Origin of the sequence: Streptomyces sp. NPDC057280, from assembly GCF_042668605.1 — a bacterium.
Taxonomy (GTDB): domain Bacteria; phylum Actinomycetota; class Actinomycetes; order Streptomycetales; family Streptomycetaceae; genus Streptomyces.
This window is the reverse complement of the sequence record NZ_JBHUYR010000014.1, coordinates 1-111634: the sequence shown is the minus strand read 5'-3', so window position 1 is coordinate 111634 and position 111634 is coordinate 1. Positions and strand designations below refer to the sequence as shown.

Annotated in this window: 118 protein-coding genes (1 of these 118 cut by a window edge); 66 read left to right on the top strand and 52 right to left on the bottom strand. The window is 69.1% G+C overall.

Annotation, left to right across the window (positions count from 1 at the left end; genetic code table 11):
- Both ACFUO4_RS42390 and ACFUO4_RS42385 read left to right on the top strand, forming a co-directional pair.
- Nucleotides 1-160, top strand: partial view of an inorganic diphosphatase gene (locus ACFUO4_RS42390; RefSeq protein WP_079311408.1) — the 3' end only. It extends 332 nt beyond the left edge of the window; only the last 160 of its 492 coding nucleotides appear in the window; its start codon lies off the left edge, out of view; it ends in the stop codon at nucleotides 158-160.
- Nucleotides 161-286: 126 nt separating this feature from the next.
- Nucleotides 287-1960: a threonine/serine exporter ThrE family protein gene (locus ACFUO4_RS42385; protein WP_383495739.1), complete on the top strand. Its 1674-nt coding sequence runs from the start codon at nucleotides 287-289 to the stop codon at nucleotides 1958-1960.
- A 10-nt stretch (nucleotides 1961-1970) separates the two neighbouring features.
- Here ACFUO4_RS42385 and ACFUO4_RS42380 read toward each other — a convergent pair whose 3' ends face one another.
- Complete coding sequence (locus ACFUO4_RS42380; RefSeq protein ID WP_383495736.1) at nucleotides 1971-2843, bottom strand: DedA family protein; 873 nt, start codon at nucleotides 2841-2843, stop codon at nucleotides 1971-1973.
- Nucleotides 2844-2976: 133 nt separating this feature from the next.
- Between ACFUO4_RS42380 and ACFUO4_RS42375 the strand changes: the two genes are divergently transcribed.
- The gene (locus ACFUO4_RS42375) at nucleotides 2977-3342 is read left to right on the top strand and encodes a YbjQ family protein (protein WP_079311395.1); all 366 of its coding nucleotides are present in this window, start codon (nucleotides 2977-2979) and stop codon (nucleotides 3340-3342) included.
- A gap of 18 nt (nucleotides 3343-3360) precedes the next feature.
- Here the strand turns inward: ACFUO4_RS42375 and ACFUO4_RS42370 are convergent, their stop codons facing one another.
- A complete protein-coding gene (locus tag ACFUO4_RS42370) occupies nucleotides 3361-4122 on the bottom strand; it encodes a MerR family transcriptional regulator (RefSeq protein ID WP_079311394.1) in 762 nt (253 codons plus the stop codon).
- A 118-nt stretch (nucleotides 4123-4240) separates the two neighbouring features.
- On the opposite strand from ACFUO4_RS42370, the gene ACFUO4_RS42365 reads away from it, so the two are divergent.
- A complete protein-coding gene (locus tag ACFUO4_RS42365) occupies nucleotides 4241-5524 on the top strand; it encodes an ion channel protein (RefSeq protein WP_383495731.1) in 1284 nt (427 codons plus the stop codon).
- A gap of 22 nt (nucleotides 5525-5546) precedes the next feature.
- Nucleotides 5547-6947, top strand: coding sequence for a glutamate decarboxylase (locus ACFUO4_RS42360; RefSeq protein ID WP_383495727.1), 1401 nt, complete (start codon nucleotides 5547-5549; stop codon nucleotides 6945-6947).
- A 23-nt stretch (nucleotides 6948-6970) separates the two neighbouring features.
- Here ACFUO4_RS42360 and ACFUO4_RS42355 read toward each other — a convergent pair whose 3' ends face one another.
- The 6 genes from ACFUO4_RS42355 to ACFUO4_RS42330 all read right to left on the bottom strand — a co-directional run bounded on the left by ACFUO4_RS42355 (nucleotide 6971) and on the right by ACFUO4_RS42330 (nucleotide 12472).
- Entirely contained in the window at nucleotides 6971-7726 is a 756-nt protein-coding gene (locus ACFUO4_RS42355) for an ABC transporter permease (RefSeq protein ID WP_383495724.1), read from the bottom strand.
- Complete coding sequence (locus ACFUO4_RS42350) at nucleotides 7723-8661, bottom strand: ATP-binding cassette domain-containing protein (RefSeq protein WP_383495721.1); 939 nt, start codon at nucleotides 8659-8661, stop codon at nucleotides 7723-7725. The genes ACFUO4_RS42355 and ACFUO4_RS42350 overlap by 4 nt, the downstream gene beginning before the upstream one ends.
- Nucleotides 8662-8734: 73 nt before the next feature.
- Nucleotides 8735-9376, bottom strand: coding sequence for a PadR family transcriptional regulator (locus ACFUO4_RS42345; protein WP_079311391.1), 642 nt, complete (start codon nucleotides 9374-9376; stop codon nucleotides 8735-8737).
- A gap of 24 nt (nucleotides 9377-9400) precedes the next feature.
- A complete protein-coding gene (locus tag ACFUO4_RS42340) occupies nucleotides 9401-9949 on the bottom strand; it encodes a DinB family protein (RefSeq protein WP_383495717.1) in 549 nt (182 codons plus the stop codon).
- A gap of 125 nt (nucleotides 9950-10074) precedes the next feature.
- Complete coding sequence (locus ACFUO4_RS42335) at nucleotides 10075-11535, bottom strand: aldehyde dehydrogenase family protein (protein ID WP_383495714.1); 1461 nt, start codon at nucleotides 11533-11535, stop codon at nucleotides 10075-10077.
- A 112-nt stretch (nucleotides 11536-11647) separates the two neighbouring features.
- Complete coding sequence (locus tag ACFUO4_RS42330) at nucleotides 11648-12472, bottom strand: helix-turn-helix transcriptional regulator (protein WP_079311388.1); 825 nt, start codon at nucleotides 12470-12472, stop codon at nucleotides 11648-11650.
- Between the two features lie 354 nt (nucleotides 12473-12826).
- Between ACFUO4_RS42330 and ACFUO4_RS42325 the strand changes: the two genes are divergently transcribed.
- Entirely contained in the window at nucleotides 12827-13312 is a 486-nt protein-coding gene (locus tag ACFUO4_RS42325; RefSeq protein ID WP_383495711.1) for an ATP-binding protein, read from the top strand.
- Nucleotides 13313-13404: 92 nt separating this feature from the next.
- Here ACFUO4_RS42325 and ACFUO4_RS42320 read toward each other — a convergent pair whose 3' ends face one another.
- From ACFUO4_RS42320 to rpmG, 8 genes are all read right to left on the bottom strand, one after another.
- Complete coding sequence (locus ACFUO4_RS42320) at nucleotides 13405-13665, bottom strand: DUF397 domain-containing protein (protein WP_383495708.1); 261 nt, start codon at nucleotides 13663-13665, stop codon at nucleotides 13405-13407.
- A 149-nt stretch (nucleotides 13666-13814) separates the two neighbouring features.
- A complete protein-coding gene (locus ACFUO4_RS42315; protein WP_079311386.1) occupies nucleotides 13815-14276 on the bottom strand; it encodes an SRPBCC domain-containing protein in 462 nt (153 codons plus the stop codon).
- On the bottom strand, nucleotides 14273-14623 hold the full coding sequence (locus ACFUO4_RS42310) for an ArsR/SmtB family transcription factor (RefSeq protein WP_383495704.1): 351 nt from the start codon (nucleotides 14621-14623) through the stop codon (nucleotides 14273-14275). Before ACFUO4_RS42310 ends, ACFUO4_RS42315 begins: the two co-directional genes overlap by 4 nt.
- A gap of 7 nt (nucleotides 14624-14630) precedes the next feature.
- Nucleotides 14631-15005: a VOC family protein gene (locus ACFUO4_RS42305; RefSeq protein ID WP_079311384.1), complete on the bottom strand. Its 375-nt coding sequence runs from the start codon at nucleotides 15003-15005 to the stop codon at nucleotides 14631-14633.
- A 93-nt stretch (nucleotides 15006-15098) separates the two neighbouring features.
- On the bottom strand, nucleotides 15099-15335 hold the full coding sequence (gene rpsR, locus ACFUO4_RS42300; protein ID WP_383495701.1) for a 30S ribosomal protein S18: 237 nt from the start codon (nucleotides 15333-15335) through the stop codon (nucleotides 15099-15101).
- Nucleotides 15335-16558 carry a CobW family GTP-binding protein gene (locus ACFUO4_RS42295; protein WP_383495698.1) on the bottom strand — a complete coding sequence of 408 codons (1224 nt, stop codon included), beginning with the start codon at nucleotides 16556-16558 and terminating at the stop codon, nucleotides 15335-15337. The genes rpsR and ACFUO4_RS42295 overlap by 1 nt, the downstream gene beginning before the upstream one ends.
- Nucleotides 16558-16815, bottom strand: a complete 258-nt coding sequence (locus ACFUO4_RS42290) for a type B 50S ribosomal protein L31 (protein ID WP_059194015.1) — start codon at nucleotides 16813-16815, stop codon at nucleotides 16558-16560. The genes ACFUO4_RS42295 and ACFUO4_RS42290 overlap by 1 nt, the downstream gene beginning before the upstream one ends.
- An 8-nt stretch (nucleotides 16816-16823) precedes the next feature.
- Nucleotides 16824-16988 (bottom strand): 50S ribosomal protein L33, encoded by a 165-nt coding sequence (gene rpmG / locus ACFUO4_RS42285; RefSeq protein WP_015658813.1) that lies wholly within the window; start codon nucleotides 16986-16988, stop codon nucleotides 16824-16826.
- A 63-nt stretch (nucleotides 16989-17051) separates the two neighbouring features.
- Between rpmG and rpmB the strand changes: the two genes are divergently transcribed.
- From rpmB to ACFUO4_RS42265, 4 genes are all read left to right on the top strand, one after another.
- Nucleotides 17052-17288, top strand: a complete 237-nt coding sequence (gene rpmB / locus ACFUO4_RS42280) for a 50S ribosomal protein L28 (RefSeq protein WP_079311383.1) — start codon at nucleotides 17052-17054, stop codon at nucleotides 17286-17288.
- Nucleotides 17288-17593 (top strand): 30S ribosomal protein S14, encoded by a 306-nt coding sequence (rpsN, locus tag ACFUO4_RS42275; RefSeq protein ID WP_383495693.1) that lies wholly within the window; start codon nucleotides 17288-17290, stop codon nucleotides 17591-17593. Before rpmB ends, rpsN begins: the two co-directional genes overlap by 1 nt.
- 62 nt (nucleotides 17594-17655) lie before the next feature.
- Nucleotides 17656-18159 (top strand): hypothetical protein, encoded by a 504-nt coding sequence (locus ACFUO4_RS42270; protein WP_383495690.1) that lies wholly within the window; start codon nucleotides 17656-17658, stop codon nucleotides 18157-18159.
- A gap of 118 nt (nucleotides 18160-18277) precedes the next feature.
- The gene (locus ACFUO4_RS42265; protein ID WP_383495687.1) at nucleotides 18278-18829 is read left to right on the top strand and encodes a DUF4232 domain-containing protein; all 552 of its coding nucleotides are present in this window, start codon (nucleotides 18278-18280) and stop codon (nucleotides 18827-18829) included.
- 6 nt (nucleotides 18830-18835) lie between these two features.
- On the opposite strand, the gene ACFUO4_RS42260 is transcribed toward ACFUO4_RS42265, so the two are convergent.
- Nucleotides 18836-19948, bottom strand: coding sequence for a DUF2786 domain-containing protein (locus ACFUO4_RS42260; protein WP_383495684.1), 1113 nt, complete (start codon nucleotides 19946-19948; stop codon nucleotides 18836-18838).
- A gap of 65 nt (nucleotides 19949-20013) precedes the next feature.
- Between ACFUO4_RS42260 and ACFUO4_RS42255 the strand changes: the two genes are divergently transcribed.
- The 3 genes from ACFUO4_RS42255 to ACFUO4_RS42245 all read left to right on the top strand — a co-directional run bounded on the left by ACFUO4_RS42255 (nucleotide 20014) and on the right by ACFUO4_RS42245 (nucleotide 23265).
- Nucleotides 20014-20640 (top strand): LysE family translocator, encoded by a 627-nt coding sequence (locus ACFUO4_RS42255; protein ID WP_079311380.1) that lies wholly within the window; start codon nucleotides 20014-20016, stop codon nucleotides 20638-20640.
- A 48-nt stretch (nucleotides 20641-20688) separates the two neighbouring features.
- Entirely contained in the window at nucleotides 20689-21423 is a 735-nt protein-coding gene (locus ACFUO4_RS42250; RefSeq protein ID WP_079311379.1) for a Clp protease N-terminal domain-containing protein, read from the top strand.
- A 171-nt stretch (nucleotides 21424-21594) separates the two neighbouring features.
- Entirely contained in the window at nucleotides 21595-23265 is a 1671-nt protein-coding gene (locus ACFUO4_RS42245; RefSeq protein ID WP_383495680.1) for a bifunctional 3'-5' exonuclease/DNA polymerase, read from the top strand.
- A gap of 10 nt (nucleotides 23266-23275) precedes the next feature.
- Here ACFUO4_RS42245 and ACFUO4_RS42240 read toward each other — a convergent pair whose 3' ends face one another.
- The 3 genes from ACFUO4_RS42240 to ACFUO4_RS42230 form a co-directional block, all read right to left on the bottom strand.
- Entirely contained in the window at nucleotides 23276-26500 is a 3225-nt protein-coding gene (locus ACFUO4_RS42240; RefSeq protein ID WP_383495677.1) for a BTAD domain-containing putative transcriptional regulator, read from the bottom strand.
- A gap of 207 nt (nucleotides 26501-26707) precedes the next feature.
- A complete protein-coding gene (locus tag ACFUO4_RS42235; RefSeq protein WP_383495674.1) occupies nucleotides 26708-27613 on the bottom strand; it encodes a glycosyltransferase family 2 protein in 906 nt (301 codons plus the stop codon).
- A gap of 87 nt (nucleotides 27614-27700) precedes the next feature.
- Nucleotides 27701-28132, bottom strand: coding sequence for a DUF3052 domain-containing protein (locus ACFUO4_RS42230; protein WP_383495671.1), 432 nt, complete (start codon nucleotides 28130-28132; stop codon nucleotides 27701-27703).
- 112 nt (nucleotides 28133-28244) lie between these two features.
- Between ACFUO4_RS42230 and ACFUO4_RS42225 the strand changes: the two genes are divergently transcribed.
- The 6 genes from ACFUO4_RS42225 (at nucleotide 28245) to ACFUO4_RS42200 (ending at nucleotide 39285) form a co-directional block, all read left to right on the top strand.
- A complete protein-coding gene (locus tag ACFUO4_RS42225; protein WP_383495668.1) occupies nucleotides 28245-28781 on the top strand; it encodes a SigE family RNA polymerase sigma factor in 537 nt (178 codons plus the stop codon).
- Nucleotides 28782-28828: 47 nt separating this feature from the next.
- Nucleotides 28829-29197: a cellulase gene (locus tag ACFUO4_RS42220; protein ID WP_383495665.1), complete on the top strand. Its 369-nt coding sequence runs from the start codon at nucleotides 28829-28831 to the stop codon at nucleotides 29195-29197.
- Nucleotides 29194-30864 (top strand): dolichyl-phosphate-mannose--protein mannosyltransferase, encoded by a 1671-nt coding sequence (locus ACFUO4_RS42215; RefSeq protein WP_383495662.1) that lies wholly within the window; start codon nucleotides 29194-29196, stop codon nucleotides 30862-30864. Before ACFUO4_RS42220 ends, ACFUO4_RS42215 begins: the two co-directional genes overlap by 4 nt.
- A 583-nt stretch (nucleotides 30865-31447) precedes the next feature.
- Nucleotides 31448-33859: a hypothetical protein gene (locus ACFUO4_RS42210; RefSeq protein ID WP_383495659.1), complete on the top strand. Its 2412-nt coding sequence runs from the start codon at nucleotides 31448-31450 to the stop codon at nucleotides 33857-33859.
- A 118-nt stretch (nucleotides 33860-33977) separates the two neighbouring features.
- Nucleotides 33978-37430, top strand: coding sequence for a hypothetical protein (locus tag ACFUO4_RS42205; RefSeq protein WP_383495656.1), 3453 nt, complete (start codon nucleotides 33978-33980; stop codon nucleotides 37428-37430).
- A gap of 10 nt (nucleotides 37431-37440) precedes the next feature.
- Nucleotides 37441-39285 (top strand): hypothetical protein, encoded by a 1845-nt coding sequence (locus ACFUO4_RS42200; protein WP_383495653.1) that lies wholly within the window; start codon nucleotides 37441-37443, stop codon nucleotides 39283-39285.
- A gap of 226 nt (nucleotides 39286-39511) precedes the next feature.
- Here ACFUO4_RS42200 and ACFUO4_RS42195 read toward each other — a convergent pair whose 3' ends face one another.
- The 3 genes from ACFUO4_RS42195 to ACFUO4_RS42185 are packed head-to-tail and all read right to left on the bottom strand — an operon-like array spanning nucleotide 39512 to nucleotide 44179.
- Nucleotides 39512-40168, bottom strand: coding sequence for a hypothetical protein (locus tag ACFUO4_RS42195; RefSeq protein ID WP_383495650.1), 657 nt, complete (start codon nucleotides 40166-40168; stop codon nucleotides 39512-39514).
- Between the two features lie 5 nt (nucleotides 40169-40173).
- Nucleotides 40174-41832 (bottom strand): DEAD/DEAH box helicase family protein, encoded by a 1659-nt coding sequence (locus tag ACFUO4_RS42190; RefSeq protein ID WP_383495646.1) that lies wholly within the window; start codon nucleotides 41830-41832, stop codon nucleotides 40174-40176.
- Nucleotides 41833-41842: 10 nt separating this feature from the next.
- The gene (locus ACFUO4_RS42185) at nucleotides 41843-44179 is read right to left on the bottom strand and encodes an ATP-binding protein (RefSeq protein ID WP_383495643.1); all 2337 of its coding nucleotides are present in this window, start codon (nucleotides 44177-44179) and stop codon (nucleotides 41843-41845) included.
- Nucleotides 44180-44417: 238 nt separating this feature from the next.
- Here ACFUO4_RS42185 and ACFUO4_RS42180 point away from each other — a divergent pair, with 238 nt between their 5' ends.
- Nucleotides 44418-44606 (top strand): hypothetical protein, encoded by a 189-nt coding sequence (locus ACFUO4_RS42180; RefSeq protein WP_383495640.1) that lies wholly within the window; start codon nucleotides 44418-44420, stop codon nucleotides 44604-44606.
- On the opposite strand, the gene ACFUO4_RS42175 is transcribed toward ACFUO4_RS42180, so the two are convergent.
- The 3 genes from ACFUO4_RS42175 to ACFUO4_RS42165 all read right to left on the bottom strand — a co-directional run bounded on the left by ACFUO4_RS42175 (nucleotide 44607) and on the right by ACFUO4_RS42165 (nucleotide 47457).
- Nucleotides 44607-45035, bottom strand: coding sequence for a very short patch repair endonuclease (locus ACFUO4_RS42175; RefSeq protein ID WP_383495637.1), 429 nt, complete (start codon nucleotides 45033-45035; stop codon nucleotides 44607-44609).
- Nucleotides 45036-45385: 350 nt separating this feature from the next.
- Nucleotides 45386-46690 carry a DNA cytosine methyltransferase gene (locus tag ACFUO4_RS42170; protein ID WP_383495634.1) on the bottom strand — a complete coding sequence of 435 codons (1305 nt, stop codon included), beginning with the start codon at nucleotides 46688-46690 and terminating at the stop codon, nucleotides 45386-45388.
- Nucleotides 46691-47223: 533 nt separating this feature from the next.
- Nucleotides 47224-47457 (bottom strand): hypothetical protein, encoded by a 234-nt coding sequence (locus ACFUO4_RS42165; RefSeq protein ID WP_383495631.1) that lies wholly within the window; start codon nucleotides 47455-47457, stop codon nucleotides 47224-47226.
- A gap of 200 nt (nucleotides 47458-47657) precedes the next feature.
- Between ACFUO4_RS42165 and ACFUO4_RS42160 the strand changes: the two genes are divergently transcribed.
- Both ACFUO4_RS42160 and ACFUO4_RS42155 read left to right on the top strand, forming a co-directional pair.
- Entirely contained in the window at nucleotides 47658-50111 is a 2454-nt protein-coding gene (locus ACFUO4_RS42160; protein ID WP_383495628.1) for a hypothetical protein, read from the top strand.
- Between the two features lie 76 nt (nucleotides 50112-50187).
- On the top strand, nucleotides 50188-51102 hold the full coding sequence (locus ACFUO4_RS42155; RefSeq protein WP_383495625.1) for a transporter: 915 nt from the start codon (nucleotides 50188-50190) through the stop codon (nucleotides 51100-51102).
- Nucleotides 51103-51195: 93 nt separating this feature from the next.
- On the opposite strand, the gene ACFUO4_RS42150 is transcribed toward ACFUO4_RS42155, so the two are convergent.
- Nucleotides 51196-51945, bottom strand: a complete 750-nt coding sequence (locus ACFUO4_RS42150; protein WP_383495622.1) for a DNA-methyltransferase — start codon at nucleotides 51943-51945, stop codon at nucleotides 51196-51198.
- 631 nt (nucleotides 51946-52576) lie between these two features.
- Here ACFUO4_RS42150 and ACFUO4_RS42145 point away from each other — a divergent pair.
- The 28 genes from ACFUO4_RS42145 (at nucleotide 52577) to ACFUO4_RS42010 (ending at nucleotide 75875) form a co-directional block, all read left to right on the top strand.
- Nucleotides 52577-53719 (top strand): C40 family peptidase, encoded by a 1143-nt coding sequence (locus ACFUO4_RS42145; protein WP_383495619.1) that lies wholly within the window; start codon nucleotides 52577-52579, stop codon nucleotides 53717-53719.
- A gap of 86 nt (nucleotides 53720-53805) precedes the next feature.
- Entirely contained in the window at nucleotides 53806-54105 is a 300-nt protein-coding gene (locus ACFUO4_RS42140) for a DUF6112 family protein (protein WP_062723703.1), read from the top strand.
- On the top strand, nucleotides 54105-54791 hold the full coding sequence (locus tag ACFUO4_RS42135) for a hypothetical protein (protein WP_383495616.1): 687 nt from the start codon (nucleotides 54105-54107) through the stop codon (nucleotides 54789-54791). The genes ACFUO4_RS42140 and ACFUO4_RS42135 overlap by 1 nt, the downstream gene beginning before the upstream one ends.
- 30 nt (nucleotides 54792-54821) lie before the next feature.
- A complete protein-coding gene (locus tag ACFUO4_RS42130; RefSeq protein ID WP_383495613.1) occupies nucleotides 54822-56204 on the top strand; it encodes an ATP-binding protein in 1383 nt (460 codons plus the stop codon).
- A gap of 102 nt (nucleotides 56205-56306) precedes the next feature.
- Nucleotides 56307-57776: an SCO6880 family protein gene (locus ACFUO4_RS42125; protein WP_383495609.1), complete on the top strand. Its 1470-nt coding sequence runs from the start codon at nucleotides 56307-56309 to the stop codon at nucleotides 57774-57776.
- Nucleotides 57777-57819: 43 nt separating this feature from the next.
- Nucleotides 57820-58275, top strand: a complete 456-nt coding sequence (locus ACFUO4_RS42120) for a DUF6238 family protein (protein WP_383495606.1) — start codon at nucleotides 57820-57822, stop codon at nucleotides 58273-58275.
- Between the two features lie 19 nt (nucleotides 58276-58294).
- Nucleotides 58295-59812 carry an ATP-binding protein gene (locus ACFUO4_RS42115; RefSeq protein ID WP_383495603.1) on the top strand — a complete coding sequence of 506 codons (1518 nt, stop codon included), beginning with the start codon at nucleotides 58295-58297 and terminating at the stop codon, nucleotides 59810-59812.
- 82 nt (nucleotides 59813-59894) lie between these two features.
- Complete coding sequence (locus ACFUO4_RS42110; RefSeq protein WP_383495600.1) at nucleotides 59895-60071, top strand: hypothetical protein; 177 nt, start codon at nucleotides 59895-59897, stop codon at nucleotides 60069-60071.
- Complete coding sequence (locus ACFUO4_RS42105; protein WP_383495597.1) at nucleotides 60064-61170, top strand: hypothetical protein; 1107 nt, start codon at nucleotides 60064-60066, stop codon at nucleotides 61168-61170. Before ACFUO4_RS42110 ends, ACFUO4_RS42105 begins: the two co-directional genes overlap by 8 nt.
- Before the next feature lie 86 nt (nucleotides 61171-61256).
- Complete coding sequence (locus ACFUO4_RS42100) at nucleotides 61257-61973, top strand: hypothetical protein (RefSeq protein ID WP_383495594.1); 717 nt, start codon at nucleotides 61257-61259, stop codon at nucleotides 61971-61973.
- 29 nt (nucleotides 61974-62002) lie between these two features.
- A complete protein-coding gene (locus ACFUO4_RS42095) occupies nucleotides 62003-62773 on the top strand; it encodes a hypothetical protein (protein ID WP_383495591.1) in 771 nt (256 codons plus the stop codon).
- 33 nt (nucleotides 62774-62806) lie between these two features.
- Nucleotides 62807-63304 carry a hypothetical protein gene (locus ACFUO4_RS42090; protein WP_383495588.1) on the top strand — a complete coding sequence of 166 codons (498 nt, stop codon included), beginning with the start codon at nucleotides 62807-62809 and terminating at the stop codon, nucleotides 63302-63304.
- A gap of 19 nt (nucleotides 63305-63323) precedes the next feature.
- Nucleotides 63324-64025 (top strand): hypothetical protein, encoded by a 702-nt coding sequence (locus tag ACFUO4_RS42085; RefSeq protein WP_383495585.1) that lies wholly within the window; start codon nucleotides 63324-63326, stop codon nucleotides 64023-64025.
- A gap of 128 nt (nucleotides 64026-64153) precedes the next feature.
- Nucleotides 64154-65947: a type IV secretory system conjugative DNA transfer family protein gene (locus ACFUO4_RS42080; protein ID WP_383495582.1), complete on the top strand. Its 1794-nt coding sequence runs from the start codon at nucleotides 64154-64156 to the stop codon at nucleotides 65945-65947.
- 112 nt (nucleotides 65948-66059) lie between these two features.
- The gene (locus ACFUO4_RS42075) at nucleotides 66060-66296 is read left to right on the top strand and encodes a hypothetical protein (RefSeq protein WP_383495579.1); all 237 of its coding nucleotides are present in this window, start codon (nucleotides 66060-66062) and stop codon (nucleotides 66294-66296) included.
- The gene (locus tag ACFUO4_RS42070; RefSeq protein ID WP_383495576.1) at nucleotides 66293-67474 is read left to right on the top strand and encodes a DnaB-like helicase N-terminal domain-containing protein; all 1182 of its coding nucleotides are present in this window, start codon (nucleotides 66293-66295) and stop codon (nucleotides 67472-67474) included. Before ACFUO4_RS42075 ends, ACFUO4_RS42070 begins: the two co-directional genes overlap by 4 nt.
- The gene (locus ACFUO4_RS42065) at nucleotides 67471-68073 is read left to right on the top strand and encodes a hypothetical protein (RefSeq protein ID WP_383495573.1); all 603 of its coding nucleotides are present in this window, start codon (nucleotides 67471-67473) and stop codon (nucleotides 68071-68073) included. The genes ACFUO4_RS42070 and ACFUO4_RS42065 overlap by 4 nt, the downstream gene beginning before the upstream one ends.
- The gene (locus tag ACFUO4_RS42060; RefSeq protein WP_383495570.1) at nucleotides 68063-68353 is read left to right on the top strand and encodes a DNA cytosine methyltransferase; all 291 of its coding nucleotides are present in this window, start codon (nucleotides 68063-68065) and stop codon (nucleotides 68351-68353) included. Before ACFUO4_RS42065 ends, ACFUO4_RS42060 begins: the two co-directional genes overlap by 11 nt.
- A complete protein-coding gene (locus tag ACFUO4_RS42055; protein ID WP_383495884.1) occupies nucleotides 68346-69269 on the top strand; it encodes a DNA cytosine methyltransferase in 924 nt (307 codons plus the stop codon). The genes ACFUO4_RS42060 and ACFUO4_RS42055 overlap by 8 nt, the downstream gene beginning before the upstream one ends.
- Nucleotides 69270-69365: 96 nt before the next feature.
- Entirely contained in the window at nucleotides 69366-69977 is a 612-nt protein-coding gene (locus tag ACFUO4_RS42050; protein ID WP_383495567.1) for a DUF4913 domain-containing protein, read from the top strand.
- 1 nt (nucleotide 69978) lies between these two features.
- Nucleotides 69979-70788, top strand: coding sequence for a hypothetical protein (locus tag ACFUO4_RS42045; protein WP_383495564.1), 810 nt, complete (start codon nucleotides 69979-69981; stop codon nucleotides 70786-70788).
- On the top strand, nucleotides 70785-71255 hold the full coding sequence (locus tag ACFUO4_RS42040; RefSeq protein ID WP_383495561.1) for a type II toxin-antitoxin system RelE/ParE family toxin: 471 nt from the start codon (nucleotides 70785-70787) through the stop codon (nucleotides 71253-71255). Before ACFUO4_RS42045 ends, ACFUO4_RS42040 begins: the two co-directional genes overlap by 4 nt.
- Nucleotides 71256-71287: 32 nt before the next feature.
- A complete protein-coding gene (locus ACFUO4_RS42035) occupies nucleotides 71288-72082 on the top strand; it encodes a winged helix-turn-helix transcriptional regulator (protein WP_383495558.1) in 795 nt (264 codons plus the stop codon).
- Between the two features lie 98 nt (nucleotides 72083-72180).
- Complete coding sequence (locus ACFUO4_RS42030; protein ID WP_383495555.1) at nucleotides 72181-73035, top strand: DUF317 domain-containing protein; 855 nt, start codon at nucleotides 72181-72183, stop codon at nucleotides 73033-73035.
- A 28-nt stretch (nucleotides 73036-73063) separates the two neighbouring features.
- Nucleotides 73064-73555 (top strand): DUF317 domain-containing protein, encoded by a 492-nt coding sequence (locus tag ACFUO4_RS42025; protein WP_383495552.1) that lies wholly within the window; start codon nucleotides 73064-73066, stop codon nucleotides 73553-73555.
- Nucleotides 73556-73561: 6 nt separating this feature from the next.
- Nucleotides 73562-73915 (top strand): DUF317 domain-containing protein, encoded by a 354-nt coding sequence (locus tag ACFUO4_RS42020; protein WP_383495881.1) that lies wholly within the window; start codon nucleotides 73562-73564, stop codon nucleotides 73913-73915.
- Nucleotides 73916-74172: 257 nt separating this feature from the next.
- Nucleotides 74173-74997, top strand: a complete 825-nt coding sequence (locus ACFUO4_RS42015; RefSeq protein ID WP_383495549.1) for a hypothetical protein — start codon at nucleotides 74173-74175, stop codon at nucleotides 74995-74997.
- A gap of 254 nt (nucleotides 74998-75251) precedes the next feature.
- On the top strand, nucleotides 75252-75875 hold the full coding sequence (locus ACFUO4_RS42010) for a hypothetical protein (protein ID WP_383495546.1): 624 nt from the start codon (nucleotides 75252-75254) through the stop codon (nucleotides 75873-75875).
- A 235-nt stretch (nucleotides 75876-76110) separates the two neighbouring features.
- On the opposite strand, the gene ACFUO4_RS42005 is transcribed toward ACFUO4_RS42010, so the two are convergent.
- Nucleotides 76111-76299: a hypothetical protein gene (locus ACFUO4_RS42005; protein WP_383495543.1), complete on the bottom strand. Its 189-nt coding sequence runs from the start codon at nucleotides 76297-76299 to the stop codon at nucleotides 76111-76113.
- Between the two features lie 227 nt (nucleotides 76300-76526).
- Here ACFUO4_RS42005 and ACFUO4_RS42000 point away from each other — a divergent pair, with 227 nt between their 5' ends.
- The 3 genes from ACFUO4_RS42000 (at nucleotide 76527) to ACFUO4_RS41990 (ending at nucleotide 77587) form a co-directional block, all read left to right on the top strand.
- Nucleotides 76527-76901, top strand: a complete 375-nt coding sequence (locus ACFUO4_RS42000; protein WP_383495540.1) for a DUF317 domain-containing protein — start codon at nucleotides 76527-76529, stop codon at nucleotides 76899-76901.
- A gap of 36 nt (nucleotides 76902-76937) precedes the next feature.
- On the top strand, nucleotides 76938-77162 hold the full coding sequence (locus ACFUO4_RS41995) for a hypothetical protein (RefSeq protein WP_053214963.1): 225 nt from the start codon (nucleotides 76938-76940) through the stop codon (nucleotides 77160-77162).
- 248 nt (nucleotides 77163-77410) lie between these two features.
- Nucleotides 77411-77587 carry a hypothetical protein gene (locus tag ACFUO4_RS41990; protein WP_383495537.1) on the top strand — a complete coding sequence of 59 codons (177 nt, stop codon included), beginning with the start codon at nucleotides 77411-77413 and terminating at the stop codon, nucleotides 77585-77587.
- Nucleotides 77588-77725: 138 nt separating this feature from the next.
- Here ACFUO4_RS41990 and ACFUO4_RS41985 read toward each other — a convergent pair whose 3' ends face one another.
- From ACFUO4_RS41985 to ACFUO4_RS41940, 10 genes are all read right to left on the bottom strand, one after another.
- The gene (locus ACFUO4_RS41985) at nucleotides 77726-78253 is read right to left on the bottom strand and encodes a proline dehydrogenase (RefSeq protein WP_383495534.1); all 528 of its coding nucleotides are present in this window, start codon (nucleotides 78251-78253) and stop codon (nucleotides 77726-77728) included.
- Between the two features lie 131 nt (nucleotides 78254-78384).
- The gene (locus tag ACFUO4_RS41980) at nucleotides 78385-78792 is read right to left on the bottom strand and encodes a hypothetical protein (RefSeq protein ID WP_383495531.1); all 408 of its coding nucleotides are present in this window, start codon (nucleotides 78790-78792) and stop codon (nucleotides 78385-78387) included.
- Between the two features lie 67 nt (nucleotides 78793-78859).
- Complete coding sequence (locus ACFUO4_RS41975) at nucleotides 78860-80596, bottom strand: relaxase/mobilization nuclease domain-containing protein (protein ID WP_383495528.1); 1737 nt, start codon at nucleotides 80594-80596, stop codon at nucleotides 78860-78862.
- Between the two features lie 2 nt (nucleotides 80597-80598).
- Nucleotides 80599-80949 (bottom strand): plasmid mobilization protein, encoded by a 351-nt coding sequence (locus ACFUO4_RS41970; protein WP_383495525.1) that lies wholly within the window; start codon nucleotides 80947-80949, stop codon nucleotides 80599-80601.
- 269 nt (nucleotides 80950-81218) lie between these two features.
- The gene (locus ACFUO4_RS41965) at nucleotides 81219-81443 is read right to left on the bottom strand and encodes a hypothetical protein (protein WP_383495522.1); all 225 of its coding nucleotides are present in this window, start codon (nucleotides 81441-81443) and stop codon (nucleotides 81219-81221) included.
- A gap of 90 nt (nucleotides 81444-81533) precedes the next feature.
- Entirely contained in the window at nucleotides 81534-82556 is a 1023-nt protein-coding gene (locus ACFUO4_RS41960; RefSeq protein WP_383495519.1) for a DUF2637 domain-containing protein, read from the bottom strand.
- Nucleotides 82553-83143, bottom strand: a complete 591-nt coding sequence (locus ACFUO4_RS41955; RefSeq protein WP_383495516.1) for a WhiB family transcriptional regulator — start codon at nucleotides 83141-83143, stop codon at nucleotides 82553-82555. Before ACFUO4_RS41955 ends, ACFUO4_RS41960 begins: the two co-directional genes overlap by 4 nt.
- Before the next feature lie 101 nt (nucleotides 83144-83244).
- On the bottom strand, nucleotides 83245-83952 hold the full coding sequence (locus ACFUO4_RS41950) for an ATP-binding protein (RefSeq protein WP_126896786.1): 708 nt from the start codon (nucleotides 83950-83952) through the stop codon (nucleotides 83245-83247).
- Nucleotides 83952-84893 (bottom strand): hypothetical protein, encoded by a 942-nt coding sequence (locus ACFUO4_RS41945; protein ID WP_383495511.1) that lies wholly within the window; start codon nucleotides 84891-84893, stop codon nucleotides 83952-83954. Before ACFUO4_RS41945 ends, ACFUO4_RS41950 begins: the two co-directional genes overlap by 1 nt.
- 3 nt (nucleotides 84894-84896) lie before the next feature.
- Nucleotides 84897-85256, bottom strand: coding sequence for a hypothetical protein (locus ACFUO4_RS41940; protein ID WP_383495508.1), 360 nt, complete (start codon nucleotides 85254-85256; stop codon nucleotides 84897-84899).
- A gap of 998 nt (nucleotides 85257-86254) precedes the next feature.
- Between ACFUO4_RS41940 and ACFUO4_RS41935 the strand changes: the two genes are divergently transcribed.
- Nucleotides 86255-87109 carry a helix-turn-helix domain-containing protein gene (locus ACFUO4_RS41935; RefSeq protein ID WP_383495505.1) on the top strand — a complete coding sequence of 285 codons (855 nt, stop codon included), beginning with the start codon at nucleotides 86255-86257 and terminating at the stop codon, nucleotides 87107-87109.
- A gap of 68 nt (nucleotides 87110-87177) precedes the next feature.
- Here the strand turns inward: ACFUO4_RS41935 and ACFUO4_RS41930 are convergent, their stop codons facing one another.
- Genes ACFUO4_RS41930 through ACFUO4_RS41920 form a run of 3 tightly spaced genes read right to left on the bottom strand, consistent with a single transcriptional unit; the run spans nucleotide 87178 to nucleotide 90044 of the window.
- Nucleotides 87178-88353 carry an amidohydrolase family protein gene (locus tag ACFUO4_RS41930; protein WP_383495502.1) on the bottom strand — a complete coding sequence of 392 codons (1176 nt, stop codon included), beginning with the start codon at nucleotides 88351-88353 and terminating at the stop codon, nucleotides 87178-87180.
- A gap of 29 nt (nucleotides 88354-88382) precedes the next feature.
- Nucleotides 88383-89498, bottom strand: a complete 1116-nt coding sequence (locus ACFUO4_RS41925; protein WP_383495499.1) for an MAB_1171c family putative transporter — start codon at nucleotides 89496-89498, stop codon at nucleotides 88383-88385.
- Nucleotides 89499-89501: 3 nt separating this feature from the next.
- Complete coding sequence (locus ACFUO4_RS41920; protein WP_383495496.1) at nucleotides 89502-90044, bottom strand: hypothetical protein; 543 nt, start codon at nucleotides 90042-90044, stop codon at nucleotides 89502-89504.
- A gap of 692 nt (nucleotides 90045-90736) precedes the next feature.
- On the opposite strand from ACFUO4_RS41920, the gene ACFUO4_RS41915 reads away from it, so the two are divergent.
- From ACFUO4_RS41915 to ACFUO4_RS41890, 6 genes are all read left to right on the top strand, one after another.
- Nucleotides 90737-91177, top strand: a complete 441-nt coding sequence (locus ACFUO4_RS41915; RefSeq protein WP_383495493.1) for a pyridoxamine 5'-phosphate oxidase family protein — start codon at nucleotides 90737-90739, stop codon at nucleotides 91175-91177.
- A gap of 170 nt (nucleotides 91178-91347) precedes the next feature.
- Complete coding sequence (locus tag ACFUO4_RS41910) at nucleotides 91348-91617, top strand: hypothetical protein (protein ID WP_383495877.1); 270 nt, start codon at nucleotides 91348-91350, stop codon at nucleotides 91615-91617.
- Nucleotides 91610-92143 (top strand): DUF6879 family protein, encoded by a 534-nt coding sequence (locus ACFUO4_RS41905; RefSeq protein ID WP_383495490.1) that lies wholly within the window; start codon nucleotides 91610-91612, stop codon nucleotides 92141-92143. The genes ACFUO4_RS41910 and ACFUO4_RS41905 overlap by 8 nt, the downstream gene beginning before the upstream one ends.
- A 180-nt stretch (nucleotides 92144-92323) precedes the next feature.
- Nucleotides 92324-93526, top strand: coding sequence for an IS110 family transposase (locus ACFUO4_RS41900; RefSeq protein ID WP_383495487.1), 1203 nt, complete (start codon nucleotides 92324-92326; stop codon nucleotides 93524-93526).
- Nucleotides 93523-93777, top strand: coding sequence for a DUF6879 family protein (locus tag ACFUO4_RS41895; protein ID WP_383495484.1), 255 nt, complete (start codon nucleotides 93523-93525; stop codon nucleotides 93775-93777). The genes ACFUO4_RS41900 and ACFUO4_RS41895 overlap by 4 nt, the downstream gene beginning before the upstream one ends.
- A gap of 95 nt (nucleotides 93778-93872) precedes the next feature.
- Nucleotides 93873-94508 carry a DUF6082 family protein gene (locus ACFUO4_RS41890; RefSeq protein WP_383495481.1) on the top strand — a complete coding sequence of 212 codons (636 nt, stop codon included), beginning with the start codon at nucleotides 93873-93875 and terminating at the stop codon, nucleotides 94506-94508.
- 727 nt (nucleotides 94509-95235) lie between these two features.
- Here the strand turns inward: ACFUO4_RS41890 and ACFUO4_RS41885 are convergent.
- Together ACFUO4_RS41885 and ACFUO4_RS41880 are read right to left on the bottom strand one after the other, a co-directional pair.
- Nucleotides 95236-95601 carry an STAS domain-containing protein gene (locus tag ACFUO4_RS41885; protein WP_383495478.1) on the bottom strand — a complete coding sequence of 122 codons (366 nt, stop codon included), beginning with the start codon at nucleotides 95599-95601 and terminating at the stop codon, nucleotides 95236-95238.
- Between the two features lie 143 nt (nucleotides 95602-95744).
- Nucleotides 95745-95885, bottom strand: a complete 141-nt coding sequence (locus tag ACFUO4_RS41880) for a hypothetical protein (protein WP_383495475.1) — start codon at nucleotides 95883-95885, stop codon at nucleotides 95745-95747.
- Nucleotides 95886-95992: 107 nt separating this feature from the next.
- Here ACFUO4_RS41880 and ACFUO4_RS41875 point away from each other — a divergent pair, with 107 nt between their 5' ends.
- Both ACFUO4_RS41875 and ACFUO4_RS41870 read left to right on the top strand, forming a co-directional pair.
- Entirely contained in the window at nucleotides 95993-96295 is a 303-nt protein-coding gene (locus tag ACFUO4_RS41875; protein WP_383495472.1) for a trypco2 family protein, read from the top strand.
- Between the two features lie 2 nt (nucleotides 96296-96297).
- Nucleotides 96298-97872, top strand: coding sequence for a serine protease (locus ACFUO4_RS41870; RefSeq protein ID WP_383495469.1), 1575 nt, complete (start codon nucleotides 96298-96300; stop codon nucleotides 97870-97872).
- A gap of 642 nt (nucleotides 97873-98514) precedes the next feature.
- Here the strand turns inward: ACFUO4_RS41870 and ACFUO4_RS41865 are convergent.
- The gene (locus ACFUO4_RS41865; RefSeq protein ID WP_383495466.1) at nucleotides 98515-98778 is read right to left on the bottom strand and encodes a hypothetical protein; all 264 of its coding nucleotides are present in this window, start codon (nucleotides 98776-98778) and stop codon (nucleotides 98515-98517) included.
- A gap of 255 nt (nucleotides 98779-99033) precedes the next feature.
- On the opposite strand from ACFUO4_RS41865, the gene ACFUO4_RS41860 reads away from it, so the two are divergent.
- Complete coding sequence (locus ACFUO4_RS41860; RefSeq protein WP_383495463.1) at nucleotides 99034-100839, top strand: Hsp70 family protein; 1806 nt, start codon at nucleotides 99034-99036, stop codon at nucleotides 100837-100839.
- A 14-nt stretch (nucleotides 100840-100853) separates the two neighbouring features.
- Nucleotides 100854-101591 carry a hypothetical protein gene (locus tag ACFUO4_RS41855; RefSeq protein WP_383495460.1) on the top strand — a complete coding sequence of 246 codons (738 nt, stop codon included), beginning with the start codon at nucleotides 100854-100856 and terminating at the stop codon, nucleotides 101589-101591.
- A gap of 317 nt (nucleotides 101592-101908) precedes the next feature.
- Here ACFUO4_RS41855 and ACFUO4_RS41850 read toward each other — a convergent pair whose 3' ends face one another.
- From ACFUO4_RS41850 to ACFUO4_RS41815, 8 genes are all read right to left on the bottom strand, one after another.
- Nucleotides 101909-102955, bottom strand: coding sequence for a phosphotransferase enzyme family protein (locus tag ACFUO4_RS41850; RefSeq protein WP_383495457.1), 1047 nt, complete (start codon nucleotides 102953-102955; stop codon nucleotides 101909-101911).
- 58 nt (nucleotides 102956-103013) lie between these two features.
- Nucleotides 103014-103898 carry an aminoglycoside phosphotransferase family protein gene (locus ACFUO4_RS41845; RefSeq protein WP_383495454.1) on the bottom strand — a complete coding sequence of 295 codons (885 nt, stop codon included), beginning with the start codon at nucleotides 103896-103898 and terminating at the stop codon, nucleotides 103014-103016.
- A 210-nt stretch (nucleotides 103899-104108) separates the two neighbouring features.
- Complete coding sequence (locus ACFUO4_RS41840) at nucleotides 104109-105536, bottom strand: glutamine synthetase family protein (protein WP_383495452.1); 1428 nt, start codon at nucleotides 105534-105536, stop codon at nucleotides 104109-104111.
- Nucleotides 105536-106975, bottom strand: coding sequence for an amino acid permease (locus ACFUO4_RS41835; protein ID WP_383495874.1), 1440 nt, complete (start codon nucleotides 106973-106975; stop codon nucleotides 105536-105538). Before ACFUO4_RS41835 ends, ACFUO4_RS41840 begins: the two co-directional genes overlap by 1 nt.
- Nucleotides 106976-107152: 177 nt before the next feature.
- Nucleotides 107153-108154, bottom strand: a complete 1002-nt coding sequence (locus ACFUO4_RS41830; RefSeq protein WP_383495449.1) for a hypothetical protein — start codon at nucleotides 108152-108154, stop codon at nucleotides 107153-107155.
- Between the two features lie 207 nt (nucleotides 108155-108361).
- On the bottom strand, nucleotides 108362-108556 hold the full coding sequence (locus ACFUO4_RS41825; RefSeq protein ID WP_062723556.1) for a hypothetical protein: 195 nt from the start codon (nucleotides 108554-108556) through the stop codon (nucleotides 108362-108364).
- The gene (locus ACFUO4_RS41820; protein ID WP_365176822.1) at nucleotides 108556-108996 is read right to left on the bottom strand and encodes a hypothetical protein; all 441 of its coding nucleotides are present in this window, start codon (nucleotides 108994-108996) and stop codon (nucleotides 108556-108558) included. Before ACFUO4_RS41820 ends, ACFUO4_RS41825 begins: the two co-directional genes overlap by 1 nt.
- A gap of 109 nt (nucleotides 108997-109105) precedes the next feature.
- Nucleotides 109106-110344, bottom strand: a complete 1239-nt coding sequence (locus tag ACFUO4_RS41815) for a helix-turn-helix domain-containing protein (protein WP_383495445.1) — start codon at nucleotides 110342-110344, stop codon at nucleotides 109106-109108.
- Between the two features lie 572 nt (nucleotides 110345-110916).
- Here ACFUO4_RS41815 and ACFUO4_RS41810 point away from each other — a divergent pair.
- Both ACFUO4_RS41810 and ACFUO4_RS41805 read left to right on the top strand, forming a co-directional pair.
- Entirely contained in the window at nucleotides 110917-111360 is a 444-nt protein-coding gene (locus ACFUO4_RS41810) for a haloacid dehalogenase-like hydrolase (RefSeq protein WP_383495442.1), read from the top strand.
- Complete coding sequence (locus ACFUO4_RS41805; RefSeq protein ID WP_383495438.1) at nucleotides 111357-111497, top strand: hypothetical protein; 141 nt, start codon at nucleotides 111357-111359, stop codon at nucleotides 111495-111497. The genes ACFUO4_RS41810 and ACFUO4_RS41805 overlap by 4 nt, the downstream gene beginning before the upstream one ends.
- The last annotated feature ends 137 nt before the right edge of the window (nucleotides 111498-111634 follow it).

Genomic DNA, 111634 nt, shown 5'->3' with positions numbered 1-111634 from the left:
GTCGGAGTTCGACCGCCTGGAGATCCAGCACTTCTTCGAGGTCTACAAGGACCTGGAGCCCGGCAAGTCCGTCGAGGGCGCCAACTGGGTCGGCCGCGTCGACGCCGAGGCCGAGATCGAGCGGTCCTACAAGCGCTTCAAGGAGTCCGGCGGCCACTGAGCCCCGTGATGTCCACGGGCCGCACGCGCACGCGTGCGGCCCGTTCGCGTATCCGGACGCCTGTGGGGAACGCGACTGTGCGCATACTGAGGCGACAGATGGTGCTGTACAGGGAGCGATACGCAAGTGACGTCGGCGGAGGACCGCAAGCCGCAGTCGGACGAGGCGAGGAGCGTCTACGACCCCGAGATCACGTCCGAGTTCGCCATCCCCGACGGCCTGGCCGTCCCCAAGGGGGTCGGCGGCGAGTCGGAGACGTCCTCGGAGTTCGCCGTGCCGGAGGGCCTTCAGGCGCCCGAGGGACCGGCCGCGGAGCCGGAGGGGTCGGCGTTCAGTACACCGCGCACCTACAGCGCCAAGCACGCCCCGCCCGCGTTCACCCCGGCGACCGGTGTTCCCGTGGTCTCGCTGACCAAGGACGTGCCCTGGCAGGACCGGATGCGCACGATGCTGCGGATGCCGGTGGCCGAGCGGCCCGCGCCGGAGCCCCTGCACAAGGAGGACGAGACCGGGCCGGCCGTCCCGCGCGTGCTCGACCTGACCCTGCGTATCGGGGAGCTGCTGCTGGCGGGCGGTGAGGGCGCGGAGGACGTGGAGGCGGCGATGTTCGCCGTCTGCCGCTCGTACGGCCTCGACCGGTGCGAGCCGAACGTCACCTTCACGCTGCTGTCGATCTCGTACCAGCCGTCCCTCGTCGAGGACCCCGTGACGGCCTCCCGGACCGTACGGCGACGCGGCACGGACTACACGCGGCTCGCGGCCGTCTACCAACTGGTGGACGACCTCAGCTACCCCGAGACGGCGTTCTCGCTGGAGGAGGCGTACCGGCGGCTCGCCGAGATCCGCCGCAACCGGCACCCGTACCCCACCTGGGTGCTCACCTCGGCGAGCGGGCTGCTCGCGGGCGCCGCGTCCGTGCTCGTCGGCGGTGACGCGATCGTGTTCGTGGCGGCCGCGCTGGGCGCGATGCTCGGCGACCGGCTGGCGTGGCTGTGCGCGGGGCGCGGGCTGCCGGAGTTCTACCAGTTCACGGTCGCCGCGATGCCGCCGGCGGCGATAGGGGTGGCGCTGACGGTGGCCCACGTGGACGTGAAGGCGTCCGCGGTCATCACCGGTGGACTGTTCGCGCTGCTGCCGGGGCGGGCGCTGGTGGCGGGCGTGCAGGACGGGCTGACCGGGTTCTACATCACCGCGTCGGCGCGGCTCCTGGAGGTGATGTACCTGTTCGTCGGCATCGTCGTGGGCGTGCTGGTGGTCTTGTACTTCGGGGTGCAGTTCGGCGCCGACCTCAACCCGGACGTGGTGCTGATCATCGAGGAGCGGCCGCTGTGGCAGATCGGGGCGTCGATGCTGCTGTCGCTGACGTTCGCGGTGCTGTTGCAGCAGGAACGGTCCACCGTGCTGGTGGTGACGCTCAACGGGGGTGTGGCGTGGTCGGTGTACGGGGCGCTGCACTACGTCGGAGAGATCTCGCCGGTGGCCTCCACGGCGGTGGCGGCGGGGCTGGTGGGCCTGTTCGGGCAGATGCTGTCGCGGTACCGGTTCGCTTCCGCGCTGCCGTACACGACCGCCGCGATCGGGCCGCTGCTGCCGGGTTCCGCGACGTACTTCGGGCTGCTGTCCATCGCGCGGGACGATGTCGACAAGGGGCTGGTGTCGCTGGCCACGGCCGCGTCTTTGGCCATGGCCATCGCGATTGGGGTGAATTTGGGGTCGGAGATCTCGCGGTTGTTCTTGAGGGTGCCGGGTGGGGCGTCTGCCGCGGGGCGGCGGGCGGCGAAGCGGACGCGGGGGTTCTGACAGGGCGCTTCTAGTAACCCTGGTTATAGGGGTACTGCTGGTTCTGCTGGTTGTCGTAGCCCTGCTGCTGTGGGTACTGCTGGGCGTACTGCTGCTGGTCGTAGCCGTACTGGTCGTTGTAGCCGTACTGCTGCTGGTCGCCGTAGGACTGCGGAGGCTGCTGCTGGTCGTTCGACGGGATGCGGCGCAGCTGGGTCGTCGCGTCGTCCATCGGCGGGGGCTGGTAGGCCTGGGGCTGGGGGGCCGCAGGCTGCTCGGCTGCCGCCTTCTTCTTGGAACGCTCCCGCAGGTACTCGATGATGATCGGGACCACCGACACGAAGACGATGAGGACGAGGATCGCCTCGACGTTCTTGTGGATGACGTCGATCTGACCGAGCCAGTACCCCGCGAGGGTGACGCCGGTTCCCCAGGCGACGCCACCGATGACGTTGTACGTCAGGAAGGTGCGGTACTTCATGCGGCCGGCGCCCGCCACGATGGGGGCGAAGGTGCGCACGATCGGGACGAAGCGGGCCAGGACGATCGCCTTGGGGCCGTACTTCTCCATGAACTCGTGCGCTTTCTCCAGGTTCTCCTGTTTGAAGAGCTTGGAGTTGGGGCGGCTGAAGAGCTTGGGGCCGAAGAACTTGCCGATCATGTAGCCCACTTGGTCGCCGAGGACGGCGGCCAGCACGATCAGGAGGCAGACCAGCCACAGCGGCTGGCTGATGTAGTCGCCCTGCGCCACGAACAGACCCGCCGTGAACAGCAGGGAGTCGCCCGGCAGGAAGGCGAAGAGACCCGACTCGGCGAAGACGATCAGCAGGATTCCGGGGAGGCTGAACGTCTGGATCAGATAGTCGGGGCTGAGCCACTCGGGGCCTAGCGCGAGCGTGGTCACGGGTCTGTGGCTCCTGGTGCTGGGGAACGGGCGGGGCTGGCTGCCCCAAAAGTATCAACGCAGGCCCCGGAGCCCAGGTTCCACGGGGCCGCCGGGGATGCGCTGTGGGCTCTCCGGGAGAAAGCTGTGAGCCATGAGTATCGATGATTTCGGCGGCGGCCAGGGCCCCGAGCCCGATGTGCTCGTGGTGACCACCAACGACGTGCCCGGCTTCCGGGTGCAGCGGGTACTGGGGGAGGTCTTCGGGCTGACCGTGCGCTCCCGGCATCTGGGGAGCCAGATCGGCGCGGGCTTGAAGTCGATGATCGGCGGTGAGCTCAAGGGACTCACCAAGACGCTGGTGCAGACCCGCAACCAGGCCATGGAACGGCTCGTGGAGCAGGCACGCGCGCGTGGGGCGAACGCCGTGCTGGCGTTCCGCTTCGACGTGACGGAGGCGGCCGACGTCGGCACGGAGGTGTGTGCCTACGGGACCGCCGTGGTCCTGGCCCGGGAGTGAGCCCCGGGCCAGGACGGACTAGGAGGTGTGCCGGGCCGCGTTCGCCCTGATCGCGTCCCTCAGGTGCTCGGCCAGGCCGTCGCCCATCGCGTCGTAGAACGCCTTGAAGCGCTCGTCGGAGACGTACATGTCGCCGAAGCACAGGTGCATCTCGTAGGGGACCTCGAAGTAGTAGCGGCTGATGTGCTGCCGGTGTTCCTCGGCGAGGTCCATGGCCGCCTCGGCGGACGGCTGCTCGCCGGCCGTCACCAGGGCGGCGTAGCGCCGGCCCCAGTCGTCGACCTCGGCCTGGATGCGCTTCCAGTCCTCCTTGGTGTACGTCGCGGCGCGGCGCTGGGACTCGGCGTACGCCTCGGTGCCGCCCCAGCGCTGTTCCGCCTCCTCGGCGTACTGCTCGGGATCCTTGTCGCCGAAGACCTCGAAGCGTTCCTCCGGCGTGAGGTTGATGCCCATCTTGCGTGCCTCCATGGCCTGCTCCACGGCCGCCGCCATCTTCCGCAGCTGCTCGATCCGGGCGGTCAGCAACTCGTGCTGGCGGCGCAGGTGGGCGCGCGGGTCCGTGTCCGGATCGTCGAGGAGGGCGGCGACCTCGTCGAGCGGGAAGCCGAGCTCGCGGTAGAACAGGATCTGCTGCAGCCGGTCCAGGTCGGCGTCGCTGTAGCGCCGGTGGCCCGCGTGGCTGCGCTCGCTGGGCGCGAGCAGGCCGATGTCGTCGTAGTGGTGGAGCGTGCGCACCGTCACTCCGGCGAAACCGGCGACCTGTCCCACGGAGTAGCTCACTTCTCCGCTCCTTCCCTTCTCGGTACGCCGTCCACGGTGCGTCCTCACGCCACGTGAGGTGCAAGTCCCTGGGGCGACTCCGGATGTGGTGCCCGTTTTGCCCGCTTATCGTGGGCCCGTGGCCCAGGACACCGCGCAGCAGGCACCCGCAGCCCCGGCGACCCCGGCCCGTGCGCTGCTGCCCCTGATCCTCCCCGCTCTCGCGGTGGGCGTGGGTGCGAGCCTGATCTTCCTCGGGGTGAGCGCGGCGGCCGAGGCCTTCCAGGACGTGCTGTGGCAGGACCTGCCCGACGCGCTGGGTGTGGGCCGGTACTCGGTGCTCTGGATGCTGGTCATGCTCACCGCGACCGGCGTGGCCGTCGGCCTGGTGGTGTGGAAGGTGCCCGGCCACGCCGGGCCCGACCCGGCCACCATGGGCCTGGACGCCCCCGTGCTGCCGCCCGTCGTACTGCCGGGGCTGGTCCTCGCGACCGGCCTGATGCTGGCCGGCGGGCCGAGCCTCGGCCCCGAGAACCCGATCATCGCCGTGAACGTCGCGATCTTCTTCTGGCTCGGCCGGCGGTTCCTGCCCCGGGCGCCGGGCCCGCTGTGGCCGGCGCTCGCGGAGGCGGCGACGATCGGCGCGCTCTTCGGTACGCCGGTGGCGGCGGCCCTGGTCATCTCCGAGGCGCTGGCCGGACGGCAGGTCAAGGGCGCGCTGTGGGACAACGTCTTCGCGCCGCTGATGGCGGCGGCCGCGGGCGCCCTGACGACCACCCTGGTGGCCCATCCGTCCTTCGATCTCCACCTGCCCGCGTTCGGTCGGCCCGGCTGGGGCGATCTGCTGGCGGCGCTGGTGATCGCGTCCGCTGCGGCCGTGTTCGGCATGGGTGCCGTCCGCGCCTTCCCGTACGTCCACGGCGCGTTCTCCCGGCTGCGGCACCCGATGCTCGCCCTGCCCGCCGGCGGCCTCGTCCTGGGCCTGCTCGCGGCCGTGGGCGGCCATCTCACGCTCTTCAAGGGGCTGGAGGAGGTCGGGGAGATCGCCGCCGACCCGGACGGCTGGTCGGCCGGGGAGTTCGCCACGATGACCGCGGTGAAGCTGGCCGCGCTGCTCGTCGCCGCGTCCTGCGGCTTCCGCGGCGGACGGATCTTCCCGGCGGTGTTCGTCGGCGCCGCCTTCGGTCTGTGCGCCCACGCCCTGGTGTCCGGCGTCCACCCCTCCGTCGGTGTCGCCGCGGGTGTGCTGGGCATGCTCCTCGCCATCACCCGGCAGGGCTGGGTGAGCCTGTTCACGGCCGCCGTCCTGGTGGCCTCGCCGGCGATCATCGCCTTGCTCTGCTTCGCCTCGCTGCCGGCCTGGCTGCTGGTGACCGGGCGGCCCCAGATGCAGTTGCGCGACGACGGAACCCCGGTCCGCTGAACCCACTTCGAGGAGTCCATCGATGCCGCTCCACCAAGGTCCCGAGAAGCGCGACGAGCGCCCGATGTCCGTCAACCCCTTCTACGGGGAGGCCAATCCGGTCGGCGGCATGACCGAGGCCCCGCCCAAGCACCGGCTGCCGGACACCCCGCTGCCGCCCATGACTGCGTACCAGCTGGTGCACGACGAGCTGATGCTGGACGGCAACTCCCGGCTGAATCTCGCCACGTTCGTCACCACCTGGATGGAGCCGCAGGCCGGCGTCCTGATGGCGGAGTGCCGGGACAAGAACATGATCGACAAGGACGAGTACCCGCGCACCGCCGAGCTGGAGCGGCGCTGTGTGGCGATGCTCGCCGACCTGTGGAACGCACCCGATCCGGCGACCGCCGTCGGCTGTTCGACGACCGGATCGAGTGAGGCCTGCATGCTCGCCGGGATGGCGCTGAAACGGCGCTGGAGCAAGCGGAACCCGAAGCCGGGCGCCCGCCCCAACCTGGTCATGGGCATCAACGTCCAGGTGTGCTGGGAGAAGTTCTGCAACTTCTGGGAGGTGGAGCCCCGGCTGATCCCGATGGAGGGCGACCGCTTCCATCTCGATCCGCAGGCCGCCGCCGCGCTGTGCGACGAGAACACCATCGGGGTCGTCGCGATCCTCGGCTCCACCTTCGACGGCTCCTACGAGCCCGTCGCCGACCTGTGCGCCGCCCTGGACGCGCTGCAGGAGCGCACCGGCCTCGACATCCCGGTGCACGTCGACGGGGCGTCCGGCGGCATGGTCGCGCCCTTCCTCGACCCGGACCTCGCCTGGGACTTCCGGCTGCCGCGTGTCGCCTCCATCAACACCTCGGGGCACAAGTACGGCCTGGTCTACCCGGGCGTCGGCTGGGCGCTGTGGCGCGACCAGGACGCCCTGCCCGAGGAACTGGTCTTCCGCGTCAACTACCTGGGCGGCGACATGCCGACCTTCGCGCTCAACTTCTCCCGGCCCGGCGCGCAGGTCGTCGCGCAGTACTACACGTTCCTGCGGCTGGGCCGCGAGGGCTACCGGGCCGTGCAGCAGACCACCCGGGACGTCGCCGGAAGCCTCGCCGAACGCATCGAGGCCCTCGGCGACTTCCGGCTCCTGACCCGGGGCGACCAGCTGCCGGTGTTCGCCTTCACCACCGGGCACGACGTGACGGCGTACGACGTCTTCGACGTGTCCCGGCGGATGCGCGAGCGGGGCTGGCTGGTGCCGGCGTACACCTTCCCGCCCCACCGCGAGGACCTGAGCGTCCTACGGGTCGTCTGCCGCAACGGCTTCTCCGCCGATCTCGCCGAGCTGTTCGTGGACGACCTGCGGCGGCTGCTGCCCGAACTGCGCCGCCAGCCGCACCCGTCGACCCGGGACAAGGGTGCGGCGACGGGTTTCCATCACTGACGGGTCTCCGTCCCCGAGGACGGCTACTCGCTGAGCGCCGCGAACCGCCGCACCGCCAGCGGGAAGAAGACCGCGAGCAGCGCCAGCGGCCAGGCCACGGCCGCCCACACGTGGTCCGTGCCGAGCCCGCCGAACAGGTCCCGTACGGCCGTCGCCGTGCGGGACATCGGGTTCCACTGGACCACCGTGCCGAGCCAGTCCGGCATGGAGGCGGGCGTGGCGAGCGCGTTGGACAGGAAGCCGACCGGCCAGACCAGGATCTGCACGGCCTGCACCATCTCGGGCTTCCCGGCCACCAGTGCCAGGAAGATGCCGATCCAGAGCATGGCGAAGCGGAAGAGCAGCAGCAGTCCGAGGGCGCCGACGAACGCCCCCGGGCCGCCGCTCGGCCGCCAGCCGAGGGCGAAGCCGACACCGACGAGGGCCCCGAGCCCCACCGTCGACTGGAGCATGTCCGCCGCCGAACGCCCCACCAGTACCGCCCCGTTGGCCATGGGCAGCGAGCGGAAGCGGTCGATGACGCCCTTGTCGAGGTCCTGGGTGACGGCGATCATCGTGCCCTCCAGGCCGAAGGCCATGGTGAGCGCGAGCATCCCGGGCACCAGATAGTCGACGTACTCCCCCTCGACACCCCGGCCGCCGCCGATGAGATAGCCGAACATCAGCAGCAGCATCACCGGGAAGACCAGGCCGACGACGACCCGTACCGGCTGCCGTGCCCAGTGGGCGAGTTCGCGCCGGGTCATGGTCCAGGAGTCGGTCAGCGCGTACGGGGTCATGCGGCTCCCTCCGTGAGGTGCAGGAACGCCTCGTCCAGCGTGGGCCGGCGCAGCACCACGTCCTCCGCCTCGATGCCCGCGTCCTGAAGCGCCCGTACGACCCCGGAGAGCGCCGCCATCCGGTCGGTGACCGGGGCGCTGAGCAGCCGGCGGTCGGGGTCCACGGAGACTCCGGCCCGGCCCACCGGCAGCAGCGCGACCGCCGCCCCCAGTTGCCCCGCGTCGCGCAGCACGACGTCGATGCGGTCGCCGCCGGCCGCCTTCTTCAGCTCTTCCGGGGTGCCGTCCGCGACGACCCGGCCGGCGCCCACGACGGAGACGCGGTCGGCGAGCTGGTCGGCCTCCTCCAGGTACTGCGTGGTGAGCAGGACCGTCGTACCGCCGCCGACCAGGGAGCGGACCGACGCCCACACCTCGGCGCGGCCGCGCGGGTCGAGGCCGGTGGTCGGCTCGTCCAGGAAGAGCACTTCGGGTTCGGTGATCAGCGAGGCCGCGAGGTCCAGGCGGCGGCGCATGCCTCCGCTGTAGTGCCGTACGGCCTTGCGGCCGGTGTCGGTCAGGGCGAACCGCTCCAGGAGCTCGTCGGCACGCGCGCGTGCCCGGCGGGCGCCCAGGTGGTGGAGGCGGCCGAACATCTCCAGGTTCTGCCGGCCGCCCAGCTCCTCGTCGAGCGCCGCGTGCTGGCCGAGCAGACCGATGCGCAGGCGGACGGCGTAGGCCTGGCGCACGACGTCGTGGCCGGCCACCTCGATGCGGCCGGCGTCCGGGCGCAGCAGGGTGGAGAGGATGCGGACCAAGGTGGTCTTGCCGGCGCCGTTCGGGCCGAGCACTCCGTGCACCGTGCCGCGGGCGACCGTGAGGTCAAGCCCGTCCAGTGCCTGTTTCGCGCCGTACTTCTTGCGTGCTCCGTCGACGGTGATCGCCGCTTGGGTCACTGCCACTCCCTCACTAGTCAAAGTTGACTACCCGATCGAAGGTAACTCAGCGAGACCCATTGGTCAAACTTGATTAGCTAGCGTCCTCCGGGTGCCGCTCCCCCGTCGCGTACGGGTTCTCCTCGCCCTCGGCGAGCACGCCGACGAACGGCTCGCCCTCCCCCGCGAAGGTGTACGCCCCGTCCTCGACGCGGCCGATCAGGCCCTGGATCCAGGCGAGTTCGGCATCGGCCGTGTGGATCCAGAGGTTCATGATCTCGCCGATGTGCCCGAGCTGCTCGGGCCCCTCCTCGGGGACGTAGTGCTCGGTGACGGAGGCGCGCCACTCCTCGATGCGGCGGATCCGCTCCTTCAGGAGGGACACCACCTCCGCGCGCGGAAGGTCGACCATGAAGCCGATGGCCGCCGACTTCACGTCCATCTTCTGGTCGTACGAGGTCAGCGCCTCGCGCAGCAGCCGCAGGAACTCCTCGGTGCCCGCCCGGGTGATCTCGTACTCGGTACGGGGCGGGCCACCGGCGGTGGACGGCGCGATCTCGTGCGCGTGCAGCAGTCCCTGCTTCGCCATCTGCTTCAGGGCGTGGTAGATCGAGCCGGGCTTGGCGTTGGACCACTCGTGCGCGCCCCAGTACTCCAGGTCGTTGCGCACCTGGTAGCCGTGGGCCCGCCCGTGCTGGCGGACCGCGCCGAGCACGAGGAGACGGATCGCTGACATGGGGCCAGCGTAGGACGCTTGACGTCAGGTCCAGGTCGTGCCCTGCTCCTTGGCCACCAGCTCGAAGGCGGTGGCGCCGTCCAGGGACTCCCGGATGATGTCGGCGTGGCCGGCGTGCCGGGCCATCTCGCGGATCAGGTTGAGCAGCATCCAGCGGACGGAGACCCGGCTGTCCGGCGGGAACCAGGGGTCGTTCGGCAGGGCGAAGGTGTCGTCGAGGCTCGGGACCGAACGGGCGTACGCCTCCGTCTCCGCGGCGACCTTCTCCCAGTAGGCCAGCTGGGACTCGACCGTCTCGCCGTCCACGAGGGCGAAGCACTCGTGCCAGTTCGCCTCGGTCCGCTGCACGGCCGGCGGCTCGCCCTTGGCGCGGGCGACCCAGCCCTGCTCGACCTCGGCCACATGCTTCAGCAGCCCGGCGAGGGACAGGTCGCTGGCGCTGGGCCTGGCGGCCGCCTGTTCGTCCGTCAGCCCGAGCAGCGCGCGCCGGATCGCGCCGCGCTCGGCGGCCAGATAGCCGAGCAGCGCTCCGCGCTCGTCGCCGTGTGCTTCCGCGGGAACGTGGGTGACCATGACCGGCCGCCTTTCGTCGGGACCCGGGGGGCTCTCCCCCTGACACCGACGAAGCTACGGGCCCTTGCGGTCAGCTTCCGTCCGCAAGGGCCCGGCGCGCGGGAAATACCTGGAGCGGGAAATACCTAGAAGGGGAAGGTGCTCCGGCCGCGCTGGACCGAGATCCACTTCAGGGTGGTGAACGCGTGCACCACGCTCTCGCCGTTCAGGCGGCCCATGCCCGAGCTCTTCTCGCCGCCGAAGGGGACGACGGGCTCGTCGTGGACAGTGCCGTCGTTCACATGGAACATGCCGGTGTCGATCTGCTCGGCGAAGGCGACACCCCGCTCGACGTCGCCCGTGTGGACGGCGCCGCTCAGGCCGTACGGAGTGTCGTTGACGATGCGTACGGCCTCCTCCTCGCCGTCGAAGGGGACGAGAAAGGCGACCGGGCCGAAGACCTCCTGCCGCAGCAGGGCCGAGTCGGCGGGGACGCCGGTCAGGACGGACGGTTCGACGAGGTTGTCGGTCCGGCCGCCGCGCACCAGAGCCGTGGCGCCCTCTGCGAGCGCCTGGTCGATCACGCCGGTCACGGCGTCCGCCTTGGAGTGGTTGATGAGCGGACCGATGACCGTCTCGGGCTCGCGCGGATCTCCGGTCCTGAGCGTCTTCACCTTGGCGACGAACTTCTCGGTGAACTCGTCGAAGACCGAGCGGTCGACCAGGATGCGGTTGGCGGCCATGCAGATCTGGCCCTGGTGGATGTACCGGCTGAAGACGGCCGCGTCGACGGCGTAGTCGACGTCGGCGTCGTCGAGGACCACCAGCGCGCTGTTGCCGCTCAGTTCGAGGACCGAGCGCTTGAGGTTTGCGGCGCACAGGGCGGCGACATGGCGCCCGACCTGGTCGGAGCCGGTGAAGGAGATGACCTTCAGGAGCGGGTGGTCGATGAAGGCGTCACCGGTCTCGGCGATGTCGGTGATGACGACGTTCAGCAGGCCGCCGGGCAGACCGGCGTCCTGGAAGATCTTGGCGACCAGCGAGCCGCCGACGATCGGGGTTTCCTGATGCGGCTTGAGGACGACGGCGTTGCCGAGGGCGAGGGCCGGGGCGACCGACTTGACCGAGAGGAGGAAGGGGAAGTTGTAGGAGCTGATCACACCCACCACACCGACCGGAACGCGGTGGACGCGGTTCTCCTTGCCGTCGACGGAAGAGGGGAGGATCGTGCCTTCGGGGCTCAGAGCCTGGTGGGCCGCTTCGCGCAGGAAGTCCTTGGCGAGGCGCAGTTCGAAGTCCGCCTTCAGCCGGGTGCCGCCGAGTTCGGTGATGATCGCGTCGGCGATCTCCTGCTCGCGCTCCTCGACCAGGCGCAGCGCCCTTTCGAGGACGGCTCGGCGGGCGTACGGGTTGGTCGCGGCCCATGCCTTCTGGGCGCGGGCGGCCGCCTGGTACGCGTCGTCGACCTCGTCGACCGTGGCTATGGTGATCGATGCCAGCTTCTCGCCGTCGTACGGGTTGAAGTCGATGATGTCCCAGGAGCCGGTGCCCGGACGCCACTCACCGTCGATGTACTGCTGGGCCAGGTCAGTGAAGTACGACGACATGCGATCCCCAAATCACTAGCGGACGCGCGATCTGCATCACGGTCTGAGCACACGTCATCGTACGTGCGGGGCCGGCGAGTTGGGGACGGAGAGCGAACTTATGGGGAGAACCCTAAGAAAGCTGGAGGAGACCCCGTAGCAGGTCCCGGCTCTCGTCGGGCCCCGGGCTGTCCTGCTGGAGCTCCTTGAGCGCGGTCTCGTACTGGGCGACGTCCTCGCGCTTGTCCAGGTAGAGGGCGCTGGTGAGCTGCTCCAGATAGACCACGTCGGTGAGGTCGGACTCCGAGAAGCTCAGGATCGTGAACGCGCCGCTCTCGCCCGAGTGCCCGCCGAAGCTGAACGGCATGATCTGCAGCCGGATGTTGGGGTGCTGGGAGATCTCGATGAGGTGCTGGAGCTGGCCCCGCATCACCTCGCGGTCGCCGTAGGGCCGGCGCAGGGCGGCCTCGTCGAGGACGATGTGGAAGTCGGGGGCGTTCTCGGCGACGAGGTACTTCTGCCGCTCCAGGCGCAGCGCCACCCGCTTCTCGATGTCGGCCGTGCTCGCGCCCTTCATGCCGCGCTGTACGACCGCACGTGCATACGCCTCGGTCTGCAGCAGGCCGTGCACGAACTGCACCTCGTACGCGCGGATGAGGTTCGCCGCGCCCTCCAGCCCCACATAGGTGGGGAACCAGCTCGGCAGCACGTCGGAGTAACTGTGCCACCAGCCCGCCACGTTGGCCTCGCGGGCGAGGGAGAGCAGCGACATGCGCTCGGCCTCGTCCGTGATGCCGTACAGCGTCAGGAGGTCCTCGACGTCCCTGGTCTTGAAGCTCACCCGGCCCAACTCCATCCGGCTGATCTTCGACTCGGAGGCGCGGATGGAGTAGCCCGCGGCCTCGCGCGTGATCCCCCGCGCCTCACGCAGTCGCCTGAGTTGTGATCCGAGCAGCATGCGCCGCACCACCGATCCCGGCTCTCCCGCGCTCACGTTCGCCAGCCTCCCCAACCGTCTTCCGGGGCCGAAGTCTGCCACTAAAACACTTCGAGCTGTACTCGTCCGATTACAGAGATGGAAAGAAGCCAAAGATTCCACACAGGAGGTGGCCGCGAGAAGGCAAGAGAGAGGAGGAAGTTGGCGGAAAAAATGCCCAACAAGCGGTACGGCACCATCCAATTCGGTCACGTGCACGTGCATCTGCACCTTGCATCTGCACCACACATCCGAAACCATGGTCCCGCGCAACCGCTGCATCGCAACGACCGCGAGTTCCCGGGAGTGCCTCGCATGGGGATGAATGGATCGACCATGCTCGAGCCGTTACGGCAGGGCCTTCCGCCGCTGGATCCCGCGGCCGTGTCCAACGCCGCCTCCTGCGCCCTGCCCGCCCGCTACGAAGCGGTGCGCGAGGCACGGCAGTTCGCCCGCAGAACGCTCGACCAGTGGGACATCGGCGACCGTTTCGACGACATCTGTCTCGTGGTCTCCGAACTGGTCACCAACGCCCTGCGCCACGGACTGCCGGCCGGCAACGGCCACGCCCCCGCACAGATCCCGCCGGTGCGGCTGCATCTGATGCGCTGGACGGACCGACTGGTGTGCGCGGTGCGCGATCCCAGCCACGACAGCCCGGTGGCGCGCGATTCGGACGACTTCTCGGCGGAATCCGGCCGCGGCCTGTTCCTCGTCGACTCCTTCGCCGACAGCTGGGGCTGGCACCCGCTGGCCGGCTCCCTCAACGGCAAGGTCGTCTGGGCCCTGTTCCTGCTCCAGCCGCGGGAGTCCGCCGAGTGAGCCCCCGCGGCGTTTTTCCGCGCCGGGGTTCTACGCGCGTCACCGCACGTAGGGAGCCGGTCACCCCGGGTTGACCGGGGCGTCCGTCACCCTCAGCCCGCTATCAGGTGGTCGAACTCGCCGTCCTTGACGCCCAGGAGCATCGCCTCGATCTCCGCGCGCGTGTAGACGAGCGCCGGACCGTCGGGGAAGCGCGAGTTGCGCATGGCCACGCCGCCGTCGGGCAGCCGCGCGAACTCGACACAGGAACCCTGCGAGTTGCTGTGCCTGCTCTTCTGCCAGGCCACCCCGCTCAGGTCCGTGGCCGCCATGCCGTTGTACACGTCCATGCCGCGGTACACGTCGTGGTCCACAGGTCGCTCCCCGGTGCTGCGGTGGCCTAGGGGCCAATTGATGCAATGGTCAACTGGTCCGGATCATAGCTCTGTTCACGTGCAGATGCATGAGCAGATGCACGTGCACGCGGGGTGTTCCCGTGGTTACAGATGTGACGCAGGAGCCGCTACATCCGTTCCAGCGCATCCCCCAGAGCCCGCATCACATGCGATCTCCAGCCCCCGTCCATGATCGTCCGGGCCATCAGCTGTGCGGGGTCGTCCGGGTCGAATCCCTCGTGTACTAGAAAGAGACGCGTTCCGCGCCCTTCCTGTTCCAACCTCCATGTGATGGTCCAGTCGGCGGAGTTGGCGGGATCGGTGTCGGTCCAGCGGACGCTCAGCATCCGTTCCGGCTGAAAACCGAGAACCTCCACGTCGACGGTGCCGGAGAAGCGGGTGTTGGGACGCGGGACGGAGGTCATGGTGTACCGGTGACCGACCTCGAGACGGAACGCCTCGGTGCCTTGCATCTGCCACTGCACGAGCAACGCGGGCTCGGTGAGGGCACGCCACACCTTGGCGGGCGGGTGCGGGAAGAACTGGTCGACGCGGATGACGGTGAGGTCGTCGTCAGGGGTGGCGTTCATGTCGCGTCATCGTCGGGCATGCGGCCGAGCAGCTCGCCCAGGCCCTTCAGCCGGTCGCGCCAGAACCGCTCGTACGGGTGGAGCCAGTCCTGCACCTCGGCCAGCGGGGCCGCCTCCAGGCGGTAGATGCGCTGCCGGCCGGAGCGCTGCTCGGAGACGAGGCCGGCGTCGCGGAGCACCTTGAGGTGCTCGGAGAGGCTCGGGCGGGCCATGTCGAAGTGGGCGGCGAGGGCCTGCACGGGCTGCGGGCCGCCGTCGCGCAGGAGGCGCAGCACCTCGCGGCGCACGGAGTTGGCGAGCGCGGCGAAGACGCGGTCGTTCGCGGCGGCGGTACCCGTCCCGTTCATGGCGAGGTCAGAAGCCTTCCTTCTCCGTCAGCAGCATCAGACCGTTGCCGTCGGGGTCCGTGAAGGCGGCCATCCGGCCCCAGGGGAGCTCGTCGGGACCCTGCACGGACACGCCGGCCTCGGCGAGGCGCGCGCAGTCGGCGTCGACATCGGTCGTCACCAACATGATCCCCCGGGCCGATCCGGGCTCGAAGCCGCCCATCCCGGGGCCGGAGAGCGTGAAGACGGTCTGCGCGCCCTCGGGGGCGACCTGGAGCCAGCGGCCCTGGGGCATGTCCCGGTCGACGGTGACCGCCATGCCGAGGACGTCGGTGTAGAAGCGCAGGGCGCGGTCCTGGTCGGCGACGGGGAGGGTGACGAAGGAAGCGTGGGTGATGGTCATGCGGAACAGGATAGGTAGGCGATTCCCTACGCGTCAAACGTAGGGAATCGCCTACCTATAGCCGTTCACCTGGTGCTGGACACCCGTAGCTGCTTACTTGGCGCTGGAGTAGGGCAGCAGGGCCATCTCCCGCGCGTTCTTGACGGCGCGGGCCAGCTGTCGCTGCTGCTGGGCCGTGACGCGGGTGACGCGGCGGCTGCGGATCTTGCCGCGGTCGGAGATGAACTTCCGCAGCAGGTCGGTGTCCTTGTAGTCGATGTAGGTGATCCCGGCGGCGTCCAGCGGGTTGGGCCGGGACTTGAGGGGCTTGCGGTCGCTCTGACGAGGCATCAGACCTCCAGGAGGGTGTCGAAGGCGGGCGGCAACTGCTTCCAGGCGCTGCGGCCCGCGGCGTACTCGGCGTCGGTCAACAGGCAGGACTCCAGCAGCCGTTCGAGTCCGTCGCGGTCGAGGGCGGGGGACGTGAAGACGAGGTGCTGGCAGCAGTCGCCGTGCTCGGGGTGCCAGTCCAGCGCGGCGGCGGCGCGACGCACCGGCGGGACCATGTCCCAGGCCGCATCGGGGAGGGAGGCGAGCCAGGGCCCGGCGCTCTCCACGCACAGCGCGCCCCCGGCCGCGTCCCAGTGCAGGAGGGTGTCCGGCCGGTCCGCCAGCCAGAACCGGCCGCGGCTGCGGGCGGCGGCACAGGTGATGTCCTCCAGCGCCTCGTACAGCCGCTCCGGATGGAAGGGCCGATCCCGGTGCCACACGAGGGTGGACACGCCGTGGGCGTCGGCCTCGGCGGGCAGCAGGGCGCAGGCGGGGTGCTGGGCCGCGGCGGCGGCCTCGACGTCGAAACCGGCGAGGGCGGCCCGGGCGAGGGGGGAGAGGGGGTGCGGAACGGGAGCAGGGGCGGCGGGGCTGCCCGGGGCCGGCACCTCCAGTGCCCCGCCCGCCGCGGAAGGCGCCGCGCCCGCCGGGTCGCCGGGGCCGATCGGGACCTGGCGGGCCGTCGGGTGGAGCTGGGTGAGCAGCTCCCGGTCCTCGTCGTCGGCCTCCTCCGAGTCGGCCACGGCGAGGACGGGGGCGTACTCCAGCTGGCGGGCGAAGGTGTCGGCGATCGTGCGCTGGTCGGTCGCGGCCGCGGCGAGGCCGCGCTCGGCGAGGTCGTCGCCGTTGCCCAGGTAGGGCAGGACCAGTGCCGGGTCCACGGCGGTGATCACACCGGTGACCGTGAGGCCGCCGGCGGTCACCACCTCCGCCATGGCCTTGGGCTCGACGGAGTCCCACAGCTCGACGACCGCGAGCCGCGTCGTCCCGTCGTCCGCGAGCCGCCGCAGCTCGGGCACGAGGTCTTCCCGCAGCGCACAGCACGCACAGTCGTTGACCAGGGGCGTCTCCCCGGCGGACAGCAGGCCGGAGGCGTCCCGCACGGTCCGCACCACCGTGCCCGCCGCGGCCGTCGCCAGGTCGTGGTGGAGTACGACGCTGCCGGGCACATCGGCGAGGAGCCGCTCGACGGCCGCCTTACGGGCGTCGGCGTGCAGCCCGCCGACGATCACGACCGAGAGCATCAGCCCCGCTCCCCCGGCCGGCCGTAGCGCCGCTCGAACCGCTCCACGCGCCCCGCGGTGTCCAGGACGCGCGCGGTGCCGGTGTAGAAGGGGTGGCTGACGTTCGAGATCTCGACGTCCACGACCGGGTAGGTGTTGCCGTCCTCCCACTCGACCGTCTTCTCGCTCGTCATCGTCGAGCGGGTGAGGAAGGCGTAGTCAGCGGCGCGGTCCCGGAAGACGACGGGCCCGTACGCCGGATGGATGTCCTTGCGCATGGCGGCGGTCAGCGCTCCTCTCGGAAGTCGACGTGGCGGCCGGCGACCGGGTCGTACTTGCGCAGCGTCATACGGTCCGGATCGTTGCGGCGGTTCTTGCGGGTGACATAGGTGAAGCCGGTCCCGGCCGTGGACCGGAGCTTGATGACCGGGCGGAGTTCGTTGCGAGCCATGCCGTGTATCTTACTGAAAATGAATTCCATTTACACAACTGCTTCGAGAGAGGTGCGTCACCCGTGTCCGCCCACTGCATGCTGACCGGCGCCCGGCCCGGCTTCGGCAACCGCATCTCCCACTCCCACCGGCGCACCTCGCGCCGCTTCGACCCCAACATCCAGTCCAAGCGGTACTGGCTGCCCAGCGAGGGGCGGTACGTCCGGCTGCGGCTGAGCGCGAAGGGGATCAAGACCGTCGACACGATCGGCGTCGAGGCGGCCGTGGCGCGCATCCGCGCCCGGGGAGTGAGGATCTGATGGCCAAGAAGAGCAAGATCGCGAAGAACGAGCAGCGGCAGGAGATCGTCGCCCGGTACGCCGAGCGGCGGGCCGAGCTCAAGGAGATCATCCGGCGGCCATCCTCGACGGACGCCGAACGGCAGGCCGCCCAGCGGGAGTTGGGCCGGCAGCCGCGGGACGCCAGCGCCACCCGGGTACGCAACCGCGACCAGGTGGACGGGCGGCCGCGCGGCTACTTCCGGGCCTTCGGGCTGTCCCGGGTGAGCCTGCGGGAGCAGGCGCATGCCGGGTACCTTCCGGGGGTCCGCAAGTCGTCCTGGTAGCTTGCTGCGGTCGTAGCGTCGCCGCTGACGTGGCGTCGCCCGCCCTCCGCTAGGGAGCTTCCATGAGTTCGGCTTCGGCTTCGGCTTCGGTGAACGTCTCGCGCATCGCGACGGCCGCGGCCTTGGCGCTGGCGGGCGCCCTTGTGCTGGGTGCGTGCAGCTCGGACGGCGGGTCCGACTCCGACGACGCCACCCCGAGCGTGAGCGCGTCCGTCAGCGGGCCGGCCTCCTCGTCCGGCTCCTCGGCCCCCTCCGACGACCTGGCCGGCAGCTGGCTCACCACCGCCAAGGGCAAGGCCGTCGTCCTGATGGTCAACGGCACCGAGGCGGGGCTGTTCGCGACCGGCGGGACCGTGTGCAGCGGGACCGCGGGTGAGGAGTCCGGCATGCAGATGATCCACCTCAAGTGCACGGACGGCAGCAAGGACCGGGCGACCGGGATGGTCGACTCCGTCGACAAGACCACCCTCAAGGTGACGTGGGAGGGTGGTCTTGGCGCGGAGACGTACACCAAGGCCGAGGGCGGCAAGCTGCCGTCGGGCCTGCCTACGGCGAGCCTGGGCTGACGTAGCCGGCGTAGGGGCGGTTCGGCGGGGGCGGGCAACCGTTGCCCGGGCTCGTGCGTGATGATCCATGCACGAGCCTCAGCGGCACCAGGCCGCCCGGAGCATCCAAGGACCCACCATGCGCGCCCTCCCCCTCGCCGCCGCCACCCTCGCCGCGGCCTTCCTGCTGACCGCCTGTTCCGACGACAACGGCGGCAAGGACACCGGCACCGGCGCCTCCGCCTCGGCTTCCGCCTCCGCCAAGTCCGGCGGTGCCTGCGCCCTGGACGAACTGGGCGTGCAGGTCGGTCCCGCCAACGCCGCCCCGGCCGCCGGCGACACCGGCAACGTGCCCGTGACGCTCACCAACAAGAGCGGCGCCAAGTGCACCCTGGACAGCCTTCCCGGGGTGGACCTCATCGCCGGCGGCAACTCGGTGACCGTGGAGGCCGATCCCGCCGTCACGGCCCGGAAGACGTCCCTCGCCCAGGGCGCCTCGGTCGTCTTCACCCTCACCTACGTCCGGGGCGAGAAGGGCGACCGGAGCCTCGCCGTGACGAGCGGGGAGTTCTCCCTGCCGGGGTCCACCAAGACGTACCCCTTCAAGTGGACGTACGGCGATGTCGCGCTGAAGAAGGACGGCGAGACGCCGGACGCCGCGGTGGCCGGCTTCCAGGAGGCCGGCGAGTGACCCGGCTCAGCTGAGGGGCTTGCGGGACTTCACCTGCGCCTGGTCCGCCGCCTCGGCGCCCTGCACCCAGCCCGCCTCGTCGGTGACACCGCGCAGGCGGGTCGTGGTGGTCTGCGGGAACATGCGGTCGACGCGGTCGGTGACGGCGACCTCGCGGGTGGCCAGGACCGGGAGCAGGTCGTCGCCGACCTGGGTCTCGGCGGCGGCGCGCAGCCGGTCGCCGACGCGATGGGCGTAGGCCGCGAGGAAGGACTGCCGGAAGGTCTTGGTCCGCTTGCGGCCACCGGCCCGCTGGGCGGCCTCCGCCTTCGTCATCGCGGTCGTGGCCTGCACCAGGAGCGAGGTGTAGAGCAGCTCGACGGCGTCGAGGTCGGGGCCGAAGCCGACCACCGTGGAGAACGCGAACGCCTCGTTCCAGACGGCCCGGCAGTGGTTCGCCGTCGCCACCGCGTCCAGCAGCACCGCCTTGGCCTGCTCGTACGGCGGCTCGACCCCGATCCGGCAGGCGCCCGGGCTGTCGTGCGCCGGCGCCTGCGCGTCCAGCAGGGCCTCGTCGACACTGTGCCGCGCCATCAGCTCCTGCGCCTTGGCGGTGAGCGCCTCCGCCTCGTCCGGGTAGCCGGTCGCCTCCGCCTTGGCGAGCAGCGCGCGGATCCGGGTGAGCATGCGGGGCTCGGCGGAGGAGTGCCGGGTGACGGGCTCCTCGAGGGGTTCGAGGGCGGGCAGCCGCAGCAGCAGGCGGTACAGCTCCAGGACCGTGGTGGCGTGCGAGAAGCGGTCGGTGCGGGGTGCGGGCTCGGCGGGCAGTCCGGCCAACTGGGCCGCCCACCGGGGGCCGCGCGCCCGGTCGTCGGGCGCCTGCGCGCGGATCAGCGCCGACAGCAGGCGCAGGTGTACGTCGTCCAGTTCGCGCCGCACCAGTCGTACGACGTCGGCGGGCTGCCAGCCGCGGCGCCAGGCGGCCGCGACGAACTCCCTCCCCCGGCGTTCGAGTTCGGCGTCGGCCTCCGCGTCGGCGGCGAGGAGGGAGGCGGCCGTGTCGAGGGCGGAGTCGGCGTCGGTGTAGAGGGCGGCCTCGAAGGCGCGGTCGACGGTGCCGGGGGCGCTGCTGCTGGTCACGGGGCGATCGTCTCACTCCCCGAAAATCGGGTGCCGTGGGCCATGGGGGCTTCGAGCATGGCCGCATGGTGGACATGTCTCTCTACGCGGCCTTCCTCGTGGCCGCTTTCGCGCTCTGTGTGACTCCGGGTCCCGACATGATGTTCATCGTGGCGATGGGCGGCCGGGGCGGGCCGTCGGCGGGGGTGATGGCGGCCTTCGGGGTGGCCTGCGCGATGTTCGTGCACACGGTCGCCGCGGCGCTCGGGCTGTCGGCGCTGTTCCTGGCGCTGCCGACGCTGTACCACGTGCTGCGCTGGGCGGGCGCGGCCTATCTGCTGTACCTCGCGGTGAAGGCGTTCCGGGACCGTTCGGTGCCGGGTGAGGGGACGGCGGCGGGGCCGGGGATGCGGCGGGCGTTCTGGCAGGGCGCCGTGACCAATCTGCTGAACCCCAAGGTGATCCTCTTCAACGTGGCGTTCCTGCCCCAGTTCGTGGCGCCCGAGAAGGGTCATGTGTGGGAGCAGTTCCTGGTGCTCGGGCTCTCGATCACGGTGATGGGGTTCGCGGTGGACGGTTCGATCGGGCTGCTCTCCGGGAAGCTGTCGGCGCTGCTGCGGCGGAGCCGGCGCGTGGCGCGCGGGCTCAACGTCTTCAGCGGGACGGTGTTCACGGGGCTGGCGGTGCGGTTGGCCGTATCGGCACCGAAGTAGTGTCAACTCAGGGTTGACACCCCATGACTGTCAACCTACGGTTGACACATGACGACGAACCCCATCATCACGTCATCCGTACGCCTCGACGACCTCATCGCGGCCATCAAGAAGGTCCACGCGGAGCCCCTCGAACAGCTCGAGGACGCGGTGATCGCCGCCGATCACCTCGGTGAGGTCGCCGACCATCTGATCGGCCACTTCGTGGACCAGGCCCGTCGCTCGGGCGCCTCCTGGACGGACATCGGCAAGAGCATGGGGGTGACCCGGCAGGCGGCGCAGAAGCGGTTCGTGCCCAAGGAGGGCGGGGACGCCGGAGCCAACCAGGACTTCAGCCGGTACACCCCGCGCGCGCGGAACGTGGTGATGGCCGCCCACAACGAGGCGGTCGCCGCCCGCAACGCCGAGGGCCGCCCCGAGCACCTGGTCCTCGGCCTACTGGCGGAACCGGAGGGGCTGGCCGCGAAGGCGGTCCTCGCGCAGGACGTCCTCCTCGACACCGTCCGCCAGGCCGCCACCGCCGCGCTCCCGCCGGCCGCGGAGAACCCCCCGGAGCTGGTGCCGTACGGCGCCGACGCCAAGAAGGTCCTGGAACTCACCTTCCGCGAGGCCCTGCGCCTGGGCCACAACTACGTCGGCACCGAGCACCTGCTGCTGGCGCTGCTGGAGTTCGAGAACGGCCAGGGCCTGCTGTCCGAGCTCGGCATCACGAAGGAGGCGACGGAGGCGAACATCGCGGCCGCGCTGTCGGAGGTCACGGGGAAGGGCGGGGGGCAGGCCTGACCGAGGGTCCGGGCAGGGTGTCATCAGCAGGGCCCTCCGAAGGGCAGGCCGGATCGAGGGCCTCGGCCGGATGTCGTCAGCAGGGCCCTCCGAGGGGCAGGCCTGGCCGAGGGCCTCGGGCGGGTGTCGTCAGCAGGGGCGTTGTCAGACCCTCCTGCGACACTCGCCCTCATGACCGACCGCTGGGCGCTCGCTCCGGCCGAGGGCGGTGGCGCGGAGGTCGCCCCCCTCGGTGACGACGGGCTGCCCGTCGGGCCCGTGCTGCGGGAGGCGGACCTCGCGGCGGCCGTGCGGAAGCGCCCGGAGGTCACGCGGTGGGTCTGGCGGTCCACCGCCGAGGTGTATCCGAGGCTGCTCGCCACGGGGGTGCGGGTGGAGCGGTGCTACGACATCGAGGACGCCGAGACCCTGCTGCTCGGCCATGCCGGCCGGTACGGCGAGCCCCGGTCGGCCGCCGCCGCGCTCGCCCGGCTGCGCGGCGGCCCCGTACCGCCCGACCCGCCGCTGCGCTCCGCCGAACCGGGCTCCCAGTCCTCCCTCTTCGAGCCCCAGGCCGTCCACCTCCCCCTCACCGACCTCCTGGAGGTCTACGCCGACCAGCTGCGCCGCCAGGACGCCACCGCGCACCCCGACCGGATGCGGCTGCTGATCACCGCCGAGTCGGCCGGGATGCTGGTGGCCGCCGAGATGAACCGCGCCGGGCTGCCGTGGAGCGCCGACGTCCACCGGACCGTGCTGCACGAGCTGCTGGGCGACCGCTATGCGGGTGGCGGTGAGCCCCGGCGGCTCGCCGAGCTCGCCGACGAGGTGTCCGCCGCCTTCGGCCGCCGGGTCCGGCCCGACCTGCCCGCCGACGTCGTCAAGGCCTTCGCGCAGGCCGGCATCAAGGTCTCCTCCACTCGCCGCTGGGAGCTGGAGACCGTCGACCATCCGGCCGTGAAGCCCCTCATCGAGTACAAGAAGCTGTACCGCATCTGGGTCGCCCACGGCTGGTCCTGGCTCCAGGACTGGGTGCGGGATGGCCGCTTCCGCCCGGAGTTCCTCTGCCACGGAACGGTCACCGGCCGCTGGGTCACCAACGGCGGCGGCGCCCTGCAGATCCCCAAGGTGATACGCCGCGCGGTCGTCGCCGACCCCGGCTGGCGGCTGGTCGTCGCCGACGCCGACCAGATGGAACCGCGCGTGCTCGCCGCGATCTCCCGCGACCCCGGCCTGATGGAGGTGGCCGGCCGGGAGAGCGACCTCTACCAGTCCGTCTCCGACCGCGCCTTCTCCGGCGACCGCGACCAGGCGAAGATCGCGGTGCTGGGCGCCGTGTACGGCCAGACCTCCGGGGACGGCCTGAAGAACCTGGCCGCGCTGCGCCGCCGCTTCCCCAAGGCGGTGGCGTACGTCGACGAGGCGGCCCGCGCGGGAGAGGAGGGGCGGCTCGTACGGACCTGGCTCGGCCGCACCTGCCCACCCGCGGCCGGCTCGGGCGAGGACAGCGCCGAGGAGGCCGGCATTCCCCAGGAGGCCGACGGATGGGTACCGGGCTACGCGTCGACCAACGCCCGCGCCCGGGGCCGGTTCGCCCGTAACTTCGTCGTCCAGGGCAGCGCCGCCGACTGGACCCTGCTGCTGCTCGCGGCCCTGCGGCGGACCTGCGCGGACATGGCGGCCGAGCTGGTCTTCTTCCAGCACGACGAGGTGATCGTGCACTGCCCCGAGGAGGAGGCCGAGCGGGTCGTCGCCGCGATCCGGGAGGCGGCGGCGCTGGCCGCCCGGCTGACGTTCGGGGAGACGCCGGTGCGGTTCCCGTTCACGACGTCGGTGGTGGAGTGCTATGCGGACGCCAAGTAGGGGCGCGGGGTCAGCTGTCGAGCAGCTCCCTGAGTTCGGCCAGGACCTCTTTCTTGTCCGTGCCGTCCAGCGCGGCCAGCGCGACGCGCCACTGCTCCCGCGCCTCCGCCGGCCGCCCCGCCTTCCGCAGCAGCAGCCCGTACTGGTGACGGGCGAGACCACCGGTGTACCCGTCGGCGCGGGCGTCCGCGCGGCGCAGCAGCTCGGCACACTCGCTCTCGCACACCCCGTCCCGGCCGAGCAGCCGCAGCGCGCGCACCAGCCCGAGCCGGGACTGGGACTCCCCGTGCCAGTCGCTGTGCCCGCCGAGCATGCTCAGGCTCTCCTCGAAGTGCGGTACGGCGGCGGCCGGTTCGTCGAGGGCGAGATACGCGTAGCCGATGTTGCAGAGCGCGGAGTGCGCCACGATGACGTTGCCGATCTCGTTGCCGATCGCGAGCGAGCGCCGGTGGTACTCGATGGCGGCCCGCGGATCGGTGTGCTCGTAGAGGTTGCCGAGATGGCCGTACGCCACCGCGTCGCCCCACGGGTCGTCCAGCTGCGGTGAGAGTTCCAGGCACTGGAGCAGCGCCTGCTCGCACTCGGCGTACCGGCCGAGGCTCTCCAGCAGCAGGCCCTGGTTGCCGAGGCAGCGCCGGACCCGCGAGATCATGCCGAGCCGCCGCCACAGGGCGGTGGCCTGTTCCATGAAGGCGAGGGACTCGCCGTAGTGGCCCGCGAGGAAGTGCATCCCGGCGAGGTCGCTCAGCGCGTACGCCTCGGCCACCTCGTCGCCCAGGCGGCGCGCCAGCTCGAGCGCGACCTGCCCGAGCACCTCCATCTCGGAGACCCGGCCGCCGCGTTGGAGGCAGGGGAAGATCAGCCGCAGCAGCGTGGAGACGTGGGCGGCGGTGCGCTCGTCGGAGGCGTCCGCGTAGCGCTCGGCGAGCGCGACGATGTTCTCCAGCTCCGCGATGCTCCAGGCGAAGGCCTCCTCGGAGCCCGCGAAGGGCGGCACGGACCGGACGTGCGCGGTGTGTTCGGGGGGTTGTGTCGGGGTCGGGCGACGCCGGTCCTCCTGGTCGAAGCCGGGCTGGACGGTCTCGGTGAGGACGCGTTCGGCGACGGCCGTGTACCAGCGCACGCCGGTGCGGGCGACGTCGGCGGCCTGTCCGCTGCCGGCGAGTTCGCGGGCGAAGTCGCGGACCAGGTCGTGCGGGGCGTAGCGGCCGTACGCCGTCTCCTCCAGCAGTGCCACGTCGACGAGCCGGTCCAGCGCCTCCTCCGCGCGGTCGCTGTCGGTGCCGAGGAGCCGGGCGACGAGCGGGGCGCCGTACGTGGGCAGGTCCAGGGCGCCCAGGCGGCGCAGCGCGAGGGCGGCGTCGCGGTCGGAACGGCGGCCCGAGGCGGCGAGCGCGTCGTGGGCGACGGCCAGGGAACGGCGTACGGACAGGTCGTCGTACTCCAGCCGCTGCAACCTGCTCTCCGTGGCGGCGAGTTGGTCGGCGAGCACGTCCGGGGTGAGGGCGCGGCGGGCGGCCAGGCGGGCGCCGACGATGCGCAGGGCGAGGGGGAGGCGGCCGGTGAGTTCGACGAGGGGGTGGGTGGCGTCGATGAGGTCGCCATCGGAGCCGGGGTCGGCGCCGGGGTCGCGGCCCGAAGCCGCCCGCAGCAGTGCCGCGCTCTCCTCCGCCGACAGGGGTTCGAGCGGGAAGCGGCGGGCGCCGTCGAGCGCGGCCAGCGGGGAGCGGCTGGTGACGATCACGGCGCAGCCGGGGCCGGCCGGCAGCAACCGCCGTACCTGCGCGGCGTTCTCGGCGTCGTCCAGCACCATCAGGGTGCGGGTCGGGGCGAGCATCGAGCGCAGCAACGCGGCGGCCGCGTCGGGGTGTTCGGGGAGGGAACGGGGGTCGGCACCGAGGTCCCGCAGCAGCGCGGTGAGCGCCTGGGCCGAGGTGAGGGGGGTCATGCCGGGGGTGGCGCCGTGCAGGTTGACGTACAGCTGCCCGTCGGGGAAGCGGTCCCGCAGGGCGTGTGCCGTGTGCAGGGCGAGAGCGCTCTTGCCGACACCGGCCGTGCCGCTGATGACGGCGACGGGGGTGTGGTGGCCGCCCGGGAGGGCGACGTCGGGGACGAGGGTCCGGCGCAGGTCGTCGAGGTGGGTGGTGCGGCCGGTGAAGTGGGGTGGGGGTGGGGGGAGTTGGGCGGGACGGGGTGGGGGTGGGGTGGGTGGGGGCTCGGGGGCGGGTTCGGGGGCGGGGTTCGCTGCCGGGCGGGCTTCGGTCGCGGCACGGGCGGAGGATGCCGCGACGGCCGTCGAACCGGCGGATACGGCTGACGGAGCGTCGGAGGCGGCCGTCCCGGCCTCGGCACCAGCCGGCGTCTCCGACGCCGTCACCACCCCAGCACCCTCGGCCCCCGGCGCCCGCAGCACCTCCACATGCGCCTCCCGCACCCCCGCCCCCGGCTCCACGCCGAGTTCCTCGATGAGGCGGCTGCGCAGGTCGCGGTGGACGGCGAGGGCCTCGGCCTGGCGGCCCGTGCGGTGGAGGGCCAGCATCAGCTGGCGGTGGAAGGCCTCGCGCAGCGGATGTTCGGCGGCGAGCGCGGTCAACTCCGGCACGACGGCGTCGAGTCGACCGCTGCCGACGGCGAGCTCGGCGTCGTACCGCCACTCCAGGAGCAGCAGCCGGGCCTCCCCCAGCCGCTGCACGAAGGCGTATCCGCCCAGCTCGGACGGCAGCCCGGCGAGCGGAGTGCCGCGCCACAGGGTGAGCGCCGCGGTGCTCGCGCGCAGGGTGCGCTCCCAGTCCCGTCCGGCGTGCGCGGCGCGGGCCTCGGCGGTCAGGGACTCGAAGACGTGGACGTCGAGTTCGCCCTGTTCGACGCGGAGCAGATAGCCGGGCGGCACGGCCCGCAGCCGGTCGGGGTCGTCGAGCAGCCGGCGCAGCCGGGTGACGTGGTTGTGCAGGGACGCCTGCGCGGAGGCGGGCGGCGACCCGCCCCACAGGGCGTCCTTGAGGGCGTCGACGGAGACGGTACGGTCGGCCTCCAGCAGCAGCGCGGCCAGTAGGACCCGCACCTTGGGGCTGCTCACGACCCGGGCGACGGGGCCCTCGGTGTCGGCGCCGACCTCGGCACCGGCGTCGTACAGGACCGGCGGACCCAGGAGTCCGAAGCGCAGCTCGCACCGCTTCACACCGACCCACTGCCTTCCGACGCGCTGTACCTGGCGAAATCTCGCCGTTGACCACATGTTAGCGATCCGTTGGTGACGCCTGATGTGATCATTCCATCGGATCTGGCCCGAGGGTGCGCGCGTCTGACGCGTTACTCGGGGGAGTGTCGCCGTCGCGGCCGGATCCGGGGAAGTGACAGGGCCCCGGTCGTCGGAGGTGAACGACCGGGGTCCTCGTCCGTGCACCGAGCCCCGACTCAGCCGGCAGGTGGTCGCCCAGGCGGGTCAGATGACGGGCGGGCGCCCCAGTCGGGTCAGTCGCCACACCGTCCGCCAGCGCATCGGCCGCCGCTCCCCCGCCGACTCCCGCAGCCCCTCCGCGAACCCGCCGAACCAGGCCCGCAGCCCGGCCCCGGACCGGTTCCGTACGACGGTCAGCAGCATCCACACGCCGAGGTGGACCGGGATCAGCGGCAGCGGCAGTCGGCGCCGGGCCAGCCAGACCCGGTTGCGGGCGTTGACCCGGTAGTAGACGGCGTGCCGGGCGGGCGAGGTCTTCGGGTGCTGGAGCAGCAGCTCGGGGGCGTACAGGATGCGCCAGCCGGCGTCGGCGGCCCGCCACGCCAGGTCGGACTCCTCGTGCGCGAAGAAGAACCGCGCGGGCCAGTCCCCGATCTCGTCGAGCATGGCCATCCGGAAGCCGTGTCCGCCGCCGAGGAAGCCGGTGACGTACCCACCGCGCAGCGGGTCGGCGGAGCCGAGGCGGGGCACGTGGCGCTGCTGGGTCTCGCCGTGCTCGTCGGCGATCCGGAAGCCGACGATGCCGAGCCGGTCGTCGGCCGCGAACAGCTCGCCGACCCGCCGCAGCACGTCGGCGTCGACGAGCAGCCCGTCGTCGTCCAGCTCGACGACGACGTCGACGTCCCCGAACTCCCGCAGCCGGGCGAGCCCCACGTTGCGCCCGCCGGGGCAGCCGAGGTTCTCCTCCAGCTCCACGACGGTGACCTCGCCGGGCAGGGACAGCCGCTCGGCGAACTCCGGCAGCCGGCAGCCGTTGCCGACGATCACGATCCGGGTGGGCGGGACGTCCTGCTTGGCCACGGACTCCAGCAGGGCGTCGACCTCTGCGGGCCGGTTCCCCATGGTCACGACGGCCACGGCGACGCGCGGCGCCCGCGCGGTCTCCTCCATGCCCTCACCTCATCCCGGCCGGCCGGCTCGATGTTCAAGTACCGCCGCGATGCTAGTGGTTCACGGTAAGGACTTCTCGAAGACTCCTCAGGTACGAGGGTGAGTCCGCCGTTCCGCCCCCCGGTTCTCCTTCCTCCGTACGAATTTCAGTCCCGACCAGTCCTCCCCCAGCGCCGCCACCTTCACATCGACGACGCCGAGCGGGAGGAAGAGATCCCGCAGGTCGTTCTCGGTGATGTCGCTGACATGCCCGGCGGCCTTGCGGGGCCAGGCGATCCAGAGCATGGCGTCGTCGGCGAGCTCCCGGACCAGCGCCGCCGCCTCGGCCGCGAGCCGGGCACGCTCCCGGTAGAAGGCGAGCGTGACATCCACGCCCCGAGGCCCGCCGCCGCCGAGGGAACACCCGTCCGGCAGCCCGGGGATGTCCCACCCCTCGGGCGCGTGCCGCAGCCCCACCCGCTGTCCGCCCTTGATCCCGATCTTCCGGGCGAGCGGGGTCCCGGAGTAGCCACTCGTCATGTCTGTCTCCCTCACTCTCTCCCGGTGAGTGTGACCCGCGCCACGCGACTGGGGTGCATAGCGGGACCGGGCCCGACGTCCTTATTAAGGGTGTGAGGGAGGGGCGACGCTGATGAGGCAGGGGCGGTCCGACGCGTTCGACCGGTTCGTGGCGAACCGGTGGCCGGCCTTGCTGCACCTGGCGCGGCTGCTCACCGGCGGCGACCGGCACCGGGCCGAGGACCTGTTGCAGGAGGCCCTGGTCAAGCTGTGGTTCGCCTGGCCGCGGGTGGCCGACCAGGCGCCGGAGGCCTACGTCCGCAAGATCCTGGCCCGCGCCGCGGCCCGCTCGGCACGCCGTCGCTGGTGGGGCGAGCAGCCCACGGACCCGCTCGACCGGCTGCCCGATCCGCCGGAACCGGCGGACGAGACCGCGGCGGTGGACGAACGGACCCATCTGGAGGCCATGTTGGCGCAGCTCCCGGCGCGTCAGCGGGCCGCGGTGGTGCTGCGCTACTACCAGGACCTGCCCGAGCAGCAGGTGGCCGAGGCGCTGGGCTGCCCGGTGGGGACGGCCCGCTCGCTCACGGCACGGGGCGTCGGACGGCTGCGGCGGCTGATGGCGGAGACGGCCGAGCCCGTGTCGCCTGTGTCGTCGTCGGCCGAGTGAAGGGCGGGGTGAAGAAGCCGAGTGAAGGGCGGGGTGAAGAAGGAGCCATGGACCACTTCGAACAGGAGCTGGCGCGCCTGATGCGCGACAGCGGTGCCCCGGGAGAGGGGTACGAGGACCGGCACCGCCGACGCCTGTACGCCGGCGTCCGCGCCCGGCAGCGTACGCGGCGGGCCTGGATGGCCACCGGTTCGGCGCTGACGATCGCCGCACTCGGTGCCGTACTGATGACCCTGCCCGACTCCTTCGCCCAGAACGGCCCCGGGCCCCGGAACCCACGCCCGGCCACCTCCGCCGGGCCCCTCCCGACCCACTCGACGGCCGACGGCGCCCCGATACCGGCCCACACGTCGAGCACTGTCCCGGTGGCATCACCGCGCCACCCCTCCCCCAGCGGCGGAACCCGCACGACGTGATCGACGAGAACCCGCCCGCGGTCACAGCAGCGCACACCGCTCTCCCGGTCTCCTGGGAGCAGCGCCTGCGCCGCTTCGGCTACACGCCCCGCCCGCACACCCCCCTCCGGGACCGCCTGACCGCCCCCTTCCCGCACCCCCAGCCCTTCGCACGCTGGTCGGCCTGGGCCGGCCCCCTGCTGGTGGCGGCCCTGGCCGGCGTGCTGCGCTTCTGGCACCTGGGCGACCCGCACGCGCTCGTCTTCGACGAGACGTACTACGCCAAGGACGCCTGGTCGCTGCTGCACCTCGGTTACGAGGGCACGTGGCCGGACCGCAAGATCGCCGACCCGCAGATCCTGGCCGACCCGCAGGTGATCCCGCTCTCCGACCCCGGGGTGTTCGTCGCGCATCCGCCGGCGGGCAAGTGGGTGATCGCGGTCGGCGAGTGGATGTTCGGCCTCGACCCGTTCGGCTGGCGCTTCATGACGGCGGTGCTCGGCACCCTGTCGGTGCTGATGCTGTGCCGCATCGGCCGCCGCCTGTTCCGCTCGACACTGCTGGGCTGTCTGGCCGGGACGCTGATGGCGCTGGACGGCCTGCACTACGTCATGAGCCGCACCGCACTGCTCGACCTGGTGGTCATGTTCTTCGCGCTGGCGGCATTCGGCTGCCTGCTGATCGACAGGGACAAGGCAAGGGCGAGGCTGGCGTCGTCACTACCGCCCGCCGACGAAGAGGGCCCCACACGCCCGAACTCCCGTGCCGCAACCCGCGCGGGCACCGGCCTACGCCCCTGGCGCCTCGCGGCCGGCGTCTGCCTGGGCCTGGCGTCCTCGGCCAAGTGGAACGGCCTGTACTTCCTGGCGTTCTTCGTGGCCCTGACCCTGCTGTGGGACGTCGGCGCCCGCCGGGTGGCCGGAGCGCCCCGCCCCTACCGGGCGGTGCTGCGCAAGGACCTCGGCTGGTCGCTGCTCTCCCTGATCCCCGTCGCCGCCGTGACCTATCTGGCCACCTGGACCGGCTGGTTCCGTTCCTCCGACGGCTACGGCCGCCACTGGGCGGACGCCCGCGGCGGCACGTGGTCCTGGATACCGGCCCCGCTGCGCAGCCTGTGGCACTACGAGTACGACGTCTACCAGTTCAACGTGCATCTGGACGCCTACCACAAGTACAGGTCCAACCCCTGGAGTTGGCTGGTCCTGGGCCGCCCGGTCCTCTTCCAGTATGAGTCCCCGAAACCCGGCGCGCCCGGCTGCCACACCCCGACGAACTGCTCCCAGACCATCCTGGCCCTGGGCACCCCGGCCCTGTGGTGGACGGCCTGCGCGGCTCTCGCCTATCTCCTCTACCGCTGGGCCCTGCGCCGCGACTGGCGCGCCGGCGCCGTCCTCTGCGGGGTGGCCGCCGGCTACCTCCCATGGTTCCTCTACCAGGACCGCACGGTCTTCTCCTTCTACGCGGTGGTCCTGGTCCCCTACCTCTGCCTGGCCGTGACGATGATGCTGGCGGCCCTGCTGGGCCCGCCGGGCGCGACGGAGACCCGCCGCCTCCGAGGCGCGGTCGCCGCAGGCGTGATCGTCCTGCTCATCGCCTGGAACTTCATCTACTTCTTCCCGATCTACACCGCCCAGACGATCCCGTACGCGGACTGGCATGCGCGGATGTGGCTGGACACCTGGATCTGAGCGGGACCCCGCCTCCGCCAAACCAAAAAGCCCAGCTCAGAATCGACCTGAGCTGGGCTTGAATGGAGCCGCCTTCGGGATTCGAACCCGAGACCTACGCATTACGAGACCGATAGGGATCGTGCCGGGCCGTGCTGCGCGGTCGTATCAGATCCCGTTTTCGCAGATCAGAGCACACGTCGCGGTCCCGCTGTTCGTACCCCGTGCTGCACCGTCCAAAGGCGTCCGCGCTCCCCTCGCGCTCCCCTGGTCGCCGCCGGTGACGCTCCAGTCCCGGACAGCGACCCCAACCGCCCGCCTGCGGCCGCGTTGTCAAAGTCGGACAATGCTCGGGGCTCGGCATCGCCACCCAAGGGAGCGCATCCGATACAGATAGCTGGACCACGGCATCCATCTCGCGGTCCGCGTTCGCCACAGCACCCGAACCCCTGCAGCCCCCCGCACTCCTCGGCCTCGGCTGGTCACAACCCGGCGTCACGCGGCTACGCCAAAGCCCTGATCCATAGGAGCGCCAAGCTCATGTCAGTCCGGACCTCTATGGTAATAAGTGAAGATTCTGTGACGGGGGAAGGCTGAGTGACAGATGACCACGACGGGCTCAAGTGGCCTTTCAGATGTGGTCCGGCGCGGCAAACTGCGACGTCGGGTCTCCGGCGTGGGCGTCCGCAAGTTCGGGGCCACCCGATTCGATGTGGAATTGCTGGAGGCCGTCGACGCGGCCAGTGCGCGGGAAGTGCCGCTGGCCTTGGTCATTCCGCTTCCAGCCGCCGATACCCCGATCGCGCTCGGCGCCGCCAGCCTGGTGGCACAGATCGTTCGAACCGGCAGTCTTGGTGTGACCGCGACGGTGGTCTCCAAGCGGCTATCGCAGCGTGCCGCATATGACCAGCTGTACATCGAGGGTCAGCGGCTGGCCGATTTCATCCCCCGAGCGCGCCTTACAGCCGACAGCGAGGTCGAGGTCATCGGCGGTCCCGTTCGTAACCGGGCCGGTCGGCTGATTCTCACATCGGACATAGACCGGGTGATCGGCCGTGGGGCATTGGTAATCGACGGGACGGCCGCTGATGTGGGTGATCTCGAGCCGCGTCTGCGCCGGTACCGCGACCTGGTCTACATCACGGACACGCCGTTCGACTCGAATCTGGACGCCATCCGTGAGGCAGGCGGTGTCGTGTGGGCGTTCGACCCACCATCGTTCAGGGAACTGGCGGCACCCTTCAATCTGAGTGAGGCGACAGGCGAGTTCGCGGCCTCCTCGGAGTTGCTTCACGCCACCGCTATGGCCACGTGTGTCGTGCAAGCGCCAGAGGCCGCGACATCGCTGGATCAGACGTTGAGTGACACTTGGAAGGCTCTGGGACGGCTCGCCGCCGTGACCGGCGGGTCGGAGAACCTCGCGATGGCGCATGCGGTTCGCTGGGCTTGGGGAGTGCTGTCCACGTTCAGCCTGTCAGTCACCACTCCCGCCTCCTACGACGCGCGTGTCCAACGAGGACCGTTCTCGGTCTTGCTGGGAGACGCCACCAGCCACGCGCGGGCCGTATCCCGCCAGAGCGCGGGGCCGACCCGGGACGCCTGGGCAGTGGTCGCCGACGGGTTCACTGACATCTACGAGGCAGCCGGGGAACGGCCGAAGTTCGCTCTCGTACAGGACTGGGTCCGTGAGGAGGCCGGGCGGCGCGCGACCGGGATGATCGTAACGCGCAACCAGTCTGCGGTGACGGCACTGACCGCCGACTTGGATGAGTCGCCTCTGGTTCCGCATGGTTGGGCGGAGCGAATCCGAGTGGTTTCCGTCCGTGACCTCGCCTGCGGACGGGTCTCCGGTCTGCCGGTTTCGTCGATGCTGATCACGGGGCCGCTGCCGCGAGCTTATGCCAGTTTGCTGGCCGCTCCCGCAGCGACGAAGCTACTGGTCACAGCCGCTGGGGATTGGGAGGCCGAACGGGCGGCTCGGCAGGCGAGGACCACGTTCCTGGCACTGGCCGAGTTGCGCGCTAAGACCGCAACGGAGAGCGCCGTCCGGCTCGGGACCCGCCCGATCGTCGTCCGTCCTTCCGATCCAGACATCGTCGTCCGCTCGGACACCACGGTAGTCAAGGCCGCGGATGTGGCGCGGGACGTGAACGGCTCACCGTGGGAGCCATTTGGTCTCGACGTCTTGAAGGTCCTGGCCAGGACTGGGGTGGTCGGTTCCGACGCGATGGAGACCCCGCCCCCGGCACGTGGCGGTGAGGGTGGCTCCACGGCCCGAGTGGACGCGATCACCGTGGAGTTCGCCGACGGCCGCGCGATGCTGATGGACCCCAACGACGTGGTCTATCGCAAGCGGCAGAGGAACACGCGTCAGGTCGCGGCCAAGTCCCTTCAGGCTGGTGATGTCGTCGCGCTCGTCGACGCCGCCGCGCGCAGGAATCTGTTCGACTCGATCATCGACGTACTGGCGGAACTGCCCACGTACATGCCGCTCGCCGCACTGATCGCGTTCTGGCATGAGCGGGTCGCACGCGTCTCCTCCAGCCGTTGGACCTATCGAGAGATACTCGCGGCGATGCGACGCGGCGCCGATCCGACGACGATCACCAGCGAGCAGACCATCGGGACCTGGGTCCGAGGGAACTCCGAGGGCCCGGAGGACCCGGCTGACGTCAGACGCTTCGCGGAGGCGGTCCGCGACGCCGAGTTGGTCCGCCGCGCGGACCTGGTGGGCAAGGCGCTGTGCACGAACCGCACCATCCACCGGACGGTCGGGCGCTGGCTGTCCGGACAGATCACCGGCGCGCGCATGGACGACACCGACACCCTGATCGACCCAACTCTCGGGATCCACGTCGCCGACCTCCTCGAGGCCGTGACCTTGCACCGGGTCACGGCCGTCCAGGCCAAGCTTGCGCGCGTGCCAGCCAGCGCGATCGGCGTCCTCATAGAGCAATCCGCACTCCCGGGGCTGACGGCCCCTCAACTAGTGACGGGAGATCGCGCGCTCATCTGAGCGAATAGGGCTCGGCGTATGTGGCCTGACCCCACCCCAAGCCTCCGTGCGGTCTACGAAGTCCGCGCACGAGGCGCCTTGCATGTCCTTCGCATCACTTGGGACGGAGCGAAAAACGATGGCCACCACACCGGCGGCACCCGCAGACGGCACCGCCGTGAACTTCGAGGCGAAAGTCCGCGACGCGCTGCTCGCCTCGCTCGAACGGCACATCCTCACCGAGGCAGCTGGCGGGCAACTGCCCGCCCGAGTTCGCCTCACCGACGCGCAGAGGCGCGCGATCTGGCTCGGACAGCTGTCCAGCGAAGCGCAGTTGACTGTCGATCGGGTCAGGGGCCTCAGCGGAGATCGCCTGGTCCCGGCGGCGCAAGGATTCTCATTCCGGCTCGCCGGGCCGGCTCCCGCCGAGATCGACGTCGAGGTCAGCTTCGCGGTGTACATCGCGTTGCACGCCTCACAGGCCGAACAGCACGCGTTCACACACGCGGTCACGGACGACATCGACCCCTCCGCAGCCGCTAAGGCCGCCGCCCAGGTGGGCGGGAAGACACCCGGCCGCCAACTGGCCGCAGTCTGGATGAAGGTACCCGTCGGACCGGTCAGCGTGCGCGTGGAGGTCCACGACGGGGCACGCGGGTCGACGCGTTTCGGCGCCCAGGCCATCGCCGACGCGATTCAAGCCGCTGTGCGGCCAGCCGCAGGTAGCGAGCCCTTTCGTCCCCGTCGCACGGCATCACCAGCCGGATCCCTGCCACGCGACGCCGACATGGCCGACGACCCGGCGTGGGCGTCGTACTGCGCCAACAACTTGATCGCGGCGGCCGACGCCGTCCTCCCCCAATTCGCCGCCGCGCTCGACGTCGACGTCTTGGCGACCGAGGCGGGACGCGACGTCCTGATCACTCTCGTGAACACCACGCCGCCCGAGGATGCCCAGTTCGCCGACCAGGCTCGTACGATCCCCTTTGACCGGAAACACCTGGACACCCGGCTCTACGAAGCCAGAGTCACGGCGCGCACCGACGCAGCCCTGGCCCCATACACCCTGGAACAGGTGGCGAACTCCCACCGCTACGACCGCACCGTACCCGCTTTCGGGCAGGCCGCCCCGGTGGTCGCGGGAACCGACCCCTCAACCGGCGTGACGACGTTCGAAACCGGTTATGGGGCGACTGCCCTGACCCAGCGCCCCCACCCCCGGGCAACCTCTGACGGGGACAAGACCATCGACGCCAGGTTCGACGCTGTGATCGCCGACCCTGTCGGGGCGGTCACCGCGATCGTCGACGCCCATGCGGCGTGGGTGGCCGAGCACTGGTCGGATGCCGCCCTGACTGCGCGCGCGACAGCTAGAGGCTGGAGCGGCGAAGCCATCGCGGAGGCCAAGAGGGATGCCGACACCGCCCGGGACGAGGTTGAGTGGATCCGCGCCGGCGTCCGCACCATCGAGCGCGACGAGGTGCTGCGTGAAGCCTTCGTCCTCGCCAACCGAGCCATGAAGATGGTGGGCGCAAGCAAGGGCTATGACTCGTGGCGCCTATTCCAGATCGCCTGGATGGTCGGCTGCCTGCCAGCCGTCGCGGACCCAGAGGCCGATCCCAGCGTTCAGATCGAGACCGTGCAGACTGGTGGCGGTAAGTCCGAGGCCTACCTCGGTGTCATGCTCATTCACCTGTTCCACGCCCGCCTCACGGGAGAAACGGCCGGCGTGAACGTCTGGGCGCGCTTCCCTCTGCGACTGCTGTCCACGCAGCAGACGGCTCGCTTCGCCGAAGCCGTGTTCGCGGCCGAGGTCCTGCGCCGAAACGATCCGCGGATCAGCGCCGGAGATCCGTTCGGTGTCGGCTTCTTCGTCGGTAGCACCAACACGCCCAACCGTATCTATGCGGCCAACAGTCCGTACTCGAACGGCGTCGACCCGCACTCGCCGAAACTCGCCGAACGCTGCCGTGTCCTGGAACATTGCCCCGCTTGCGATCCGTCCGGCAGCGGCCGCAAGGTCCTCGTTCAGTTCGACGAGACCAGTTGGACCATGCGGCACATTTGCCAGAACCCCGTGTGTCCGCTCTCCGGAGTACTGCCAATCTGGGTCGTCGACGATGACGTCTACCGAAACGCCCCGTCCGTACTAGTCGGCACTGTCGACCGGCTCGCTCAGATCGCCCAGAACAAGGCATTCCAGATCATCTTCGGCCAGGCACAGTCCCGATGCCCCCGCCACGGATACACACCGGACCCGACCTACTGCGCCGTCTTCGGCTGCAAGGCCCCGCGGGTGCCGATCCCACCCGGGTTCGGGACCCTGCGCTGCGAGATCGCCGACGAGCTGCACCTCCTGGAGGAGAGTCTTGGTGCCCTCGACGGCATGTACGAAACGCTCCTGCAGCGGATCGGCGCCAGGCTCGGCAACCGGCCCCTCCACATCGTGGCCGCGACCGCCACCCTTGAGGGCTACGAGAACCAGGTGCTCCATCTCTACCAGCGTTCAGCCCGCCGCTTCCCCGCCCCCGGCCCCGACGCCGGCGAGACGTTCTTCTCCTATACCGACCCCGAGGATCCCTTGCGCCGCTACGTCGGAGTGCGGCCTCGCGGCATCACCATGGTCACCGCAGCCGCTGAAGTGACCCGTATGTACGCCGCATGGCTTGAGCGATCCATCGCGAACCCCGCCTCAGCGGCCGCCGACGCCGGACTCAACCACGCCGATCCACACGCCCTCTCGGTAGTGGAGAAGGCACTACGCGATGACTACGCGGTCCTGCTCGGGTACTGCCTACGCAACGAGGACCTCTCCTCGTACACACGCGACGATCGCGTCAGGTCCCTGGTCGAGACCAGCGACAACCTCGCGATCATCTCCGGCAGCGCCGAGCCCGCCGCTGTCCGCGAGGCGGTCCGTCGGCTCGGTGCTCCACCAGAGGACCCCAGCCGCCGCATCCGGCTCATCGCCGCCACCAGGGCGATCGGCCACGGCTTCGACTCGCCGCGTCTCGGCGTCATGGTTCTCATGGGCACGCCCACTCAAGCGGCGGAAGTCATCCAGGCCACGGCCCGGGTCGGTCGAACACACCCCGGCTTGATCGTGCATGTGTTCAATCCGTCACGGGACCGCGACGCGTCTGTCTTCCGTTACTACACGGCGTGGATCACCTATCTCGATCGACTCGTGCACAAGGTGCCGGTCAACCGCGAGTCGCTGCCCGTACTGCGCAGGGTGCTATCTGGGGCTCTCATGGCCTGGACCCTCCAGGTCTACGAGGTCGCATGGACCAAGTCGGGCAAAGGCCGTTACGCCCTCAGCAAGTCCGACCAGTTCCGCAAGGCCCTCGACACAGCATTCCTCGATCGGACTCGCCTGATCGAGGATCTGTCAGCCGGCCTCGGCCTGAACCCAGCTAACCCCTACCACGACATGCACCGCGCCGAGGTCGCTCGGTACGTCGACGCGATGATGTCCGTCGTGTCTGTGTCCGGCGAGTCCAACACGAGGACGGCCGACCTCCTGGACCCGTCGGTCCCGCGTTCGCTGCGCGACATCGAGGCACCGATCACCATTCACGGAAACGTGTGAGGAGCGCTCCATGACCTACGACACGTTGAACCGCACCGCCACCCAGGCGCTGTGGAACCACATGCCAGGCCAGCCGTACAACTGGGACAACCAGGTGTCCGTCATCGGCGAGCCGCCCCGACACGCCTCACCACTCGATGTCCCGGAAGCATGGCTCGCGCCCCAGCTGAAGCGACTGATCCGGCCCTTCGCCCAACAGCATTCCGGAATTCCGAACTCCGGTCCGGAACTCGACATCATCGAGCGTGGGCAATACAGCATCGTCGAGGCCCATGATCTGCAGGCATCACGATTCCCCAACACATTCATCTGCCGCGAGTGCGGCCACCTAAGCACCGTCAATCCCACCAGTCAGACGCCCACTTGCCCCCTCGGACACGGCCCCAAGCCTCAGTTCCAGTTCGCCGAAGCGCATAACTGCGGCCTGCTTCGCGAGATCCGGGCTCCCAGATGCGCTAACAATTGCTCCGGGCCGATGCTCCTGCGGAACTGGCGCGTGCTGGACACACGCCAATGGGTGTGGCAATGCGGCAAGTGCGGCACGCGCGCGGAGCGACGTGTTGTCTACTGCCCCGACTGCAAGACCAGTCCCACGTCTGTGCTGCGCGTGCCACAAACCTCTCTTCACTATCCGCAGTCCTTGACCGTGATCAATCCACCCACACGCTCCGAGTACACCGGCATGAAGGGCGACACGATCGGCGCCGCCGCCGTCGGACAGCTCATTGGAGCGGTTGCCCCGGGCCTCGACGCGCTTCGCGCCGCGACCAGCGGAGGCAGTGGTGACGACAAACTGGCGCAAGTCAAGGCCACCTGTGAGGCGCTCGGGATCCACCCCGGCGATCCTTTGTACGAGTCGATGATGGACAAAGCGCGTCAGGCCGCCGTGTCCGTAGGGGGTTGGCAGGAGGAGGTCGAGGCTCTCGGGCTTCCCCCAGAGACTCTGGACGTCATCGGCGACGAGGCGTTCTCCCTCACCCGCGCCGCAGCGGCGCCGTCGCTCGACGTCGATGGCCTGCTGCGGAACCCCCCGTCGACCGACCTGATCGCTACGTATGGCGAGTACCGCGAGTTGTTCGACCGCTACAAACTGGCCGACGTTACCTTGCTGCGCGAACTTCCAATCGCAAACGTGGTCGCTGGCTACACACGGATCTCGGCCCACGCCGTCCAGCAGACACGCGCCGGCGACAAGGGCACGTGGTTCAAGTTCTTCCCAGCGTCCAACAGCAAGTACCCCATGTACGGCAAGCGGACCGAGACGGAGGGTTTGCTCGTCCGCATCAAGCCTCTGGACGTAATCCGCTGGCTGGTCGACTCCGGCGTCGTTCCCGACCCTGAGGTCACGGACGAATCGAACGCGTACAAGTGGCTGCTGCGAGTCCGAGAACCCGTCGTCGATGTGTTCAACGCCCCGGAGCAGAGGATCACCCGCAGCGTCCTCGGCTTGGTCCACTCGATGTCTCATCGGTTCATGAAGGCCATCGCGGCCCGGTGCGGACTCAATATCGACTCGCTCGCCGAGTACCTCTTCCCCTCAGCACTGGCGTTCCTTGTCTACGCCAACACTCGCAGCGACTTCACGTTGGGCGGCATCGAGCACGTATATCGCTACGACCTCGCCGACGCGTTGTCCGAGCTCGCCGCCGACCCGCGGTGCGTCTTCGACCCGCCGTGCCGCCGCTCCTTCGGAGGCGCATGCGCGGCTTGCTTGCACACCAGTGAAATCTCCTGCGAGCGGTTCAATACGGTTCTAGACCGCAACCTCCTGTTCGGCACCCTGCCCTCTGCAAATGGCACGGATCCCGGCGGGGCACCGGACGAAATCACATGGCAGGCGTTCTGGGCTCCGTGAGCCGTGGGCCTTCATCGCTTGGTGAACGTAGTGGTGGCGGGATAGGGCGACGAGCCCCTCGGGCAGCAGGAAGTCGCTATGCCTGCCACCAACTTGGGTCCATCGCCTCACCAGCAGTCCGTCCTGCTTGCGATCTCCCGCCCCTAGCGCGGCCACGACCTGGCCCCGAGCAAACCGCTGACCGCGTCAGAGCCTCGGGCGGCCTTTTATGGAGAGTCGCCCGAGGCTAGTCGATGAGGGTGGGCTGCGATGGGCCATGGCCACCACCCGCCGCTCCAAGGTAGTCAGGGTTCGGGATCATCTCGCGGTGTAGGTACCGCAAGTCCGCGCCGCAACGCTCAGCGACTCGTTTCTGTCGCGTGCGCTCAGCCGTGGAGACGGTCTCACCGTTGCGGGTCGTGATGACGATCGCGGGCCGCTCCACCGAGTCGATGGCCTCGTTCAGCGCGGCCCAGACGAGGTCACGAAAGGTTCCAGCGCGGCCCCAGCAAACGTACCGAGTGGCGTCGCCAGCGATGGCGTAGCAGTGGTTCGGCTTCTCTCCAACCGAATCGGGCTTCATCACCCAGCCACTGCCACATGCCGCGCGAACAATTTCCTCCGGCCCTTGGAATCTATTTACCGCATAGCGGACATAACTTCCGATCCCCTCCTGCGCTCGGGCGTACTCCTTCATCGGGACATCCTTGATCCAGACCCTGGCGTCCTTCTCCGGCCCGTAGGAGAGCAGGACTCCACCGACCTTGGGATCCTCGATCCATCTCCGGTACTGGTTCGTCTTCTCGGTGTTGCTCAAGAACTCCCAGTCCAGGTCGTTGGCCTGTTGGTAGATCTCAATGAGGAGGCGTTCGCGAATGGGCGCAGGCAATTGCTGCAAGGCCACGGTGATTACTCCTGGGGGGCGCGGGTGGCGGGGAACTGGAGTCGGTGCTCGTCGTACGCGGTCTCAAGACTGGCCGCGTCCTTGATCCACTCATCCATGAGCGTGGCCACCTTCTGGTCGCTGAAGTCGATGTTCGACGGGGTGATCTTCCTGAGGGTCTCGATCTCACCATCCCCGTCAAGCGCACGCTTGAGCTTGAGCGCAGCGGCGATGCGGCGGAGGTCGCTGACGAAGTCCAACACCGTGACTCGCTCCTTTCCGTCGCGCAGGCGGAGCCCTCGCCCAAGCTGCTGAACGAAGATTCGGCGGGAGTGCGTGACTCGTGCGAAGCAGAGGATATTCACGTCCGGCACATCGACGCCCTCGTTGAGGATGTCGACCGCCGTCAGGATGGGCACCTCGCCGGCGCGGAAAGCAAGCAGACGGTTCTGCCGTTCCCTCTTGGCGAGTCCCGCGTGGATAGCGAGGGCACCTGACCAAAGGGGGGTGCGCCGCAGCATGTCAGCGAGCCGCTCCGCGTGTTCGATAGTGCGGCAGAAGACGATGGCTCGGGGATTGGCCGTGGCGGCCCAAGCGGTGGCAAGCTCGTCACGGATGGCCTCGTCTCGCTGCGGTAGGAAGAGCTTCGCGTTGAGTTCGGCCAATCCGTATGAGTGGTCACTGGCCTCGCGGACGATGTCCCAGTCGATGTCGTCGACGAACAGGCGATAGTCGACCTGGGCGAGGTAACCGCGCCTCATCCCCTCCTCGATCCCCAGGCTGAAGCTGGGGGCGCCGAGCTGATGGGTGATGTCGTGCTTATCACCGCGCCATGGGGTCGCGGTAACGCCCAAGTGGCGTGCCGAGCTGAGGAGTTCCAACAGCTCGTCGTACTGGCCTTCCTCACCTACATGGTGAGCTTCGTCGATCATGACGAGCTCAGGGCGGTACCCGAATCGCGCGGCGGACAGCGCCGAGCCGACCGTCGCGCAGGTAAGCCCAGAGAGGTCATCAGGACGGGTGTCGCCCGTGAGGAGCCGTGTTGGAACGTCTTTGGGTAGGTGCCGCCAGAGCGCCCGCTCTAGTTGCTGTACGAGGTCTTTGGCGTGTGCGACAACCAGGACCTGGTCCTGCGGAGCGCGTCGCAGGTGCGCCGCGATCACCTCGCCTCCGACGACCGTTTTACCCAGGCCCGTGGCCAGCACGAGCAGTGCACGACCAGAGGCATCGAGATCGGCGGTCAGCGCCTGGAGTGCCTCAGCCTGATAAGGCCGAGGCGTCACTCGTCCGAAGCGGCGCGGTACCCGGTCGAAGCTGGTCGTTAGGTCTGTTCCGCCCCACAAGAGGATTCCAGGCCCTAGGCGTGCCAGATTCGCCACGCGCTGCCGAGCGTCAGGGCTGAAGCGAGTGTTAGTGACGACGACCGCCTTGTGAGCGCGATAGTGATCCCGGGCGCGAGCGACCTCGTCCACCGCGTCGGCTCCTACGGCTCCGCGTCGCTTCCACTTGCACTGGACTACCCAAGTCTCGCCCTTGCGGAGGGCGAGAATGTCACCGCCCTCGTCGCCGGAGCCGTCGATGTTGGACACATCGGAAAAGCCCAAATGCCACAGCAGGCGCTCGATACGACGCGGAAACTGCAGTGGGCCGGAGTCCAGCAGGGAAGCGGCGTCGAGGAATTGCATTCCGCTCTCCCTACGTATTGTCAGCGAGGTCGCGCGCGATGAGGCGGCAGCTGATCCTGATCCGGGCCAACTCCTCGACGTCGAGGCGTGGGCGGTGCTGTTCCAGCAGCGCGAGGTCCCCCAGCGGGTTAAGCAGTCGCTCCACGACGAGCTCTCGTGCCCCGGGATCGCTTAGAGCGATGTACCCGCGCTTGAAGACGCACCCATCGAGGAAGGTCTCCGGGGAGTCCTGGATGATGCGGATGACGGCGCTGGCCGGAACGTAGCGGATGAACTCGCCATTGGAGATCGCGTCGTTCCAGGGGGACGCTCCACCGGCCTCGACCGCGAACCGGCGTTCGGCGTCGGCTCGTTCGTCTTTCGTGAGCAGCAGCCAGTGCACCGCTGGGTTCGCCGAAACGGGCGCCACCATGGCCATACGCACCTGTTCGAGGAGCCGCTCGGATTCCTCCGCCGTCGCCGCCGGCGTCAGCCTGGGGCTGGAGGTGTGGGTCTTGAGCTGCGCGACGATCTCGCTCAAAGGCATCGACACGTTGTTCGCCCGTACTCGCATGAACTCCGCGACCTCGATGAGCGCCAAGTCGCGCATGTCTGTCCCATATTCACGGAAAAGCGAGTGCCCGGTGTCGACGAATACCTCCAACTGCGGGGCTCGGACCATTGAGACGATCACAGGCGCGGGCCGCCCGTCTTTGGTGACCAGATGCTGGCCACTAACCGCCCAAGCCGTCAGATCCACGCGGCCCAGGTCTTCGAGGTAGTACGGGCCCGTCAGATCCACAATGGGGTCGGCGTGGTCTCGGTATCGCTGGAGCCGCTGGTCCAACGTCTCCACCTGTGCGGCATCGTCGTCGGGCGGCTCTTGGCCCGCCGCGGTCGTGCCGGGCTCCGCGCCGCCCTCAGTGTCGTCATCCGGGTCGAGGAAACCAGCGCCGACCCCGGGGAGGATGTCGTCATTCCCCGGTTCCGGTTCCGCGGCTATCGGGTTGTCGTGCTGGTAGGCCGCGCGATACCACACCTCGTCGGTCTGGTACTCGGCGGATCCCTTCCGCATTAGCGCGGCCCACTTAGCGGCCGTCTCGTGGAGAGCGTTGCGTCCGTCACCAGGGATCAGGTAGTTGAGCCCCGGGTCCTGGCGGCGGAAGCCCGCGTAGAGCAAGGCAAGGGGGCTGCGGTTCTCCGGCAACCCGAGGTTCTTCGCGATCTTTGGACGCAGGGGGCTTGTTCCCCGAACCTCGCGCAGGACTTGCCGCCATTCGGCGGTCTCGAACTCAAACGCGGTCTTTTGATAGTTCGGAGCGACATGATCGCAGTGGATCTCACCGACAATCCGGCCCATCTTCACGACTCCGGAGTCGATGGGGTACTCAGGATCCGCCTCGGCGAGACCGTCCTCGTCTTCCCAGTAAAAGACACGCTTGTCCTTGAGGAGGATTTTTCGTCCATTGCGAAGGAAGTCCAGCCCGTAGTCGGTACGGTGGACGTACCGCTGGATCCCGATCCAGCCCCAGATCCTGCGCTCCCTTAGCTCCAAGCGGTCCTGCCCGCATTCCTCACATCGCTCAGCGTCGGCGGAGCTCCAATACCCGCAAGCCATGCAGGCGTTCTTGGGGCTCAGCTCGCGATCGATCCTCTGGACCGCATGGATCTCCACGCCCTGGCGGGTGACAGTCCGCTTCTCATCCCAGACACAGGGCAGGCGTGGCCTCACCTTCTTGGCATTGAGAGTGAGCAGGAAGCCTTTCTCCGACAATAGGTAGCTATAGACGTCTCCGAGCTTCTCCCGGATCACGTTCTGCGTCTGCGGACGACAGAGCGTGGCGTACTGCTCCTGCTTCAGGTCGCTGATGGTGACCGTAGTGCCGTGCTCTTCACGATTGGTTTTGGGCACCGTGCGGTACGGTGCCTGGTACTTGGAGGAGTTGGCGATCTGCACTAGGTCCAAGGTCACCTCGACCCAGTCCGGGTCACCCGCCCGACTGGTACGCACCGTGGTACGCCGACCGAGTCGCGCCGTGCTGATGTTGAAACCCATGCCGAACAGGCCGAGGGAACCGTGTCGGCCATTGCTCGTCCAGCCCGCGCTGATGGCGTTGGTGACTGCCTCAAGGCTCATGCCTCGGCCGTTGTCCTGAACCGTGATCTCAGCCGTAGCACGCTTCGAGTTGGCCGGAGGGAGCGAGACCGCGACCGAGGGCCGGTCCACCGTCTCGCCGGCCGCCTGGAACTCGTCGAAGGAGTTGTCGATCAACTCGGCCAGGCACTGCCAGTGCGAGAACTCGATGTCGCCGAGCACACCCAGGATGCGCGGGTGTGGGGTGACATTGATGTACTGGTTCTCGGTCACAGCCGGCCCCCGTCTTCGTCGTGAACACATGCCTGGCAAGCGGGACGTAAAGCGCGCCCACCAGCGTCAAGCTGCCCACCGCCGGCCCGGGTCAGGCACGCTCCTGGAGCATCCATCAGCATGCCGTCAACCCTAATGGGCGGCACCGACACCTGCGGGACAAAGATCTCGAAACCCCTGGTGATGCCGCCCCGCCCCGAGGAGTCCTCCTGGGCTTCACGCGTGCGAGACTCGCCTCATGATCCGGGAACCCGCGCAAGTCACCATCGATGCGAGCGGCCGGGTGCAGATCCCCTTGGGGATTCTCGCCGAGGCAGGTCTCGATACGGAGAGTCCCGTCCTCGCGTACAGCGATGGTGATGGCCGTATCGTTCTGCGCAGGTTGAACGACGCCATCGATGACCTACTGCTCGGCGAGGAACTGTGACTACGCCTCGCCAGTCACATCGCGGACCGCTGAGATAACCCGCCGGGCCATGTCCTCCGGCGCCTCGTGTTCCCAGGCCCTGATGACCGTCCAGCCCGCCTCCTCCAGGATCCGGGTGGTCTCAGCGTCCCGCCGCTGGTTATCGGCGAACTTCTCCCTCCAGAAATCCGTGTTCTTGGTCGCTGGTCGGTGATGCTCCGGACAGACGTGCCAGAAGCAGCCGTCGACGAAGACCGCTACTCGCGCCTTCGGGAACAGCACATCAACGCTCCGCCGGAGGCCCTGGACCGGCTGTGCGTGGACCCGGTAGCGGAGCCCTTCCTTGAAGAGAAGCGAGCGGAGGGCCCTCTCAGGCTTCGTGTCCTTACCACGGTTGCCCCTCATGGAGGCGCGGACCGCAGGAGTCGAGGCTGTCGAGTTGTCGGGCAAGGCCTCCTCCCTCAAGAGGCCCTTATCCCAGGCGAGGCGCCAGCCCTCAGCAAGGTTGGCCGCACGAGTGTCATGTTCGACCTCGCCAAGGTAACGCTCCGGGGACTTCCGTCCATCGCCCCAACGTAGTACCGCGCGGATACGCCGAGTGTTGGGCAGGATCCTCAACGACACCGAGGCGTGAGCCACGCGGCCGTTACCCAGGTCAACGAGACGCCGATGGTGACCGCCCGCCGCTTTGTCCTGCTCAGCGGATAGAGCTTTTCGAGTCCGTCCCGCCCGTCCCTTCCAGGCACGGTCTGGGGGCATCTTGTCATTCCACCGGTTCTGATGCGGTTTGGACGCATCGCTCACGGTCTTGGCCCCTGCGCCGTATCGAGGGCCTTCGCTACCCCATCGGCGAATACCGCACCGAGCTTCACCGGGACCGCGTTGCCCAGTTGCCGCATCTTCTCCCCACGAGGGCCTTCGAGCTTCCAGTCATCAGGGAATGTCATGACGCGAGCGGTCTCACGCACGGTCATGTACCTGTGCTTATAAGTGGTACCTCCTGGGGTTTCCAGATCGTCGGTCAGCATTACCGACTCACCGCCAGGGACACCATGCACGCCGGCCTTCACAGTTTTGGCCGGACGGTCCAGCTCATTGGGCGTGTGACCCTTGTAGATCCGAGCGTCAGGCCAGCCGATGTGGTCGGTGAACCCCCCCGCGCGATACTCGCGACGGTCCAGCCTGTTCCAGGGGATCTTCGGCAGGGGCTTGCCCTCGTTCTCATCAATGCCGGCGATGGCGTCTCGGAAGGTACGCCAAGGCTTCTTCGATCCATCCGAATCGAGTGGAACGTCCTTGGGGATCCTGGCCATAGCCCGGGCGCGCACACGCGGGTCAACATCGTGACGCTCCCAGTAGGAGCCGTCGAGCATGGACCGGTACAACGCCTCCTCCGAGTACTGGGGAAGCACATCCTTCTTGAACTGGTCGATGTCGACCCCAAGATCCTCCCGGAAGGCAACGATGATGATGCGGTGCCTGATCTGGGGAACCCCGTAATCAGCGGCGTTCACGCGTGTCATCACCACCCTGTAGCGCTCCGACGGATCACTGGCGGCCTTGCGCCCGGCGTCGATGAGATTCTGGTCGTGCTCCTGCCAGGTGACCTCAGAATCGCGCAGCTCGAACGGCATCTCCATCTCGCGCAAGATGTAGTCGAGGTAGGGCTTGAACGATGGCCTTAGCAGTCCGACGACGTTCTCGCAGATAACGGCCTTTGGGCGAATCTGGCGCATCGCCTTGAACATCTGCGGGAACATGTTCCGCTTATCCTCGTCCCCCTTGGCGATCCCGCCCAGGCTGAACGGCTGGCACGGCGGGCCGCCGGCGAGCACGTCAACCCGACCGCGCAGATAGCTCATATCCAGGTCCTGGACGTCCCCCGCGACCAGCGGCCACGGCTCCCCGGGCTCAGGGATGCGCTCCTCGTCACCTCGGAGCTTGGCCCCGTTCGCTTCCAGCGTCTGACAGGCCCGCGGGGCGACCTCGTTGAACAGCAATGGCCGGAAGCCCGCCCCATGGACCGCCATCGCCAGGCCACCCGCGCCCGCGAACAACTCGACCCCGGTGCGATCCTGCTTTGGCTCTTCTTGCAGTTCAGACATTGCGAAAGCATACCGCGGAAATTGTGATTCGTGTGACCGTTTTAGAGAAAGTTCACCTCCTTCCCACGACTGGCCGAGGATGGTTCGATCGGCGATCCCAAACCGTTATCGTCATCCCCTCCGGGGTCGCGGACCAGAGGTCGGGCACCCCGGATCCGAGGCTCAGGGGCATCCGCGAGGAACGAGCCCAGGTCGGCAAGGGGAAGTGAGCCCTCCGACTCGCGTACCACCAAGCCCAATCGCGCGAGCCGCTCACCGAGATCATCCGGAGGCGGTTCCAGCCCGTCCTTCCGCCACGCATGGCCAAGGTCACAAGAAGTGCCAATCGTCTACCGCAGCCGGCGGGCCGGTCCGATCAAACTGGGGCCCCGGAGAGGAGCCGACGTCGCACACTCGCCTCGCGTGTCCGGCCCACGTCGGTCCAGGAATGAGGGGGTACGCGAGACAGCCCGGCGGCCTCCCTCGCGTAACGCCCTGGTCGGGGCCGACGCCCCGGTACCCAGCGGACCACCGTCTCCCGCATACCGAGGCGTTCACGGGCGCGGCGGCCTGCCACGCCAGGCCGCGAAGAGGCCCAGCCCGACGCTGGTGACTGCGGTGAACGCCTCGGGGCCGGCCAGCATGAAGACGCCCGTCACCAACGTGATCAGGATCAACAGGGCAATTAGGTCAAGTACCCGATCGCGGGTCGGCGCCTCCGGTACCGGCCCGGACGTGGGGGCGGCCTGAGGGACAGTGTGCGAGGCGGGCCCTTCGATTTCATCCATGCGCCCAGCACATCAGCCTCATCCGTTATGCCCCAACCAGCACGAACAGACCCGGACAAGCTCGATCGTCGCAGGCCATCGCCGTAACGCGTGGAACTCCGGGCGAACACCCACTCTGTATGGTGGTGTTCGGCGGAATTCGGTGATGTTCGGCAACCAGCGTCATACGCTGAGTCCCACAGACCATCGGGGGGACGTACGTGGCGCATGAGGACGTCTCCGAGGCCGCGTATCAGCGGGAACTCGCGGACTTCGCCTCCAGGCTCCGGAAGCTGAAGATCGAATGCGGCAACCCCTCCCAGCGCAGCGTCAGCGATGCCGCACCCCCGGGACCGTCACTCTCGGTCTCCGCGATCAGCGAGGCTCTCAACGGAAAGCGTCTGCCGAGCATCGACTTCCTGCTCGCCCTCGTCCGGACGCTACTCAGCCTCGCGAACGACAACCAGTCCCCCGTGGGCCGGAATGATCCAAGGGTCGAGCCCTGGCGCACGGACTGGACCCGGCTCGCGCACCTACGTGACGAGGCCCGGCACGCGTCGACCACGCCCGAGTCCGTGCGGCAGCCGGTCGTGGATGGCGCGTCGCAGCCCCCAGTACAGGGCGGCGAAGCGTCGGCACCGCCGACGAACACCGCCGCGCCGATCCAGAATCACCAGCCTTTGAGGTTCCGTCACACACCACCGGTCCTGCCCCACTCCGGCTTCGTATGGTCGGTGGCGTTCTCGCCCGACGGCAGCCTGATGGCCACCGGCAGCGCCGCCGGGAACGTGATGCTCTGGGATCCCGTCACCCGTCAAGCGGTCGGCAAGCCGCTGCCCGGCCACACCACGACCGTAAGGTCCGTCGCGTTCTCCCCGGACGGAGGTCTACTGGCCGCCGCCAGCGACATCGGCACGGTACGGCTCTGGGATCCAGCGACCTATGAGGAGGCCGGAGCCCTCCCGACCAAGAAACAGGAAGGTGTCACGGCCGTCACGTTCTCCCCCGACGGCACTTTGCTCGCTACCGCCAGCTATGACCGCACGGTACGCCTCTGGGATCGGGACACCTATGAGGCGGTCGGCGAGCCACTGATCGGCCACGCCCGCCCTGTAACAGCCGTTACGTTCTCCCCCGACGGCGCCTTACTGGCCACCGCCAGCTTCGATGGCATGGTGCGTCTTTGGGACCCCGCTACTCGTCAAGCGGTCGGTAAGCCCTTGATCGGACATGACGGCCCCGTCAGATCGGTAGCGTTCTCCCCCGGCGGCCTGCTCGCCACCGCCAGTGACGATGGCACAGTACGTCTCTGGGACCCAACCACCCGGCAACCCGCCGGCGCTCCGCTGACCGGCCACACCGGCGCCGCCACAGCCGTCGCCTTCTCCCCCAGCGGCGGCCTGCTCGCCGCCTCCGCCGCCGACGGCACGGTGCGTCTCTGGGACCCGACAACCCACCAGACCGTCGGAACGCCGCTGACCGACCACACCAGCGCCACCACAGCCGTCGCCTTCTCTCCCGACGGCGGCCTGCTCGCCACCGCTGGCTACGATCAAACGGTGCGGCTATACGAAGCCGAGGAGGCCCAGCCAACGCCTTCCTCGGCACAGGGTGCGCTGCATGAAGAGGACTCGCCCGAGAACCTGATCGCCCAGAATGACCGACTACGCACCCGCGTAAACCTCTTGACCGCACGCGGCCTCGCCAGCCGAAGCGTCCTCACCGCGCTCACGAACGGCGAAGGCATCTCTCTAGCTCCCCTGGTGGGACACCGGGAAGCGGTCTGGTCCGTGGTGTTCTCGCCTGACGGAACCCAACTCGCCACGGCGAGCGCTGACGATACGGTGCGGTTCTGGGACCCTGCCAACCGGCAACCGGTCGGCAGGCCACTAACGAGTCACCGAGACTCCGTCAGGGCGGTGGCTTTCTCCCCTGACGGCACCCTCATCGCCACAGCGGACGAGGGTGGCTCGGTGCGCCTGTGGGACGCGGCTGCCCGAGTACCGGCGTCGGGCAGCCCCTTGGCCTCCCACCTCGGCCCCATCACGTCGGTGGTCTTCTCGCCCACCGGGACCCTGCTCGCCGTCGCCAATGATGGTGCCGCCGTACGACTGTGGGTGCCTGCCACCCGGCAACCCGCCGGCGCTCCGCTGACCGGCCATCACGGGCTCGTCACAGGGGTCGCGTTCTCCCCCGACGGCGGTCTGATCGCCACAGCCACGGATGTCGGCAAAGTATCTCTGTGGGACACCACCAGCCGTGAGTCAACCGGCGAACTCCTAGATGGTCACAGAGGCTCCGTCAGCTCAGTCGCGTTCTCCCCCGACGGCAGTCTGATCGCCACCGCTGGCGACGATCACGCGATTCAGCTGTGGGACGCGGCCACCTACCAGCCCGACGGAAAGCCCCTGACCGGCCATCACGACGCTGTCACGGCCCTGGCTTTCTCTCCCGACGGGGGCCTGATCGCCACAGCCAGCAAAGATCACACCGTACGCCTGTGGAACCCGACCACCCACCAACCCGTCGGCGAGCCTCTCACCGGCCACCACGACGCCGTGACAGCGCTCACCTTCTCGCCGGATAGCACCGTGCTCGCCACCGCCAGCCTCGACCGCACCGTTCGGCTGTGGGTGCCTCCCGCGGTGAGCGGTCCCGCCGGGCAGCAAGGCTGATCCGACAGGGACCGGAATAAATGCTTCCTGGCCCCCATTGTTCCTTCCCGGTGATCAAGGTGAGGCGGAGAGGCCCATGAGCAATCTGAAGGTCTTCAGGGTGAGAGGCGGGGAGGCAACTGAGGTCTCGGGAGCGTCCGTGGGGGTGGAGGTCGAGCTGCAGCGGCTGATCGAGGCCAACATGGAAGCGATGCTCGGCATCCGCTTCCTGGCGACCGAGTACCGTACCGGGCATCACGGAGGCCGTATCGACTCTCTCGGACTGGACGAGAACGGCACGCCGGTCATCGTCGAGTACAAGCGCAGCCGCGACCAGAACGTCATCAGCCAGGGGCTCTCATACCTGTGGTGGCTCCACGACCACCATCACGAGTTCGAGAGTCTGACCCGGGGGAAGCTTGGCGACCAGGCTGCCGTGGAGATCGACTGGAGCGCCCCGCGGATCGTCTGTGTTGCTGGCGCCTTCACCCACCACGACACGGTCGCTGTGGAGATGATCGGCCACCGGATCGACCTAGTGACATACCGAGTCTTCGAGGATGTGCTCACGCTGCAGCTCATCGCGTCCGCTGGCGGCAGCCGTATCTCCTCACGGGGCAATGCGTCAGGGTCGACCCACGGTGCGTCTCCGGCACCGAAGTCGGTCCAGCAGTACCTCGACGAGTCGGCCGAGGACCTCAAGGAGCTGTACGCAGACCTCGACGAGCTGCTGTTGTCCCACCGGGATGTGCTCAAGGAGCCCCAGCTCCACTACGTCGCCTACCGGCGGATCATGAACGTGGCCACGGTTCGCGTGCAGCCGCGCAACCGGCTACTCGTGATCAATCTGAGGCTGGACCCGGAAACGGTCGAGCTGCGGGAGGGCTTCTCCCGGGATATGCGCGGCCTCGGGGCCCTTGGAATCCGTGACGGCGTCGAGGTGCGGATCGGCTCGCGCGACGACCTCGCACGAGCGACCGACCTGATCCAGCGGAGCGTCGAGGCGGCGTAAGTCCCCAGCATGACCACGGGAGGTTGTTCCACCAGGGTGGTGGAACAACCCCCCGCTTCTGCGTTACGGCCCTGCGGCCGGGGCTTGCCGGTCTCACTCTTCGGGCCCGGCGAGTTCGAAGTCGTCCTGGGTCAGCGCACTTTGAAGCCGCTGCTCCGCGATGTCCGCATAGTGCTCGGAGAGTTCGACCCCTACGAACTGACGCCCCTCCCGCAGTGCGGCCACGCCCGTCGTCCCCGAGCCGGCGAACGGGTCGAGGACCGTTCCACCCGGCGGGCAGATCTTCACCAGCTCCTGCATCACTTCCACGGGCTTCTGCGTGATGTGCACGCGGTCCTTCCGGGGCTGACTCGCCGTGTAGAGACCCGGGAGGTAGACGGGGTTCCGGTTGGCGTCGACCGGCCCCTTGGTGCCCCACACGATGTACTCGCACGACTGCTTGAGCCGGCCCTTCTGCGGCCGGGAGACCGGCTTGTGCCACGACGCGATCCCACGCCAGGTCCACCCAGCGGCCTGGAGCGCGTCCGTCGTCGTCGGCAGCTGCCGCCAGTCTGTGAAGACGAGCGCGGTGCCGGACTCGACGGTCGCGCGATAGGACTCGGTGAGCAGGAGGGTGAGCCAGAAGCCGTACGAGCGCTGGTCTCGGTTCTCGCCGGGGAAGTTGGCGAGGTCGTGCTCGGCGTCCGCCGAGGTGTACTTCGCGCGCGCGGAGCGGCCGGTGCGCTCGCCGCTCGTTCGGCCGCCGCTGTTGTAGGGCGGGTCGGTGATGACGGCATCGACGCTGTTGTCGGGGATGCCGGCGAGGGCGGTCAGCGCGTCGCCTCGGTGGAGGGTGTACGGCATTGCGCGGTTCTCTCTTTCGGGGAGGCGGTCGTGCGCGTATTTCTCCGCTCGCGGAAGGATGCGCACGTCGGCATGGGTCGCTCCGTGGAACTGCGAGAGCAGTCGCCGTGGCGATCAATGCGCTGGAGGTTAACCCCGAATTCCGGCCCCACCCAATGAGGTCGATCTCGGCCGAGCGCCCCGAAACCACCCGAGGCACGGGCCGTTTGGTGCGGCCGGATTTCGTCCCTACAGTCTCGCCGTGTTCGCAGGACGGGACCTGGTTTCACCCCTGCTGAGCTGTGTCGATGCGTGCCGTTCCATCCAAAGGACGGCGTCCCTGACACTCCACCGACGGGCTTCCTAACCGGCGAAGGGGACTCCCCATGTGGCGAGTGAGATTACGAGCGCGGCTGGCTGCCGCTTTCCAGTAAGGCGCCAGCGGCCGGGAGTTAGCAGCTCCCGGCCCTGGTTTCCCTGCCTCCCCTCAGGGATTGCGAATTCATAACCGGCGCGGTGCCGGTGGCCTTTTCGACGAGAACGCCCGCGCCGCGCTGCCTACGAGCAAGGAGCTGTCGATGCAGCATGCCCAGGCGCACCCCTCCCCCGGACCAGATTCCCTGTCCTGCCGCTCGGCGTTCGGCACGCGTCCGTGAAGAAGGCCATCTCCATAGCAGGGGCCGTGGCGCTCGGCCCGACGTTGTTGATAGCGCCGGTCGCTGTCGCTCTCGCTGGTTCCAGCAGTGCTCAGGCCGCCTGTTCCGCAGGCGGTGCACAGGCTGTGGACAGCGCGGCGGTCGCGAAGCTGGTGAAGTCGATCCTCAAGGACGGCAGCAAGGGATCCGTGTCCGTTTCGGGTCTGGATGACCCCGAGGAACAGATACCGAACGCCGAGACGATCCAGGCCACCGGCATCGCGATGAAGGTGCCGGCGCGAGGGCAGATCGTTGCCCTGGCCACGGCTCTGCAGGAGTCTGGGCTGCGGAACCTGGATTATGGGGATCGCGATTCGCTCGGTCTCTTCCAGCAACGCCCCAGCCAGGGCTGGGGTACGGCTGCCGAGGTTCGCGATCCGGTGCACGCCTCGACCAAGTTCTACGAGGGCCTCCTCAAGGTCTCGGGCTGGCAGTCGATGACCATCGCCCAAGCCGCGCAGGCGGTCCAGAAGAGCGGCTATCCCGACGCGTACGCGAAGTGGGAGCCGCTGGCCACGGCCCTGCAGAAGGCCATCGCCAAGTCGCTGAACCAGAACGGAAGTTCCGGCAAGGGCAGCGACACCGGCAGTGAGGCCGAGCAGACGGCCACCTCAACGACTGCCGGGTGCGGCACCGACGAGGACGGGGCCTCCTTCGGCCCGATTCCCGAGGGGTCGATACCCGAGGGCTACGAGATCCCGGCCAGTGCGCCCAAGTCGGTGCGTACGGCGATCCGTTGGGGCCTTGGTCAACTCGGTACGCCGTATCAGTGGGGCGGTTCGTGTTCCGCTCCGCACGGTCAGGACCCGATGGGCCGGTGCGACTGTTCGTCCCTGATGCAGGCGTCGTACAAGGCCGGTGGTGTCTCGATCTCCCGGACGACGTACACGCAGGTCCGGGAGGGCAAGGCGGTCAGCGTCGATGCCCTCAAGCCGGGTGACCTCCTGTTCACCCGCGGCACGGCCAAGGTGCCCGAACACGTCGGGATGTTCATTGGCCAGGGGTTGATCCTGCAGGCCCCAAAGACCGGTGACGTGGTCAAGATCTCGACCCTCGCCGACTGGCGCGCAGACATCGTCGCCGCCCGCCGGGTCGTCTGACCGGCCTCTTTCTCCCCCTCCCCTCGCTCCATCTCCTCTCGGGCCCTCGCGTGCCCAAAATCGCACTGGAGTTCCAAGTGAAGCTCATGCAGCACGCCCAGTATCTGGCGTACAACCCCGGCATCACCCCGAAGGAGGGCGGTCTCCCTGGCCTCAGCGTGCTGAAGAACGTCGTCTCCTCGATCAACCTCTTCGGGATCATCGCGGTGGTCGGCGCGCTGGCCATCTCCGCCATGGTCTGGGCGTGGGGTCACCACAGCGGTGGCCACCAGGCCGAGGCGAACGGGAAGAAGGGCACAGTCATCGCCGCCGGGTGCGCGCTGTTGCTGGGCGCGGCCAACGGGATCGTCGCGTTCTTCTCGGCGATGGGGACGCAGGTTCACTGATGTCGAAGAAACGTTTTCTCGCCGCCCAGGAGCGCACCTACGGGGCGCCGTCCTCCGTCCTGCGGCGTGCCCTGATGGGCGGCCTCGTGCTCGTCGTGCTGCTGGCCGTCGCCGGTCTCGTCGCATATCTGACCCGCGCGGAGAGCCCCGCCTCCGCGCAGCCCTCCCCAAGCCCGGCGTCCACACCGCCGGCCGCTTCGCCGGAGGCGACCGCCGATGAGGGCGAGGCTGTCGCATCGCCGCCCAGGACGAGCGATCCGATCGTCTTCGCCAAGGCGGCCACCAAGGTCCTGTGGACGTACGACACCCGGTCCTTCTCCCGTGCCGAGCACGTCGCCGGCCTCAAGCGGTGGATGACCGGCGAGAAGAAGTACGCCGACTGGGGCTCCGTCTCCGACCAGATACCGAGCCCGGTGCTGTGGTCGCGGATGCACGACAACCAGCAGCGCGCGACCGCCAAGGTCGGCGAGGGCCACTTCCCGCAGGCGTTCAAGACCGCCCTGGCCCAGGACCCCGGGGCGATCACCGAGGCGTACGTCTACGCCGTCACGGTCACCGGCAGGCAGTCCATCGCCTGGAAGGGCTCCGGATCTGGAGCCGAGTCCCGCTCCAGCACGCTCGCCGTCCAGTGCCGCCCCGACAAGGCCTGCGCCCTGGTCGGCGTGCTGCCGAACGTCGCGCCCTGACGCCCCCAATTCCCGAAAGGAGGTGCCCCCATGGGGGCTTGTGACCTTCCCCTGATGAGCGCGGTGTGCGACACCGTCGGCGGGGTCGTCGGTTCGACCGGCGAAGCGATCACCGATGGCATCGGTGCCTGGATCGCCAAGTCGATGGGCGAACTGGCCCAGTCCGCTGCGGACCTGGCCTCGACGGCGGTCGACAAGACCACGGCCGTCGATCTCAACGCCGAGTGGTTCCGCGACAACTACGAGCTGCTGCTGCCCATCGGTCTCGTCCTGACCGTCGGCACGTTCTGTCTGCAGCTGATGCGGGCCGCCTGGCGCCGTGACGAGCGCGCCCTCGCGCAGGCGGTGACCGGGACGGTGGCTGGCGTCTTGTTCGCGTTCGCCGCGATCGCCTGCACCACCGTCGCGCTGACCGTCGTCGACGCGCTGTCCGCCGGACTGTTCAAGGCGGCGAACACTTCGGTCGACGATGCCATCCGCCGCATCATCGAGGTCAACAACCTGGGCCCGATGTACGCGTTGGGCTGGACCATCCCAGCCATGGTCGGCCTCGGGTGCGCCATCGGCGCATTCCTCTATTGGGCGGTGATGGTCGCCCGCAAGGTCGGCATTCTGGTCCTGGTGACGCTGGCGGTGTTCGCCGGCGCGGGCGGCGGCTGGGAAGTCGCGCGCCGTTGGCGACGCGGGTGGATCGAGGCGACATCGACCTTGATCGTCAGCAAGCTGCTCATGACGATCGTGTTCCTGCTGGGCGTCTCGGCCATGGGTAAGAGCGACGCCTCCGACGGACTCGCCGCCTTGTCCGACGCCATGGCGGGCATCGTAGTCATGGTCCTGGTGATGCTGTGCCCCTACGCCACGTACAAGTTCGTCCACTGGGCGGCCGACGGCGGTGGCCAGGACGACCTGCACCGCACGGGCGTCGCAGGGGTCGCGGTGGCTGCCGGTGCCGCGAAGACCGCGGGCCAACTCGCGATGCAGGCAGGTACGGGCATGCGGGCTCCGCAGGGGCCTTCGAAGGTTCCGGGCCAGGGCTGGGGCGGTGTCGCCTCCGGCATCGACCCGACCGGCGGATCGGGCGACGGCGAGAAGCCGAAGCAGACCCAATTCCGCTTCGGTGAGGACCCCAACGCCAGCGGCGATAAGGGCCGGGCGCTGATCCGGCGGCCTCCTACCGATGGGGACCGCGGTCAGCCACTGATCCAGCGTCCCGGTCAGGAGACGGCGGCCGACGCGGCACCGGTCTCCTCCGGACCAACGCCCCAGGGCGCTGCGGTGACGCCGCCGCGCATCACGCACCTGGATCCGCCGGCGCCCCGGCGCCCCGGGCCGACGGCTGGGCCGTCTCCGCAGGGCGGTGCGACGCCGCAGCGGTGGGTCTACCCCGAGCCGCCGGGCGGATCGGGCTCGTAGCCCTCGCCTGACAGGGCGGGCGGCACCGGTCGCCTCCGGCGCCGCCCGCCCCGTCGGCTCCCCTCTTCTTCTTGCTCTCCACGTTCCAAGGACGGCTTCGCCATGCTCTCCGACACCTCTCAGCCCGACGGCCCGGCCACCGTGAAGTTCCCGCATCGCTCGCGGCGCGGCATCCTGCTCGGCCTGTCGGCTCCTCAGCTGATCGTCGTCACCGTGACCGGGCTGCTGCTGCTCGCGGTGCTGCTCACCTCTGGCGTCACCGGCGCGCTCAAGCTCATCCCTGTGTGGGCGGTCATTCTGGCGGCGGTGTTCGTCCGCCATCGCGGACGGTCGCTTGCCGACTGGGGGCCCATCGCCATGGGGTACGCGCTGCGCCGCTTCCGGGGCCAGCTGGTCTGGCTCGCCCGGCCGTCTGCCCGTCCGCGCCGCGAGGGCCTGCTGCATCTCCCGGGCACGGCGGCGTCCCTGCGGGTGGTCACCGCCCCGCACGGTCGCTTCGGTGCGGTGCACGATCCGCACCACGGCACGCTCACCGCGGTCGTCAAGGTTTCCTCGCGTGCCTTCGCTCTGCTCGACCCGGCCACCCAGGCCAGCAACGTCGCGGGCTGGGGGCGCACGCTGGCGGCGCTGTCGCGCACCGGGCACATCGCCCGCGTCCAGGTCCTGGAGCGCACGGTGCCCGACTCCGGCGACGCGCTCAACCGCTACTGGCACGAGCACGGCAACGCCGAGACCCACCTCGCCGGCCCCATCTACCGCGACTTGCTGGCCGCCGCCGGCCCGGCTGCGGCCCCGCACGAGGCGTACGTCGCGCTCGCCCTCGACCTCAAGGCCGCCCGACGCCTGATCAACCAGGCCGGCGGCGGACTCACCGGCAGCTTCGCGGTCCTAGCCCAGCTCACCGCCACCTTCGACCAGGCCGCCCGCAACTCCGGTCTCACGCCCAGCGGCTGGCTGGACGCGTCCGAGATCGCCGCCGTGATCCGTACCGCGTACGACCCCAAGGCGTCGGCCGCCCTGGACCAGTGGTCGGCCTCGGGCCGAGCGCAGGCCGAACCCGCTGCCGCCGGACCCGTCGTCCTGGTCGAGAAGGCCGACCGGATCCAGACCGACTCGGCCCACCACGCCACGTTCTGGATCGAGAACTGGCCCCGCATCGAGACCTCACCCGGCTTCCTGCACCAGCTCCTGTTCACCTCCGGCGTGCGCCGCACGCTCTCGCTCACCTACGAGCCCAAGGGCCTGGACTCCGCGCTCAAGGATGTACAGCGCCGCAAGGCCACGGTGATCGCGGACGCCGCCGAGCGGCAGCGCAAGGGCCAGGTCGACTCCGAGGAGGACTCGGTCGAGTACGCCGACATCAAGCAGCGCGAGCGCCAGCTGATCGCCGGACACGCCGACGTCGCCCTCACCGGCCTGCTCACCGTGAGCGCCGACACCGACGAGCATCTCAACGCCGCCTGCGCCGCGATCGAGACGGCCGCCGTCGCCGCACTCGTCGACCTGCGCCTTCTGACCTGGCAGCAGGCCGAGGCCTTCACCAACGCCGCCCTGCCCCTCGCCCGCCCGTAGCGCACCCGCACCACCCTCTCGCGCTCTACCGAAGGGCACCCCCATGCCGACCGAGCCCCTGCCCGAACTGGCTCCGGACTTCGTCCCGTTCGCCACCGCCGCGCTCGACTTCCACCAGGCGATCAACATGCCGGTCGCCCCCATCGCCGCCGGCCGTGCCGAACTCGACTCCCTGCACGCCCATGTCGTCGCGCTGTACGGGTTGCTCGACGCCCACACCGCCCGCACCACCCCGGTGGCCAGGGCGGAGGGCGACCACCTGCGGGCGTGCCGGATCCGGCTGTGGCAGGCAGCCGAACACCTCCACGCCGCCTTCCACGCCGCCCCGCATCCCGGATCTGGCCGTCTGCCCACCCGGGAGGCGTGCCGGGCCCGGCGGCCCGAGGGAGCGCCCGAACTCACCGTGTGCCAGCGCCACCTGGCCACCGCCACCCGCGTCCGCCGTGACCACACACCGGCCGACCTGCGCGACCCCTTCACCGGCCTCACCCGCCACTGACCATCAGGAGCACCACCTCATGGCCTCTCGCACCACCCGCGCCAGCGCCAGCCCGTTGTTCGTCCCGCGCAAGAGCGACCGCCGTACGGCACGCGCCGCCCGTCATCAGTTCGCCGCCGCCCGCGACCAGGCCCGGCACGCCGCACGCCCCGCAGCGCGCCCGACCGCGCCCGGTCTCGACCCCGAGCTACGGGCCACCTACCCGGCCGCCGGCCGTCCCGGGCCGGCCTCCGCCCGCAGCGGCCGTCTCAAGCTGCCCGCCCACCGGATGACGACGGCCACCGCCTCCGGGGCCTACCCCTTCCTTGCGGAAGGCGGTCTCGGCGCGCAGGGCATCTACATCGGCCGCGACGTGCACGCGGAAGCGGCGTTCACCTACGACCCGTTCGCCCTGTACGGGCGCCTCGACGGCTTCACCAATCCCAACATCCTGCTGGCCGGGATCATCGGCATGGGCAAGTCCGCCCTGGCCAAGTCCCTCACGGTGCGCGCCGTGGCCTTCGGCTACCGGATCTACGTGCCGTGCGACCCGAAGGGCGAGTGGACCGTCGTCGCCCAAGAGCTTGGCGGACAGACCATCGCCCTCGGCCCCGGCCTGCCGGGACGCCTGAACCCTCTGGACGCGCCCGCCCGGCCGTACGGCGTCAGCGAGGAGGACTGGATCACCGAGGTCCGCAAGCGGCGCCTGCTGCTGCTCGGCTCGCTCGCGAAGACGGTCCTGGGGCGCGAGCTGCATCCCATGGAGCACACCGCCCTTGACGTGGCGCTCGACCAGGTCGTCGCCTACGCCGAGGCCAACGGCACCACCCCGCTGCTGGGCGAGGTCGCCTACGTCCTCAGCTCCCCCGAGCGCCTCGATGCCGCGCTCGGCGAGCTGTCCGGCCGCCTCGGGCACGCCGCCGAGGACCTCGCCCACGCACTGCGCCGACTCGTGCACGGCGACCTGGCCGGGATGTTCGACGCGCCGAGCACCGTGGCGTTCGACCCGAGCGCGCCGATGCTGTCCATCGACCTGTCCCGCCTGGGCGGCGCGGGCGACGACACCGCGCTCGTCCTGGCGATGACCTGCGCCTCGGCCTGGATGGAGTCCGCGCTGGCCGACCCCGCAGGCGGACGGCGCTGGGTGATCTACGACGAGGCTTGGCGCGTCATGCGTCACGTCGCGCTGCTGGAGCGGATGCAGAGCCAGTGGAAGCTCTCCCGCGGCCTGGGCATCGCGAACCTGATGGTCATCCACCGCCTGAGCGACCTGCTGGCCGCCGGTGATGCCGGCTCCCGGGGTCGGGCCCTGGCCGAGGGCCTGCTCACCGACTGCTCCACTCGGATCATCTACCGCCAGGAAGCCGACCAACTCGCCTCCGCCACAGCCTTGTTGGGGCTCACCGGCGTCGAGACGCAGGCTGTCTCCGCTCTCACCAAGGGGCGTGGCCTGTGGAAGGTGGCGGGTCGATCGTTCATTACTCAACATCTTTTGCATCCGCGGGAGCGCGAGTTGTTTGACACGGACGCCCGGATGGGCGCGATCACTCGCCCTTGATCAATCCCGCCCTTCGGGGGCCGGCGTCACGTCCCGGCCCCCGCGTCTTCCCGCTCCGAGCGTTCCTAGGATGTCCCCCTTCATGTTTCAGCAGTACAAGATCCGCCGCGCCATGCATCGGCTCGTCCAGCGCTACCTCCGCGCCACCACGGTCAACGCTTCTCACGGCTACATCCCCCTGGCCACAGGCCCGTTCGGCGCTCTCGATGAATCCCGGCGGCTCGGCGCCCGGCAGGAATCGGGCTTGCGTCATGTCTGAACGAATACCGACGCCCGCCGTCGGCACTCCTGCGTCTCCTTCTGCAGACCACCCGGTCTCCCTCGCTGCCCGCAAGGCCAGCGAGCGTGCGGACCTTGCGACGTTCGCCCAGGATCTCGCCGCCCGACTGCCCGGTTCCTGGACCGCCGTCACCCAGGAGCGTGCCGCGTACGCCGATCAGCCCCCGCTCGCGGAGCGGCTCTGGGACGACGGGCATGTGCAGTGGGCTTTCGAACGGTTCGTGCTATCCCGCCACGCCGTACTGACCACCGGCACCGGTTGCGAACTGGTCGTCGTCGACCGCCCGCGGCGCGCACGGGAGTTTCTGGTCGCCGCCTTGCAGCCAAGCGGCAGCGACGTCGCGGACCGGGTCAAGGCACCCGACGGGATCGTCGTCGATGCGGACCCGGCGCGCGCGGCATCGGCGGTGGCCGACCGGCTGCTTCCCCGCTACGAGCAGGCCGTACGTGCGGCACGCGTCGAGCAGGTCGCCGTGGCGGTAGCTGCCGGTGAGCGAGTTCTTGCCGAGTGGGACGCGATCTCCGACAGTCTGTGCGACGCCGACCACTGGCCCCTTGATGAGCGCTACGACCTGCGCCAGCAGCAACGGGATGCGGAGATGTGGGCTCTGTTCGCTCCCTTCCTCGACCACGGCCCTCCTCTGGTCGCCCACGCCGAGGAGATGCTCCCGTTCCTGGATCCGCAGGATCGTGCGGAGGGGCGGTGGCCGTACCGGCTTCGGGTGCTGCGCGAGGCCTTGGAGGGCGGCGCGCGCGTGCAGGCCGACTTCGAGTTCGTTACTGGTGCGCTGCTGCCGGATCACCCGCGCGCCGGGGCCGCGTTCGCGAAGGCTGTCGTCGAGCGCAATGCCGAAGGCTGGCATTACTCCCTGACCTGGATGGAGAGCGGCGGCGTGCTCGTCGAGATGGCCCAAGCCGAGCGCGGCCGGCCGGTCAGGTCGCAGCAGTCCGCGCGGGTCCAGGCCGCCCGCGCCCGGTCGCCTCATACGGTCGGCCAGGGCGTCGCGACGACAGCAGTGTCCGTCACTGAGGCGCCGCCCGGCCTCCTCGCGCACGACCGCGTGCGCCGATCGCGCTAGCGCACATTCCCCGGCCCCGCCAAATCCGTCTTCGGGCCACATCCTCGTCCTCCGCATGGCCCCGACCTCTGCGAGGTGCACCTCTCGTGGCGGAAATACGCCCTCACATCACCGTCGCTCACCACGCCCAGTACGGCGTCGTGGCCGCGATGTCGCATGACAACCACGTCGCCGATCACATGCTGCGGCGGGTCGGCTTCGAGCGGCTGCCCGGTAGCCGCCTGTACGCCCTGACCGAGCCGGACCGTGATCTGACGCGGCGCGGACAGCAGGCCGTTCAGTCGTTGCGCGCCGCGCAGTACAGCGTCACCTCCGACGCCGTGTACGACCTCAAGCCCGTCACCCGGCCCAACCCTGGCCGAGGTCTCTTCGACGGGCAGGCGACCACCCCCGTCCCGGAGATCCTCGGCGCCGGGGAGGCAGTCTCTTCCTCCGCCCGCGCGCTCGACGCCGACATCCGGGCCGCCCGGATCGTCGTGCACGACCAGGTCCGCGATCCCGACGGCACGTTGCGCGCGGTCGGCACCGACACACGCACCGGCGAAGGCGTACTGCTGCACGGCGAGGGCGATCTGCGCTACGTCGAGACGCGGCTGGACAGCACAGCCCTCGCGTTCGACGCGTTCTCCTACATCCGCGGCAACGGACGTCCCGATCCGACTCCCGCGACCTCGCAGCGCCGGGTCCAGGCAGCCACCGCCATCTCCCCGGCCCGCGCGAGCGCTTCGGTGCCGCAGCGGCCCGACGTCACGGTCGCCTTCCGCCCGGCCCCGGCTCCCCGGCAGCCGGCCCGCGCCCGCTAGGTCATCCGAACCCGAAGGAATCCTTCAGCATGAAACTGCAAATCGAGCCCGACGTCGCCTTCGGCATCCACCCGGACCTCGGTGTGGTCGCCGCTGTGTCGGACGATCACCCGTTCCTCGACGAGATACTGCGCAAGCACCACTTCCGCCACAACAGCACCCTCGATCTCTACACGCTGGGCGATGACACCCCGCACAACACGGCGGTGCGCGCCGTGGCTCGTGCCAGCCGCGAGTTCCAGGACGTCGGCCTCTCGGTCGCCGCCGATCCGCGCATCATGCTGCCGCCGCCGATCCCGACGCCGGACGGGGTGCCCGCACGTCAGGCGCTGCCGGGGCAGTCGCTGACCGCGCTGACCGGGGAACTGCACGAACTGCGCCGCTCGGCCGATGTCGCCGACGTCCTGGACCAGATCCTCGACGAACACCACGGCGTTGTCGGGGACTTGGAGGAGTTCATCGACACGGCCGCCGCCTGGTGCGACCGGCTGGGCACCGCCAATGGCCGCGAGCTGGGCCAGCACCTGCGCACCATCGCCCACCACGTCGCGTTCCTCGGTGATCAGCTCGTCACCGCCCAGCTCGACCTGGCGGTCATGCCGGACGTGACCCCGGAAGGCGCCCCGGCCCTGGCCGACGTACCGCTGCTGCCCCGGTACGAGCTCCCGTCGGTCACGCACACCGCACGCGCCCGCGCTGCTCTCGCGTCCTCCCCGAACCGCCCGACCGCACAGTCCACTGCGGCGGACGAGGCAGCCCGTGCACCGGCTGCCCCGTCCAGCCCCCGTCGTACGCGCTGACCTTCCTCTCGATCCCACGAAGGAGTCCGGCTCATGGCCGTCAAGAAGATCTGGACCATCAACCACGCCTGCGGAGACATCAGTCAGGTCGATCTCTCCGACCGTCCGGCCGACCGTCGTGCCGGCTACGCCCGCTGGCTCGCCGAGCGCAACTGCACCGACTGCTGGCGCGCCGCCCAGGGCGAGGACGCCGACTCCAAGGCCGAGTGGCTGGCGAAGAAGCGTGCCACCGAGCAGGCCGAGGCCGAGGAGTGGTCGACGCGGTATCGGATGCCTCCGCTGGAGGGCACCGACCGCGCCATCGCTTGGGGCACCCGCTGCCGCCTTCAACTCATGGCCGCCGCGTACACCGCCCTCGTCGTCGAAGGCGCCACTAGCGAGGCGGAGTGGGCCGCCATCGAGGACGCCGCGCGCCCCCTGACGCGTGCCGGGTGGTGGCTGGACCAACGCGACGCAGCCCCCACCGACCTGCCCGAACTGCTGGCAGCCGCCACCGCGGGCGACCGGCCCACCGAGAACCCGCACTTCTGACCCGCCCACGGAGGCCTCCATGTCCACCACGCCCTATGTCGTCATCACCCGCGAGCCGACCGGGAACGTCATCGCCGAGGGCGGGGACGAACTGGCCGTCACCCTCCTCAAGCGCGCGGGCTTCGTCATCGAGACCACCCCGCGCACCTTCTGGTACCGACTGCCCTGGGACATGGGCGAGGAGCGCGAGAACCAGATGGCCAGCCACGCCGCCCGGATGCTCACTGCGGTCGGCTACCAGGTCGAACTCGATGCCGACCTGGACATCAACCGGATCACCACGCCCACCGATCCCTGCGGTAAGCGCGTGGACGGGCACCAGATCCTGTCCCTGACCGACCAGCTCAACGGAGCCGGGTCGTATACGGGGGCGGCCAGCCTCGTCCAGCACATCGTGGACCCGGAGGACGGCGTCCTCGTCCGCCTCGGCGAGTTCTTCGAGGCCGCGGCTGTACAGGCCAACGTTGCTGACACCGATGACGGCTGGCACCTGTCCCACCTCTGCGAGGAGGCCGCTGCCACGCTCACGTCTCGCGCCGAAGACGTGCGCGACGCCGGCCTGCAGATGCAGAGGCTCGGACCGCCCTGGAAGCGGAGCTGGCAGGAAGGCGTCGCCACCTACTACGCAACCGCCCCGCGCCCGCGCACCGGAGCCACGCCCGCCGCCGAAGAGCCCTCCGTCACGCCGCCCGACACGTCCCGGCCGGGCCGGTCTCGCTGACCGCGCCCCGGCCCGCTCCGCCCAGCTCCCCTACTCACCGCCACAGCCACCAGGAGCCCACTCGTGATCACCAGAGCCATCCGCCGACCCGCCGCCACCCGTAGGTCCGCACCCCTCTGGATCCCGCCTTGCCATCTCCGCGTACCAGCACGCCCTCGACCACCACCGGCACCGACTTCCTCCTCTACCTCCTGATCGGCATCGCCGCTCTCGGCATGGCGGGAGGTTCGCTGGCCTGGCTGTTCGGCAATCTCGCCAACGCCATAGCCGGCTCCGACCCGTGGGCCGCCTTCCAGCCGACCAACGCCCTCCTGCACCCCGAGCTCGTTTGGCCGCACCTCGCCCGGCCCGCCGTTCTCACCGGCTGCTACCTACTGCCCGCCGCCGCGCTCGCTACGGCGGCCATCCTGGGCGGCCGATTGTGGCTGCGCGTTCGCCGGAACCCCAGCGGGCTGGCCGATCAGCGGGACCTGGCCGACCTGCTGCCCAAGAAGATCGCCGCGAAGGCCATCGACCTGCGGCCCAGTCTGAAGGGCATCAAACCCAAAGACGTCGCCCCGGACGACCGCGGCGTCCTGCTGGGCACGCTGAAGCCGGGGGTCACCGAGGTTCGCTCGTCCTGGGAGGACGTGCTCCTCGCGATCATGGCGCCCCGCTCGGGGAAGACCTCGGGACTGGCGATCCCCGCGATCCTGCGCGCCCCCGGCCCGGTGCTGCTGACCTCGAACAAGGCGGCCCGCGACGCCTTCACGGCGACCCTCGACGAGCGTGCCCGGGTGGGCACGGTGTGGACGCTGGACCCGCAGCAGATCGCCCACGCCCCGCAGACGATGTGGTGGGACATCCTGGCCGATGCCCACGATCTCGCCGGGGCTCGTCGGCTGGCGGGGCACTTCGTGACCGCCTCCGTGGACGAGTCCAGCGCGGGCGACTTCTGGTCCACCGCCGCCGCCAACACCCTCACCGCGCTGTTCCTCGCCGCGGCCCGCGACCACCGGCCGATCACCGACGTGCTGGCCTGGCTCGCCTCCCCCGCCGACCGCACCCCCATCGACCTCCTCCACGACGCCGGCCTCGACGGCGTCGCCGCCCAGCTCCAGGGCACGGTGGCCGGAGCCGTCGAGACCCGCGATGGCATCTTCGAGACCGCACGGCAGTACGCCAGTTGCCTCCTCGATCCGGGCATCGCCGCCTGGGTCACCCCTCCCAACGGCCTGGAGAAGGTAAGGGAGTTCAAGCCGGAGGCGTTCGCGACCAGCAAGGACACCCTGTTCCTGCTGTCGAAGGACGGCGGCGGATCCGCCTCGGCGATCATCGCCGCAGCCGCCGACGCGGTCATGCGCGCGGCCGTCATTCAGGCCGAACGCGACGGCGGGCGCCTCGACGCCCCGCTGCTCGCGATCCTCGACGAGGCCGCCAATGTCTGCAAGATCTCCGACCTCCCGGACCTCTACTCCCACCTCGGGTCCCGCGGCGTCATCCCGATCACGATCCTGCAGTCCTACCGCCAGGGCGTACGGGTCTGGGGCGAGGCCGGCATGGACGCCCTGTGGTCCGCCGCGACGATCAAGCTGGTCGGCTCCGGTATCGACGACGCCGACTTCGCAGACAAGCTCTCCCGCCTCGTCGGCGACCACGACGTACGCACCGTCTCCGTGTCCACCAGCGAGTCGGGCAAGTCCACGTCGGTGTCGATGCGCCAGGAGCGGGTGCTGCCGGCCGACGCGATCCGGGCCCTGCCCAAGGGATCCGCCCTGCTGCTGGCCACCGGGGTCCGCCCCGCCCTCCTCGACCTCAAGCCCTGGTACCGCGAGCCAGACGCCGAGCGGCTCGGCGTCGCCTCCGCCAAGGCGACCGCGGCCATCACCGAGCGGGCCCTGGCCAAGCAGTTGCACCGCGACGACTTCGGCCCGGCGGCATGACCGCCCCGGCCCGGCACGACGCGCGTACGAGACGCACGCACGGGCGTTCCCCGTCCCCCGTCGCGTCCCCGAGCCACTGCTCGACCAACCCCCTTGTTTTTGAGGTGCTTCCGTGTCCCACCCCGTACCAACCTGGGCATCCGTCCGCCCGTCCGAGCGGCTCGCCGGCACTCCCGCCGTACGTCGCGACGGTCGCTGGTGGCTGGTCACCCCGGCCGGCGCCATGCCCGCCTCGGGCCCCGGCCTCACCGGCGAGCTGGACCGCTTCGCCGCCGACATGGCCGCCGCCGAGCGTGCCGTCGCGAAGCTGCGCACCGAGCGGGCAGCCGTACGCGAGGACCAGCCGTGACTCCGCTCGTGCAAGCCGAGCAGGCGGTGCTGGGCGCGGTCTTCCTGGATCCCGGCCAACTCGACCAGCTCTCGCCGTGGCTGCGGCCCGATCACTTCTACCGTCCGATCCACGCGGCCCTCTACGCCGCGATGCTCAAGCTCCACGCCGACGGTCACCCAGCTACCTCGGCAAAGAGTGGAGACCCGATCCCGTTGTCCTGGGTGACGGACACGGTGCGGGAGGCCGGCACCCGGACCCGCGGGCTCACCGCGTCGTACGCCCACTCCTTGATATCGGCATGTCCGCGTCCCACCCATGCGCCCGTCTACGGGCGGATGGTCCTGGAGGGCGCCATCCACCGCAGCGTCACCCAGCACGCCATCCGCCTCCACCAGGCCGCGCGTGCCGACGCCGTCCGCGGTGGAGTCGAGGAGACGGTCCACCACGCCCAGGTCCTGTCCGACGTGCTCGCCGATCTCTCCCGCCGGTGGGGAACCGAGTCGCGACCGGTACCGCCCCCGGAGCCGATCACGTCACCCGCCCAGCAGCCCCAAGCTGTCGACGAACAGGTCCTCGCCGACGAGGAGTTCCTCCTCGGCTGCATCAGCGCCCGGCCCCAGCAACTCCTCGACGTCGTCGACTGGCTGCGCCCCGGCGACTTCGCGGACATCGGCCACCAGCAGATCTACCGCGCATTGGGCGCCCTGCATCACCGCAGCGAGCCCATCGACCAGCTGACCGTGCTGTGGGAGACCCAGCGCCGGGGCGCGCTGTCCGACGGGACGCTCAACGCCGAACGCGTCCTCAGGATCTGCGACCCGCTGTCCTTCTCCGGTGTGGCCGAGCACTTCGGCGAGCAGGTCGTCCAGGCCTCCCTCGTCCGCACAGCCGCCGCCGTCGCCCGGCAGGTGCGCGCGCTCGCCGACGACGAAGCCCTGGCCCCAGGACGGCTGATCAGCTACGCCCTGCACGCTCTCGGTCCCCTCGACGACGTACGCAGCCGCTTGCACCGCACGCACGAAGCCGACCCCGAGCCGCGGCGGCCGACCAGTCGGCCGGGTGCGTCGCCGCCTGCCGCCCGTATCGAGGCGGCCCGAGCCCGCAGCCGCCCTACAGCTCCCCCAGCCCCGTCTGCGCCGGTCGCGGCCTCGTGCGCCGCGCTCCCCGACCGGCACAACCATCGGAGTCCGTCATGACCGACCACACCGGCCGAGCGGGCCTGGAAAAGGACGAACTGTACGCGCTGGCCCTGGAGTTCGAGCAGCTCCGAACTGAAGTGGTCCGGTCGTACACCCACAGCACCCTGCCCGACCTCGCCGCCGCATCCCATCACCTCGGCACACTGACAGGACTCGTGAAGGACCTGTCCGACGAGGTCCTCTTCCGCGCCACCGACAAGGATCCGGGACTCGACTTCGGCCCGGTCATCGCCTCCTACACCAGCGCGTCCGCCCCGGCGGGACGCGCCATGAACAACTACACCGAAGCCTTCGAACAGCTCGGATTCCTGCGCAGGTACGCGGAAGTCCCGGCCTCGGCGAATCTGCGCGACGCCCGCCAGTCCGCGTTCGACGTCACGAAGGACCGGCTGGACCTCACGGTGGACTCGCTGCAGGAAACCTTCGTCACGCTGCGGCGTGCTGCCGACTGGATCGACGGCACTCCGCCTCGTGTTCTCGCCGCGCTGAGCCGTTCCGCACGACCGACGAACTCGATCTACCGCCTGCCTGCGGAACCGTCCGCCCCTGGTCCGGTACGGCTCGCTTACACCCCGGCGCCCCGCCATGGCCGCTGACCTGCCCTCGGCGGAGGCTCTGCTGCCGATCGGGAGCCTGTGTTCCGGGTACGGCGGTCTGGATCTCGGTGTCCAGGCAGTGCTCGGCGGAACGGTCGCCTGGCATGCCGAGATCGATCCGGGGGCGGCCCGGATCCTGTCCCGGCACTGGCCGGCCGTGCCGAACCTCGGCGACATCACGGCCGTGAACTGGGCCGAAGTCCCGGAGGTGTGCGTCCTGACGGCCGGGTTCCCGTGTCAAAGACGTCTCGGTCGCCGGCCGTCGCGCCGGACTGGCTGATGGCACCCGGTCCGGTCTGTGGCACCACGTCGTTCGCGCCATCGAAGCCCTCAACCCCTGCCTGGTGGTGATCGAGAATGTCCGGGGGCTCCTCACCTCGCCCGCCGGTTCCCCTGGCGACGTGGAACTCTGCCCGTGGTGTCTGGGAGACGCCGCAGGCCAGCCTCCTGTGCGCGCACTCGGTGCCGTACTCGGCTCCCTGGCCGACATCCGGTTCGATGCGCGCTGGTGTGTGCTTCGCGCCGCTGACGTCGGAGCCCCGCACCGTCGCGAGCGGGTCTTCCTCGCCGCCTGGCCCTCCGGACGGATCACCGCTACTCAAGACCCCGACCAGCAACCTGGGCGCCAACGGGGGCAGCCAGCACCCGGCGAAACGCAAGCAGGGCGGCCACGGCCCGAACCTGGCGGACGAGGTCGAGTGGCTCCTGCCCACCCCGAAGGCCTCGGACGGAACCAAGGGCTCGCCCAACCAGCGCCACGGCAATGGGGACTTGACCCTGCCCTCGGCGGCGGCACGCCTGCGGCCAGCCCCGAATGCCCCGTCCACACGCACGGCCGGGCAGCGAAAGAGCTCGATGGGCAGGGCTCCGCTCACGCCGTCGCTGCCGCTGTTCGGGGACCCGTCGGCCACGGGGGACGGGCCGAGATCTGGGGGCCGTACGCCGCCGCGATCACCCGCTGGGAGCGGGCCACCCGCCCAGCGCCTCGGCCGACCGACGACGTCGGCCGTCTCAGCCCGCGGTTCGTGGAGTGGATGCAAGGCCTTGCGCCCGGATGGGTGACCGGCACCCCGGGACTGGGGCGCCCCGCCCAACTGACCGCTCTGGGCAACGGAGTTGTGCCCCAGCAGGCCGCCCGCGCCCTGCAGATCCTGGCCCCGCCCAGGACCGGGTGCCGCCATCACGCGCCGCGCTGACCCGGGCCTCCTACACCCACTTTCCCAGCCGGGCCAAACCCCCGTTTCTCCGGAACCTCGACACCCCACCCACCAGAACCTGCACCAGGGGTAACCATGTCCGAACCCGCCCACGAGAGCGAGCCGGTGCGCATACCGGACCACGACCTCGACGACCTCGTCGCCACGGTCACCCGGCTCGTCGCCGAGAGCCGCAAACAGGGCGAGACGCTCGCCCGGCTCACCGACGACCAGTCCGCCCCACAGGACGGCGAACCAGCCGGTCCCGAGCACCCTGAAAACCCGGCATCCGCTTCCGGCCCGGCCGGAAGCAACACCAACGGCACCAAGGAGGACGGACCGGCCTCCGTCTTCATCCTGGCGCTCGGCGCCCAGGCGTACGCCGTGGAACTGGCCGCGCTGACCAACTGGGTGCACAACCTGCTCCTGCCGGTCTACGGACGGGAGATCACCACCGGCCGCCCGTGGTGCCACCAGTGGCAGGAGCACCCCGAGGCGGTGGCCCGGCTGCACGCCCTCTGGCTCGCCTGGCAGCAACTCACCGACGTCCAGGCCGGCCTCACTGGTCCCTCCACCTGGCACCGCGACCACCTGGACCCGGCCCTGCTCCAACTCCGCACCCCAGATGGCCCGTTCGGCGCCTGCACCACCAGTGCGGCCCGCCCCCATCACCGGCTGCTGTCCTCGCCCGAACCCGCCGGAGTCTGAGATGGCCCGCGCGTACGAACCCTCTGCGCCGGACTACCGGCTCGACGGCTTCCAGGCCGTCACCCAGCAGACCGAGGACGACTTCTCCTCCGTCACGCTCTCGGACGACCTGTTCGTTCCCTTCTCCGAGCACCACAGCGCCGACGGCCGCGACAGCCATCTGTTGCTGTACGACCGGTCCGCGATCTGGGACGTCCCGGGGACGGCGGAGTACGTCACGCTGCACATCACTCGCGACGTCGACCAGCGGACATTCGACTTCGCCTCCGAACGTCACCCGGTCGTTCCGCTGGCGCAGAACTGGCTGATCCGCCGGGGCTGCCCGCCGGAAGTCGTCAGGGGATCCCACCCCCACGGGCCACGCCCTGCCGACGGCCTCACGGCACGTCTTGAGGACCTGCTCCGGGCCAACTCCGACAACCGGTACGAGGTCCTCGATCACTACACCGACAACCCTTGCTCCTTCGACGTCGGCGTCGAGGTACGCACGCTCGTCTACGACAGCCATCCCGACTCCGCGGATGCGCCGTATCGCCTCTTCCTCGAAGAGACGACCAAGGACATGCGCTCCTACACCGTGCGGGAGGGCGCTTTCACCAGCGCCGAAGAGGCCGCTACGTGGATCATGGAACGGGACTCGCCGCTCCCCCTAGCGCCTGCCCCACCGGGTTCCGTCGGCCGCAGGGCGGCAGCCGCCCGCGCTCGCTCCACGGTCACGGGCAACGGCCTCGCCGTAGCTCCGGCACCCGTATCACCACCGCGGCCAGCGACGGGACCTGCCCCGGCGCACTCCCGTGGACGCGCGCGATGAGCCGGGCACGGTACGCCTTCGCCGCCCATCCCGAGGCTCTCGCCGACCTGCGCGCCGTACCGGAGAACATCCGCGACCTGGCCCTGCTCGAACTGCAGCACCTGGTCCACGGCAACGAACGGGGCGCCGCCCTCCAGCGCGAACTGGCGGGCTGCCACAAGGTCTACGTCGACCCGGAAACCCGCTGGCGGCTGGTCATCCAGTACCGGGACGCTCCCGCCTCCTCCCAGCACAAACGGGAGATCTACCTCCTGGCCGTTGGTGAGCGCCAGGACCAGGCCGCCTACCGCACCGCGGCCCTCCGGCTGGAGCGCGAACGGGCGGCCACCGCCACTTCCCCACACGACCGGCGGGCCCAAGCCGCCAGGGCTCGCTCCCCTCAGCACCGCGGCGGGCAGCCGGTCGCCACTACCCAGCAACCCGCGGCAACGACCTCCGCCACGAACCGCGCCACACGGTCCCGCTGACGGCACTCAACCACCCTTCGGAGAAACCCACCGTGCCCGACCTCTCCACCACGCCCACCCGTCACACCGAACTCGTCGACCAAGCCGTCGCCCGCCTCTCACCGCGTTGGACCACCTGGACCCTGCAGACCATCCAGCAGCACGGCCCCATGCGCCTGGCCGACATCAACTCCGCGTTGCCGTGGGTCGGTGTCCACGCCATGGCACAGATCGTGCGCCGCATGCAGACCAGCAACCTCCTGGACCGTCCTCAGGTCGGGGTATACGACCTCACACCGGTCGGCCGCGACGCCCAACACGTTCACCGTGCGCTCTCGGCCTGGCACCGTACCCACCTCACCGACCGCACGGCGTCACTCGCTGAGGCAGAACGCGTAGAGGACGCGCTCGGCCGACTGCGCGGGAAGGGCACGATCCCCCTCCTCCACGCCCTTGCGCAGCACGGTCCCCTGCCCAACGGTGCGCTGCGAGACGAAGCCGGGCTCGCCACCGGTTCCTTCCACTACCGCATCACGCAGCTCCAGACCGACCAGCTCATCACCCGCACGAGCCCCTTCTCCGGCCGGGGCGCCGTGTACACCCTGACGTCCGCGGCCCGCGGGCTCACACCGGTGTACGCCGAACTCGCGGAGTTCGCCCGCGAGGCAAACCCAGCGACATCCCTCCCGGACGAGCACGGTGCGACAGCGCAGCACGCCATACGCGCGAGCGCGGCAGTGCACCGCAGCCCGGTGGCCTCATCCGAGCTGTTCTCGCACATCCCCGACTCGCAACCGCGCGTCCCGGCGTACGTCACTGCACTCACGCACCCGTCCCGGACCAGGTGATTCCAGTGCCGACAGCCAGATGCCGCCGCGCGACCGCGCCCACGTGCCCCCACGCGAGCCGCTCAGCGACCCGTGCCCCACCGCCCGAAGGCCCTCTCATGCCCAGCCTGGATCCCCTCGCCCTCGACCCGAACGCGGATGTCCTGGTCAGCCCCGGCTACCTCGCCGGTCCTGGCGACAACCGCAGCATCTTCAACTCCCTCGATCTCGCTCCCGGTTGGACCAAGGCCGTCGCCTTCGGCACCGACACGTATTACACGAGCCCGTGCCAGCGCGTACGTGTCGCCAACGCCCTGGAGAGCTTCTACGGCGGGTGGACCATTTCCTACGCCGAGGACCCGCTCGGCGTCCCCGACTGGATCACCACGTTCGACCGGAACACACCCCACGAAATCGTGGCCGCCTTCACTGGGACCCTCGTCGAGGGAGTGCACAACAACTTCGCCGACTTCCTCAGCGGTGGCCGGCGCTACACGGGCATCAGCCCCGCGTCCCTGACGGCACGGCATCGGTGGGAGCCGGTAAACGGCACCCGACCGTTCCGTACGGTCTCCCCCGACGGCCACGCCACGTATCAGATGAGCGTCGGCTGGCTGCACGAGTACGACGAGCTGCTCACGCCCGAGAAGTCGACGTGGCGGATGTCCGCCGGCCCTGATCCCGTGTATACGCCGAGCTGGCAGGCCTTCTTCAGCCGGTACACGCCGCAGCACCTCATCGCGGCCTCCACCGCCGTGTTCACGGACCCCACCCCCGTGCCGCGTGCCCTGGACCAGATCCCCGACCGGCACCGCTCACTGGTCTCGGTCGCCCGCGCGGACGCGGCCGGGCCCGGCCCGCGGGCCGCAGCGGCGCTCGCGCGCAGCACCCAAGCCCAGGCGATACACGTACCTCCGCCTCTGGCCGCGCCGACCGCGCTCGCCACGCACGTCGGCTCCCGACGGCAGCGCTAACCCTCACCCTCAGCCCCGGAGTCCCACCGTGCCGATCACCGCCCCCGACGGGGACCTGTACGTCTCCCCGCTCTACCTCGCCGGCTGCACCTTCACCGGCGACCCCGCCCTCGCACCCCTCCTCGATCACGGCTTCGCCCTCCACGACGACGAGCTGGCGAACGTGTACGTCTCCTCCCCGCAACGGCACATACGCCTGGGCTATCTGCCCGAGGGGGAGGACGACACGCTGTGGAAAGTCGCCGTCCACGCTGATCCCTTCGGCCCTCCGCACTGGATGGCCACATTTGACACACCCACCCCCACCGAGCTGGTGACCGCCTTCACCACTGCCCTCGCCAGCAGTTACACGAAGGGGCCGGACGCCTACCTGTCCGGTATGGACCATCCGATCGACGAGGCCTTGCGGCCCCTGACACGAGCTGGGTGGCAGCGCACGGACACGTGGGCCGCGACCACGTGCACCGCACCTGACCAACTGGCCGGACTCACCTACTCGCGCCGCCTCCCCAACTCGTAGGCCGAGCTGCACTCCGGCGCACACCGATGGCTGCTGTGGGGCGGCAAGGACGGTTACCACTCACGCTGGTACGCCACTTTCACCTCCCGCACGCCCATCCACCTGATCGCGGCGACCACCGCACGCCTTGCCGACCCCACACCCGTGCTCCGGTACGCGGCCGAGATCCCCTCCCGAAACCGCGGAGCGGCCCACATCACTCCAGTCACACCGCCGGTACCGACTCCACTGGATGTCCGCCGAGCCGCTGCCGCCCGCGCTCGCACCACCATTCCCCGGGCCGTCGTGCGTGCCCCAGCGATGGCGACGGCAGGCGGCCCCTCCGCTACCCTTCCGGTGCGCGCACTCCGGCGCCGATAACCGCCGCACCTTGCCAGAGCTCGGCGGTGGTAGACACGCTGTCCGCGAGCCGCCGAAGCGTTCTCCCGCTCCATGCCGGCCACGCCGCCGGTACCGCCGCCGCTGGGCGTCCGCGGTCCGCCCAGGGTTGAAGTCACCCGACTCCCCCACCAGAGAGAACTCGGTACAATGAGCCTTGTGTACTGAGTACATTCCATCTATCGTGAGGGCTACGCAACCGGACTCCACCCGGCCAGACCAAGGGAGCGCCCCGCCCTGTGACCAGCACAAAACGCACGCGGTACCACGTCGGAAACCGCGAGATCGGCCTCGACGTCGAGTACCGCGTCGAGTGCATCGGCACCCTCGCCGAGGCCCGCGAGTGGCTGCGCGCCGACGTCGAAGCCGTCGCAGAAGATGTCGAGGACCCGAGCCCGTTTGACGCATTCCTCGATGCCCTCGACGACGCCGAGATCGTCGGCGAGCACCACATCGACACGTTCGCCTTCTTCGTGCAGGCCGTCGAGGACTGCGGGTGCCCGTGCGATTGCGCCGAGCGCGGCGAGAAGTGCGACGGCGAGCACCGTCGCGAGGCCGCCGCCGAGCCTCGGCTCACCGACGCTGACGAGAAGGGCCGATCCACGTTCCAGTTCGACGGCGCCGAGTACGCCGTGTTCAACACCTCGGGCAAGGCCCTTGAGGAGCGTTGGGCCGTCGCCAGGGTCCCCACCGAGGACCCGTCCCTGGGCGGCCGCGACTACTTGCTCGCGGGCGCCTCGACCCGCGAAAGCGCGTTCGCCCTGGCCATCGAGAAGCTGCACCCTACTCGCCTGATCACGTTCACAGAGCTACGCGACAACCGCGAGGCCGGACAGTTCTCGCAGGTCACCGCCGACGGGTGGGTCTGTGCCTGGCCAACCGAGAGGTACGCCGTCCTATTCGAGGACGGGGAGGCGCGCGCCCAGATCTACCCAGGTAGCCCCGTCAAGGTGTCCGTCGCGAAGGCTGGGGGGGACGGGTTCGACGCCCTTGACGGCGAGTGGCGGTTCATCGAGACAGCCGCCCTCGCCGCCCGCGCCCACATCCTCGACACCCGCGACTGACCCACCATGCGAGCGCCCATACCGGAGGGGGGCTGGTGTTCGTCGAGTTCTTCCCCATGGTCGTGACGGCTTTCCCGCCGACGAGGGTCATGCCCGCTGTTGGTCGACTTCCGCCACCCGGACTGCGCGCGTCGAGCAGGTCGCTCTAGACCGCGTGCCGACCCCGCGCGAGCGAAACGCCGTGTGCGTCGTATGACCGCCCCGTCCAGCGTCGTCCGAGGCTGGACCCGACCGCGCCACCAGGAGCAAGAACCATGAGCAACGAGCAGCCCTACCAGACGGCCGCAGGAAGGCTGCGCACACAACTGCTCGCCGCTCTCGACCAGTTCGAGAAGGAATCCGAGGCCGAGCAGCGCCAGTACGAACCCGCCGAATCGTCGGGCCTCGAACGCCTCGCCCAGGAGTACGCCCGAGCGGCCACCTCCACGGCGCGTGCCGCCCTCGCCGAGCGGGTCGGTCCGTCCCTCTCCCTCACCGAGGCTGGTGTCATCCGCCGCACCGCCAAGGCCGTCGAGGGCGCCCTACCGAGCGTGATCGTCGGGGCTCGTATCGATGGGTGGACGGCCGCCGAGATCGCTGCGGAGCTAGGCGTGACCGCGTCGTACGTTCACAGGATCCTGCGAAACAACCCATGGGACGCGGTATGGACCATGTACCGCGCGACCGGCGAGGGCACGTGGGAACCGGTCGAGTCCGGAACCTTCTGCGCCACCGAGTCCGCCGCCAGTGTCGCCGACCAGATACTCGGTGAGCGTATCGACCACTCCCTCGCCCGCAGTGGAGCCCGCGTGTGCGTATGGCGAACTGGCGAGGAAGGTGACCCGGACGACGCCCGGTTCACCGCCAGGCACGATGGTGACACCGTTCACGACCACTGAACAGACCATGACGCGGGCCCCTACACGGCGACTCCACCGCCGGGCGGGGCGAGTACCGACACGACGGGGGGCGGGGCGACCCCAGCCCTGGGCAGGGTCAACCCCAACCAGGGCAAGTCAAGCCTCCAGCAGTGGGTAGCCAGCCGTCGTTACGAGCCAACGGCAGCCTCGCCGCCGAGCTCCGACGTCCCGGCGTACCCCCGAGCTCACGCAACAGGGTTCGCCCTGCGCAGCGTTAGCCGATGCCGGGCCATTCGTGTCGGTCCGCTAACAGCACTCCGTCGGTCTCGGCCCCCATAAGCCGCACCAGCTCCTCCACGGTCAGCTCGATCCGCCGCCCATCAGCCATCCGGGACCTGCCCAATGAGGCGGCCGCGACGTCATCAGCGGACTCGTCGTACACGCGGATCTCCTCGCTGCCCAAGCCAGCTCCTCCCCCGGCCTCCGCCCGGCTCCTGCGAACAGCCGCTCCCGCAACAGCTGAGAGAACAGCCGTTTCATTCCGTCTCGGACGGACATCAGTCGCCGCATCCGCAGCCAGTTCGCCCACGGCAGACGCACACCGCGGGCAACGACTGGAGACACCGCCCAAGACCATGGCAACGTACGGGAGCCCGGAAAAACCGCAGGTCAACGAAGGGTTCTCTGTTCGTGACGCTCACCGCCACAACCGTGTTCCGGCCTCTCGCAGAGCTTCCTCCCCCCGCCCTCGGCGAGCGTGAGTGGCTCCTCGAATGCCACTGCGCCCGACCCGTAACCGACCTTCTCAAGGCCCAGGGATGGGACGTCGTCGCCGACCTGGACTGCAACGTCCACTGCTCCAGCCCCGACCGACGCGTGTACGTGGGCTTTCTCCCCGAGACCCAGGAGGCAGCACGCGGCGAGCTGTGGCACATCCACGTCACGGACAACAGCGGCACCAAGGCCTGGCGCCAGACCTTCGGACCGGATACCCCGGCACAGGCCGTCGCCGGGTTCCTCGCCGCTCTGATCAACTTCCCCACCCGCTACTGCACCTGCGTGTAACACCTGCTCCGCACTCTCATCGCCCAGGAGACCGTCTTGCCCTCCGAGATCACCGTTGGCCAACTGGTTCACCAGCTCCAGACCTTCGACCCCGACCTGCCCGTGTACCTCGCCATCAATCCCGACTGGCCCTACGCCCACCGCATCGGCCGCACCATGGAGATCACCGGGGCGACCGGAGCCGTCTACATCGCTGAAAACGGCCAGGAGGGCGTGCTGCCGCCCGCCGTCCGCAACCAGCTGGACTGGGCCGACGTATGACGTGCCACCCGCGGACACGGCCCACTGCGCCGCCGATCAAATCCTCCGACTCCTCGCACCACCTGCTCCTCAGCGACCTGGTCCATCACCCCATGCCACGGTCGGTGCGCGGCGCTCTCCTCCGCTGCGTGCCGCCTTATCCCGCCCAGCCGATCCACACGGTGTGGATAAGCAACCTGAAGTCCGAGCGTCTCCATCCCGGCTCCATCCTGCTCAGCTGGGAGCCCGGGCTCGGAGGCGGAATGGATGTGACCGCTCGCCTCCGTCTGGCCTCGGCGGAGGTCCTCCTCGCCAGATGGCCGGACCTCCACGGCGACTGGACCACGGTCGTGCACCCCACTCTTCACGAGGTCATTGGGCTTCACACCGCGCTGTCCGTCGCCACCGACGCGCTGCACCTCGCCAACCACCTGGCGACCCGCTGACGAGCCGTTCCCCGCGAACTTTCGAGGGCTGCCCCAAGATTGGGGGCAGCCCTCGTGGCGTTGGGACATCGCAGCCCTGTGTCGGACGGCCGAGTGCCTTCTTACTGCTGGCCGCTGCTATGCCCACGAGCGCGGCTATCAGAGACGAATCCCGCTGTCGCCCAGGACGTCGGCGGCTGCCGTGCGAAGACCCTTCACGGCTTGGTAGAGCAAGTGCTCCCGCTCGGCGGCGAGCGCGGTGTCCTCGGCCTTGCGGGAGGTGTCTTCCGCGTGAGCGTCACGCACCATCCGCCGCACGACTTCGGCGAGGTCGGCAGCCGCTCGGACCACGGTGTAGAGAGCCTCCACCACGGAAGGCGGCCCCTCCAGGACGACGAGTTCGGCGGCCCGGTGGACGTCGCGGGCCTGGGCGACGAAGCGTTCCATCTTCTGGTCGACGTCCCTCAGGTCCGGCCGGTCGGCCCGTAGCGCGTCACGCACTGCGTCCAGGGCGACGTCGCGGTCGTACACCGCGCCCAGGTAGTTCGCGTAGGCGTCCCGGCGGTGCTGCCGACGCCACTGCACGAACTGCGAGCGCGCCGCCGCGCGTCCGGTGACCATCGCGGAGCCGAGGGTGGCGAGTGAGCCTACGGCGGCACCGAGCAGAGCGGCGAGTCCAGCGTCCATCGCCCCATTCTGCCTACGCCCAGGCGTACTTGAGGTGCACCCCGGTGCGAGACCAGGTCGTTCACAGGGAGCCTCATGAGCCCTGGGTGCATGCACCATCGGACGTCGTCCATGGTGCATGCCCGCGGGACCTATTCGGGCCTGGGCTCGGTCAGATAGATGCCGGCGAGCGTGCCGTCGTAGCCCGTGGCCTGAGCTGCGGCCTCCAGGCTCGGGTAGTCCTGGCCGCCGACGTCGATCATCGCCTCGTAGTCCGCGCGGGTCAGTTCGCGCTCGACCCACTGGTGCGCGCAGCGGCAGCGGATGCTGATCTCGTCGCGGTCGCAGATGACCATCCAGTCGCGCCGGGCGCCGCACTGCGGGCACATCGCAGGGATCCCGGTGATGACGATTTCCTCGGGGTGGGTGGTGGCGCGGAGGCCGATGCTGCCGTCGCCGAGTTGCATCTCCTCCTGGAGGCGCCGCAGGGGGTCGTCGCCGAGGGCCGTCTCCGGCAGAACGGTTCTCTGAGGGTGGAGGCCTTCGTCGAGTATCTGCATTGTCTCCTTCTCCATATCAACCAGCCCTAACAGGCGCCGGCCGTCGATGTCCAGCTCTTTGCGCTACTCAGCGCCTTGGTCCTCGGGGGTGAGGGTCCGCCCGGTGGGTCACGGCCGGAGCCTCGGGTGCCGGTGGCAAAGATGGGTGAGAGCGCAATTGCGCCGCCCGAGTGGCCGTGCGTGCACGCGGGGGCGCCATGGTGGCGGGCAGGTTGGCGATGCGTCGTAGTCGCCAGACGAGGACGTCGGTGACGCTGTCCGCGGTTTCCAGTTCGCGCCATTCGACGGCTTGCTGGAGGAGGGCGTCGGGGTCGTGTCCTGCGCGCTCGGCTTGGGCCAGGGTGGCGGCGAGGGCGTCCCAGCCGGGTTCGTGGCGTATCGCGTCGGGCAGGGCGGTTTCGAGAGTGCCGACATACCGTTCTCGTACGGGTTCGGGGAGGCGTCGACCGTGCTCGCGCATCGTGTTCATGGGGGCAGCGGCGGCCGATCGGTAGGCGCTGCGCAGGTGTTGTGCGGCTCGTTGTGCGGCGGCTGCCTGCTGGGCGTGGCCGCGGGCGGAGTGCCAGCGCGCGGCGGCGATGGTGACGAGGACCATCGTGGACAGGACCATCGCGGTGGCGCCGCCGTCTTCGCCCTTGCCGAGGGCGTTGCCGGCGCGGATGATGCCGCGGGCGGCGGCGCGTACAGCGCGGTTGTCGGCGCGCTCGGCGCGGACGTGGGAGCGGGTGGCGCGTTCGAAGGCGCGGGCGGCCTCGACGAGTTCCTTGCGGGTGGAGGCCGGGGCGGTCTGGGCGATGGCGTCGAGGAGTTCGCCGACGCCGACGAGTTGGGCGGCAGAGTCTTCGTCGTCGTCCTCGTGGAGGATCGATACCGCTCGTTCGGCGGCCGGGACTGCCTGGCGTCGGGCGCGGGCCGGGGGAAGTACTCGTTCGTCACCGTGGTCGGTGACGGGTTCGTCGTCGGGGCGTCCGGCGTCGAGGCGCTGGCGGATCCTGGGGAGGGAGAGGTCCGGGGCGAGTTTGGAGCCGGAGAACCAGATGGGTTCGCCGTCGCGGTTGCGGTCGCCGGGGAGGGCGACCTTGTATCCGAGGGTGTCGCCGGACGGGGCGATGCGCTGTTCGACCCGGAGGCCGGCCTCGGCGAGGCAGTGGAAGAACTCTTCCTCGCTGGCGGCGCCGGCCAGGGCGTGGCGGACGCTCTCCCGCAGGGTCTCGCGGGGTGTCTCGGTCCGGCCGGTTCGTTCGGCCTTGGAGCGTTCGGCGCTGGTGGGGCGCTGGGCGGCCGTGCTGTCGCCGCCGTTGAGGATCTGCAGGCCGAACTCCTTCTCGATCTTGCGGCATTCGGCCTGGGCGCGGATGCCGTCCTCGTGGCGGCGGGGGCGGCGACCGTCTTCGCGGACGAGGGTGGCGACGAGGTGGATGTGGTCGTCTGCATGGCGTACGGCGATCCACCGACAGGCCTTGTCGTCGCCGTATTCGGCGATGCCGGTGGCGTGGACGATGCGGCGGGCGACTTCGGCCCATTCGGCGTCGGTGAGGTGGCGGTCGCCGGGGGCGGTGCGGACGGGGCAGTGCCAGACGTGCCGGGCCGGTCGCCGGTCCTTCGGAAGGGCAAGGACGGGGAGGTCGAGTCGGTCGGTGAGTTGCTTGAGCGTGGCGGACGGGTCGCGTCCGGGGTCGGGGGCGAGTTCGGGCATCCAGGCTGCGACGAGGTGCGGGTCGGTGTGTTCTTCACGGCGGCCGGGGCCGTAGAGGTAGTTGAGGAGTCCGTACGTGCGGCTGCCGGTGGAGATGTCGGGGACCACTGTCAGCGCCGCGCGATCTCGATCGCGGCGGCCTCGACCCGGTCCGCGGCCCGTAGGACACGGGCGACCGCGGCGTCCACGTACTCCACGTGACCGCCGGAGTTGAGGATGCGGGCCACCTGGTTGAGGTTGCCGCCGACGCGGGCGAGCTGTGCGCTGGCGGCCATCAGTTCTTCGACCCGGCCGCGTTGGTCCAACAGCCAGGGCTGGGGGCCTCCTTGGGCCTGGGCGACCGCGACCGCCGCGTCGGCGAGGAACCCGGCGGTCTTCAGGCCGACGGCTTCCGCCGCGTGCTTCACCAGCGCGAGTTCGTCGGAGGTCAGGCGGACGCTGCGGACTTGGTCACGGTGCACACGCTGGCGCAGGCGAGGTCGCGTACGCGGTGCGGCGGGCAGCTTCGATTCCCCTCCTGGCTGCGATCCGCCCTCGGTCGCAGCCTCCGAGCCCGGCACCCCCTGGTGCCGGGCCTCCCCCACCCCTCCTGGGGCGGGGGTAAGCCCTTCCGAAACTCCTCCGCAGCCCGTGGCGGCGGAGGAGTTTCGGAAGGTACAGCTTGCTCGGCTTCGTGCCGGGCAGTCACCTTGCCGCAGGTCAGAGGTTGTTTCGGGCGACTCGGAGGACGTCATCGGGGCGTCTGGGCCTTCGTACGGCGCATGTCGCGGTGGACCTCGGTGACGAAGTCGAGCGCGAGGACCGGGTGGTGCAGGGTGCGAGGCGTGCTGGCGGGGGTTCGCTGGACGGTCCAGGTGCCGTCCGGGCCGGGTTCGGCGCGGTGGAGATGGCCGTACCGCCGGAGCACAGTGATCCAGGCGTCGGCTTCGGCGGGAGTTGCCGGGGTGGTGCGCATCGTGGTGTCTCCGGTGCGTGGAGGGGAGTTTGGTGGGGTGCGGGCGGCCCGGCTGTGGCCGTTGGCCGCCCGCTTGTCCGGGCCGGTCGGTCAGCTGGTCTTGGTGGCCGACTTTTGGCCGGTCTCGGCGCGGAGTTGTTGCATCAGGGCGGTCAGCCGGTCATTGGCCAGCGTTTTGCCCTGTCCGCGGATGGCGTCGGCGACGACCCCGCGAGTGACCTTGCCCGCGTCGGCGACCGCCTGGCGGGCGATCGGCAGGAAGGTGTCCGCCGCCTCTGCGGTGTCCGAGCCGCCGTTGTCCGAGCTCTCCGAGGCGGTGTCCGGGCCGGTCTCCGGCTCGGTGACCGTGGGGGCGGCAAGCCGCAGGCGGGTGACCGGGGCAGGTCTACTGACCGGCTGTCCGCCCAGGTCAGCGGCCTCTCCGCCGTTCGCCAGCTCCGCCTCCGGAGCGCTCGCCGTGTGTCCGGACGGCTCCTCCCGGTCAGCCGTTCGCGGCACGTTCGGGCCGGAGGTGACCGCCGGACGGCCGCTCTCCGGCCGGGCGAGCGTGGCCGAGTGGCCGGAGGTGGCCGGGACCGGCCGGTGTCCGTCCGCCGCGAGCGCGGTCTCCGGCCGGTCAGCGGCGATCCGGTCAGTGCGGACGGTGAAGGTGTCCGAGTGTCCGTGGTGACCGGCCTCGGTGACCCGGCGGGCGATGAGGATGTACAGGTGGACGGCTCCGGCCAGGGCGAGCGGGGCGAGGGTGGACAGGGCGCCGACGGTGACGTCGCCGAGCCGCAGTCCGCCACCTCCGAGGTGCTGCTGGTTGAGGCGTACGGCGTGCAGGGCGTTGGCCCAGATGCTGGCGGCCGTCGCGGTGCCGAACAGCGTCCACACGTACAGGCGGGCCGCGAAGGAGGCGGTGCGCAGGACGAGGAGGGCGCGTACTCCGTAGGCGATGAAGCCGTCGATCACCAGGGGGAAGAGGAACGTGAGGGGTCCGCGGACGTGGATGGCGGTGGCCATCTGCTGCAGGGCGTCGTACGAGAGCGCGCACCCTGCGCCGCCGAGCGCGACGATCGCGGCTCGGTCCCAACCGGTGATCTGAGCCGGTGTCGGTGCGCTGTGGCTCACGCGGCCGTCCCGAGGTCGTCGCGTGCGGGGGTCTCGGCTGCGGGTGCCTTGAGCTCCTTGGTAGGACTCTTCGGCTTCTTCTTCCCCTTGTTCGCCTTCTTCTGGTCGAGGGCGCGGTTGCGGATCTCCCGGCGGATGTTGCGGTAGAGCTTCTCGGCGTGCTCCTCGGTGAACTTGAGCAGCCAGGCGAGCCGCTCCGCCGGCACCTCGGCGTGGTAGGCGGCTATGACGACGGCGTCACGCTCGGCCTGGGTGAGGTGGATGTCGCGGCCGGCCAACACCTCGTTCACGCGGGCGTAGTCGAAGCGGCGGTGGAGCTTGCGGTGCAGGGGGTCGCGTTCCTCTTCGGTCATGCCGCCCCGGATGCCGTCGCGGTCGCCGTTTTCGAGGGCCGCGTCGAGGCAGGTGGCGCGGACGGGGCACTGCGCGCATAGGGCCTTGGCGGCGCGGATGCGGTCCATCTCGTCCGGTTCGGGGAAGAAGATCTCCGGGTCGACCTGGTGGTGGGTCGTCGAGCGGCAGGCGGCGCTGTCGTGCCAGGTGAGGTCGCCGAGGGTGCGCGGGGTCTGGTTCTCGGTGCTGTGCATGTAGGTGTCTCCGGTCGCCCTGGGCGCGTTTTTGGGCAGGCGCGTCCCAGGGGTTGGTGCGTGAAGGAGGCGGAGGCGGTGGCAGCCGGTCGCGGCGGGGATCAGGCGGCGGCGATGCGGCGCCGCTCGGCTGCGAGGGCTCGTCTGCGGTCGGGGCCGTCCAGAATGACCTTGTCGCTCATCTCGGTCAGCCGTGAGGCGACCCGGTCGCCGATGTGCTGACGGAGGTCGGCCATGCCGAGGTTGGTGGTGATGAGGGTCGGGAGCATCTCGTTGTAGCGGCGGTTGATCAGCCGCATCGTGATCTCCTCGGTCCACTCGCTGTTCTTGGCCGCGCCGAGGTCGTCGATGATCAGCAGCGGGCAGCGGGCGAGGTCCATCAGTTCCCGCTCGCCGTCGTGTCCGGGGCGGGGTCGCAGTTCGGCGTACAGGTCGGCGGCCGTGGTGGCCTTCCAGCGCAGCCGGACTCCGGCGAGGAGCAGCGAGCGGATCGCGCCGTACGCCTGGTGGGTCTTGCCGGTGCCGGTGGTGCCGACGATCAGCAGCGAGCGGCCCTGCGCGATGCCCGGCGCACCCTCGGGTCCGGGGCGGCCGGCCTCGGCGATCGCGCGCACCCAGGCGGCGACCGCCGGGTGGTCGGCGACGGCGGCCTGGTAGCGGGCCGGGATGCGGGCCTGTGCCGCCTGGAGGGCGGGAATCGGCTCGACGGGGTCGGTGAGTTGGACGGCTGGGTCGATGCCCCGGGCGGTGAGGATGCCCGCCAGGCGGCGGGCGATGCCGCCGATGGGCTGGGCGTCACGGTCGCGCATCACAGCTCCTCGGCGTAGGCGGCGGCAGGGTCGGCGGGGTTGGCCCAGGCCCGGTGACCGGGCACGTTAGGCCGCGATTCCGTCCGCACCAAACCGGCGGGGGCGGCGTTCATGGCCTCGTGGACCAGGCTCGGCAGGGTGCTCGGGTGCAGCCCCTTCGCCCGGTGACGGGCCAGCCCGGCCCGGATGTGGACCGGATCGATGCCCTCCGCGAGGAGCTTGGCGGTCTCCCGTCCGAGGTGACCGAGCACGCCGCTGGGCGGGCGGTGGGCACATGCAGCCGCGTACTCGGCCATGAGCTGCTGGGTCGAGACGATCTCCGGTGCGGGGGCGCCTGCGCTCCCGGAAGGAGAAGTAGTTCCTAGATCCAAGTTCCTAGGTCCTAGATCCGGACCGTGAGGGCTCATCGAGGGCTCACGGAGTCCTCCATGAGTGCTCCGTGAAGGGTCCTGGGATGCGTTCTGATCTGCGGTTTTGTGAGGGTCGGGGAGCTCGTGCGGGGTACGTGAGTCCTCACTGAGTCCTCCGTGAGTCTTCACGGAGGACTCAGTGCCGTCTCCGTGAGTTCGTGGTGCGTCCGGCGCGGGCTGCACGACGTCGTGGTACGGGCAGGCGGGGAAACGGACGCCGCTGGGCCGGTTGACCTTCTGATGCTGGCGCCAGGTGACGATGTGCAGGTACCGCTTGCCGTCATCGCCCGCATAGCGGCAGATCAGGTGGGCGGAGGCGAGCTGGGTCAGGTCGTCCTCGACGTCCACGGGGCCGTGCTCCGGGCGGAGCGACCACAGCAGTCCGGTGATCACGGCGGGCTGGTCGCGGAAGCGACCGTGGTCGTCGGCCTGGGTGAGGAGGCCGAAGAAGGTCCGCTCCGCGGCGAGGGAGACCGCGGCGAGCGACTCGGACGCGAAGGCCTCGGGCTTGATCGTTCGGATCCGGGCCACGGGTCAGCGGCCCCCGTCCGAATGGGCACGGGCCCCGGCCGTGGGACGCAGGGTCCCAGTGGCGAGATCGAGGTCGTGCGCCTCGTCCCAATTCACCTCGGGGAAGGCTCGGATCACCCAGCGGGCGGCGGCCACGCGCTGGGTCCGGTTGAGAGGTATGGGCTGCCCCCGCTCGTCGTACGCGCGGGTGTAGGGGCTCGGCCAGGTCTGGGTGGGCTGATGCCGCGAGACGCGGACGATACGGGCACCGGGCACCATGTCCGCGAGGAGAACGGCCAGGCGGTGCTGGCGAGTGCCGGCGGTGGGGTCGTCGGTTTTGGCGGGCTGGGCGGCGAGTGCCCTTCCGGTCCAGGACTCGGGCATGCGACAATTCCTTACTCGTAGGTGGGGTGAGACGGCCGTTCTCGTCGAAAAGGTCAGCCGACTCGCCCCGGTTATGAATCCGCGCCCTCAGGGGTGGCGGGCCAGGCGCCCGGAAGCTGCTAACTTCTGGGCGCCGGTCTCATCTCCCGCTGAAGACCGCGTATTTGGCGTCTGATGTGGCTCTCATTTCCCCCTTGAGGAGATCCTGGTTCGGCGGTTTCGCCGAGGGACCAGCAACATATGCACACCGCTTCCAACACTCCAGTGGATTGCGGCCTGTGGGCTGATCCGACGCCAACTCGACATATATTGCTGAGGTGATGCACCCCCGCCCTCCGGCAGGGAGCGTTCTACTTGGTGGCCGCGAAGCCGCTGCGGGGCCTTGAGGTGCAGACTCCTGGCTGCCGCCTTCCCGGCCGCGTTACCGAACTACGCTTCCGTCTCCATGGCTCATCAGCTCCCGAGCGCCCCAGCATGGACGGGTTAAATCCACGGCAGACGTGCGACTCAGGAACGTGCGATCCGATGCGACTAACAGCACCGCGATACGGGCTGGAGCTTCTCCATTGATCACAAGCCCTGCCCGAACAGCCATACAGCCAGCCGCCGTTTGAAGCAGAAACATGCGAAACTCCTTGCGTATCAGCCACCTTGTAAGTACCGCGCGTGAACGCGAAGCAGCCGTGATGTGATCTCGGCGCCCTACCGAAAGGCAGGAGCACGCCCGACGATCGAGGGATAAGGCCCCTTCGCCGATTACACCTTGAGATCGCTCCACACGCGGGACCGCATGGAGCCCTCCCGGATCGATCTCCTCGGCCACTGCACCGCTGAAGATCGACAGCGAAGACCGAGCGAGCGTGCGACGCCCCCCGTTTTTCGCTAAGCTGAAGCTACATCCACTCGCACAAAAAATCAACGCGCCGAAGTTACTTCGGTTTGCAGAAAAATGAGGTTCGATGCCCGCCCGCCACTTCGACAGAGGTCGAGTACGCGCTGTGCGACGCGCCGCCGAGGTCGCCCAGACCGATGTGGCGACGGCCGTCGGCGTAGCGGACTCGACGGTCGCTGGCTGGGAGACAGGGTTGGCAACGCCCGATCCGGAGAAGCTGCCCGCCCTGGCGAAGGCACTCCGGCGGGAACTGGACGATCTCTTCCCTCGCACAGGTCTCCCCGACCTGACCGATCTGCGTTGCGACGCCGGCTACTACCAGTACGAGACGGCGAAGCTGATCGGGACGAAGAGCGCGGGTCCCGTGGCGGGAGCTGAACGGGGTGAGCGGCGACTCAAGGACAAGTACGTCCCCGCCTTGGCAGCGGCCTACGGGGTGAGCGAGGAGGAGTTGCGGCGCGCGGAGGACCGATCCATCGCCAAGGCGCAGGGTGGTGAAGCCGAATCGGAGGCCACCGCGACCGTACCCACGACCGGAGGACCGCCCGGCACGTTGGCGGAGAGAATCACCCTGATCCTGGAGCGTTCGTATCCCGGCGAGCAGGGTCCGCCAACGGACGAGGAGATCGCCGACGCGATCAACACGCATGCCGGGGCGCGGGTCATCTCCGCAGCAGGCGTACTGGATCTGCGTACCGGCGCCGTGGAGACGGCAGCGCCTGTCGTCCTTGAGGGCCTGGCGGCGTTCCTCGGTGTCTCACCGATGTACTTCCAGCCGGATGACGCCGTGGCCCGCCAGGTCTACGAGGGTCTCCAGCTCCTGTCGGCCTCGCGGCAGGGGACCGTGGGCCGGGTCAAGGGGCGCGGGATGGGCCCGCAGGGCCTGCCGACGAACGTCATGGAGTTCGTCAACGACCTGGTCACGGAGCTGGAGGAGAGAGAGCCGAACGACAGCGAGTAGCGCCTGTCCGAAGCCCGACCGGAGGCTTCGGACAGCGTGCGGGGCCGCTCCTGTTCTCGGGTCGTTCTCTACCGGTCGTGGTGTCGGCCGGCGGCGATCACGGCGCGGATAGCGCGTAGTGAGTCGAGGTCTTCGAGGGGATCCCCCTCGATCACCAGCAGGTCTGCACGGAATCCCGGAGCGATCTGGCCCGTCGTCTCGCCCAGTCCCAGCGCGTCGGCCGCGTCGGTCGTTGCCATGTCGAGGATCTTGCTGTTCGGCAGGCCCAGGTGCGCGTAGAACGACAGGGCAGGCACCAGTCCGTCGAACCCCGCCCGCTGGACTCCCGCGTCCGTTCCGGCGACGAGCTTGGCGCCTGCCTCGTCCATCTGACGGACCAGGTCGAACATGGCCGCCGCCCGTTCCTCGCCGAAGAAGCGCGGGAGCATCTGCCAGTGGGGGCTCACGGCCGGGCAGACGGCGATGCCGTCTGCGACGATCCGCTTCAGGACGTCCTGCCGGAGGTCGAAGCCGTCAGCTGTCATCCAGGTGCAGTGCTCGATCGTGTCCACGCCCGCTTCCACGGCGGCGGCGATGCCATCCGTACCGTGTGCGTGGGCGGCCACCGGCACACCAGCCTTATGCGCCTCGTCCACCAGGGCCCGCAACTCCTCCGGGGTGAACTGGCTCTGCCAGCTCTTCGGCCCGTCCTTGGTCAGGCCGCCTCCGGTCACCATGGCCTTGATCACGCCCGCTCCCGCGGCGAGGTTGCGCCGTACGAGATCGCGGACCTGGTCCACGCCGGAGACCTCGCCGCCCAGGAAGTGGCAGTGGCCGCCAGGAGGGGTGGCTGGTGTACCTGCGGACACGATGCGCGGGCCAGGGGTGCCGCCTCGGCTGATCTCCTCGTCAAGGCGGAGTGCCAGGCCGTTGCGGTCTCCCAGGTCCCGGACCGTCGTGACCCCGCTGGACAGGAGCTGCTTCGCGCGCCGGCGCATGTCGTCCAGCAGCTTCTCGTCGCTCGACTCGGCGAGGGTGGCCACCGGGTCGCCGCCGCCGTCGAACGCGAGATGCACGTGGGCGTCGATCAGTCCGGGAAGCACCGTCGCGTCGGGGAACGCCAGGTGCTTCCCGTCCGCGCCGGCCCGGTCGGCGAGCTGGGCGCGCGGCCCGACCGCGGCGATCGAGTCACCCTCGACGAGGACGGCACCGTCCTTCAGGTACGTCCCGGAGCCTGTAAGGACCCGGCTGGCGGTGATCAGCATCTCGTTAGGTCTCCCTCTCACTTCCACGGTCACGCGGTCAGCCGGAGCGCTTCCGACACCGCGATCAACTGACGGACGTCCGCGTCCCGGTCGTCCTCCTTCGGCACCGCGAGCGGCACTGCCTGTCCCGGCGCCGGCGAGCCCTGTCGGATCGTGTCGGCGGCACGCCGCAGTCGGTTCGCGAGTTCCACCGGCTCCAGGCTGAGCAGGTCGGCGTCACCGTCCTCGTCGACCAGGTAGGGGCTGATGTCGACCAGGCCGTCCCGGCATTCCACTATCCGCCGGTGGTAACGACGGTGCACGCCACGCGCCCGCCACCGATCCCACAGGCCGCGGGAGGCGGGACGCAGTTCGTTCTCCGGGTAGACGTCGGTCAGCAGCTGCCACAAGGCGCTCAGCCGACGGTGATCGCGGCGCCGCCGCAGCCACAGCCGGATGGCCGTGAACCTGGAGCGACTCGCCGAATAGGTGATGCCCGCGACGAAGAGCAGGATCGACACGACGAGCCAGAACGCCACGCCAGCCGTGAGCCGGTCCGGAACCGTTCCGCCGCTCCACCGGACGGCGACGAAGACCGCGCGGACGGCGCAGGCCACCGCCATGGCGCCCAGGCCGATCGCCGTCATCCACAGCCCTGTGGCGTGCGGTCGGCTCGACATGCGGGCATAGCGTGCGGTCCACCGTCCGGCGGCGCCGAGCGCGTACATCAGGTACAGGCCCGCGCCGGCGTAGAAGAAGGCGATCTGCGGGATCGTCATGTCCGCCGTGCTGAACGAGCCGGCGAAGTCCTCGTACGGCACGGTCACTGCCGCCAGGATGATCGCCACAGTGACCACGGACACGACGACGGCTTCCAACCGCGCGCGACGTCGCGCCGCCGGCGCGTCGGCCGAGTACAGGTAGAAGCACATCAGGAAGTAGACCGTCAGCAGCAACAGGACGTTCTGGATCAGCTTCGCCGTGCCGTGCCCGGCCACGGTGTCGATACCGGTGGTGCCGCCCGGCATGGCCACGGGGTACGACAGGCCCGCGCTCAGCAGGCAGAGGGCGACCGACCTCGTGGGCGCGTCATGTGGGGCTCGGGACCAGAGGTAAAGCCTCCACACGACGGCGGCCGCGATGATCAGCAGGAGTATCCCGCTCACTGGTTACAGCCACCCTCGCCGGTCGCCCAGGGCCGACTGGACGCGACGTACCTCCGGGTCCTCCGACAGAGGCGGGAGTTCGTCGAGCACCGAGGACCACTCCAGGATGATCGTGGCCGCGAGCTCGACCGAGCACTCCTCCTTGTCCTCGTACGAGCAACGGCGGGCGACCCGCCGGATCAGCTTGGGATCGAGTACGGGAATGAGGGTCGCCCAACCCTCGACGAAGTCGTCCGGGGATTCCTCCGGCGACCCCTCGGCCTGGTCCTCTTCCCACTCGGCGACGAGGATGTGGAGGATCTCGTGGAGGATGATCTGCCGCTGGTGCAGCCGGGTCGTCTCCTGCTGGTAGAGGATCACGTCCATCTGCGGCGTATCGACCCACAGCCCCGAGGGCCCCGGCTTCTCCAGCGGGAAAGGCCGCAGGGCGATCGGACGTCCGCGCCTCTCACTGAGGGCCTTGACCAGCTCCTCCACGTCCAGAGGCGGGCGGATGCCGAGCTCGCGCAGCTCCTGCCGCAGTCGGCGGTGAAGATCGCGTTCCACGGTCCGCCGCTCAGCTGTTCGCCAGCGCCCCAGCCTCCGGCGTCTCCCCCTCTCCTGCACAGGCACCGGAGGTTGCGATGCGTCGCGACGACTCTCTCCCAGAGACATTTGAGCTATCCCTTCGTACCGGCCGATCGGGCTCTTGCTCGGAGCCGGGCACCAGCCACCGCGGGTCAACGATGTTCGTGTCCCCGGACGGCGCACGAAGGCGGTCACGGGCGCCGAGACCAGCACCGGCCAAAGGGCACATGCCTACCTCAGCGATCGAGCCACGAGGACGTGAGAGAGCCTCTCCGAGCCCGCTGGATCGCTAACGCGAACAGCCAAGAGACCCGTCGAAGCCTCTACGGGAACAGATTCGGACCTTACGTGAGGCCCACATGAGATCAAGACCGAAAAGCCACCCCTGAAGATCCAACGACCAGAGATCATCTGCCGCAGCAAAACCCGACAAATCAACTAATCCCGATTTCGATCATGACCCTGAACTGCTGATTCACTTGCGTTCATATTGACCGCTGCGGCATCACCGGCGGGCACATCCGTTATCTCTTTGAGACATTTAGCGGGAGCATAAACCGTGTATTTAGTCACTAAAGGAGCGAACCTGCGGCCCCAGGGGCACGAAGAGATGTGTGTAAGGGGTCACTTCTGCGCCATTCTGTGCAGTCATCCGCGTTACGCTCCCGACCATGCCTAGCGACATATTCAGCCAGACACCTGAGCACTCAGTGTTTTGGAGCGAATACCATCTGTGCACAATGACCACGCTTCGCGCCGACGGCACTCCCCATGTGGTGCCTGTCGGCGTCACGCTTGATGTCGACGCAGGAGTCGCCCGAGTTATCACACGCAAATCAAGCAGGAAGGTCGCCAACATCCAGGCGTCCCGCCCCGGCGAAGCTCGCGCGGTTGTCTGCCAGGTCGACGGAGGCCGCTGGGCCACCCTGGAGGGCACGGCCGAAGTGCTGACCGACGCAGCGGCGGTCGACGACGCTGTGGCCCGCTACGCGGTTCGGTACGGCCGGACTCCGGCTCCGGACCCAGAGCGCGTGGTCATCGAGATCACGATTGACCGGGCCATGGGCCAGTTGAACGCCGCCCGTCCGAAGACGGCGAGCGCTGCGGCCTGACCCGCAAGAGCCTATGGAAGGGCAGAACCCGACATCTACGCCGATGTCACCGGTGAGTTCCGTGGTGACGCCAACGGTGTCATTGCGGGTGCCCTGCCCGGTTGTTAGCCTCGGATCGATCTTCACATGGTGTAGGCCTTCAACTACGGCTTGAGGTTGGGGAGATGGCGATAGGTCGCCCGTGGGAAGCGGATGCCGACGCTGGATTCGTGCGCCGGCTGGGCCGTTCACCACAGGAGTTGGGATTGACGAGCGGCTCGGAGAGTTGCCCGGACATCTGGGAGATGGACAACGGCGACGTCGCGGTGATCGGTCGTGACGTGACCGCTCTCGTGGCCGAGCGTCTTCCCGAGGGAGTCTCCGTCGGGCCCGACGAGCGCCTTGTGATCATTCCGAGGAGTCTCCTCGCTGCTGCGAAGCCGGACATGCCCGATGCCTGATGTGAGCGCGGCCGAGCCACCGGGCGTCGACGCGCCGAGCATCAGCGCGCTTGTCGCGTCGGCGCCCGAAGCCCGAGGTCCTTTCCTGCCCGTCAGGGAATACCTTCAGGCGTTTCGGGAGGACTACGCCCGTCCCGAGGTCACGACCTTCGACAAGTTGGAGTGCGGGCAGCACTTCCAGGAACCAGGTTTCTCGTCGTGGGAGGCGTTCAACCGAGGGGCTTGGCGCGAGTCCGTCGACCTGATCGAGGAAGTGCAGCCCGCGATCAAGCGGCAGTTCGATGACGCCGAGTCCCGCGGTCTCGTGCTGCGCCGGGCCCGCTACATCGAGCTCCCACCGTCGGACTACCTCGTCTGGGAGATGGCCGTGCTCCGCGAGCGGGTCAGCCAGGGCGAGCACATCCGGGTCGTGGCCAGCCAGGCCCGACCCGGCTTCCTGGCACCCCCGTTATGTTTTCCGCGGTCCTGCAAGAGGATCGCTGGCCTCCGGGCCCGGCATGGCTGTTCCCCCCTGTCGAGGGCATGACCTGGGGGGTGGTGCCACCGGGCCCGAGAGGCGCCGTTGGAGACGCTGATGAGAGGTCCGACTACCGCCCGGCCGAGCGCAACGCCCGGCCTTTCGTAGGCGGCAGGTCTGCATAACGTGGATGCGCGCACGACGCCAACGCCCCGGCCAGCACCGCACAACCCCGCATCGGAGGACGGCTTGAACGACAGCGACGAGATAGGCGTCTTCCTGGGCCTGGACGTCGGCAAGAGCCACCACCACGGCCACGGACTCACCCCGGGCGGCAAGAAGGTCTTCGACAAGCAGCTGCCGAACACCGAGCCGAAGCTGCGGGACGTCTTCGAGAAGCTGAAGACCAAGTTCGGCACCGTCCTGGTGATCGTGGACCAGCCCGCCTCGATCGGCGCCCTGCCGCTGACGGTGGCCCGGGATGCTGGCTGCAAGGTCGCCTACCTGCCCGGCCTGTCGATGCGGCGGATCGCCGACCTCTACCCCGGCGAGGCCAAGACCGACGCCCGCGACGCGGCCGTCATCGCCGACGCGGCCCGCACCATGCCGCACACCCTGCGCTCGCTGGAACTCACCGACGAGATCACCGCTGAACTCACGGTCCTCGTCGGCTTCGACCAGGACCTGGCCGCCGAGGCCACCCGCACCAGCAACCGGATCCGCGGCCTGCTCACCCAGTTCCACCCGTCCCTGGAACGAGTCCTCGGCCCCCGGCTCGACCACCAGGCCGTCACCTGGCTCCTCGAACGCTACGGATCCCCAGCCGCCCTGCGAAAAGCTGGACGCCGCAAACTCGTCGAGGTGATCCGCCCCAAGGCCCCGCGCATGGCCACGCGGCTGATCGACGACGTCTTCGAGGCACTCGACGAGCAGACCGTCGTGGTCCCGGGCACCGGCACACTCGACATCGTCATTCCCTCCCTGGCCCGCTCCCTCAGCGCCGTCCACGAACAACGCCGGGCCACAGAAGCCCAGATCAGCGCCCTGCTGGAGGCACACCCTCTTTCCAAGGTCCTGACGTCGCTGCCCGGCGTCGGCGTCAGGACCGCCGCCACCCTGCTGGTCACCGTCGGCGACGGCACCAGCTTCCCCACCGCCGCCCACCTGGCCTCCTACGCCGGCCTCGCGCCGACCACGAAGTCGTCCGGGACCTCGATCCACGGCGAACACGCACCCCGCAGCGGCAACCGCGTCCTGAAACGCGCGATGTTCCTGTCCGCGTTCGCCGCGCTGCACGACCCCGCCTCCCGCACCTACTACGACCGATGCCGGGCCCGCGGAAAGACCCACACCCAGGCACTTCTCCGCCTGGCCCGACAACGGATCAACGTGCTGTTCGCGATGCTCCGCGACGGCACCTTCTATGAACCCAGAACCCCACGCCTCGCTTGACGAAAGACATAGAGGCACCCCCCCGATGGTTTTCCGAACTTGTCATTCTCGGGACCATCCGTCTCTATGAGCTGAGGTACGGACCGGACGGCGTACTGGCCGGCGCGTACCAGTACGACGACGCCCAGTTGATCGAGGCCTGCCGCACCGACTTCGAGCAGCTCTACGGCACGGGTGAGGACTTCTCGTCGTTCCACGACCGGGTCACCGGCCCTCTGCTGCGCGCCCGTTGCGCGGAGGCGTCGGCATGACACCACCTCCGGAACCCGTTCCCGGGACTGCCACCCGCGCGGCACGCGTCCTCCACGGACGCCCCTGGTACCGGTCGCGTGCGGCGACGCTGGCGTTGTCTGTACTCGCGGTCGTGTGCTCGATGGGCCTCGTCGTCATCTCTCCCCTGGCGCTTCCCGCGCTGGACGGCAACGGAGAGGACTGGCAGCGGATCGGCGACATCGCCCAGGCGTACGGTGCCGTGTCCGCGCTCCTGTCCGGTCTGGCCGTCGTCGGCGTGGCGGCCTCGCTGGTACTCCAGGCACGGGAAGCGAAGGCTGCCCGCGTGCAGAACACCCGCTTGATGCACATGGAGTTCACCAAGCAGGCCATGGAGAACCCCGAGTACCTCGACTGCTGGGGCGGCCCCGACGCCTCCCGGACGGTTCTGCTCCGACGACAGCACATGTACGTCAACCTGGTGGTCTCGCACTGGGAGATGTGGTTCGAGCTCGGGGACCTCACGGAGCAGTGGCTGGCGTCCATGTGCGACGAGATCTTCGCCGGCGAGATCGGCCGCTCGTTCTGGGCACGGACTCGACAGGCCCGTATCTCGACGGCTTCCACCCGGCGGATGAAGCACTTCAACCAGATCATCGACGCCCGGTACGAGGCGGCGCTCAACACCCCACCACGGACCGAGCCGGCCTTGCCTGATCTTGGAGTGCCCGGAGTCGTGCCACCACGCGCGGCTGATCAAGACCGGTCCTGAACGCCGCGCACATACAGACGAACACACGATGCACGTGTCCGCCTAGCAAGCAGCAACCGCACCTCTGCGGGAAGCGGCTCCGGCCCGCCCGAGCGTCGGCCAAGACCCGTGACCGTGTCGGGCCGGGTGCGTTGGGAGGGTGACACGCGCGTACACACCGGGTGTCGCGCGGTCACCAGCTCCTCGCCGGCGTGAGGCACGGGACCTCGTGCGCCCTGCCTTGGTGAGCGGCTGTCATGGCAGGTGGCCCCTGGTCTTCCCCTCGAAGACCAGGGGCCACCGATATTCCGGGGTGGCTTATCGCGGATGCGACCGTCGGCGGGCACACTGAGGGCGTGTCGCCTTTCTCCGTGTCCGCCGTGCTGCTGGTGGACGACGAGCACATCCCCATCGAGGCGGAGTTCGATGAGGTCACGCCCGCCGAGGTTCCCCAGTGGGGCGGCCCAGTGCGGGGTGTTCCGCTGCGGCTCGCGGGCGCGCTACGGCCGGGGCGTCAGGCACGGCTGATCTGGCCGCATGGACGGGAATGCGGCGTGCGGCTGGGCGGGCAGCCGCAGATGGACGCCGAGGGACGGTTGATCGTGGCGTTTCTGGGCGAGGACCCGCCACCCGCCAGCCGACGCTACAGCCGACACGGGGACAGTGGTCTGTCCTCCGAGGCAGGGGCAACGGGAGGATGCTGCCTTCGAAATGGATCAGAAACCGTGAACGGGACGGCTGAGGGGAGTCAGTCGGCGGCGGCTTCGGCGACGGTCGGCCGCACCGGCAACACGGTGTCGGCGCCGGTCAGTTCCAGGATGCGCGCTACCTGAGGGGAGGGTGCGGCCACACGCAGGTCGGTCTGGCCGTGGATGTTCAGGAGCAGGGTGAGGAACATCGAGTCGGCGAACGCCACCCCTGCCGCATCGACCACTACCCGCTGGTGTTTGCGCGCGGCGGTCTGCAGCGCCTCCGCGAGAGCGGCAGAGGTGTGGTGATCGAACTCGCCGCTGACGGCGATCACCCAGACGTCACCCAGCCCGTACTGCACCACCGCGGGGGCACGACGCTCGGGTGAGGGTCCCGGTGTGAGCGGTACGTCCTCGCCGGTCATGCTCCTGATTATGCCGTCACGGCCCAGTACCGTGTACAGGGTCCCCAGGGCCGCGACACGCGCTGCTCATCGGCAGCGCCGGCCAGAGTCTTGCCGGATATCAGGCTGTCGAGCCGGTGCGCCCCGGGGGTGAAAACAGCCAGTCAGAGGTTGGCCCTGGTGCTTCTCAGCGGGCTGCGGGTGGGGGTGAGGACGTCGCCGTCGACGCAGTGGCTGGTGCTGTTGCCGTTCCAGGTGCCTGAGACGGGAACCACCTCAAGGCCGTCGTCCGCATGGTCAGACACGGCGTACCGGTCTCCGAATCAGATCTCAGCAAGTGCTGCACCTGTCTCCACCTGCGGTACTAGGCTTGTGATGTCTATTCGGTCAGAATCATCCGAAACGGGGCGACATGAGCGAACTGGGTCTAGCAGAGGCTGTCGAGACGATTCGTGATGAATTGAGGCTAGCCATAGCCGGAGCCGCCTCGGACATCCAGTTCCCTGTAGGGCAAGTGACCCTTGAGTTCCAAGTCGGCTTGAAAAAGACTGCTGAGGCCGATGGCAAGGTCAAAGTGTGGGTGCTGCAGTTTGGTGCGGGCGGCAAAGTAGAGCACGACGCCGTACAGAAAGTGACCATAGTCCTCGAGCCGCCTGTCGACACAAATGGAGACCCCATCAAAGTGTCATCCGGGTCTCAGAGCAAGCCCAACTAATCGTGCGTGGCGCTGTGATTCAAGACCGATTGGTCGAGGTCCTGGCTGATCGCGGAACCGACACCGTCCCTAGATGGGCAGTGGGATCGGGCTTCCTCATCGATGGTCGGCGCGTCCTGACCTCAGGGCATGTCGCAGGCAAGGGTGCTTTGTTCGTTCGACGTGCCGGCGAAATCGGTGGGCCCAAGACAGAATGGAACGCGACCCTAAAACTGTTTGGCGACTTGGAGACTGCGGATCTGGCGCTGATCGAGCTCGACGAAGAGGTCAGTGACCTGCCGCCGATGCGCTTTGCGCGGATCTCCCGACGGACACCGAATCTGACCACCGTGGAAAAATGTCACGCCGTCGGGTTTCCCCGCTTCATGAAGAACAGCGACGGTCCGTCGGCCGTCCGCGAGACTTGCCACGTCAGCGGCTACATCCCCATCGCAGAGCACCTTGTCTCCGGCCTCCTAACCCTTCAGGTAACGCACAAACCCAGACCGCTTCCCCCTGGTCGGGAACCATTGAGGGAATCGCAGTGGTCGGGCATGTCGGGTGCGGCCGTCCTTGTGGAAGACAGAATTCTGGGCGTGATTTCTGAGCATGTCGAACGGCAGGGAGAGTCTTCCCTCACTGTGGTTCCCATTAGCCTCATCGAAAATCTTCCGAACGCCAACTCGTGGTGGACAGAGTTGGGCGTAAAGCTTGTCGATTTCCAGGTGTTGCCACAGCCTCAGTCGATGCTCACGCATCAAATGCGTTCAGTTGTGAGACGCTGGCGTGGCAGTTCCGTGAGAAAACGGGCACTCATGGTGGCGACTGTCATTAGCGCGGTGACGCTCACGGCGACGTTGACAGTGGTCCTGGACCGGAACCACTCCGGGACTGTGGATGGGGCACGCTCAGGAAGCCCCGAAAAGGAGACACAAGGAATAGAAAACCTAGGATTTACCGTAGCTTCATCAGATAAATCATACAGGGCCATACTCCCTCTCCAAAACCTCCGAAGTGAGGATCAGTCCCTCGCCGAAGTGGAACTCATCGTCACATTTCAAGGGCCAGTTTGCGCAGAAGTCCCATACATACTTGTCTACGGCATCCAAGCGCCCATCACCGTGGACCCTTCAGGGAAAATAAAACAAGGATCAGTTTCTGCTAATTCTGGACTGGCGCAAGGATTCACAACCCCCGCCTCGGGGGAACTGAATTGGGGATGCGGAATGGACCAACTGCAGCTGCGGTTCCGCCCATCGGGTGCCGTCCTTGCACGCAAGTCAACTACATCCATCGTGATAGACATTCCCCGGAATCTCAGCGTAACGAAGATGATCAATGGCGTCGACGGTTTTGAGACTTTAAAAGCAGAGTTGCCTTCAATGAGCGATCGATACCCCGAATACATCGCCTTCCATGCGATCTCCACCGTCCACTCTGGGGAGAGGATCAGCTCGTGCTTTCTGCTCGCGGCGAGCGATTATAAACCCGCAACGGGGCCTCAGCGCTGCGACACTAAAATCGACGGGACCCCGGTCTTCTGGAGACAGCGATACGGACCGAACCGGAGTTGGCTGAAGTATGAGAGGGTCAGCTGACACCTGTCATGTAAAGGCTGTCTCGTTAAGTGCATCTTTCCGTGATCCTGGTTACAGGAAAGTCTTAGTTGTGTGGATGTCCGTGGCTCATGCCGTGATCCAGCCTCACGAGTGACCGATCGCTTCCTACTTCCTGGCTGGCCTTGTGGACAGACAGGGTCTCCGAGACTCTCTCGGCCATGACAGGCGAGTTCGATCATCGGCGCTGCTTCCCTCCGGGGACCAACCAGGTCCGGCCGGCCATCTACGACGATCAACCCGCGGCTCGCAAGCTCGCCCAAGTCACCGGGCGGACGTCGGCAACGGTTACTACCTCGATCCGGTCGCGTCCTGGTCCAGTTCCAGGAGTACGGCGTTGTCGACGTGGGCACGGACCAAAAAGGGCCATGGCCTGGTTATCGGCTCGAACGGGCGGCCTGATCTACGTCGCGGGGCCCGACGGGGCCATTCACCGGGCACCGTCGGCCTCGCTGGACGAAGCAGGGTTCGACAGGCTGACGGATGACCTTCGACAGTTTCTGGAGCTGCTGGAGCGCTCCCTGACAGGGTGCAACGCCGGTGCCGACCCGGGATACCCGTAAGCGCAAGCCTCAGTGCCCATTCTGTTAGGCACTGTTACTCAGACCCCAGCGATTGCAGCTTTCAAACCACGCCGTTCCGCTTCAGAATGCTGCGAACGGTATTCCGTGAGTGCCCGGTGAGCTGCGCGATTTCCACTTCGCTTAGGCCTGCTTTCTTCGCGCCGGTTACGAGGGGATCCCGCGAGGCGCGCATACGCCCATATTCAGCGAGTCGCTCACGCAGATCATCTTCTGAGGCGTCCTCCCCCTGCGGCCGGTGTGCGCCGGGACCGCTGGTTTCGTAAATGCCGATCAGGTGCGAGCGCCTCGTGCTGTCGCTGTACATGCGGGCACGCTAACCCGTAACAGCCTGCGAATGCACAGTTCTGCGCACCCGTGTTCAGGCTTGCACACGACCATTGCGCCGTTCGAGTGGCCGCGCGCCCACCGTGGGCACACATCCTTGAGCGAAGCGAGTGTTTCTGCCAGATCTGAGACTGCCGCTGCGCTCTCAACCGGGCTCCCTGTGCAGTTCTGCACAGCGCACCCCCCGAGTTGTCCCATCGTCAGCGGAGACCCACCTGTCCCGCCTCTCATCGAAATGAGCCTCGTGTCCTCAGCTCGCCTTGTCGTGGCCATTGACGTCGGCACGCACGCCATCGGTTCGTCCTGGTGCGTTATTTCAGACTCCAACGCCGACCCGGTCAGCCGGAAAATCCACTTCTTCAACCAATGGGAGTCCCAGCCTGCACCGACCGCCAAGAACCTGTCCGCGCTCCTGCTGGACGCCGACGGAGATCTGATCGCCTGGGGGTACGAAGCCCGTCGCCTATGGCTGACTCAAGGAGCCGAACTCCGTGAGAAGGGCGCCCGCTATCACCAGGGCTTCAAAATGGATCTCGGCGCGCATCCGGTGTCAGATCCGGAGAACGCGATCCTGGCCGAGAACGACCCGGCCGAGGAGGAGAGTGCCCCGACAGCGGCGGGTTCCACCAGCTTGAGCGTCGACGAGGTGACGCCGGACTTGCTGTCGACGTTGCTGCGTCAGGTGGTGACGACGACGCTCAGACAGATCACTGCCGCTGGCTACGACGAGGACGATCTGCGCTGGTGCCTGACCGTCCCTGCCTGTTGGAGCGACTACCAGAAGGCGGTAATGCGGGATGTCGCCAAGAACGCCGGCCTCCCCGGCGAGGACGGCCGGGTGCTGCTGTCCCTGGAGCCGGAATCGGCGGCGCACTATGCCCGCGTAAGCGGCGTTCGCGTCATCGGCGAGGACGGCGATGCAGGCGAAGACCTGATGGCGCCCGGGGCTCGCTTCATGGTGGTGGACTGCGGCGGCGGCACCATCGACATCACCGCCTACGAGAACGACGCGGCCGGAAAGATGGTCGAGATCGGCCGCTCGATCGGAGACCGGTTCGGCTCCGATTTCCTCAACCGGGCTTTCGAGGAAAGCCACTTGGCCGAGTGTCTCGGTGACACAGACATCCTGGACGAGATCAGGGACAGCTGCCCCGAGGCCCTGCTCAACCTCATCGACCAGTGGGAACGCGCCAAGCTGCACGTCACCCTCGACCAGGAGGACAGCATCAACCTGCTGATCCCCTCCGCCATCGACCGCCGCATCGGCGCGGCCGCACGCAAGCGCCTGGCCCGGCGCCAGAACAAGGTCAACGATGCCATCGTTCTAACCCCCGCAGACATCCACGCCCTGTTCGACACCGTCGTTCCCGGCACCCTGGACCTGATCGACACCCAGCTGCGGGCGATGGCCGCCACGCGCGGCGAGAACACCAAACCCGACGTCATCCTCCTCGTCGGCGGCTTCAGTAGTTCCCCCTACCTTCAGCAGGCCGTCAAGGAACGCTTCGGTGACCGCGCCCTCGTGATGGTGCCCCCCAATCCCGATATCGCCGTCTTGTTCGGCGCCACCCACTTCTGCTACGACCCACAGACGCGCGCCCGACGCAGCCGGTTCACCTACGGCACCGAGGTGAACAAGCCGTTCAAGGAAGGGGTCGACCCCGAGGACAAGCGGTACGTGACCACTTACGGCCTGGTCACCTGCCGTGATCGGTTCTCCGTGTTCGCCCGCGCCGGAGAGTCCATCGCCACCGATGCCGAGGTGATGCACGGCTACGTCCCGTTGGAGGACGACGTCGACGCCATGGAGTTCGACATCTTCGCCACCAACGACGCCGATCCCCGCTACGTCACCGACCCAGGCTGCGACCTCATCGGCACGGTACGGGTGGACCTCGCTTCCGTCATGCGGTTCCCGCGCAGGGAACGCGCGGTGCGCATCTTCATGAAGTTCGGCGAGACCGAGATCAAGGTGCGGGCCGAGCTCGTCCACGGCGGGCAGAGCGTGGCCACCGAGGTCCGTTTCCACTCCAACTACTGACTAGCAGAGGAGCCATGGACATCATCGGCATCTTCAGCCACGACGCGCAGGAGCGAAGCCGCCCAGCGCCTCCCTCGGCCCGAGCCGCCACCTACGACGCCTTGCCTGAGGACCCGCTGAAGCAGGCCCTCAGGCGGATCGGTCAACTGGAACAGACCGTCAAAGCCGGAGAGCGGCAGCACACCCAGATGGGTCGGTCCATCGAGCGGCTGGAACGCCAGGTGGGAATCCTCCTCGCCGCCCGGCTGGAGGGGCGAGACGACCTGGCCGCAGCCCCGCACGGAGACCATCAGGTCCTCGCCCGCCGCTTCCGCACCCTCATCGAACAGAACTTCCTCACCTTCGCCCGCCGCTACGCCAGCCGGTGCGACCGTGTCCTGGACCGGCCCGCCACGGAACAGACCGCCCGGTTGATCAGCCTGCTCAGCCGACAGCTCTTCGCCGAGGACCAGCCCCTTCCCACGGTCCAGGACACCATCCGCCTTCTACACCTGCCGGAACATGACGGGCACATCGAGGCTGCCATCACCGCTCTGCGCGGACATTGCACCGATCTCGCCACCCGCATCCGCCACGCCGGCCTGGACCATGCCTGGGACTTCACCGCCTCCAGCGGTATCCCTGCCGACCCCGCACGCCAAGACGTCTGGGCCGCCTGCGACGCCCGTGCCCCCGTCAGCTTCGTCGTCTCACCGGCCTACCTGGTCACCGGCCGCATGTACTGTCCGCAACTGGTCTTCACCACGGGGTAGATGGCCGCTTCGACGACACCCCTCGCTGTGCTGTTACTGAAGGGCACAGCGAGGGCACCGCGGTGGTGCCCATCAGTCCAAACGCCTCTAGGAGCCCCGGGAGGATCTGGACGTCGAGCAGCGCGATGACTGCGGCCCGGTCCACCTGTAAGCCCAACTCGAGGGCCGGAGAGGTCGTACGGAACCCCAGCTGCGCGCCTTGCGCGGTTGGCTGCCACATGCGGACCGACCACGGTTTGATACGCCAAAGCACCCCCCTGTATGCCATATGTGGTTGAGGCTGTAGTTCGTTCAGTGCGGTCGGAAACCGCTGGTGGTCAAGCCGCACCTCCGCTCGCCCCGAGGGTGGTGAGTTCGTCTTCGAGGCCCTCCAGGTCATCGAGCAGGCGCCGGATGGCGATCTGGCGCTCGTCCCAGTGCCGCTGTAGATCCGCCTCCGCCTCCCGCGGCAGGTCGTACTCGGCGGTGGTGGCGCCGTAGAAGCTGAACAGCATGTACAGCAGCGCGATCCGCGCGCAGGCCTGTACTTCCCGCATGGGGAGACTGGGGTGCTCCGAGCGGTAGGCCCTGACCATGGCCAGGGCGCAAGTGGCCCACTCGGTGCTGGTGGCGACGGTACGAGGGTCGAACGCCGCGCGCCCCAACTCCCAGGCCGGCGTCGCGCTGGCGCAGCGGAAGTCGATGACGCCGGTGACGGCGTCGGCGAGGGTGATCAGGTTGGTGCGGGTGAGGTCCGCGTGCAGCGCCTGTTCCACCAGCGTGTCGGGGACATGCTCCCGCAACTGGAGGATGTGGGCCCGTAGGTCCGCACGCCGCTGGTCGAGGTCAACTCGCAGTTGATCCAGCCGGTCGTGGCCTTGGCGCGTGGCCCTGGCCATCACGATGTCGCACTTCGCCACGGCGTCCTCGACGGGCTCGGTCCTCCAGCGGGTGTGCTGCACGCGCCTGGGGAGCGGGTACGCGGCGAGCGCACGGTGCATGCGCCCCATGACGACGCCGATGTGCTCGGCGAGGGGGACCGTCATCGCCGATGCCGTCACCCGGCCAGGAGCCTCGTCGACCACGGCCCATGCGCTGCCTCCGGCGATGGTGACCAGGTTGTCGTCGGCGTCAGGCCACACCCGGGGAACGGGGAGCCTCGCTGCACGGCAGTATTCCGACATGTCCCACGCGCTGCGTGCCGGGTCCAGGTCGGCCATCGAGCGGTACTGCTTGACGAACAGCCTCAGCCCGTCGTCCGTCAGGACTCGCCGGTTGATGGTGTCCGTGCCCATGTGCACCGGTTCCACGACGTCGGCGACCAGCCCGTACCGGTCTTCCAGTACTTCGGCGGTCAGCGTGTCACCCCAGCCTGCTTCGTCCATACGGATCACCGGTCTCCACGTGCGGACGGACGGGGAGCCATGAGGACGGCGAAGGCGTTCACGCGCGCCACCCGCCCCACACGCTCCTGCCGGTCTCCCGGCGCAGGTTCTCCAACATGGTCTGCGCCTCGTCGACCAGGCCAATGTCGCGGTGCTTGATCCCCCAGTCCAGAGAGTCCAGGGCATCCAGTGCCGCGTATGCCCGGCACGCGCTCTGTTCCTCCTCGGTGAGGGGGCGGCCGTATCCGTGGTGGAAAGCAGCGTCGAGGTCGGGGCGGTGGCACAGGATCCGGTAGCGCAGCCGACTCATGTCGCGGTAGGCGGCGGACCGGAGTTCGGCCCGCTCGAAGTCGATGACCCGCAGGCGCTGCTCGGTCTCGTCCCACATCCAGTTCTTGGGCATGTAGTCGCCGTGCTGGGACACCTGGGGCAGGCGTGGAGGAGCTTCCTTGGCGAGCATGCGCACCATCGCGACGTCGTGCTCTGGCGCGTGCGCCGCCGTACGGTCCATCAGCCGGGCGACCTCCTCGTCCCATGACTCCTCGGTCGCTTCCGGCATCGGCTCGTCGGCTGCCGCGGTGTGGAACCGGGCGAGCAGTTCACCGGCGTGCTCGTAGGCCGCCCGTTCCTGCTCGGCCGGCAGGCGCAGCGTGTCGAGGCCGCGCCCGGGAACGGCGGTGACGAGGACGGTGCGCGTCTGCGTGTCCGCTGAGACCAACTCGGGTGCGTTACCCGGGCCCAGGGCAACCGTCCAGTTCCGGTACGCGTGCACCTCGCGTCGATGGAGTTTCGGGCCCGCGTGGAGCTTCCCGAACCACCTTTCGCCGCTAGGCCCGTTGACCTCCCAGACGGAAGGCCGGATGTCTCCGGGCCGAAGGTGCTCGGCGACCACCGCGTACGTGTCGGTCACCGACTCCACCAGGTGGTGGAGCGCGCTGGGCATGTCGGTCACTGTGCGCCCTTCCGCTCGCCGGGCCGTCCGGACGTACCACGATGAGTGACAATCCGGACGCGCTCAGTGTCATGTTGTGGGTGAGTAGCTTGCCAAGGGCCACTGACAATGCGGCCTGAACTGGTCACCTTTGGTTGGGGACACGGTTGGCGGGTCGGGCGGGCAGTCATGGGAACCAGAGATCCTTCCGGGAGGAGCAGGTCACGCGCGCGCCAGCCACCGCTGCCGCTCGGCATCGGTGACCAGCGGGTGATGGTGGTCGATCTCCAACTGGGCGAGGTGGGCGTAGTGGGCGACCACCTCGGTGCCGAAGGCGTCCTCCGCGAGGGCGCTGTTCCGGAAGGCATGGAGCGCCTCTTGGAGGGTGGGTGGCACCGCTGTGCCCTCCGCGTCGTGGGCGTTGCCGGTCGTAGCCGCACCGAGGGCGAGCTGCTGCTCGACGCCGTGGTCGATGGCCGCCAGGACCGCCGACAGGGCCAGGTACGGGTTGGCGTCCGCCCCCGGGACGCGGATCTCCAGGTGCAGGCCGTCTCCGTATCCGACGACACGGACCGCGCAGGTGCGGTTGTCGTAACCCCACGTCATCGTGGTGGGCGCGCACGAACCGGACACGAACCGCTTGTAGGAGTTGATGTTCGGCGCGTACAGCGGGGCCAGCTCCGGCAGGGCGTCGACGAGTCCGGCGACGGCCTGGCGCGCGATCCGCGAAAGGCCGCCGTCGCCGGGCTCGTTGAACTGGCTGATGCCGCCCCTCCACAGCGACACGTGCAGGTGGAGGCCGCTCTGTATGCCGGTCGCCGGAGCCGCCATGAACGTGGGCGCCAGCCCCGCCCCTGCCCCCAGGACTCGGACCGCGTGCTTGAAAAGCAGGTGCCCGTCGCAGGCGGCGAGCACCCCGCCGTACGGGAAGGTGACCTCCACCTGGCCCGGGGCACCCTCGGTCTTGATTGCCTCCAGGGGAAGGCCGGCCCCGGCAAGCGCGCGCTGTAAGCGGCGGAAGAACCGGTGCGCACCAGGCGGGTGATCAAGCGCGTAGTCGAGGTTCTCCGTCGTAAGAGGCCTCAGCCCTTGGTGTCCGGACCCGGCGACCTCCGCGTACGTGCCCTGGTAGAGCACGAACTCGGTCTCCAGCCCTGCCTTGACGTGCAGGCCGTGCCGGGCCAGGCGCGTCAGCTGCCCCTGGAGTATCTGGCGGGGTGCGACCTCGATCGGTGTGCCGTCATGGTGCACCGCGTCGCCCAGCACGACGGCGGTCCCCTCCATCCAGGGCAGTGTCCGCAGCGTCGACAGCGCCGGACTGACGGCCAGGTCCTGGTAGCCGGTCTCCCACGAGGCCAGCGCGAAGCCGGGTACGGGGTTCATGTCGACGTCCGTGGCGAGCAGATACGCGCAGAACTCGGCCCCGTCGTGGGCGACGTTCCTGAGGAAGTGCCGAGCGTCGTACCACTTCCCCTTCAGCCTCCCCTGGAGGTCGGGAAGGGCCAGCAGCACCGTCCGTATCCGGCACGCCTTGACCAGGTTCCGAAGGTCAGTCAGAGAGAGCTGACCTTCCGAGCGGCCGTGCGGCGAGGAGGTGCGCTTGGTAGCGAGGCGGGCGACGGACCCGTTAGTCGAAGAGGACTCGGTCATTAGACGACCTCGTCCTCGTACGTGCTCGCCGAATGGTCAAAGCTCTGGGCGGGCACCTCGTACGACCGCTTCCCCTTGAATCGCCACGAGATCCAGGCCAGGACGAGGACGGATACCAGCGCGATCGGCGCGTAGTTGAAGGAGTCGACGCTCACCAACGCGTCGCCCTCAGGGCGGGTCTGCGGCAGACAGAAGAGCACGGTCACGAACCCCACCCAGACGACGGCGGCGGTGCCGACCGTCACGCCCCACCGGCCGAGGTTCCACGGGCCGGGCCGGAACAGGTGCCGGTTCTTGATCCGGAGGTAGATCGGTATGGCGTAGGCCGGCGTGATGCCAATGACGTTGATGCTCGTGATCGCCGTGTACGCGGTCGTGCTGTACAGGCTCGGCAGAGCCAGCACGAAGGGCACTGCGACCGCGAGCCATACGGCGAAGACGGGAGTCTGGGTGCGGCGGCTCAGGCGACGCCAGGTGTTGGAGAAGGGCAGGGCGCCGTCCCGGGAGAACGCGAACACCATGCGGCTGGCCGAGGCCAGGCCCGCGTTAGCGCAGAACAGCTGCGCCACGATGATCACCAGCAGCAGGGCCTTGGCGGCCGTCGGCCCGAGCGCGTCGAGGAAGATCTGGGCGGGGGGAACGCCGGTCGCGCTGCCCATGGTTCCGGCGTAGTCCTGGATCGCGAACAGCATCCCGGCGAGCAGCACGAAGCCGACGACCCACGACCAGAAGATCGAGCGGACGATACCCCGGGCGGCGCTGACCTGCGCGTGCTCGGTCTCCTCGGAGAGGTGGGCGGAGGCGTCGTAGCCGCTGAAGGTGTACTGGGCGAGCAGGAGTCCCAGCAGCCCCACGTAGAGGGGGTTGCTCCAGCCCGTGTGGTTGGTGAACTCGCCGAACACGAAGCTCGCCGGCTGGTGGTGGGAAGGGACGAACGCCAGCGCCCCGACGATGACCGCGACACCGGCGAGGTGCCACCAGACGCTGATCGAGTTCAGGATGCTGACCAGGCGCACGCCGAACAGGTTCAGTGTGGCGAGCAGCAGCAGGATGACCGCGAAGATCACCATCGTCCGCTCCGGGGTAGGGGTGAAACCCCACTGGAGGTTGAGCCACGCGCCGGTGAACAGGGCGGTGCCGTAGCAACCGCCGGCCATTCCTCCCATCAGACCGAGCAGGTTGAGCCAGCCGGTCCCGTAGCCCCAGCGGGGGCCGCCGAGCTTGTTGGCCATGAAGTACAGGGCGCCGGACACCGGGTAGGCGGAGGTGACCTCGGCGAGCGCGGCACCGACCATCAGCACCATCAGACCCACCAGGGTCCAGCCCCACAGCATGACGGCCGGGCCACCCGTGGCGAGGCCGAAGCCGAAGAGGGTCATGCACCCGGACAGGACGCTGATGATCGAGAAGCTGAGCGCGAAGTTCCCGAACGGCCCCATGCGTCGGGTCAGCACAGGCTCGTAACCGAGTTCCCTCAGGTAGGCGTCATCGGCCTTCTGTCGCTGGGCGCGGTGGTGCGGAGTTGGGCGAGACACAGGTCAACCTCCGTAGGGAGCGAGAAACAACCGAATGGACAGGTGCATGCCAATTGACATTGAGCGGGCGTCAGCGGACGACTACGGGTGCGGCCCAGCGCGAGGCCTGCGCTTCCGGGAGAAAGAGAGAGACTCAGCGCGCGCCCGAAGCAGCAGCGCTTCCCCGGGGTCCGCCGCTGCCGCGCCGTCATGCACAGAGGCCCAGGGCTCACGCGCCACGTACGGGCCCATAGCCTCGAAGACCTCGGACGCTTCGAGGTACTGGTGACCAGCCCACAAGGCGTAGGCGAGATGGTTCAGGTCGGACACCGAGCACAGCCCGGGAGGCGCCTTGCGAAACCAGTCGTGGAAGGCGTTCAGTGTGTAGCCGAGCGCGGGATCCTCCGCCCACTGCCGCCGCCAGAGCGGATCCGTCCGGGCACGACGCTGCTCGATCTGCGCGTACGCGGGCAGAAGCAGCAGGGGCGAGCCGACCGGCCTCTGCCCCGCCACCGACCAGGCGAAGTCGACGACCGCCGCCAACGAGGAAGCCCGCAGACCATCGAGGGAAAGCAGGAACTGCAGTACGCGATGGTAGGCCTCGCGGTTGTACGGATCACGCTGGTTGACCTCATGGAGGAGTCCCCAGGGGCCGCTGGGGAGCATCGGCTCGGCGGACCGCATCCGGTGCTCCTGACGTAGCTGCTGTGCGTCGACCTGGGCCAGGGCCACCAGGCACACCCACGGCACGGGATCGTACGGAGCACGACGAGCCGCCAGCAGCGCCGCACGCCGCGCCCGCGTCTCGAACTCCAGGGTTCTCGGGTGCTGTTGACGGTGCGCACGCAGCGTCCTCTCGACCGCGACACGTACAGCCATCAGCTGCGCGTCGTAGCTGTCGGGCTCCTCGGCGAGCCAGACGTCGACCACGTCGGACCGGGCGGCGGCCACGGCCAGTAACTGGGTGCGTGACGTTCGCAGTGTCCAGTGCGTGCCCGTCTTCCCCAGCAGTTCGCGCGCCGACTTCCAACGCCCCGCCTGAAGTTCGACCAGGGCCACACGTAGGGCGTCGTCATGGCCGGCGGGGTGATAGACGAGACGCATCAGACTCCCTCGCCACGGACCAAGAGCGGCTGGCGAACGGGATCGGAACCCTTCGTCCGATGCGGACGGGCTGTGCGAGCGGACGCGATCTCCGAGTTGGACGTGAATGTCATCAGGGCCTCAGGCAGGTTGGGGGAAGGGCCGCCAAGTGCATGGGGCGGACCGCCGGCCGAGCGGGGAAGAGGAATCCGAAGCCGAGTCGGGTCCCTAGAAGCGAATCTGTCCGATCATGTCGGCGACGCCGGTCATGAACCGGTTGATGCTCGGGGCCACGGAAGTGCTCGCCAGAAAGAACCCGAAGAGCACGCACACGATCGCGGGTCCGGGTTTCACGGACTTGCCGCGGACCAGAACGATCACAAGGATGCCGAGCAGCAGCACGAGGGAGATACTCAGAGCCATCAGGAAGCCGTCTCCTCGGCGGTCCCTCGCCGCTCCCGGCGAGCCTGGCTCAGCGCTTGGCGCAGAGCATCGGGGCGTGTGAGCGCCCGCGGGCCGCGGGGGAAGACGTGCCAGTGCATCCCCGGAGGTGTCGTGCTCTCGGCGGACGGCACGACGACGTGGCACTTCTGTCCCAGCGCGACGGTTCCCGGCTCCTCCCAGCGGGCCGCAGTACCCACGGGAACCAGGAAGTACAGCCGGGGCTCCGGACCGCCGTGGTCCAGGATCACCGGACCGACCGGCTCGTCCCCCTCCTGGAGGATCTCGATCGCGCGCTGGCCCACGGCCTCCACGGCGCGCACGGCATCCCACCACTCCCCCGCCGAGCACAGCTCGGGCTCCTCGCCGATGGGCATCCAGCGCGGCGGGTTCGCGCGAGCCGCGGGATTGTCGTCGGACATGGAAAAGGCCTCCTCACCACTGCGTGTGAGGAGACCATTCCATTCAGCAAGCTGTCCTGCGCGGACAGCTTGTCCGTGGGCTCCGCTCGCCAAAGCCCTTGACACAACCTCAGGTTGTGCTAATGCCAGTCCAACTACCGAACGCGGACAGCTCGTTGGAGGGATGAGCGTCCATCCTGAGCAGCGCCGCAGTGGTCTCGCGAACGGACGGGTGGAACCGCGTGTGGTTGGGCGCGACCTTCCGTGCGCGCTTGAGGTCCGCGAAGGCACCGTCCCGGTCGTTCTCCGCGAGCTTCGCGGAGGCCACGTCGATGAAGTGGTGGCTCGACCGCTCGCCGACGGTCGTAGCGGGCGGCGCCCACTCACCGCCGGAAGTCGGAGACCATTCAACGAGACGGGCGAGGGCCTGCTCGGTGTCGCCCGTGTCGATCATCGCGTGCACCTCGTGGATGCGGATGTTCGTCGGACCGAACGACATTTCGTACGCGAGCGAGTCACGGTTGCCTGCCATGGCCGCGACCTGCTCCGCCTCCCTCAGGTAGTCGTCGGCGCGGTCGGCGTTGTTCTCGCGGGCTTCGAGTACGGCCAGCTTCAGCAGCAGCGCGCCGTCGACGGCGAGCGCGTCCTGGGTGAAGGAGCGTTCGGGCTGGACCCGCTCCAACTCGGTTCGCAGCCCGAGGAGTTTGCGGCGGGCAGGCGAGTACGCACCCTGGCGCAGCATCGCTCCCGCGACAAGGTAGCCAGCCGTGAACTGCATCAGCGGGTCGCCGGAGTGGTCGGCCGCCCAACGGACGCGTTCCAGGGCCGTGTTCGAGAGGTCGTGGTGGCCCATCTTGTGGGCCAGGGAATTCACCGCGCGATAGGCGCGTGCCAGGTGCCAGAACGCCTTGGCCCGATCGCCATTGTCGCCAGCGAGGGCCACATGCGTCAGCTCGGTGATGATCGGCGGCAGCAGGGGGCCCATCGGGGCATAGCGTGCGTCGCGGCGCAGGGCCGCCACCTGGTCGACCTCCGAGGCGAGCACGGGAAGCGCCCGCGGAGCGATCTCCAGGTCGTCGGGGCTGTCGTAGCAGAGCAGAAGACGGCGGAGCTCGGGTATGACGGCGTGGACGCCGTCCTCCGCCTCAGGCTCGCCGTAGTACGGCTGGCCGGTCAGGACCTCGGGACCGAAGCGCAGCGCCTTGGCGAGAGCCAGTACCAGCGAGGGTGAAGCCTTGCGCGCGCCCGACTCCAACTTCTGCACGTAGCTCGGGGAGACCGCGACCTTCTGTGCCAGTTGGGCGGCAGACAGTTTCCGTGTCCTACGAGCGATACGGAGACGGTCTCCCAGCGTCAGGTTTTCACTCATCGGTGGACCTGTCCCTTCGCGATGAAGCACTTCGATCAGAGTACGGATAATGTCCAAGCCTGCGCCCTTGGTCGCCAACTGTTAACAGAGCCGATGGCCCCGCGCCCGAGACGTGGATTCGTGACAGCGGCCCGAAGCGGCTTGCCGTCGCTTCCTGATCCGCCGATCACACGACCGAAACGGGGCATGTCTGGATGAAGCGGACGAGAAATGAGTAGGGCCATCGCCTGACAGTCAAGAGGTCAGCGTCGAAGTACCTACGGACAGATTGTCCGCGCGAATCCAGCCGTGTCGGAAACCCTCCCTCGCCACTGGCCGCGGACAGTAGCCAGGCACTCACGTTGACATAATCGGCGCGGCTGGATCCACGTACTCTCGCAGCCACAGGGTGGTCCCGGTCAAGGGCAAGGAGTCGGGAGTGGCTGAAGCCGAACAGTTCCTCGTGTTGTGGGACATCGACCGCACGCTGTTGTACGTCGGTGAGATCGATCGGCAGGTCTACCGCGAGACCTTCGCCGAGATCGTCGGGCGGCCCCGCAAAGCGGCTTCCGGCCCGGGGAACCGGCGTCACCATGCCCCTCGCGATCCGATCCCTGCTCCTGGACAACGGCGTGCCGACATCGGACGTTCCCCGGCTGCTGCCGCGCATGGTCGAACTCCTGCCGGAGCGGCTCGCGGCGCATCGGGAAGACCTGCGCCAGCAGGGCGTGCTCATGCGGGGCGCCGTATCGGCCCTGAAGGCCGTGCACGAGCAGCCGCTCTACGTGCCGACCGTCGTCACAGGGAACCTCAAGCCCAACGCGCAGTTGAAGCTCGAGGCCTTTGGGCTTGATGCCTTCCTGGACACCGAGATCGGCGGATACTCCTCGGATGACGAGCACCGGCCCTCCCTCGTCGCCGTCGCGCAGAAGCGGGCTCAGGCCAAGCTCGGGACAGCTTTCACGAGCACCAACACCGTCATCATCGGAGACTCCCTCGAAGATGTCCGCACCGGTATCGAAGGCGGGCTTCGGTGATCGGCATCGCGTCCGGCAAGGCCACCGCCCACGAACTGGCCTCAGCGGGAGCCGACGCAGTACTCGACAGCCTTGAGGACGTACTGCGGCTGTTGTCCGAAATCGCGACGGTGACGCGCACTTTCGGTGAGAGGTGACAGCCAATCAAGCGGAGATGCGACTCTCCTCGCTGTCCAGCGGGTCACGTCCGCTGGAGTGGTGTATTGACGGCCACTCGGTGATCTCTTCTTTGAGGCTATGCGGTGAGTTCGGTGGGCAGGTCGGTGTCGTCGGT

Bases quoted from the DNA above. Each gene is read 5' to 3' on its own strand.
- ACFUO4_RS42180 (WP_383495640.1), top strand. From the start codon at position 44,418: ATGATCCGGGAACCCGCGCAAGTCACCATCGATGCGAGCGGCCGGGTG.
- ACFUO4_RS41820 (WP_365176822.1), bottom strand. From the start codon at position 108,996: ATGTCCGACGACAATCCCGCGGCTCGCGCGAACCCGCCGCGCTGGATG.
- ACFUO4_RS42315 (WP_079311386.1), bottom strand. From the start codon at position 14,276: ATGAACGCCACCCCTGACGACGACCTCACCGTCATCCGCGTCGACCAG.
- ACFUO4_RS42375 (WP_079311395.1), top strand. From the start codon at position 2,977: ATGAGTATCGATGATTTCGGCGGCGGCCAGGGCCCCGAGCCCGATGTG.
- ACFUO4_RS42230 (WP_383495671.1), bottom strand. From the start codon at position 28,132: ATGACGAGTGGCTACTCCGGGACCCCGCTCGCCCGGAAGATCGGGATC.
- ACFUO4_RS42040 (WP_383495561.1), top strand. From the start codon at position 70,785: ATGAGCCGGGCACGGTACGCCTTCGCCGCCCATCCCGAGGCTCTCGCC.
- ACFUO4_RS41905 (WP_383495490.1), top strand. From the start codon at position 91,610: ATGCCTGATGTGAGCGCGGCCGAGCCACCGGGCGTCGACGCGCCGAGC.
- ACFUO4_RS42045 (WP_383495564.1), top strand. From the start codon at position 69,979: ATGGCCCGCGCGTACGAACCCTCTGCGCCGGACTACCGGCTCGACGGC.
- ACFUO4_RS42140 (WP_062723703.1), top strand. From the start codon at position 53,806: ATGCAGCACGCCCAGTATCTGGCGTACAACCCCGGCATCACCCCGAAG.
- ACFUO4_RS41985 (WP_383495534.1), bottom strand. From the start codon at position 78,253: ATGGACGCTGGACTCGCCGCTCTGCTCGGTGCCGCCGTAGGCTCACTC.
- ACFUO4_RS42200 (WP_383495653.1), top strand. From the start codon at position 37,441: ATGACCTACGACACGTTGAACCGCACCGCCACCCAGGCGCTGTGGAAC.
- ACFUO4_RS41930 (WP_383495502.1), bottom strand. From the start codon at position 88,353: ATGCTGATCACCGCCAGCCGGGTCCTTACAGGCTCCGGGACGTACCTG.
- ACFUO4_RS42115 (WP_383495603.1), top strand. From the start codon at position 58,295: ATGGCCTCTCGCACCACCCGCGCCAGCGCCAGCCCGTTGTTCGTCCCG.
- ACFUO4_RS42325 (WP_383495711.1), top strand. From the start codon at position 12,827: ATGCTCGAGCCGTTACGGCAGGGCCTTCCGCCGCTGGATCCCGCGGCC.
- ACFUO4_RS42265 (WP_383495687.1), top strand. From the start codon at position 18,278: ATGCGCGCCCTCCCCCTCGCCGCCGCCACCCTCGCCGCGGCCTTCCTG.
- ACFUO4_RS42105 (WP_383495597.1), top strand. From the start codon at position 60,064: ATGTCTGAACGAATACCGACGCCCGCCGTCGGCACTCCTGCGTCTCCT.
- ACFUO4_RS41875 (WP_383495472.1), top strand. From the start codon at position 95,993: ATGAGCGAACTGGGTCTAGCAGAGGCTGTCGAGACGATTCGTGATGAA.
- ACFUO4_RS42135 (WP_383495616.1), top strand. From the start codon at position 54,105: ATGTCGAAGAAACGTTTTCTCGCCGCCCAGGAGCGCACCTACGGGGCG.
- ACFUO4_RS42205 (WP_383495656.1), top strand. From the start codon at position 33,978: ATGGCCACCACACCGGCGGCACCCGCAGACGGCACCGCCGTGAACTTC.
- ACFUO4_RS42335 (WP_383495714.1), bottom strand. From the start codon at position 11,535: ATGTCGTCGTACTTCACTGACCTGGCCCAGCAGTACATCGACGGTGAG.
- ACFUO4_RS42120 (WP_383495606.1), top strand. From the start codon at position 57,820: ATGCCGACCGAGCCCCTGCCCGAACTGGCTCCGGACTTCGTCCCGTTC.
- ACFUO4_RS42305 (WP_079311384.1), bottom strand. From the start codon at position 15,005: ATGACCATCACCCACGCTTCCTTCGTCACCCTCCCCGTCGCCGACCAG.
- ACFUO4_RS42330 (WP_079311388.1), bottom strand. From the start codon at position 12,472: ATGCTGCTCGGATCACAACTCAGGCGACTGCGTGAGGCGCGGGGGATC.
- ACFUO4_RS42235 (WP_383495674.1), bottom strand. From the start codon at position 27,613: ATGGAGGAGACCGCGCGGGCGCCGCGCGTCGCCGTGGCCGTCGTGACC.
- ACFUO4_RS42060 (WP_383495570.1), top strand. From the start codon at position 68,063: ATGGCCGCTGACCTGCCCTCGGCGGAGGCTCTGCTGCCGATCGGGAGC.
- ACFUO4_RS41815 (WP_383495445.1), bottom strand. From the start codon at position 110,344: ATGAGTGAAAACCTGACGCTGGGAGACCGTCTCCGTATCGCTCGTAGG.
- ACFUO4_RS42355 (WP_383495724.1), bottom strand. From the start codon at position 7,726: ATGACCCCGTACGCGCTGACCGACTCCTGGACCATGACCCGGCGCGAA.
- ACFUO4_RS42225 (WP_383495668.1), top strand. From the start codon at position 28,245: ATGAGGCAGGGGCGGTCCGACGCGTTCGACCGGTTCGTGGCGAACCGG.
- ACFUO4_RS41845 (WP_383495454.1), bottom strand. From the start codon at position 103,898: ATGCCCAGCGCGCTCCACCACCTGGTGGAGTCGGTGACCGACACGTAC.
- ACFUO4_RS42010 (WP_383495546.1), top strand. From the start codon at position 75,252: ATGAGCAACGAGCAGCCCTACCAGACGGCCGCAGGAAGGCTGCGCACA.
- ACFUO4_RS41835 (WP_383495874.1), bottom strand. From the start codon at position 106,975: ATGGGGCCGTTCGGGAACTTCGCGCTCAGCTTCTCGATCATCAGCGTC.
- ACFUO4_RS42210 (WP_383495659.1), top strand. From the start codon at position 31,448: ATGACCACGACGGGCTCAAGTGGCCTTTCAGATGTGGTCCGGCGCGGC.
- ACFUO4_RS42270 (WP_383495690.1), top strand. From the start codon at position 17,656: ATGAGTTCGGCTTCGGCTTCGGCTTCGGTGAACGTCTCGCGCATCGCG.
- ACFUO4_RS42170 (WP_383495634.1), bottom strand. From the start codon at position 46,690: ATGTCTGAACTGCAAGAAGAGCCAAAGCAGGATCGCACCGGGGTCGAG.
- ACFUO4_RS42290 (WP_059194015.1), bottom strand. From the start codon at position 16,815: ATGCGCAAGGACATCCATCCGGCGTACGGGCCCGTCGTCTTCCGGGAC.
- ACFUO4_RS42165 (WP_383495631.1), bottom strand. From the start codon at position 47,457: ATGGATGAAATCGAAGGGCCCGCCTCGCACACTGTCCCTCAGGCCGCC.
- ACFUO4_RS41830 (WP_383495449.1), bottom strand. From the start codon at position 108,154: ATGCGTCTCGTCTATCACCCCGCCGGCCATGACGACGCCCTACGTGTG.
- ACFUO4_RS42255 (WP_079311380.1), top strand. From the start codon at position 20,014: ATGGTGGACATGTCTCTCTACGCGGCCTTCCTCGTGGCCGCTTTCGCG.
- ACFUO4_RS42110 (WP_383495600.1), top strand. From the start codon at position 59,895: ATGTTTCAGCAGTACAAGATCCGCCGCGCCATGCATCGGCTCGTCCAG.
- ACFUO4_RS41850 (WP_383495457.1), bottom strand. From the start codon at position 102,955: ATGGACGAAGCAGGCTGGGGTGACACGCTGACCGCCGAAGTACTGGAA.
- ACFUO4_RS41860 (WP_383495463.1), top strand. From the start codon at position 99,034: ATGAGCCTCGTGTCCTCAGCTCGCCTTGTCGTGGCCATTGACGTCGGC.
- ACFUO4_RS41825 (WP_062723556.1), bottom strand. From the start codon at position 108,556: ATGGCTCTGAGTATCTCCCTCGTGCTGCTGCTCGGCATCCTTGTGATC.
- ACFUO4_RS42095 (WP_383495591.1), top strand. From the start codon at position 62,003: ATGAAACTGCAAATCGAGCCCGACGTCGCCTTCGGCATCCACCCGGAC.
- ACFUO4_RS41865 (WP_383495466.1), bottom strand. From the start codon at position 98,778: ATGTACAGCGACAGCACGAGGCGCTCGCACCTGATCGGCATTTACGAA.
- rpmG (WP_015658813.1), bottom strand. From the start codon at position 16,988: ATGGCTCGCAACGAACTCCGCCCGGTCATCAAGCTCCGGTCCACGGCC.
- ACFUO4_RS42295 (WP_383495698.1), bottom strand. From the start codon at position 16,558: ATGCTCTCGGTCGTGATCGTCGGCGGGCTGCACGCCGACGCCCGTAAG.
- ACFUO4_RS42050 (WP_383495567.1), top strand. From the start codon at position 69,366: ATGTCCGAACCCGCCCACGAGAGCGAGCCGGTGCGCATACCGGACCAC.
- ACFUO4_RS42150 (WP_383495622.1), bottom strand. From the start codon at position 51,945: ATGCCGTACACCCTCCACCGAGGCGACGCGCTGACCGCCCTCGCCGGC.
- ACFUO4_RS42240 (WP_383495677.1), bottom strand. From the start codon at position 26,500: ATGTGGTCAACGGCGAGATTTCGCCAGGTACAGCGCGTCGGAAGGCAG.
- ACFUO4_RS42245 (WP_383495680.1), top strand. From the start codon at position 21,595: ATGACCGACCGCTGGGCGCTCGCTCCGGCCGAGGGCGGTGGCGCGGAG.
- ACFUO4_RS41915 (WP_383495493.1), top strand. From the start codon at position 90,737: ATGCCTAGCGACATATTCAGCCAGACACCTGAGCACTCAGTGTTTTGG.
- ACFUO4_RS41810 (WP_383495442.1), top strand. From the start codon at position 110,917: ATGCCCCTCGCGATCCGATCCCTGCTCCTGGACAACGGCGTGCCGACA.
- ACFUO4_RS42345 (WP_079311391.1), bottom strand. From the start codon at position 9,376: ATGTCAGCGATCCGTCTCCTCGTGCTCGGCGCGGTCCGCCAGCACGGG.
- ACFUO4_RS41855 (WP_383495460.1), top strand. From the start codon at position 100,854: ATGGACATCATCGGCATCTTCAGCCACGACGCGCAGGAGCGAAGCCGC.
- ACFUO4_RS42190 (WP_383495646.1), bottom strand. From the start codon at position 41,832: ATGCAATTCCTCGACGCCGCTTCCCTGCTGGACTCCGGCCCACTGCAG.
- ACFUO4_RS42360 (WP_383495727.1), top strand. From the start codon at position 5,547: ATGCCGCTCCACCAAGGTCCCGAGAAGCGCGACGAGCGCCCGATGTCC.
- ACFUO4_RS41940 (WP_383495508.1), bottom strand. From the start codon at position 85,256: ATGCCCGAGTCCTGGACCGGAAGGGCACTCGCCGCCCAGCCCGCCAAA.
- ACFUO4_RS42340 (WP_383495717.1), bottom strand. From the start codon at position 9,949: ATGGTCACCCACGTTCCCGCGGAAGCACACGGCGACGAGCGCGGAGCG.
- ACFUO4_RS42030 (WP_383495555.1), top strand. From the start codon at position 72,181: ATGCCCAGCCTGGATCCCCTCGCCCTCGACCCGAACGCGGATGTCCTG.
- ACFUO4_RS42125 (WP_383495609.1), top strand. From the start codon at position 56,307: ATGCTCTCCGACACCTCTCAGCCCGACGGCCCGGCCACCGTGAAGTTC.
- ACFUO4_RS42310 (WP_383495704.1), bottom strand. From the start codon at position 14,623: ATGAACGGGACGGGTACCGCCGCCGCGAACGACCGCGTCTTCGCCGCG.
- ACFUO4_RS42065 (WP_383495573.1), top strand. From the start codon at position 67,471: ATGACCGACCACACCGGCCGAGCGGGCCTGGAAAAGGACGAACTGTAC.
- ACFUO4_RS42090 (WP_383495588.1), top strand. From the start codon at position 62,807: ATGGCCGTCAAGAAGATCTGGACCATCAACCACGCCTGCGGAGACATC.
- ACFUO4_RS41980 (WP_383495531.1), bottom strand. From the start codon at position 78,792: ATGCAGATACTCGACGAAGGCCTCCACCCTCAGAGAACCGTTCTGCCG.
- ACFUO4_RS41840 (WP_383495452.1), bottom strand. From the start codon at position 105,536: ATGACCGAGTCCTCTTCGACTAACGGGTCCGTCGCCCGCCTCGCTACC.
- ACFUO4_RS42250 (WP_079311379.1), top strand. From the start codon at position 20,689: ATGACGACGAACCCCATCATCACGTCATCCGTACGCCTCGACGACCTC.
- ACFUO4_RS42155 (WP_383495625.1), top strand. From the start codon at position 50,188: ATGAGCAATCTGAAGGTCTTCAGGGTGAGAGGCGGGGAGGCAACTGAG.
- ACFUO4_RS42085 (WP_383495585.1), top strand. From the start codon at position 63,324: ATGTCCACCACGCCCTATGTCGTCATCACCCGCGAGCCGACCGGGAAC.
- ACFUO4_RS41885 (WP_383495478.1), bottom strand. From the start codon at position 95,601: ATGACCGGCGAGGACGTACCGCTCACACCGGGACCCTCACCCGAGCGT.
- ACFUO4_RS42130 (WP_383495613.1), top strand. From the start codon at position 54,822: ATGGGGGCTTGTGACCTTCCCCTGATGAGCGCGGTGTGCGACACCGTC.
- ACFUO4_RS42220 (WP_383495665.1), top strand. From the start codon at position 28,829: ATGGACCACTTCGAACAGGAGCTGGCGCGCCTGATGCGCGACAGCGGT.
- rpsN (WP_383495693.1), top strand. From the start codon at position 17,288: ATGGCCAAGAAGAGCAAGATCGCGAAGAACGAGCAGCGGCAGGAGATC.
- ACFUO4_RS41950 (WP_126896786.1), bottom strand. From the start codon at position 83,952: ATGCGCGACCGTGACGCCCAGCCCATCGGCGGCATCGCCCGCCGCCTG.
- ACFUO4_RS41955 (WP_383495516.1), bottom strand. From the start codon at position 83,143: ATGCACAGCACCGAGAACCAGACCCCGCGCACCCTCGGCGACCTCACC.
- rpsR (WP_383495701.1), bottom strand. From the start codon at position 15,335: ATGCCTCGTCAGAGCGACCGCAAGCCCCTCAAGTCCCGGCCCAACCCG.
- ACFUO4_RS41965 (WP_383495522.1), bottom strand. From the start codon at position 81,443: ATGCGCACCACCCCGGCAACTCCCGCCGAAGCCGACGCCTGGATCACT.